General features: G+C 40.8%; 105 protein-coding genes, 1 tRNA gene and 3 pseudogenes (2 of these 109 running past the window's edge). 50 read left to right on the forward strand and 59 right to left on the reverse strand.

From position 1 onward, the window contains the following. The 5 genes from yedE to rsmA form a co-directional block, all read right to left on the reverse strand. A protein-coding gene (gene yedE / locus ACWIWK_RS01500; protein ID WP_454150193.1) for a selenium metabolism membrane protein YedE/FdhT crosses the window boundary here: on the reverse strand, positions 1–908 show its 5' portion. Its footprint begins 322 nt before the window's first position; only the first 908 of its 1,230 coding nucleotides appear in the window; its start codon is at positions 906–908; its stop codon lies off the left edge, out of view. Between the two features lie 126 nt (positions 909–1,034). Continuing rightward, the gene (locus tag ACWIWK_RS01505; protein ID WP_454150195.1) at positions 1,035–1,274 is read right to left on the reverse strand and encodes a DUF2443 family protein; all 240 of its coding nucleotides are present in this window, start codon (positions 1,272–1,274) and stop codon (positions 1,035–1,037) included. Between the two features lie 19 nt (positions 1,275–1,293). Then, entirely contained in the window at positions 1,294–2,265 is a 972-nt protein-coding gene (locus ACWIWK_RS01510) for a KpsF/GutQ family sugar-phosphate isomerase (RefSeq protein ID WP_454150197.1), read from the reverse strand. A gap of 10 nt (positions 2,266–2,275) precedes the next feature. After that, positions 2,276–4,297 carry a ribonuclease J gene (locus ACWIWK_RS01515; protein WP_454150199.1) on the reverse strand — a complete coding sequence of 674 codons (2,022 nt, stop codon included), beginning with the start codon at positions 4,295–4,297 and terminating at the stop codon, positions 2,276–2,278. Next, positions 4,297–5,181, reverse strand: a complete 885-nt coding sequence (rsmA, locus tag ACWIWK_RS01520) for a 16S rRNA (adenine(1518)-N(6)/adenine(1519)-N(6))-dimethyltransferase RsmA (RefSeq protein ID WP_454150201.1) — start codon at positions 5,179–5,181, stop codon at positions 4,297–4,299. The genes ACWIWK_RS01515 and rsmA overlap by 1 nt, the downstream gene beginning before the upstream one ends. A gap of 196 nt (positions 5,182–5,377) precedes the next feature. Between rsmA and hisF the strand changes: the two genes are divergently transcribed. The 5 genes from hisF (at position 5,378) to ACWIWK_RS01545 (ending at position 9,360) form a co-directional block, all read left to right on the forward strand. Next, entirely contained in the window at positions 5,378–6,136 is a 759-nt protein-coding gene (gene hisF / locus ACWIWK_RS01525; protein WP_454150203.1) for an imidazole glycerol phosphate synthase subunit HisF, read from the forward strand. 87 nt (positions 6,137–6,223) lie between these two features. Beyond that, complete coding sequence (locus ACWIWK_RS01530) at positions 6,224–6,835, forward strand: 5'-methylthioadenosine/S-adenosylhomocysteine nucleosidase family protein (protein WP_454150205.1); 612 nt, start codon at positions 6,224–6,226, stop codon at positions 6,833–6,835. Next, positions 6,832–8,019 (forward strand): 23S rRNA (adenine(2503)-C(2))-methyltransferase RlmN, encoded by a 1,188-nt coding sequence (gene rlmN, locus ACWIWK_RS01535; RefSeq protein ID WP_454150207.1) that lies wholly within the window; start codon positions 6,832–6,834, stop codon positions 8,017–8,019. Before ACWIWK_RS01530 ends, rlmN begins: the two co-directional genes overlap by 4 nt. 16 nt (positions 8,020–8,035) lie before the next feature. Further along, on the forward strand, positions 8,036–8,164 hold the full coding sequence (locus ACWIWK_RS01540; protein WP_454150209.1) for a hypothetical protein: 129 nt from the start codon (positions 8,036–8,038) through the stop codon (positions 8,162–8,164). Next, positions 8,161–9,360, forward strand: a complete 1,200-nt coding sequence (locus tag ACWIWK_RS01545; protein ID WP_454150211.1) for an epoxyqueuosine reductase QueH — start codon at positions 8,161–8,163, stop codon at positions 9,358–9,360. Before ACWIWK_RS01540 ends, ACWIWK_RS01545 begins: the two co-directional genes overlap by 4 nt. Before the next feature lie 3 nt (positions 9,361–9,363). Here the strand turns inward: ACWIWK_RS01545 and ACWIWK_RS01550 are convergent, their stop codons facing one another. Beyond that, positions 9,364–10,722: a M99 family carboxypeptidase catalytic domain-containing protein gene (locus tag ACWIWK_RS01550; RefSeq protein ID WP_454150213.1), complete on the reverse strand. Its 1,359-nt coding sequence runs from the start codon at positions 10,720–10,722 to the stop codon at positions 9,364–9,366. 176 nt (positions 10,723–10,898) lie between these two features. On the opposite strand from ACWIWK_RS01550, the gene ACWIWK_RS01555 reads away from it, so the two are divergent. Both ACWIWK_RS01555 and gltX read left to right on the forward strand, forming a co-directional pair. Next, positions 10,899–11,414 (forward strand): flagellar FLiS export co-chaperone, encoded by a 516-nt coding sequence (locus ACWIWK_RS01555; RefSeq protein ID WP_454150215.1) that lies wholly within the window; start codon positions 10,899–10,901, stop codon positions 11,412–11,414. After that, positions 11,414–12,745, forward strand: a complete 1,332-nt coding sequence (gene gltX / locus ACWIWK_RS01560) for a glutamate--tRNA ligase (protein WP_454150217.1) — start codon at positions 11,414–11,416, stop codon at positions 12,743–12,745. The genes ACWIWK_RS01555 and gltX overlap by 1 nt, the downstream gene beginning before the upstream one ends. Positions 12,746–12,747: 2 nt before the next feature. On the opposite strand, the gene ACWIWK_RS01565 is transcribed toward gltX, so the two are convergent. The 8 genes from ACWIWK_RS01565 to ACWIWK_RS01600 all read right to left on the reverse strand — a co-directional run bounded on the left by ACWIWK_RS01565 (position 12,748) and on the right by ACWIWK_RS01600 (position 19,512). Then, positions 12,748–13,500, reverse strand: a complete 753-nt coding sequence (locus tag ACWIWK_RS01565; RefSeq protein WP_454150219.1) for an SIR2 family NAD-dependent protein deacylase — start codon at positions 13,498–13,500, stop codon at positions 12,748–12,750. Between the two features lie 12 nt (positions 13,501–13,512). Next, positions 13,513–13,824, reverse strand: a complete 312-nt coding sequence (locus ACWIWK_RS01570) for a thioredoxin family protein (RefSeq protein ID WP_454150221.1) — start codon at positions 13,822–13,824, stop codon at positions 13,513–13,515. 61 nt (positions 13,825–13,885) lie between these two features. Further along, the gene (locus ACWIWK_RS01575; protein ID WP_454150223.1) at positions 13,886–14,218 is read right to left on the reverse strand and encodes a branched-chain amino acid transporter permease; all 333 of its coding nucleotides are present in this window, start codon (positions 14,216–14,218) and stop codon (positions 13,886–13,888) included. After that, positions 14,211–14,966, reverse strand: a complete 756-nt coding sequence (locus ACWIWK_RS01580; protein WP_454150225.1) for an AzlC family ABC transporter permease — start codon at positions 14,964–14,966, stop codon at positions 14,211–14,213. The genes ACWIWK_RS01575 and ACWIWK_RS01580 overlap by 8 nt, the downstream gene beginning before the upstream one ends. A gap of 24 nt (positions 14,967–14,990) precedes the next feature. Then, complete coding sequence (gene argS, locus ACWIWK_RS01585) at positions 14,991–16,634, reverse strand: arginine--tRNA ligase (RefSeq protein WP_454150227.1); 1,644 nt, start codon at positions 16,632–16,634, stop codon at positions 14,991–14,993. 17 nt (positions 16,635–16,651) lie between these two features. Beyond that, entirely contained in the window at positions 16,652–16,885 is a 234-nt protein-coding gene (gene tatA / locus ACWIWK_RS01590; protein ID WP_454150228.1) for a twin-arginine translocase TatA/TatE family subunit, read from the reverse strand. Between the two features lie 48 nt (positions 16,886–16,933). Continuing rightward, complete coding sequence (gene gmk, locus ACWIWK_RS01595; protein ID WP_454150230.1) at positions 16,934–17,539, reverse strand: guanylate kinase; 606 nt, start codon at positions 17,537–17,539, stop codon at positions 16,934–16,936. Continuing rightward, entirely contained in the window at positions 17,536–19,512 is a 1,977-nt protein-coding gene (locus ACWIWK_RS01600) for a hypothetical protein (protein ID WP_454150231.1), read from the reverse strand. The genes gmk and ACWIWK_RS01600 overlap by 4 nt, the downstream gene beginning before the upstream one ends. An 86-nt stretch (positions 19,513–19,598) precedes the next feature. Here ACWIWK_RS01600 and ACWIWK_RS01605 point away from each other — a divergent pair, with 86 nt between their 5' ends. Both ACWIWK_RS01605 and ACWIWK_RS01610 read left to right on the forward strand, forming a co-directional pair. Continuing rightward, positions 19,599–20,114 carry a phospholipase D-like domain-containing protein gene (locus ACWIWK_RS01605; RefSeq protein ID WP_454150233.1) on the forward strand — a complete coding sequence of 172 codons (516 nt, stop codon included), beginning with the start codon at positions 19,599–19,601 and terminating at the stop codon, positions 20,112–20,114. A 117-nt stretch (positions 20,115–20,231) separates the two neighbouring features. Further along, positions 20,232–20,831 carry an NAD(P)/FAD-dependent oxidoreductase gene (locus ACWIWK_RS01610; protein ID WP_454150235.1) on the forward strand — a complete coding sequence of 200 codons (600 nt, stop codon included), beginning with the start codon at positions 20,232–20,234 and terminating at the stop codon, positions 20,829–20,831. A 91-nt stretch (positions 20,832–20,922) separates the two neighbouring features. Here the strand turns inward: ACWIWK_RS01610 and polA are convergent, their stop codons facing one another. The 4 genes from polA to dnaA all read right to left on the reverse strand — a co-directional run bounded on the left by polA (position 20,923) and on the right by dnaA (position 28,599). After that, positions 20,923–23,658: a DNA polymerase I gene (gene polA, locus ACWIWK_RS01615; protein ID WP_454150237.1), complete on the reverse strand. Its 2,736-nt coding sequence runs from the start codon at positions 23,656–23,658 to the stop codon at positions 20,923–20,925. Between the two features lie 4 nt (positions 23,659–23,662). Further along, positions 23,663–25,981, reverse strand: coding sequence for a DNA topoisomerase (ATP-hydrolyzing) subunit B (gyrB, locus tag ACWIWK_RS01620; protein ID WP_454150239.1), 2,319 nt, complete (start codon positions 25,979–25,981; stop codon positions 23,663–23,665). A 32-nt stretch (positions 25,982–26,013) separates the two neighbouring features. Beyond that, positions 26,014–27,075: a DNA polymerase III subunit beta gene (gene dnaN, locus ACWIWK_RS01625; protein WP_454150241.1), complete on the reverse strand. Its 1,062-nt coding sequence runs from the start codon at positions 27,073–27,075 to the stop codon at positions 26,014–26,016. A 198-nt stretch (positions 27,076–27,273) separates the two neighbouring features. Then, positions 27,274–28,599, reverse strand: coding sequence for a chromosomal replication initiator protein DnaA (dnaA, locus tag ACWIWK_RS01630; RefSeq protein WP_454150243.1), 1,326 nt, complete (start codon positions 28,597–28,599; stop codon positions 27,274–27,276). Positions 28,600–28,717: 118 nt separating this feature from the next. Between dnaA and ruvC the strand changes: the two genes are divergently transcribed. Next, positions 28,718–29,230, forward strand: a complete 513-nt coding sequence (ruvC, locus tag ACWIWK_RS01635) for a crossover junction endodeoxyribonuclease RuvC (protein ID WP_454150245.1) — start codon at positions 28,718–28,720, stop codon at positions 29,228–29,230. A 92-nt stretch (positions 29,231–29,322) separates the two neighbouring features. Here the strand turns inward: ruvC and ACWIWK_RS01640 are convergent, their stop codons facing one another. From ACWIWK_RS01640 to ACWIWK_RS01650, 3 genes are all read right to left on the reverse strand, one after another. Then, positions 29,323–29,919, reverse strand: a complete 597-nt coding sequence (locus ACWIWK_RS01640) for a redoxin domain-containing protein (RefSeq protein ID WP_454150246.1) — start codon at positions 29,917–29,919, stop codon at positions 29,323–29,325. 192 nt (positions 29,920–30,111) lie between these two features. After that, entirely contained in the window at positions 30,112–31,218 is a 1,107-nt protein-coding gene (locus tag ACWIWK_RS01645; protein ID WP_454150248.1) for a type I restriction endonuclease, read from the reverse strand. A gap of 24 nt (positions 31,219–31,242) precedes the next feature. Further along, positions 31,243–31,518 carry a DUF6150 family protein gene (locus ACWIWK_RS01650; RefSeq protein WP_454150250.1) on the reverse strand — a complete coding sequence of 92 codons (276 nt, stop codon included), beginning with the start codon at positions 31,516–31,518 and terminating at the stop codon, positions 31,243–31,245. 125 nt (positions 31,519–31,643) lie between these two features. Between ACWIWK_RS01650 and ACWIWK_RS01655 the strand changes: the two genes are divergently transcribed. Further along, entirely contained in the window at positions 31,644–32,054 is a 411-nt protein-coding gene (locus tag ACWIWK_RS01655; RefSeq protein WP_454150252.1) for a helix-turn-helix domain-containing protein, read from the forward strand. Between the two features lie 60 nt (positions 32,055–32,114). On the opposite strand, the gene ACWIWK_RS01660 is transcribed toward ACWIWK_RS01655, so the two are convergent. From ACWIWK_RS01660 to accD, 5 genes are read right to left on the reverse strand one after another with little or no spacing between them, the layout of a single operon-like run. Next, on the reverse strand, positions 32,115–33,512 hold the full coding sequence (locus tag ACWIWK_RS01660) for an FAD-linked oxidase C-terminal domain-containing protein (RefSeq protein ID WP_454150254.1): 1,398 nt from the start codon (positions 33,510–33,512) through the stop codon (positions 32,115–32,117). Positions 33,513–33,523: 11 nt separating this feature from the next. Beyond that, entirely contained in the window at positions 33,524–34,567 is a 1,044-nt protein-coding gene (locus ACWIWK_RS01665; protein ID WP_454150256.1) for a hypothetical protein, read from the reverse strand. Between the two features lie 16 nt (positions 34,568–34,583). Further along, entirely contained in the window at positions 34,584–34,958 is a 375-nt protein-coding gene (gene dksA, locus ACWIWK_RS01670) for an RNA polymerase-binding protein DksA (protein ID WP_454150258.1), read from the reverse strand. 18 nt (positions 34,959–34,976) lie between these two features. Further along, entirely contained in the window at positions 34,977–35,429 is a 453-nt protein-coding gene (gene rlmH / locus ACWIWK_RS01675) for a 23S rRNA (pseudouridine(1915)-N(3))-methyltransferase RlmH (RefSeq protein WP_454150260.1), read from the reverse strand. Then, positions 35,404–36,273 carry an acetyl-CoA carboxylase, carboxyltransferase subunit beta gene (accD, locus tag ACWIWK_RS01680; RefSeq protein ID WP_454150262.1) on the reverse strand — a complete coding sequence of 290 codons (870 nt, stop codon included), beginning with the start codon at positions 36,271–36,273 and terminating at the stop codon, positions 35,404–35,406. Before accD ends, rlmH begins: the two co-directional genes overlap by 26 nt. Before the next feature lie 100 nt (positions 36,274–36,373). Here accD and recO point away from each other — a divergent pair, with 100 nt between their 5' ends. Next, positions 36,374–36,994, forward strand: a complete 621-nt coding sequence (gene recO, locus ACWIWK_RS01685) for a recombination protein RecO (protein ID WP_454150264.1) — start codon at positions 36,374–36,376, stop codon at positions 36,992–36,994. Between the two features lie 16 nt (positions 36,995–37,010). Here recO and ACWIWK_RS01690 read toward each other — a convergent pair. Further along, positions 37,011–37,101: transfer RNA gene (locus tag ACWIWK_RS01690), tRNA-Ser, on the reverse strand. A 160-nt stretch (positions 37,102–37,261) separates the two neighbouring features. On the opposite strand from ACWIWK_RS01690, the gene fabD reads away from it, so the two are divergent. The 5 genes from fabD to ACWIWK_RS01715 are packed head-to-tail and all read left to right on the forward strand — an operon-like array spanning position 37,262 to position 40,553. Then, positions 37,262–38,182, forward strand: coding sequence for an ACP S-malonyltransferase (gene fabD, locus ACWIWK_RS01695; protein WP_454150266.1), 921 nt, complete (start codon positions 37,262–37,264; stop codon positions 38,180–38,182). A 60-nt stretch (positions 38,183–38,242) separates the two neighbouring features. Further along, complete coding sequence (locus tag ACWIWK_RS01700; RefSeq protein ID WP_454150268.1) at positions 38,243–38,953, forward strand: 5'-methylthioadenosine/adenosylhomocysteine nucleosidase; 711 nt, start codon at positions 38,243–38,245, stop codon at positions 38,951–38,953. Then, entirely contained in the window at positions 38,950–39,531 is a 582-nt protein-coding gene (locus ACWIWK_RS01705) for a SixA phosphatase family protein (protein ID WP_454150270.1), read from the forward strand. Before ACWIWK_RS01700 ends, ACWIWK_RS01705 begins: the two co-directional genes overlap by 4 nt. Positions 39,532–39,535: 4 nt before the next feature. Further along, positions 39,536–40,075, forward strand: coding sequence for a type II secretion system protein (locus ACWIWK_RS01710; protein ID WP_454150272.1), 540 nt, complete (start codon positions 39,536–39,538; stop codon positions 40,073–40,075). A gap of 25 nt (positions 40,076–40,100) precedes the next feature. Then, complete coding sequence (locus tag ACWIWK_RS01715) at positions 40,101–40,553, forward strand: type II secretion system protein (protein ID WP_454150274.1); 453 nt, start codon at positions 40,101–40,103, stop codon at positions 40,551–40,553. On the opposite strand, the gene ACWIWK_RS01720 is transcribed toward ACWIWK_RS01715, so the two are convergent. Further along, positions 40,554–41,468, reverse strand: a complete 915-nt coding sequence (locus tag ACWIWK_RS01720; protein ID WP_454150275.1) for an NAD(P)H-dependent glycerol-3-phosphate dehydrogenase — start codon at positions 41,466–41,468, stop codon at positions 40,554–40,556. Between the two features lie 114 nt (positions 41,469–41,582). Between ACWIWK_RS01720 and ACWIWK_RS01725 the strand changes: the two genes are divergently transcribed. Together ACWIWK_RS01725 and ACWIWK_RS01730 are read left to right on the forward strand one after the other, a co-directional pair. Beyond that, positions 41,583–42,446 (forward strand): prephenate dehydrogenase, encoded by an 864-nt coding sequence (locus ACWIWK_RS01725; protein WP_454150277.1) that lies wholly within the window; start codon positions 41,583–41,585, stop codon positions 42,444–42,446. After that, complete coding sequence (locus ACWIWK_RS01730; protein WP_454150279.1) at positions 42,443–44,350, forward strand: ABC transporter substrate-binding protein; 1,908 nt, start codon at positions 42,443–42,445, stop codon at positions 44,348–44,350. The genes ACWIWK_RS01725 and ACWIWK_RS01730 overlap by 4 nt, the downstream gene beginning before the upstream one ends. Positions 44,351–45,336: 986 nt before the next feature. Here the strand turns inward: ACWIWK_RS01730 and ACWIWK_RS01735 are convergent. Both ACWIWK_RS01735 and ACWIWK_RS01740 read right to left on the reverse strand, forming a co-directional pair. Next, positions 45,337–48,873: pseudogene (locus ACWIWK_RS01735) on the reverse strand (Eco57I restriction-modification methylase domain-containing protein); the annotation flags it as partial. Then, the gene (locus tag ACWIWK_RS01740; protein WP_454150280.1) at positions 48,780–49,142 is read right to left on the reverse strand and encodes a hypothetical protein; all 363 of its coding nucleotides are present in this window, start codon (positions 49,140–49,142) and stop codon (positions 48,780–48,782) included. The pseudogene ACWIWK_RS01735 and the gene ACWIWK_RS01740, both read right to left, overlap by 94 nt. Before the next feature lie 208 nt (positions 49,143–49,350). On the opposite strand from ACWIWK_RS01740, the gene ACWIWK_RS01745 reads away from it, so the two are divergent. The 11 genes and pseudogenes from ACWIWK_RS01745 to ACWIWK_RS01795 all read left to right on the forward strand — a co-directional run bounded on the left by ACWIWK_RS01745 (position 49,351) and on the right by ACWIWK_RS01795 (position 61,054). Then, on the forward strand, positions 49,351–50,286 hold the full coding sequence (locus ACWIWK_RS01745; RefSeq protein ID WP_454150281.1) for an ABC transporter permease subunit: 936 nt from the start codon (positions 49,351–49,353) through the stop codon (positions 50,284–50,286). A gap of 95 nt (positions 50,287–50,381) precedes the next feature. Beyond that, positions 50,382–51,109 (forward strand): annotated as a pseudogene (locus ACWIWK_RS01750) (IS1595 family transposase). Between the two features lie 53 nt (positions 51,110–51,162). Next, complete coding sequence (locus ACWIWK_RS01755) at positions 51,163–52,524, forward strand: hypothetical protein (protein ID WP_454150283.1); 1,362 nt, start codon at positions 51,163–51,165, stop codon at positions 52,522–52,524. A gap of 99 nt (positions 52,525–52,623) precedes the next feature. Next, positions 52,624–53,520, forward strand: a complete 897-nt coding sequence (locus ACWIWK_RS01760) for a HindIII family type II restriction endonuclease (protein WP_454150285.1) — start codon at positions 52,624–52,626, stop codon at positions 53,518–53,520. After that, entirely contained in the window at positions 53,517–54,419 is a 903-nt protein-coding gene (locus tag ACWIWK_RS01765; protein WP_454150286.1) for a DNA-methyltransferase, read from the forward strand. Before ACWIWK_RS01760 ends, ACWIWK_RS01765 begins: the two co-directional genes overlap by 4 nt. 44 nt (positions 54,420–54,463) lie before the next feature. After that, positions 54,464–55,471, forward strand: a complete 1,008-nt coding sequence (gene nikC, locus ACWIWK_RS01770; RefSeq protein WP_454150287.1) for a nickel ABC transporter permease subunit NikC — start codon at positions 54,464–54,466, stop codon at positions 55,469–55,471. A 397-nt stretch (positions 55,472–55,868) separates the two neighbouring features. Then, positions 55,869–56,675 (forward strand): DNA-methyltransferase, encoded by an 807-nt coding sequence (locus tag ACWIWK_RS01775; protein ID WP_454152001.1) that lies wholly within the window; start codon positions 55,869–55,871, stop codon positions 56,673–56,675. 33 nt (positions 56,676–56,708) lie between these two features. Next, complete coding sequence (gene dcm / locus ACWIWK_RS01780) at positions 56,709–57,659, forward strand: DNA (cytosine-5-)-methyltransferase (RefSeq protein WP_454150289.1); 951 nt, start codon at positions 56,709–56,711, stop codon at positions 57,657–57,659. Beyond that, a complete protein-coding gene (locus tag ACWIWK_RS01785) occupies positions 57,656–58,819 on the forward strand; it encodes a restriction endonuclease (RefSeq protein WP_454150290.1) in 1,164 nt (387 codons plus the stop codon). The genes dcm and ACWIWK_RS01785 overlap by 4 nt, the downstream gene beginning before the upstream one ends. Before the next feature lie 8 nt (positions 58,820–58,827). Continuing rightward, positions 58,828–58,968, forward strand: a pseudogene (locus ACWIWK_RS01790) (DNA methyltransferase); the annotation flags it as partial. A gap of 64 nt (positions 58,969–59,032) precedes the next feature. Then, a complete protein-coding gene (locus ACWIWK_RS01795) occupies positions 59,033–61,054 on the forward strand; it encodes an ABC transporter ATP-binding protein (RefSeq protein WP_454150291.1) in 2,022 nt (673 codons plus the stop codon). 94 nt (positions 61,055–61,148) lie between these two features. On the opposite strand, the gene ACWIWK_RS01800 is transcribed toward ACWIWK_RS01795, so the two are convergent. After that, the gene (locus ACWIWK_RS01800; protein ID WP_454152002.1) at positions 61,149–61,601 is read right to left on the reverse strand and encodes a GNAT family N-acetyltransferase; all 453 of its coding nucleotides are present in this window, start codon (positions 61,599–61,601) and stop codon (positions 61,149–61,151) included. A gap of 106 nt (positions 61,602–61,707) precedes the next feature. Continuing rightward, entirely contained in the window at positions 61,708–61,893 is a 186-nt protein-coding gene (locus ACWIWK_RS01805) for a hypothetical protein (RefSeq protein ID WP_454150292.1), read from the reverse strand. Between the two features lie 118 nt (positions 61,894–62,011). On the opposite strand from ACWIWK_RS01805, the gene ACWIWK_RS01810 reads away from it, so the two are divergent. From ACWIWK_RS01810 to ACWIWK_RS01820, 3 genes are all read left to right on the forward strand, one after another. Then, the gene (locus ACWIWK_RS01810) at positions 62,012–63,979 is read left to right on the forward strand and encodes a DUF262 domain-containing protein (protein WP_454150293.1); all 1,968 of its coding nucleotides are present in this window, start codon (positions 62,012–62,014) and stop codon (positions 63,977–63,979) included. Between the two features lie 213 nt (positions 63,980–64,192). Beyond that, the gene (locus ACWIWK_RS01815; protein ID WP_454150295.1) at positions 64,193–65,761 is read left to right on the forward strand and encodes a DUF2779 domain-containing protein; all 1,569 of its coding nucleotides are present in this window, start codon (positions 64,193–64,195) and stop codon (positions 65,759–65,761) included. A gap of 192 nt (positions 65,762–65,953) precedes the next feature. Further along, positions 65,954–66,835, forward strand: a complete 882-nt coding sequence (locus ACWIWK_RS01820) for a helix-turn-helix transcriptional regulator (RefSeq protein WP_454150297.1) — start codon at positions 65,954–65,956, stop codon at positions 66,833–66,835. A 3-nt stretch (positions 66,836–66,838) separates the two neighbouring features. Here the strand turns inward: ACWIWK_RS01820 and ACWIWK_RS01825 are convergent, their stop codons facing one another. Next, entirely contained in the window at positions 66,839–68,971 is a 2,133-nt protein-coding gene (locus ACWIWK_RS01825; RefSeq protein ID WP_454150298.1) for an AAA family ATPase, read from the reverse strand. Between the two features lie 171 nt (positions 68,972–69,142). Between ACWIWK_RS01825 and ACWIWK_RS01830 the strand changes: the two genes are divergently transcribed. Then, positions 69,143–69,679, forward strand: a complete 537-nt coding sequence (locus ACWIWK_RS01830; RefSeq protein WP_454150300.1) for a DinB family protein — start codon at positions 69,143–69,145, stop codon at positions 69,677–69,679. A 102-nt stretch (positions 69,680–69,781) separates the two neighbouring features. Next, positions 69,782–70,531, forward strand: a complete 750-nt coding sequence (locus ACWIWK_RS01835) for a metallophosphoesterase family protein (RefSeq protein ID WP_454152003.1) — start codon at positions 69,782–69,784, stop codon at positions 70,529–70,531. A 69-nt stretch (positions 70,532–70,600) separates the two neighbouring features. Here the strand turns inward: ACWIWK_RS01835 and ACWIWK_RS01840 are convergent, their stop codons facing one another. Then, on the reverse strand, positions 70,601–71,194 hold the full coding sequence (locus tag ACWIWK_RS01840; RefSeq protein ID WP_454150302.1) for a toxin-antitoxin system YwqK family antitoxin: 594 nt from the start codon (positions 71,192–71,194) through the stop codon (positions 70,601–70,603). Between the two features lie 110 nt (positions 71,195–71,304). Here ACWIWK_RS01840 and dnaE point away from each other — a divergent pair, with 110 nt between their 5' ends. Further along, complete coding sequence (gene dnaE / locus ACWIWK_RS01845; protein ID WP_454150304.1) at positions 71,305–74,985, forward strand: DNA polymerase III subunit alpha; 3,681 nt, start codon at positions 71,305–71,307, stop codon at positions 74,983–74,985. Between the two features lie 37 nt (positions 74,986–75,022). Here dnaE and ACWIWK_RS01850 read toward each other — a convergent pair whose 3' ends face one another. Next, the gene (locus ACWIWK_RS01850) at positions 75,023–75,577 is read right to left on the reverse strand and encodes an FKBP-type peptidyl-prolyl cis-trans isomerase (protein WP_454150306.1); all 555 of its coding nucleotides are present in this window, start codon (positions 75,575–75,577) and stop codon (positions 75,023–75,025) included. A gap of 264 nt (positions 75,578–75,841) precedes the next feature. Here ACWIWK_RS01850 and ACWIWK_RS01855 point away from each other — a divergent pair, with 264 nt between their 5' ends. Both ACWIWK_RS01855 and ACWIWK_RS01860 read left to right on the forward strand, forming a co-directional pair. Beyond that, positions 75,842–77,857, forward strand: coding sequence for an HsdM family class I SAM-dependent methyltransferase (locus tag ACWIWK_RS01855; protein WP_454152004.1), 2,016 nt, complete (start codon positions 75,842–75,844; stop codon positions 77,855–77,857). Between the two features lie 46 nt (positions 77,858–77,903). After that, entirely contained in the window at positions 77,904–79,244 is a 1,341-nt protein-coding gene (locus tag ACWIWK_RS01860) for a restriction endonuclease subunit S (RefSeq protein ID WP_454152005.1), read from the forward strand. An 85-nt stretch (positions 79,245–79,329) separates the two neighbouring features. Here ACWIWK_RS01860 and ACWIWK_RS01865 read toward each other — a convergent pair whose 3' ends face one another. The 3 genes from ACWIWK_RS01865 to tolB all read right to left on the reverse strand — a co-directional run bounded on the left by ACWIWK_RS01865 (position 79,330) and on the right by tolB (position 81,654). Then, the gene (locus tag ACWIWK_RS01865; RefSeq protein WP_454150307.1) at positions 79,330–79,770 is read right to left on the reverse strand and encodes a hypothetical protein; all 441 of its coding nucleotides are present in this window, start codon (positions 79,768–79,770) and stop codon (positions 79,330–79,332) included. Positions 79,771–79,806: 36 nt separating this feature from the next. After that, on the reverse strand, positions 79,807–80,283 hold the full coding sequence (locus ACWIWK_RS01870) for an OmpA family protein (RefSeq protein WP_454150309.1): 477 nt from the start codon (positions 80,281–80,283) through the stop codon (positions 79,807–79,809). A gap of 111 nt (positions 80,284–80,394) precedes the next feature. After that, positions 80,395–81,654, reverse strand: coding sequence for a Tol-Pal system protein TolB (gene tolB / locus ACWIWK_RS01875; protein WP_454150311.1), 1,260 nt, complete (start codon positions 81,652–81,654; stop codon positions 80,395–80,397). A gap of 105 nt (positions 81,655–81,759) precedes the next feature. Here tolB and ACWIWK_RS01880 point away from each other — a divergent pair, with 105 nt between their 5' ends. After that, positions 81,760–82,704 carry a phospholipase A gene (locus tag ACWIWK_RS01880; protein ID WP_454150313.1) on the forward strand — a complete coding sequence of 315 codons (945 nt, stop codon included), beginning with the start codon at positions 81,760–81,762 and terminating at the stop codon, positions 82,702–82,704. 29 nt (positions 82,705–82,733) lie between these two features. Here ACWIWK_RS01880 and ACWIWK_RS01885 read toward each other — a convergent pair whose 3' ends face one another. From ACWIWK_RS01885 to metE, 4 genes are all read right to left on the reverse strand, one after another. Then, complete coding sequence (locus tag ACWIWK_RS01885) at positions 82,734–83,801, reverse strand: methylenetetrahydrofolate reductase (RefSeq protein ID WP_454150315.1); 1,068 nt, start codon at positions 83,799–83,801, stop codon at positions 82,734–82,736. Further along, complete coding sequence (locus tag ACWIWK_RS01890) at positions 83,798–84,607, reverse strand: pyridoxamine 5'-phosphate oxidase family protein (RefSeq protein ID WP_454150317.1); 810 nt, start codon at positions 84,605–84,607, stop codon at positions 83,798–83,800. The genes ACWIWK_RS01885 and ACWIWK_RS01890 overlap by 4 nt, the downstream gene beginning before the upstream one ends. A 61-nt stretch (positions 84,608–84,668) precedes the next feature. Further along, complete coding sequence (locus ACWIWK_RS01895; RefSeq protein ID WP_454150319.1) at positions 84,669–84,839, reverse strand: hypothetical protein; 171 nt, start codon at positions 84,837–84,839, stop codon at positions 84,669–84,671. Positions 84,840–84,862: 23 nt separating this feature from the next. Further along, a complete protein-coding gene (gene metE / locus ACWIWK_RS01900) occupies positions 84,863–87,232 on the reverse strand; it encodes a 5-methyltetrahydropteroyltriglutamate--homocysteine S-methyltransferase (RefSeq protein ID WP_454150321.1) in 2,370 nt (789 codons plus the stop codon). A gap of 202 nt (positions 87,233–87,434) precedes the next feature. Between metE and ACWIWK_RS01905 the strand changes: the two genes are divergently transcribed. The 4 genes from ACWIWK_RS01905 to ACWIWK_RS01920 all read left to right on the forward strand — a co-directional run bounded on the left by ACWIWK_RS01905 (position 87,435) and on the right by ACWIWK_RS01920 (position 93,788). Further along, the gene (locus tag ACWIWK_RS01905; RefSeq protein ID WP_454150323.1) at positions 87,435–88,706 is read left to right on the forward strand and encodes a DNA recombination protein RmuC; all 1,272 of its coding nucleotides are present in this window, start codon (positions 87,435–87,437) and stop codon (positions 88,704–88,706) included. A 27-nt stretch (positions 88,707–88,733) separates the two neighbouring features. Continuing rightward, complete coding sequence (locus ACWIWK_RS01910; protein ID WP_454150324.1) at positions 88,734–89,810, forward strand: A/G-specific adenine glycosylase; 1,077 nt, start codon at positions 88,734–88,736, stop codon at positions 89,808–89,810. A 56-nt stretch (positions 89,811–89,866) separates the two neighbouring features. Continuing rightward, entirely contained in the window at positions 89,867–91,966 is a 2,100-nt protein-coding gene (locus ACWIWK_RS01915; protein WP_454150326.1) for a heavy metal translocating P-type ATPase, read from the forward strand. A 337-nt stretch (positions 91,967–92,303) separates the two neighbouring features. Then, on the forward strand, positions 92,304–93,788 hold the full coding sequence (locus ACWIWK_RS01920; protein WP_454150328.1) for a hypothetical protein: 1,485 nt from the start codon (positions 92,304–92,306) through the stop codon (positions 93,786–93,788). A 22-nt stretch (positions 93,789–93,810) separates the two neighbouring features. Here the strand turns inward: ACWIWK_RS01920 and ACWIWK_RS01925 are convergent, their stop codons facing one another. From ACWIWK_RS01925 to folK, 8 genes are all read right to left on the reverse strand, one after another. Next, positions 93,811–94,209: a hypothetical protein gene (locus ACWIWK_RS01925; protein ID WP_454150330.1), complete on the reverse strand. Its 399-nt coding sequence runs from the start codon at positions 94,207–94,209 to the stop codon at positions 93,811–93,813. A gap of 78 nt (positions 94,210–94,287) precedes the next feature. After that, complete coding sequence (gene fliY / locus ACWIWK_RS01930) at positions 94,288–95,106, reverse strand: flagellar motor switch protein FliY (protein ID WP_454152006.1); 819 nt, start codon at positions 95,104–95,106, stop codon at positions 94,288–94,290. A gap of 17 nt (positions 95,107–95,123) precedes the next feature. Next, entirely contained in the window at positions 95,124–96,188 is a 1,065-nt protein-coding gene (gene fliM, locus ACWIWK_RS01935) for a flagellar motor switch protein FliM (protein WP_454150331.1), read from the reverse strand. Beyond that, the gene (locus ACWIWK_RS01940) at positions 96,181–96,873 is read right to left on the reverse strand and encodes an RNA polymerase sigma factor FliA (protein WP_454150333.1); all 693 of its coding nucleotides are present in this window, start codon (positions 96,871–96,873) and stop codon (positions 96,181–96,183) included. The genes fliM and ACWIWK_RS01940 overlap by 8 nt, the downstream gene beginning before the upstream one ends. 59 nt (positions 96,874–96,932) lie before the next feature. Beyond that, the gene (locus tag ACWIWK_RS01945; protein ID WP_454150334.1) at positions 96,933–97,259 is read right to left on the reverse strand and encodes a hypothetical protein; all 327 of its coding nucleotides are present in this window, start codon (positions 97,257–97,259) and stop codon (positions 96,933–96,935) included. A gap of 19 nt (positions 97,260–97,278) precedes the next feature. Further along, entirely contained in the window at positions 97,279–98,193 is a 915-nt protein-coding gene (locus tag ACWIWK_RS01950) for a P-loop NTPase (protein WP_454150336.1), read from the reverse strand. A 9-nt stretch (positions 98,194–98,202) separates the two neighbouring features. Beyond that, the gene (gene flhF, locus ACWIWK_RS01955; protein ID WP_454150338.1) at positions 98,203–99,699 is read right to left on the reverse strand and encodes a flagellar biosynthesis protein FlhF; all 1,497 of its coding nucleotides are present in this window, start codon (positions 99,697–99,699) and stop codon (positions 98,203–98,205) included. Between the two features lie 11 nt (positions 99,700–99,710). Continuing rightward, positions 99,711–100,229, reverse strand: a complete 519-nt coding sequence (gene folK / locus ACWIWK_RS01960; protein ID WP_454150340.1) for a 2-amino-4-hydroxy-6-hydroxymethyldihydropteridine diphosphokinase — start codon at positions 100,227–100,229, stop codon at positions 99,711–99,713. A 97-nt stretch (positions 100,230–100,326) separates the two neighbouring features. Here folK and ACWIWK_RS01965 point away from each other — a divergent pair, with 97 nt between their 5' ends. Genes ACWIWK_RS01965 through ACWIWK_RS01980 form a run of 4 tightly spaced genes read left to right on the forward strand, consistent with a single transcriptional unit; the run spans position 100,327 to position 103,554 of the window. After that, a complete protein-coding gene (locus ACWIWK_RS01965) occupies positions 100,327–101,085 on the forward strand; it encodes a protein-disulfide isomerase (RefSeq protein ID WP_454150342.1) in 759 nt (252 codons plus the stop codon). A 55-nt stretch (positions 101,086–101,140) separates the two neighbouring features. Further along, positions 101,141–101,692: a DUF507 family protein gene (locus ACWIWK_RS01970; protein ID WP_454150343.1), complete on the forward strand. Its 552-nt coding sequence runs from the start codon at positions 101,141–101,143 to the stop codon at positions 101,690–101,692. After that, positions 101,692–102,834 carry a glutamine-hydrolyzing carbamoyl-phosphate synthase small subunit gene (carA, locus tag ACWIWK_RS01975; protein ID WP_454150345.1) on the forward strand — a complete coding sequence of 381 codons (1,143 nt, stop codon included), beginning with the start codon at positions 101,692–101,694 and terminating at the stop codon, positions 102,832–102,834. Before ACWIWK_RS01970 ends, carA begins: the two co-directional genes overlap by 1 nt. A gap of 24 nt (positions 102,835–102,858) precedes the next feature. Then, positions 102,859–103,554: a triose-phosphate isomerase gene (locus ACWIWK_RS01980; protein WP_454150347.1), complete on the forward strand. Its 696-nt coding sequence runs from the start codon at positions 102,859–102,861 to the stop codon at positions 103,552–103,554. Here the strand turns inward: ACWIWK_RS01980 and ACWIWK_RS01985 are convergent. The 3 genes from ACWIWK_RS01985 to ACWIWK_RS01995 are packed head-to-tail and all read right to left on the reverse strand — an operon-like array spanning position 103,549 to position 106,179. Beyond that, the gene (locus tag ACWIWK_RS01985) at positions 103,549–104,295 is read right to left on the reverse strand and encodes a methyltransferase domain-containing protein (RefSeq protein ID WP_454150349.1); all 747 of its coding nucleotides are present in this window, start codon (positions 104,293–104,295) and stop codon (positions 103,549–103,551) included. The two genes, ACWIWK_RS01980 and ACWIWK_RS01985, sit on opposite strands and share 6 nt — an antisense overlap. Beyond that, positions 104,273–104,956 carry a pimeloyl-ACP methyl esterase BioG family protein gene (locus ACWIWK_RS01990; protein ID WP_454150351.1) on the reverse strand — a complete coding sequence of 228 codons (684 nt, stop codon included), beginning with the start codon at positions 104,954–104,956 and terminating at the stop codon, positions 104,273–104,275. Before ACWIWK_RS01990 ends, ACWIWK_RS01985 begins: the two co-directional genes overlap by 23 nt. After that, complete coding sequence (locus ACWIWK_RS01995; protein ID WP_454150353.1) at positions 104,953–106,179, reverse strand: aminotransferase class I/II-fold pyridoxal phosphate-dependent enzyme; 1,227 nt, start codon at positions 106,177–106,179, stop codon at positions 104,953–104,955. Before ACWIWK_RS01995 ends, ACWIWK_RS01990 begins: the two co-directional genes overlap by 4 nt. Positions 106,180–106,239: 60 nt before the next feature. Between ACWIWK_RS01995 and ACWIWK_RS02000 the strand changes: the two genes are divergently transcribed. From ACWIWK_RS02000 to motB, 3 genes are all read left to right on the forward strand, one after another. After that, on the forward strand, positions 106,240–106,926 hold the full coding sequence (locus tag ACWIWK_RS02000; protein ID WP_454150354.1) for an MBL fold metallo-hydrolase: 687 nt from the start codon (positions 106,240–106,242) through the stop codon (positions 106,924–106,926). A gap of 142 nt (positions 106,927–107,068) precedes the next feature. Continuing rightward, entirely contained in the window at positions 107,069–107,839 is a 771-nt protein-coding gene (gene motA, locus ACWIWK_RS02005; RefSeq protein ID WP_454150356.1) for a flagellar motor stator protein MotA, read from the forward strand. Between the two features lie 14 nt (positions 107,840–107,853). Beyond that, entirely contained in the window at positions 107,854–108,606 is a 753-nt protein-coding gene (motB, locus tag ACWIWK_RS02010) for a flagellar motor protein MotB (protein ID WP_454150358.1), read from the forward strand. A 2-nt stretch (positions 108,607–108,608) separates the two neighbouring features. Here motB and ACWIWK_RS02015 read toward each other — a convergent pair whose 3' ends face one another. The 6 genes from ACWIWK_RS02015 to ACWIWK_RS02040 form a co-directional block, all read right to left on the reverse strand. Next, complete coding sequence (locus ACWIWK_RS02015) at positions 108,609–109,880, reverse strand: (Fe-S)-binding protein (RefSeq protein ID WP_454150360.1); 1,272 nt, start codon at positions 109,878–109,880, stop codon at positions 108,609–108,611. An 11-nt stretch (positions 109,881–109,891) separates the two neighbouring features. After that, complete coding sequence (gene hemN, locus ACWIWK_RS02020; RefSeq protein WP_454150362.1) at positions 109,892–111,265, reverse strand: oxygen-independent coproporphyrinogen III oxidase; 1,374 nt, start codon at positions 111,263–111,265, stop codon at positions 109,892–109,894. Positions 111,266–111,293: 28 nt separating this feature from the next. Then, positions 111,294–111,782: a DUF2603 domain-containing protein gene (locus ACWIWK_RS02025; protein ID WP_454150363.1), complete on the reverse strand. Its 489-nt coding sequence runs from the start codon at positions 111,780–111,782 to the stop codon at positions 111,294–111,296. Next, positions 111,779–112,765 carry an ornithine carbamoyltransferase gene (gene argF / locus ACWIWK_RS02030; RefSeq protein WP_454150365.1) on the reverse strand — a complete coding sequence of 329 codons (987 nt, stop codon included), beginning with the start codon at positions 112,763–112,765 and terminating at the stop codon, positions 111,779–111,781. Before argF ends, ACWIWK_RS02025 begins: the two co-directional genes overlap by 4 nt. Before the next feature lie 105 nt (positions 112,766–112,870). Beyond that, positions 112,871–114,838 (reverse strand): motility associated factor glycosyltransferase family protein, encoded by a 1,968-nt coding sequence (locus tag ACWIWK_RS02035; RefSeq protein ID WP_454150367.1) that lies wholly within the window; start codon positions 114,836–114,838, stop codon positions 112,871–112,873. 13 nt (positions 114,839–114,851) lie between these two features. Beyond that, positions 114,852–115,343, reverse strand: partial view of a M24 family metallopeptidase gene (locus tag ACWIWK_RS02040; RefSeq protein WP_454150369.1) — the 3' end only. It continues 567 nt past the right edge of the window; 492 of the gene's 1,059 nt are visible here — the last part of the coding sequence; its start codon lies beyond the right edge, outside the window; the stop codon is at positions 114,852–114,854.

Raw genomic sequence — 115,343 nt, forward strand, 5'->3', positions numbered from 1 at the left:
TTTGGTCCTGCCCAAGCGGTCTTTGGCGCGACATCAAGTAAAATGTAGCTAAATACACCAATGCTTGAGACAATCATACCAAAAATAATCGCACGCGCCATCACGCCGCGTCCCGTCAAAAACAAATCTCTAAACGCAGAAGTAAAGCAAATCTGCCCGCGAGAAATCACAAAGCCAAACCCCACGCCAAATACAATCGCAAGCGCAAAAACGGGAATCTTCTTGCCCTCAGGCACTGCGCCAAATGCCATAATGTAGCCAACCCAAATAGCCATCAAAAGCAATACACCAACACCCAATGCAAAAAAGAGTTGTTTTCTTTGTGGGCTTTGTGTGATGGTTTTTTGAGAATCTACCTTAACGAGCTGGACTTTTGCGCGAAATATTGGCAAAACAACCACTTTCGCACCAAAATACACACCCACCATTGAGGCGATAGTAAAAAACCACGCGTGCAAGCTAAACTGCGGAATCCCCGTAAAAAAACTCGCCAAATTACAGCCCATACCAATGCGCGCACCAAAGCCAGCGATTGCCCCACCAATAAGAGCTTGCGCAATGCGAATGTTGCTTTGAGGTAGGCGAAACTTCACATTGTTTGCCATTAGTGCCGCTGCGAGCGCACCAGCAAACATTCCTATAATCATCACGCCATCTACTCTATCTAGTGGCGTGCCTTTAAGTCCTATAATTTTGAAATATCCCCAATCGCTTGTATCAACCCCAATGAAGTTAAGGATATGTCCGCCCCAACGAGTAAATTCACCCGTTACAGCCCAATAAGTGCCTGTGATTCCAAAATAATACGCACTCATCACACCAAGTGCGATAACTGCGGGAACAGGCGACCAAAATTTCACCAAAAACCGCTCCCTAAATCCGTGCCAAAATGAAGAATCTCTATCCATTTCAACCACTCCAAAAACAATAAAATACAATTAGAATCTGCTCTATGCGAAGTCTATGTGAGACAAAAGAATCTAATGTAAAGCCTTAGCCTAAGGCAAATAAATGCGATTATAACAAAAAATGGGTTAAAACACAAGCATTTCACGCTTGAGTTTATTGAGTGCATCAATTTGTGCTTTGAGCTTCTCTACTTCTGCGTCAATTTGTGCTAAAAGTGTGAGATTTAACCCTTCTGGATAATCTTTTGAGCCTCGTTTTATCATAATGTAATCCACCATCGAAATTTTTGCCATTCCTAGCAAAATATTGATGTCATCACGAATGTCCTCAATTTTTTTGAAAATTTCATCAATGCGTTCAAACATTTTGCCTCCTTAGTGGAATTTAAGATTTAATACCCGCACTTATCAGTGTATGTAAGTGTATCACGCCTTGTATTACATTTTGCTTATTTGTGATGATAAGTATTTGAATTTTGTTCTTTTCAATCATTTTTAATGCTTCAAAAGCAAGCATATCTGGGTCATTACAAGTCTTTGGATTTTTGGTAGCATAGAGCAAGGCGCGCGCCTGCATATCAAAATCCTTTTGCATTAACGCCCTACGCAAATCTCCATCGCTAAGCACGGCGAGGAGTTTGCCATCTTCTACAATAAGCGCGTTTCCAAGTCTTGCCTCACTCATTACCACAATGCACTCTTTAAGCGAAGTGTGAGAATCTATAATAGGCAGGTTGGTTGTTTGCATTAAGTCTTTGACCTTTACAAACAATCTCTTGCCTAAGCTCCCACCGGGGTGAAAAGAAGCAAAACGCTCTTGTGAAAAATTACGATAATACATAAGACACACGGCAAGCACATCGCCTAATGCAAGAGTGAGTGTCGTAGAGCTTGTAGGAGCTGTTTGGAGAGGACAGGCTTCTTTTTGCACGAAAATATCTAAAAATAACTCGCTCATTGTAGAAAGGCTGGAGTTTTTGTCTTTGCTCATTGTGATGATGGTGTTGCCAAGTCGCTTAATGTGGGGAATCAGATTTAAAAGCTCCTCACTCTCCCCGCTATAACTAATCGCGAGCACAACATCATCTTTTTGGATAACGCCCAAATCCCCGTGCATTGCCTCCACAGGGTGCATAAACATACTTGGCGTGCCCGTAGAAGAGAGTGTGGCAGCAATCTTTGCGCCAATATGCCCACTTTTACCCACGCCCGTTATGACAAGTTTTCCCCTGCTTGCGCCAATGACTTGCACAATCTTTTCTAGTTGCGCACTATTAAGGCGCGAAATAGAATCTAAAAGCGCGCTAGATTCTATTTCTAGCACAGATTTTGCGATAGCCAAATAGTCATTTTTCATTATGATGTTCCTATATCACATACGCCATTGCTTCAATAGCAGGATATTTTTTCACTTTTTTAAAGATATGCTTTCTAAAAGTTGCAATAATTTCTTGCTCCAAACCATTTGCATTAAAATGTTCTTTTTTGTAATTTTGAACAATAAGCTCTAACACCTCACCCATTTCTTTTTCAAAGCCCTTATCCTCTTTATTTGCCACTAAGCCATAGCTTGAGATTTTAGAACTAAGAATCTTGCACTCTTTGCTCACTTGTAGCGACACCACCACGATTCCATCATTAGCGAGCACTTGTCTATCCTCGACAATGTCAGTGTCAATTTGGCGATTGATTTGGTTATCAATGAAGATTTTGCCATTTTTTACACTACGCACTTTGCGCATATAGTTTGGATTGACTTCGATTTGGTCGCCATCTTCCATAAGAAAGATGTTTCTCTCATCTACGCCACATTTAATCGCTGTTTCTTTGTGTCTAGCGATATGGTTGTATTCGCCGTGCACGGGGAGGAAAAACTTTGGTTTAATAAGGCGGAGCATTAACTTTTGCTCCTCTTGGGCGGCGTGCCCGCTCACGTGGATTTCACTAAAGTCTTGATACGCTACTTTTGCGCCTGATTTCATCAAAAGGTTTATTACCGCTGATACGCTCCCCTCATTGCCCGGTATGGCTTTCGCAGAGATAATCACCATATCACTTGGTTTAATCTTAATGTGGCGATGCTCGTCCGTTGCCATTCGATACAACGCACTCATTGTCTCTCCTTGAGAGCCTGTGGTAACGATGAGAATCTCCTCATCAGGATATTTTTCCACTTCGTGCGCCTCGATAAAGACATTTTGTGGAATCTTAATATATCCCAATTCCAAAGCAATCTCTAAGTTTTTTTCCATTGAACGCCCGATAACTGCAACCTTGCGGTTAAACTTTATCCCATAATTGATGGCTTGATACACGCGGTGGATATTTGAGCTAAATGTGCTCATTATCACGCGCCCTTGTGCTTGTTTGAAAAGCGCGTCAAATGTCGGTCCTACACTAGATTCACTTGGTGTGTTGCCTGACCTATGTGAATTTGTAGAATCACTAAGCAACAACATCACGCCCTCTTCCCCATAATGCGCCAATCTATGCAAATCTGTGGGCAAGTCATCAACGGGAGTGTGGTCAATTTTAAAATCTCCCGTATGCAATATCACACCTGCTTCTGTCCTAATGGCAAGTGCGCTCGCATCAATGACAGAGTGGGTAATGTTTATCCATTCCACCTCAAACTCATCAATGACAATGGGCTTACGCTTTTCTACGATTCTAAAAAGCGAGCGATACTTTTCTAAGCCGTGCTCATCAAACTTGCTCCCAATCATTCCAAGTGGCAATGGCGTGCCATAAAGCGGAAATTGTAGTTGCTTATAGAGATAGGGCACTGCGCCAATGTGGTCTTCGTGGGCGTGCGTGATGATTACACCCTTAATTTTGTCCTTAATCGCGTGCAAATAGCTAAAATCTGGAATCAAAATATCCACTCCGTGCATATTCTCATCAGGGAAGCTCATACCCACATCAATGACAATGGCACTATTTTGTGTTTCAATGACCGTGATATTGCCACCAATTTCACCAAGCCCACCTAGTGGCGTGATTCTCACGCTTGCCCTAGTATTTGTGTTGATTTTTGCGTGCGCATTAAGGCTCTCTTTTTGGATTTTTAGATTCGCCTCAACGCCCTTTCTTAAATCTTTGTGTAACCCCAAATTGCTTTTTTCATTTGGATTTTTTACTTCCCTCACGCCACCTACACTTTCATTTTCATCATCTTTGCGATGAGAAAATGGATTTTTTCCAACCCATTTGCGCCCCTCAAATTTTTCTTTATTTTTGTTATCAAATGGTTTAGTGTGAGATTTGTTGCCCTTTTGTCCATCTTGTGTGGAATCTTTGGCAGGTTGTTCGCTTTTAGGGCGAAATTTTTTAGTGAATTTTTGAAATCGCCCCTCTTTTGGCTGATTTTGATTGTTTTGCTCTTCCATTATAATGCTCCTTGTAATTGCTGAAATATATGGTGATACTGCTCTGTGCTCACCTCGTTAGGGCGAGCATTGAGAGGAATATTAAGAGTAGTAAAAATATGCTGGAAGTTTGCTAAACGCTCCAAATTGTTGATGAGCTTTTTTCGCGGGGCACTAAAGGCTTTGCGCAGAAATGCCTCAAAATCTACAAAATAAGATTCTCCAACTGTGTTGGGGGCAAATCTGTGTTTTTCCTCAGTAAATTTTTCTACACAAAATACGCTTGAGGTTACTTTTGGACTTGGATTAAATGCCTCTTTTGGCACATCAAAAAGCAATCTCACCCTACCAAAACTTTGTATCAATACACTTAATGCACAAAATGCCTTTTCTCCCACATCTGCACAAAATTTACGCGCTACTTCTTTTTGCGTCATTACTACAAATGCCTGACATTTTTCATCACGCAAGACACGCAAAATAATATGCGTGGCGATATAATATGGCAAGTTGGCAACAAGCATATACTCACTTTTCCAAAGCCAACCTTGAGTATCCTTACAAGCAAGCACATCTTGGTTAAGCAACAATATTTTATTATCCTTAATGCCACTGTGCGGGTTTGATACATTGGTTGGTTGCGCGTCTAGGCACTCACTGATAAAATGCCCATCGCACAACATTGGTGAAAAATTTTTAGCAAACAAAGAACATAAATCCTTATCGACTTCATACGCCACTAAAGGACCTAATTTTACTAACTCTTTACTCAAATCACCCAAGCCAATCCCAATCTCCACCATCTGTGCAGAGGATTTGGGAATCGCTTCAATGATTCTTTGAATATAAGACATATCGTGCAAAAAGTTTTGTCCAAAATGCTTTTTTGCTCTATACTTCGACACAATCTACCCAAAGACCTTAAGAAAATAGATTTGCCACGCATTATAGCAAAATTTATGTAAATGTAAATTGTTCTTGCAAATTTACACAACAAAATGTGCCAAATGTGGCATAATTGTCAAAGTAAAATATGTTCTCAATTATAAAGAACAAGTCGGTTTTGACTTTAAATTTCTAAAAAGTGCTGAAAGGATAACTATGGGCTTTGCAAAACGCATTATTCCCTGCCTTGATGTCAAAGATGGGCGCGTAGTAAAGGGGGTAAATTTCATAGGACTAAAAGATGCTGGCGACCCAATAGAAATAGCAAAGAGATACAATGATGAGGGTGCAGATGAACTTGTATTTTTAGACATAACGGCGAGTGTAGAAAATCGCGGTGCAATACTAGAAGTGGTGAAAAAAGTCGCTAAAGAAGTGTTTATCCCATTTAGTGTGGGGGGTGGTGTAAGCAGCCTACAAGATATGTATAATTTATTAAACGCGGGGTGTGATAAAGTAAGCATTAACTCTGCTGCGATTAAAAATCCCAATTTGATAGAGGAGGGTGCGAAGCGATTTGGCTCACAATGTATGGTGGTGGCTATTGATTACAAAAAAATCGCGCCACAATCGTGGAGTGTCTTTATCAATGGTGGGAGAATTGATACAGGCAAAGACTTGCCACAATGGTGCAAAGAAGTATATGAACGCGGGGCTGGAGAAATCCTACTCACAAGTATGGATAACGATGGAATGAAAAATGGTTACGATAGAGAGGGATTACAATGTGTAAGTAAAATGGTGCAGATTCCAATAATAGCAAGTGGTGGTGCGGGGAAAATGCAAGATTTTGTAGAAGTTTTTAATGCGGGGGCGGACGCGGCATTGGCGGCAAGTATTTTTCACTATAATGAAATCGCAATCGCTGATTTGAAAACATATTTGGCGGATAATAGAGTGCCGATTCGGTTATGAATCTAATGAGATTTTGGAGTGAATTTTGGAAATTTGTGGCAATTTTGAACTGCGAATCTAAAATCGCGAATCTAAAAAAGGACAAAAATGTTTATCTGTGCTAGGGGTGAAAATTTTAATTTTGCCAAAGATATTGGTGTGGGCTTGGTAGAATCTGCTATCGAGCTAACGGCGATTATTTTGCGCGAGAATCCCAAATTTTTGATTTTCATCGGTAGTGCGGGAGCGTATAGCAAGGACATAAAATTGCTAGATATTTTTGTAAGCAACTCCGCCACGCAAATCGAATCGTCTTTCAGCAAGGGTGAATCTTACACGCCGTTAGAGAACAAAATCGAAATGGTTTCATATGAAACATTGGGCGAATCTAATGGCAAATCTAAAAACTTGGGCGCAAATCTAGCCACGATTTTAGATTCACGCCCACGCGCGATTGTCAATAGTAGCAACTACATTTGCACGGACGAAATTTTCGCACACAAAATGACAAATACAGGAATTTTGCTAGAAAATATGGAGTTTTTTGCCATTCTAAAAGTCGCGGATTATTTTAAGATTCCCGCACTTGGAATCTTTTGCATTACAAATCACTGCGACAAAGATGCGCATAAAAATTTCATCGCACTTCACAAAGATGCGCATAAAAAATTATCAATGTTTGCACTTGAAGTAGCAAGTGATTTGGTGGGGGGTATATGATACACTCGCAAAAAAATATCTTTAACTATACACTTGATGAGCTAAAAACCATACTCAATCCACCCTTTCGCGCCAAACAAATATACAGGTGGCTATATGTGGATTATGTCAGCGATTTTTCACAAATGTCTAATCTCCCAAAAACGATGAGAAAGGATTTAGACAAAGAGTTTTGCGCGCGCAATCTAAAGATTGTAAAGATTCAAAAAAGCACCGATGGAAGCAAAAAATATCTCTTTGAAACAAAAGACGGACACACTTTTGAATCTGTGCTATTGCAAATGAAAGAAAAATGCTATGACAAAAATGGAGGAATGAGCGCGAGCGAAAAATGGACTATTTGTGTTTCTTCACAAATTGGATGCAAAATTGGATGTGCATTTTGTCTCACGGCAAAGGGTGGTTTTGAGCGAAATTTAGAATCTGGAGAGATTGTGGAGCAAGTTGTGGCAATCAAACGCGACAATGACATTCCCCCACAAAAGCGCGTAAATATCGTATATATGGGAATGGGAGAGCCTTTAGACAATCTAGATTCTGTCGCGCAAGCCATTAGAATCCTTAGCGAACTTGATGGGCTTAGCATTTCGCCACGCAGACAGACGATTTCTACAAGTGGCATTGCACCAAAAATTAAAAAACTAGGGCAGCTTAATCTTGGCGTGCAACTTGCGATTTCTCTACACGCTGTCGATGATACATTGCGTAGTCGGCTAATGCCAATCAACAAGGCATACAATATCGCTCAAGTGCTCGAGGAAGTGCGTGCTTTCCCCATAGATTTGCGTAAAAGGGTAATGTTTGAATACTTGATGATTAAAGATGTGAATGATAGCCTCATTGAAGCAAAAAAACTTCTCGCTCTGCTTGACAAAATCCCAGCCAAAGTCAATGTAATTTTGTTTAATCCACACACAGGAAGTGAATTTGCGCGTCCAAGCACACAAAAAGCACAGGAATTTGCCGACTTTTTGACACAAAGGGGTTTGCTCTGCACCATTAGAGAATCAAAAGGGCTTGATATAGACGCAGCGTGTGGCCAGCTACGAGAAAAAATGTTAGCAAAACCCACACAAAACAACGCAACGGAATCTAACGATATGCAAATGCCATTGACATTAAACGCAAAACAAACAAAAGATTCTCACAATAATAATGTTTCATATGAAACATTATTATCATAAAAACAAAGGAGCAAAAATGGGCATATTGGATTGGGTGTTAATCGTTTTTTTGATTGTGGTTTTTGTCGGTGGAAGTGTGTGGTTTTTACGCATTGCATATAGCGATGAAGACAAAGATAACAAAAACAACGGGGAAGATAAATGATTTTGGTGCATATTTGTTGTTCGGTGGATAGCCACTTTTTTTTGCAAAAGTTACGCGAAAAGTTTTTAGATTCTAAACTTATCGGGTATTTTTATAACCCAAACATTCACCCAAAGGCAGAATACGATTTGCGCTTAAGTGATGTGAAACGAAGTTGTGCGATGCTTGATATTGAGCTCTTTGAGGGAGAATACGAAACACCACATTGGTTTAATGGTGTCAAGGGCTTAGAAAATGAACCAGAAAAAGGCGAGCGATGTGTAAAGTGTTTTGACATTCGTCTTATACAAAGCGCGATTTTTGCAAAAGCGCGGGGGATTACGCGATTTACTTCTACACTCTTATCAAGCCCTATGAAAGAGCAAGAGATTCTCTACGAGCAGGGGGACAAAATCGCACAAGAGCATAATTTGGAATTTATAAAACTTAATGTCCGCGCAAATGGCGGCACTCAAGAGCAAGCCGCTCTCGCCAAAAAAGACAACCTGTATCGACAAAATTATTGTGGTTGTGAATTTGCGCTCAATAAGCAACGCGAAAAATCTAACAAAATCGCTTTGGAGCTCATCGAAAATGTTGGTAGGCAATTTCTCCCAGCAAGCAATGAAGATAGAATCCGCACTTTCGCTCGGCGCGATGAACTTGAGCAAACACACACACCATATATTTTATCCAAGCGCACCATTCTTGCGTGGCGAGTGCTTCGTGCAAGCGCACGATGTGGCGATGAATCCATTGACATATATGTGCTATGTAACTCTCAAAGCAAAAATGCCACAAAGACTTCAAGCATTGTATGGACAAAAACGCTTGTCCCATCTCCGCATTTTCTCGCGCCATTTTTGGTGCAAAATGACATTGGGCTAGAAAAGATGCAACAATCACTCCCACAAACCACCCCAACAATGCAAAGCGTATTTGTAGGATTAGCAAGCAAAGATGATAGTATGTTTCTTAGCGTAAAGGACATTAACGCATTGTGTGAGACTTCATACGCTAGCGTGCGTGAAATGCTACAAAATCCATTACCCTATGAAGCAGAATCTGCGCTTAGGATTTGTTTATGTGGATTTGGAAGTATCAACCCCATTGTTGTGCTTGATACAAGACGCACCATAAGTTTGCGCCTCAGTATTCGCTCTGTATTTCAAGAAGAAAGTGTGTTTAGAATCACCGAAGAGATAAAAACGCAGTAATACCTACTCAAACTCCACGATAATCATACCCGCGAACAATTCATCTTTATAAAACTCTACTCTATACATTTTTTCTGCACTATCCACAGAAAATCGCTTTTGTATTTTGCTTTTTTGCACGAGCGTATCAAATTCTTGCGGTTTGTTAGAAGTATCGCCCGGTTTTACAAAACCAATCACATTTGCTCTGTATCCCTCTTTTGATTTGATATAAAAACTCTCTTTTGTGCGCACAATAGAGCCAATAGCAACTTCACGCTCCTCGTTATCAAGCAACATTTTCACCGAAGAAAGCGAATCATCAAAACCCAAATACAATGGCTTTAAGCGTCCCATTGTGCGATTGCCATATTTTATGTCAATAAGCGTGCTGTTGCTCGTGTGGGCTAATCCCAAAATATAGCTTTTAGAATCGAGCTTTATGCCTTGCAAGTCCTTTTTTGCGCTAAGTGGCATTGGGAAATAATTAAGCGGGCTTTTTAACCCAAAAATAGGAATTTGAATGTTTGATTGAATGCTTAGCGTGATAGAAGTATCATTGATGAGTTTTGCCACTGCTTGTGGATTAAGCTCAAAATGTCGCTCAAACTCGATTCCCAATGCGTGTAAAAAGCCCTCGATTCCAAGCAGATGATAATAAGTTTTTTCCCTTAGAGGCAAGGTTTTTGAGGCTTCGTGAGCAAATGCTGGCTTGTTATTAGTAATAGCAAAATAAGTGAGGGATTTTTGCATTTCTGTGTCTTTGAGTGCGGTATGGGTATTGCGGATACGATATTGGTGGAAAGGCTTTAGCAAGCCCTTATTGGTGTGCTCAACAACTTTGTTGATAATATCGTGCAGATTCCCAAAATGCTCAACATTGATAGAATTTTGGTCAATAATAGAGCAATTCCCCCATCGCCTTGGTCCAAACATTTCATTCACATATTCTTCGCGATAAAACCCGCTCCCATCGTGCATATGAAATATCGCGCTCACCTCTGGTTTTAAAATTTCTGCCTTAATCTTTTGTATAACGCCATATTCTGGGTCTTTTGCACTAAGTGTGGCAAATTTACGATTTAAATCCCCAAACACACCACGATTGTTAAAAAACATTGAATGCGGGCTAAGAGATGGGACTACACGCACATTGCCTTTTTTGATAGTGTAATATTGGAGTAAAATATTTGTGGCATTATACGCTCCGGGCTCATCACCTTGAATCCCAGACATTATAAGCGCAAACGGTCCATTAGGATTTTGTGTAGGCATATCATAGACTTTAAAATCAATAGGGCTAACCTTGCTGTCTGCCTCCACACCAAAAGCAACGCAGACAAACAACAATGCCAACAAAAATGCCCTTACACCAAAATTCATAATGCCCCTAATCTTCAAGTTTAATAAAAAATAAAAGACAAAAAGTATAACACAAAAACACAACAATCTTTGCTAAACGCCACACATTTATCAAACCAAAACCACTTCGTTTTTGGCATTTTAGGAATAAAATATGCTTTGTGGTTCAACAAGTTTATCTTTAGGAGTTAGCCAAAATGGAACATCTCAACACACAAACAATACAAGGCTTTGCTCATAGCAACCAAGAAAGTGCTACACAAAACGCTATTAAGCAATTTAACCAAGACAGCAAGGGTCTTAATGAATTTATCGGGGTGTTGCAACTTGGAAATATCGCCCTTAGCAAGATTGAGCGCGAACTTGCTAGGTTAGATTCTTTGCAAACCAAAGAATCTAACCCAGCCTATATCCACGCAAAAAGCACCGTTTTTGTCCAAGTGCAAAACATTATCAATGCAAGTGCATTTTTAGGTATGCCAATTTTTGAAACCAACTTTACCTCCAAAATAAATGGAGAATTGCACGAAATATGCTTTGAAAATCCACTCAAAGCAAAAGACATCGCCTCTATGAGTGCATATATAAAGGATAAAAAGCAAGAATCTAATGAGTTGCTTTCATTGCTCTCTGCCGCTCTCCTTAGTGGTGGCGATGATGCGCGCTTTGAGCAAGTTAGCAGTGCGGATTTATCGCGCCTTTTTAAATCATAATGCTTCGATTCGCACCCTCGCCCACAGGCGATATGCACATTGGCAATTTGCGTGCCGCCATTTTTAATTACATTATCGCCAAACAAAGCAAAGAGCCCTTTTTAATCCGCATAGAAGACACCGATACAGCAAGAAACATAGAAGGCAAGGATAAAGATATTTTAGCCCTGCTCAATCTCTTTGGTTTACTGTGGGATAAACTCGTTTATCAAAGCGACAACTTCGCTCATCACTTGAAAATCGCAGAATATCTCATCGCTAAAGATTTGGCGTTTTATTGTTACTGCACTCCAGAGTTTTTAGACAAAAAACGCGAAGAATTTATCGCACAAAAAAGAGCGTTTCGCTATGATGAAGCGTGGGCAAATGAACAAAAAGATTCCAATCCAAACCCCGTGATACGACTAAGAGGAGCAAAAAATGATATTGTTTTCAAAGATTGCATTAAGGGGGAATTGCATTTTAGTGCCCAAGAAATTGATAGCTTTGTGATTATCAAGCAAGATAAGATTCCTACTTATAATTTCGCGTGTGCGGTTGATGATATGCTTTATGATATTAGCTTTATCATTCGTGGAGAAGACCACACCAGCAACACACCAAAACAGATTCTTATCCACAAAAACTTAGATTATCCCAAAGACATCAAATACGCGCATTTGCCCATTATTTTAGGGGAGAGCGGGAGTAAAATGAGCAAGCGTGATAGTGCTTCTAGTGTGAGCTGGCTTTTGGAGCAGGGCTTTTTGCCAAAAGCGATTATCAACTATCTTGTGGCAATGGGAAACAACACACCAAAAGAAATTTTTACCCTTGATGAAGCGATAGAATGGTTTGATATAAATAAAATTGCTAAATCGCCTGTGAAGTTTGATTTAGCACGCTTACGCTTTATCAATAGAGAACATTTAAAGTTGCTTAACGAGCAAGAATTTGCCCTGCTTTTAGAATCTAAAGACCCAAGTATCGGGGGATTAGCAAAACTTCATCTCCAAGAAGCAAGCACGCTTAATGAGGTGCGTGAAAAAATTGACTTAATCTTTAACACAAAAGATATTTACGCCACTTATGAGGGGCAGGATTTCAGCACGCAGGCGCAGATTCTTTATGAATGCTTTTGCACGCTTATGGATTCTCATCACAACGCGTTAAATGACTATGAAGAGCTCAAAAAAGAATTGATGTCGCGCAGCAAGCTTAGTGGCAAAATGTTTTTCAAGCCTCTTAGAATCTTGCTAACAGGCAGGGCACAAGGTTTGGAGCTAAATGAGATTTATCCATTTTTGCGACTTTTCTTACGCGATATTATACGCATAAAACCCAAAAACTAGCCTCATAAATGCGGGGCAAAAAAGCCCTTAAGTATGGAATCCACGCGCTGTATGACATCAGTCGCACTCTCATAAATGACCTCATCAAATACGCGCTCATCGATGCTTTGAGATTGCTCAAGATTGTTTAGAATCTTTTTGCCGATGCGAGGATTAAGCGCGAGCAGACTGCTAATATCTATCACGCTCCCGCTTGTGCCCACCACCAGCACACAATCACACTCTCTTAAAGAAGTAAAAACTTCATACATTGTTGCATATAGCGGGGCTTGTTCGTAGAAAAATACAATTTTTGGCTTTATTTTTTCATAGCCACACTGCACACAAGGCTGAGAATTATATGCCTCATAACCAATGGTGGTAACATTCTCACAGCGCGGACAAACAAGTTTGATAAGCTCTCCGTGCAAATGCACCACATCTTTTGCCCCCGCACGCTCGAGCAAATCATCGACATTTTGTGTAAGGTATATCACTTCTATACGCTCAGCGCACTTTTTGTTTGATAATTGTGCGTTGAGCGTTTGTGGCAAGGTGGCGAGATATTGGTGCATTGCATTTGGAGCGACATTTTTAAGCTCGGCTCGGCGCAAATTATAAAAATTATGCACGAGTGTGAAGTTTTTCTCCCAATTTTGGAAATTACACACTTCCATTGGGTCATAATTTGCCCACAATCCATTACTATCGCGGAATGTCGCTACGCCCGATGGTGCGCTTAGCCCAGCCCCGCTAAAAACCACTAATTTTGGCATACAGATTCTGTGCTAAAGCACTTGGTTAAGAAGCGTTTGGATTTTTTGTTTTGAATCTGGCTCAATAAGTCGCTCTATTTCTTGCCCGTTTTTATACCCAATAAGTGTCGGTATTCTACGCACGCCTAGTGCGTCTTTTAGAGCCGATTCCTTGTCGATAGAGATATGATAAATATGTGTTTTGTCTTTATATTCCTTGCTTAATTCTTCTAAAATTGGCTCGATTTTGCGACAATCTGGACACCAAGAAGCCCCAAGCACCACCAAACAAGAATCTTTTTGAATAACCGTTTCATATTGCGTTGCATTTATTTGTTCGACCATATTGTAATCCTTTGTGATAAGTTATAATCGCGGAGCTAGTTTATAGTGTTTGTTTAAATGTTTAGTAAAGGCGATATAAAATTTGACTTTGTGTTAAAAACATAAATAATCCCGTGCCTAGCGCAATGGCAATAAATTCTACGCGAATACACAAATACATTATCACCACCGCAAGAGTGGCGAGTATCTCATTAAATGGCAAAGTCGATAAAGAAGTATCCTTATAGCAATATACCAGCAAGATTCCCATACTCGCACTAGGTGTAACTTTGCCAAGGTAAGTAATAAAATGTGGAATCTTCTTGGCAAAAAGCACAAAAGGCAATGCGCGTGTCGTAAATGTCCCAAGCGTCAATGCCAAAACAAATATGGTAAAATCAAATGCACTAATCATTGCAAGCGTCCTTTTTAGTGCTTGTATGAGAATTTGTGGGAATGGTGCTTTTGGGTGCAAAAATGGGCTTGCTTAACGCAAAAAACACCACACAAAGAGCCATCGCATACAACAAAAAATCTGCTCCAAAAATAGCCAAGCTCACAATCCCAATCCCAGCACCAATAAGAGCCAATGTTGCGTTTTTCTTGCATTGTTCTAAAAAAATCACAATAAAAATGGCGTTCATCACAAATTCAATGCCCTGCGTGCTAAAGCCTTGCGCTTGTATGCTCTTAGCAAGCAATGCCCCCAAGCAACCACCAACCACCCAATAAAATTGATTGAGTGCGGAAATATAAAACATAAAAAGCGGTTGATTGTGTGGGTGTGTTTTTACATTTATAAGCGCGAAAGTTTCATCGGTGAGAGAAAAAATCATATAAAATTTTCGCACCTTAGTATAATCTTGGAATCTATGAAGCATACTAATGCCATAAAAAATATGGCGCGCATTTATCACTAAAGCAAGCACCACTAAAGCAATAAAATCAAGTCCTTGTGCGAGCAAAGAAACCGCGACAAATTGCATAAGTCCAGCATAAATACACACGCCCATAATAAATGCGTGTAAAACGGTGTATCCAGCATTTCCAAGCAACACACCAAATGCTCCACCAAGCAACAAATACCCAATCATAATAGGCAAACTCGCATAAAAAGAATCTCTAAAAACCAATTTCTTAGGGTATGGCGTTGTATCAGTCATTGTGTTGCTTTGGTGGGAGATAAATTACATTTTTGTTTTTGCGTGAATGCCAAGCAAAGAAAGCCCAAGACTTAAAGATTGCGAAACCGCAAGCAAGATTTTTAAAATTGGGGTTTGATGGGGATTATCTAGGATTCTATGTGCGTTATAAAAGCTATGCAAAAGGCTTGCGAGCTCGCGTAAATATTCGCAAATTTTTTGCATTTCTCTTTGTGCAAAACTTGATTGTATAACTTGATGAATGTTTAATGCGCAAAAAAGCAGGTTTTGGGCGTCTTTGGCGATAGTGCAGTCCTTTTGTCCTAAAAATTCTACAATACTTGATTGTGTGATTTGTGCTTGTGTGAGATTTGACTTTCCTAGTAGCGTGTGGATTCTCGCATTTGCATAGTTGATATAAAAAACGGGATTGTTGGAATCTTGCTGACTTAGTGTGTGAATGTCAAATTCTAAATGCGTATCGGGCTTTTTAGTAAGAAAAATAAAGCGCAAACAATCCGCACCAATCTCATCCACTACATCACGCACGAGAATATAAGTGCCAGCGCGTTTGCTCATTTTATAAGGCGCACCATTTTTTAGCAAACTCACCATTTGGGAGAGCAAAATCTCTAATTTTTTACTCTCATAGCCCAAAAACTCTAGGCTTGCCTTTACTCGAGCGATATAGCCGTGATGGTCTGCCCCCCAAATGTTAATATAACTATCAAACTTTCGCAAAAACTTATCACGATGATAAACAATATCCCCAGCCAAATAAGTTGGCTCGCCATCTTCACGCACAATAACCCTATCTCTTTCATCGCCCTTTTGGCTAGATTTAAGCCATATTTTGCCCTCATTTTCATACACGGCGTCATTATTTTGCAAGATTTGCAGTGTTTCTTGCCATTGGCTAAAAATAGCCCTCTCACTCACAAAATTATCAAAGCTAATGCCTAAATCAGATAAATTTTGTTTAATTTCTGCAAGCATTAAATCTTTAGCAAATGTGCTTAAAGTGGCTATTGCTTGAGTGTTGTGAGAATCCGTGAAAATCTGCGCTCCAAAAGCACCTAACGCCTCTTTAGCGATATTTTGTATATACTCGCCTCTATAACAATCCTTCTCCCATTCCTGTGGATAGTCATTATTTTGTGCCATAAACACCGAACGACCGAGCTTGGTAATCTGTGCGCCCGCATCGTTAATATAATATTCTGTAACAATATCATAACCCAAAAACTCTCCCACGCGCTTTAAGCTATCGCCAAAGACAGCTCCCCTTGCGTGGCCTATATGGAGCGGTCCTGTCGGGTTGGCACTCACATATTCAAGCAAAATGCGCTGGTTGTTTTTGGGTTGTGCAATAAAATATTTTCCACTTAGCGCGCTCGCGCATAGGGAATCTAAAAAGCTCGCGCTTAAAGTAAGGTTAATATAACCATTGAGTTGCGAAGCTTCGCTAAAACATTCGTGTTCGTTGAGCTTTTGACAAATTTCATTAGCAATGGCACTTGGTGATTGTTTAAGGATTTTTGTAAGCACAAACGCCACAGGCGTAGCAAAATGTCCTAAATCCTTGTTTTTAGGACGCTCTATGGGAATATCAATGGGTGAAATATTAAGCGGAGAGAGAATCTCGGTGTTTATGAGATTCTCTAAAAGCGATTTTATCTGTTTGTGCATCTGCAAAAATTATTTTGTTAAGCTTGTGTGCTTGGTTTTTGCTCATTGGCATTGGTTCGTGTGATGTCCTTGTTGGCATCTTTTGGTAGATTCTCTGGCTTTTTGTCTTCATCGTCCTCTTCATTTATGGCTTTTTTAAAGTTCTTTACCCCGCTACCTAAGCCTTTCATTAACTCTGGGATTTTTTTCCCACCAAAAAGCAACAACACAATCACCAAAATAACAATTATTTGCCACGGACTTGGTCCCATATTTCACTCTCCTTACAATTAAATAAGCCACATTATAGCAAAAAAGGCTTAAATATAATGCCAATTTTTTGCTAGGCTAGAATTTTTATCGCTATTTGCATAAAACAAACTTTTAGCAATACAAACGATAGCCTCCCTCGCCTCATTTATGTCATCATTTATAATAACAAAGTCAAATTCGCCTAAATGTTGCATTTCACTTTTGGCTTGGGCGAGCCTTAGCTTTATGGTTGCTTCATCATCGGTGTTGCGCATTTGCAGGCGAGATTTTAGAATCTCCGCGTTTTTGGTGGTGATAAACACGCTTTTTACTGCGTTGCCAAAATGTTTTTTAATGCTTGTGTGTCCTTGCACATCGACATCAAAAACCACAAGCCTGCCTTGCTCTAATGCTTGTGTGATTGGCAACAACGAAGTGCCATAGTAATTATTATGCACTTGTGCGTATTCTAAAAACTTGCCCTCTTTAATGTGGGTGAGAAACTCCTCCTCACTCACAAAGTGATAATGCACACCATCTTGCTCACTCTCGCGCTTAGCGCGCGTGGTAGTAGAGATAGAAAAATACGCATTAGGGATTTTTGCTAAAATTTCTGCACTCAATGTGCTTTTCCCACAGCCACTAGGACCTGATAGGATAAGCAATGCGCTCATTTTTTGGCGTCCTTAAAACTTATGTTAATAGAGACTTCCATTCCATCAAGCAGCGTTTTTAACTCATTGCTTGCCATAGACTGCAACGCGCCCTCTAAAGATTTGCCTATGGCATTTTTCACTGCATCTATTTCAGCTGGCGAGACAGCGGATTGTGAGTGAGGTTGTGCCACCTCATCGCTTGATGTGCTATCTTGTGGGGTTTGCGACTCCGCCAATGGCTCCTCACCCAACGCTTCTGCCACTTCATTTTCATTAAGGTTGCTAAAGTCTTCCGTGCCTTGCGGGCTAGATTGGGAATCTTGGGCTATGTCAATGTCCGCCACATCATCTGTGGACGCGCTAGGCTCATCTGCAGGCATTTCTACATCTGCTAGAGCTACCTCATCAAGCGCAATATCCTCGCCCAACTCATCAGCTACGCTTGCCTCTGTGCCACTTTCTTGCACATTGTCTTCTTGCGGGAGAGATTCTGTAATATCTTCTAATGCAACCTCTTCAGCCTCTTGTGGGGCTTGTGTCGCTTCATCTTGTGGCATCTCTGCCACCTCTGTCGCTGGCTCTGGCTCTTCTTTAGCTGAGACCTCATCTTGTGAAGCCTCGCCTAACTCAGCACTTGTATCAGCAAAAAACTCTTGGGCTTGCTTGGAATCAGATTCGCTATCTTGACTTTCTTGCGCGGTAGGCTCGCTCGCTTGGGCGACTTCATCGACCTCATCGTGCGCGACCTCATCTTGGATTGAAGATTCTTGTGGCACTTCATCTTGCGCGGGAGATTCTGGAGATTCTTGGATTACATCTTCTAGCTCTTGGGCTTCTTGGTGGGATTCTTGGGTGGTGGCTTCTTCTTGTGGGGCAGATTCCACCTCATCGCTAGAAGTTGGTTCTTGGGTTAAATCTATGGAATCTAAGTCTAACTCTTGGGCTTCTTGCGTAGATTCATCAGGTTTATCCGCAAGCTCTAAACCAAGTGCGTCTAAATCCAAATCGCTTTCACCAGCTGTATCGGATTCACTAGGAGATTCGCTTGCCTCTGCTAAATCTGGCATTGCGTCCTCGGTGGATTCGCTTGGGGTAGATTCTGTCGCTGGTTGGGAGGCTTGCTCTTGTTTTGTCTCTCCATTGGATTCATCGCCGATAGCATCAAGAAGTTCGCTTACTTCACTTATTTGCTCCTTATCAAGCACTTGTGGTTGTGTATCGCTTGCCTCTGGAGCTAGGGTTGCTGGCTCTGCTTCAACCTCATTAGCCTCTTTGGTGGTTGGCTCTAGGGGTGGTGTGGCTGGGGGTGGTGTGTCTTTGGCTTCTTCTTGTGGGGCAGATTCTGCTTCATCGACCAAATCATCAAGGTTAATATCATCAATATCAAGGGATTCTGGTGCTTGTTCGTCTTTATGTAAATCCGTATCTGCGAGCAATTCTTCTGTGCTTATTTCTTTGGCTGGGGGCTCGCTTGCGGATTGCTTGGCAAAGCTATCATTGACTTTCTCTTGTGGTGAGGCTTCTGGGTGTTTAATATTGAGCTCTTTTGAAAGCAAATCAAGGCTTGAAAGAGAATCTTCAGCCGTGCGCATTGCGCGTGTAGCCTGCAAGACAGAATCTACACTCATATCTTCTGGCACGACCTCCTCTTCTATGGATTCAAAGCTATGCTCCTTTTTAGACTTGGCGATTTCTTCGATGATAATGTTTAAAATATGCGTGGGGATAAAGGGTTTTTTAATATACTCGCTAAATCCGCTATACATTTCCTTAGAATAGATAAGGCACGCACGGCGATTTTTTAGAAGCTGTTTATATTTTGACTTATCAATGCTATAACACCCATCATCAGCGATGATGTAATCATATTTGGCAATGTCGCCGATTTCACTAGGCTCACGCACTGTTATAAGTCTCACATTTGCTTTGGCTGCCGTAACCTCAATAAGCTTTTGAACAATTGGATTGGTGTTAATAAAGAGAATCTGCATTGCACGCCCTTATTATTTAGTTTTATAAAATCGTTAAAGCTATTAGGGTATTATAGCCAAACAATTTAGTTTTTAAGGAATGTTAAATGAAAAAAGTTTTTCACTTGTGGATTGTTTGGTGCGCCTTAGGCTTTGCTCAAAGCATTTATTTCCTCCCTAACGAAAACAAAGAGGCTTTAAACGCCCTTACATCTGCACTCTCAAATGCACAAAGCGAAATTAAAATCTCCATTTACACTTTTACACATCGTCAAATTGCCAATGTCTTGCGCGATAGTGCCAAAAAAGGCATAAAGGTGCAAGTCATTTATGACAAATCACAAAACCTCCAAAGCAAAAACTCTACCATTGGTTACCTAGCAAAATATAAAAATATTGCTGTTTGCACGCTGGAGGGATTAAAAAGTGGCGACATTACAGGAATAATGCACCAAAAAATGGCAATAATTGACAACAAAACACTTATTATAGGCTCGGCAAATTATTCAAAACAAGCATTTGAGCGAAGCTATGAGTTGCTTTATTTCACACAGCAAAATGAAGTGGTGCAAAAGGCGGTGCAAAATTTTGAGACAATGTATAAAAACTGCACGCCCTTTTGAACAAAACCTTAACAAACAAATACAAATATTATCATTTTTATATTACAATCCCAAACATTGTAGCAATGCCTCAACTTATGGGGCAATGCTACACAAATTTAACACAAAGGATACATTATGAAACATTCTATAACAATCATTGGTGGCTCTGTGGCGGGACTTACTTCCGCGCTTATTTTAGCAAGTGCAAAAGGTGAAAAACTTGATTTTGACATCACCATTGTCGATGAGGGCAAGGGGGATTTGCACGGTGCAGCAATTTATAATGCGCCGCTATTCCCACTAGGGGCAAAGGCTGATGAGATTTATGCGGGAATCAAAAAGCAAATAGATTCTATGCTACAAGTGCGTTACATCAAGGGGAAAGTAAATGAGGTAAGCGGGAGCAAAGGAAACTTTGAAACAAAGGGGGAGGGATTTTCCCCATTAAAAAGTGAATATGTCATTTTTGCCACAGGGGCGGGCGAATTTGACATTAAGGGCTTTGAATCGTTTGTGCGACCACATACACTAATCCCCAAACCAAATAAAGTGCGCCTAGAGTGGAGTGGCAGACAGGAAGTAAAACCCGGGGCGTATGTAGCAGGCATTGCTTCTGGGATTACCTCAATGGTAACAACAACCATTGGAAGCGCGAGTGAAGCAGCGTGTGCGATTTTAAGTGATATAGCTGGCGAGGTTACTTATCACCACGACACGCCAACATCAAGAAAATAATCCTAACTGCCCCTTTGGTGGTAAAACTACCACCAAAGATTCCACTTAATAGCTCCCAACAAAAAGCCCAAGTGCTAATGAACCACCCACATTACTTAAGTTCTGCCCAATTTGTCGCAACGCTCACATTGCATTTAAGCGGGACATTGAGCGTATAAACGGAATTCATTATGGATTCTATATGTGAGAGATAATCTTTTGCGCTTTGTTCTGGTGCTTGGAAAATAAGCTCATCGTGCACTTGCAAAAGCATTTGCAAATCGCTTGTGTGATACCGCCTATGAAGCTCAAGCATACCGAGTTTAATCAAATCTGCCGCACTCCCTTGAAAAATGCAATTTACCCCCTCGCGCAAAAAGTTTGCTTTCATAAATTCGCTCGTATTAACAAAGTCAAAATATCGTCTCCGCCCTAAGAGCGTCTGAGAATAGCCATTTTGGAGCAAAAGTTCTTTTTGTGTGTGAAGATAGTCTTTTACTGTGGGAAAAAGCTCAAAATAACTATCAATATAGCGTTTCGCTTCTTTGGTGGGGATTTTTAGCGTTTCGCCAAGTTTCCTTGCGCCCATTCCATAAATGAGCCCAAAATTTATACTCTTGGCAATCGCGCGCTTGCTTTGAGCTTGAGATTCTCCAAAAAGGCGCAATGCCGTCTCATAATGAATGTCTTTGTCCTGCATAAATGATTGTATTAACAAAGAATCTTGACTAAAATGAGCCAAAAGACGCAACTCAATTTGAGAATAATCCACGCTAATGAGCACGCAACCCTCTTGGGCGATAAACCCCCTGCGAATCTCGCGCCCATATTCACTCCGCACAGGGATATTTTGCAAATTAGGAGATTTGGAGCTTAATCGCCCCGTAACCGTGCCTGTTTGCAAAAATGAAGTGTAAATTTTGTGCTGTGGATTTTGCTTAGCATATTTTAATAATGGCTCAATATAGGTATTTTTAAGTTTATTCATCTCTCTGTAATCAAGGATTAGAGGAATTATAGGGTGAGAATCTACGATTTTATTAAGGGTGGCTTCATCGGTGCTTAACCCGCCCTTGACCGCTCTGCCACTTTGCAAACCAAACTTATGAAAAAGCAAGTTTGAGAGCTGTTGGGGAGAATTGATGTTAAAATTTTCGCCCGCTTGCTCATAAATCTCTTTGGTTAGTGTGTGTAAAATTTTGCTAATTTTGTCATCTTGTCGCTCAAAGAGTGTCGTGTCAATGCGTATGCCCCTTGATTCCATAGCACAGAGCACTTTGATGAAAGGAAACTCCAAATCGTGTGCCAACTTAAGAATCTCGCCTAAATCTCTTGCATCAAACTCGCCCAAAAGGTGCTTATACAAGCAAAATGTCGCTACGGCATCTTCTGCGGCGTATTCTGCGGCGATATGCACTTCGACATTGGCGAAATTTTTCTCTTTATCCACCACACTATCAAAGCTAATCATTTTATGATTAAAGTGTTGTGCCATTTGCTTATCCAATCCCACAGGCTTTGCAGAATCTAAAAGCCAGCTTAAAATCATCGTATCGACAATTTCGCCCTGTGGCTCTATGGAAAAGTTTTTTTTCACAAGAGCTATGTCAAATTTTAAATTATGCCCGATGATTGGGTGGGCAAAAATCATCTCAATGGCTTTTTTCGCCTCTTGTTTTGGAATCTGTGTGTTTTGATTCGCGCCTAAGTAGGTATGTGCGATAGGGACATAATAGCCCTTTTTTCCATCTAGGCAAAAGCTAAAGCCAATGATGTTTGCTACCCTTGTATCAAGGCTATCGCTCTCTGTATCAAAGGCGATTTGGGCTGTGCTTGATATGCTCTTTAAAAGAGCGAAAAGGGCATTAGAATCTGTTATAACTTCCCATTCATACTCAAATCTTGTGTGGGTGTCTTTTGTCTCTTTATTTGGGCTTTTTTGCACTGCGTTTGCATATTTGGCATTTTTTGATGTTGCTTTGGAATTTGGTCCTAAAATTTTATTTAAAATCCCCTTAAATTCATATTCTTCTAATTCATTAACAATGTGCAAAAGGGGATTTTGGCTTGGCATTGCACAAGCGGCAAAGTCAATCTCTAGCGGAATGTCGCGCACTAAAGAAACAAGTTGTTTTGAGATAAATGCTTCGTTTTTAGAATCTTCAATGACTTTGGCAAGGCGGGGAGTCAAAATGCCCGCAATTTCATCGGTGCGTTCATAAAGTGATTCCAATGAACCAAAATGTTTGATGAGTTTGCACGCGCTTTTTGCCCCGATGCCCTTAACTCCACTGATATTATCCACACTATCGCCAACTAAACTTTGATAATCCACAAACTCGCAAGGCAACACACCAAATTTTTCCTCGCATTCCCTCTCTCCAATAAGTCTCTTTTTTATAGGGTCATAAATATGTGTTTGGTCGTTAATAAGCTGATAGAGGTCTTTATCGTGGCTTATTATGCGCACGCTTAATCCTTGCTTTTGTGCGAGCGTAGCCACAGTGGCGATAATATCATCGGCCTCGTATCCCTCTACGCTAAGGTTAAACAAATTCATTTTGTTAATCCACTCTATGGCGATTGGAAGCTGTAAAACCAAATCTTGTGGTGTTTCTTGGCGATTTTGCTTATAGGGAGGATAAAGAATCTTGCGCCTATTTACCCCTCCGCCCTCTAGGGCGAAAATTATATAATTGCATTGCTCATCTTTATAGAGACTTGATAAAAGATTACAAAACCCTAAAAGCAAGCCTGTTGGGAATCCATCTTTGTTTTTAAGTGGTGGAAGGGCGTAAAAAGCGCGGAAAAAAAAGCCAAAAGTGTCTATTACCGTGATAGTTTTCATTTAGTTAAATATCAAGGTGTTTGACATCTTTGGCGTGATTTTGAATGTAATTTCGGCGTGGCTCGACCTCATCACCCATAAAGAGCGTAAAGATTTCATCAGCGCGTTCATCATTGTCTGCTTCGAGTTTCACGCGCAATAAAGTGCGGTTAGCAGGCGTCATTGTCGTCTCCCAAAGCTGCTCTGGATTCATTTCACCCAAGCCTTTATATCGTTGTATGTAGGCGTCTTTTTTGGCACTTTGCTCAATTTCTTCAAGCAATTCAATAGGTGTCTTGCTTTTGATAAAATCAAGGTTGCGCTCAGCGATTTTTTGATAGATAAATTGTGCTTCTTTAAAGAAACTGTCGTTGTAAAGGCTTTCGTTGATACTAAGCTCCACAAGTCCCACTTTTGTTTGGATATAAAGCTCTAAGCCCTGCTCGCTTATGTTTTTATTTAAAATATTGCATTCGCGTTTGGCTAAAAACTTTTGTATTTCACCAAAAAGTTTGTCATAATCGGTGCTAATGTGCTTTGGATTCTCAATTAGATGCTGGATAACCTCAATCATTGGATAATGTTTTTCAAGTTCTTTTAAAATAGTGCGATAGTGCGCGATGATTTTTAACACTTCGAGTAATTCCGCATTCCCAATGCCCTCGAAAACAAAATCTCCAATGCCATTTTCAATCAAATATTCACTCAACGCTTTATCATCTTTGAGATAAATCTCTTTCTTGCCTTTTTTGAAGCGATAGAGCGGAGGTTGGGCGATATAAATATGCCCATTTTCTACCAAAGGCTTTAAATAACGATAAAAAAATGTCATTAAAAGCGTCTGTATGTGGCTACCATCGACATCGGCATCAGTCATAATGATAATTTTGTGATAGCGCAATTTTTCGATATTAAATTCCTCGCCAATCCCACACCCAAAGGCGGTAATCATATTTTTAATCTCTTCGCTTTTAAGAATCTTATCAAGGCGAGATTTTTCCACATTTAGGATTTTCCCGCGCAAAGGCAAAATAGCTTGATACCCTCTATCGCGCCCTTGTTTTGCACTACCACCAGCAGAATCTCCCTCTACTAAATATATTTCAGATTCTGTTGGGTCTTTGCTTTGACAATCAGCGAGCTTGCCCGGCAATGTGCCAACAGAAAAATTTTCTTTTTTGCGCGTAATATCACGGGCTTTTTTTGCCGCTTCTCTCCCACGCGCCGCCATAATCGCCTTTTGCATAATCGCTCTTGCGTCATTTGGATTCTCTTCAAAGAACTTTGCGATTTTTTCATAAGTGAGCTTTTGGACGATTGGTTTTACAAAAGAGCTTCCTAATTTGCCTTTTGTCTGTCCGACAAATTGGGGCTCAATGACTTTGGTTGAGACAATAGCGACTAACCCCTCGCGCACATCATCGCCAACCACCTTAGAATCTTTTTCTCTTGCGTTTGCATTTGATTCTATATAATTCATAATCGCACGACTTAAGCCCGCTCTAAATCCCGCTTCGTGTGTGCCTCCATCTGGCGTGCGAATATTATTCACAAAGCTAAGTAATTTTTCATCATAACCATCATTATATGCAAGAGCGACTTGCACTTCGACATCTTGTTCGCTTGTCTCAAAACTTATAATCTGTGAGACTAAGGGTTTGTGGTTTAAATCCTGCACAAACTGCAATAATCCGCCATCAAAGTGATACACTTCTTCAAAGCTCATTCTTTCATCTTTAAAAGTGATGGTTACATTTTTATTTAAATACGCGAGTTCTTTAAATCGTTTTGCAAGGATTTCTTTATCAAATTCTACTACTTCCATAATCTCAGAATCTGGGAAAAATTCAATAGTTGTGCCGTGCTCTTTTGTCTCTCCGATGACTTCTAGCTCACTTTGTGGAATCCCTTTAGCAAATTCTTGGCGATAAATGCTTCCATTTTTTTTGATTGTCATTATGAGCTTTGAAGACAAAGCATTCACCACTGATACGCCCACGCCGTGAAGCCCACCAGAGACTTTGTAAGAATCTTGGTCAAATTTCCCACCTGCGTGCAAAACCGTAAGCACCACAGTGGCAGCTGGGATATTTTCTGTGGGGTGAATATCCACAGGAATCCCGCGCCCATTATCTTCTATAATCGCACTTCCTTCATTAGTAAGTGTAATTGATATATGCGTGCAATATCCTGCCATTGTTTCATCAATGGAGTTATCTACTACTTCATACACCATATGATGCAATCCGCCTACATTGGTATCTCCAATATACATTCCCGGACGCGTGCGAACTGCTTCTAAGCCTTTTAAAACCTTAATACTACCGCCACTATATTCTTTCATTATGACCTCATTTAGCTAAGAGTTTAAAGCAATTATAAAATCACAGGCATAATAATTGTGCTAAAGTTATCATCACTTAAAACAAATGGTGTGTTTTCTTCTTTTACCCCAAGAGTAAATTCATTTGATTCCACTTGAGAGAGGAAGTCAGTGAGATATTTTGATTCCGCGCCAAAAGTAAAGCTCTCAATATCTGTTTGAATTTCAATTTTTGTGCGTGTCTTGCGGTTTTCATCACTGATAGATTCAAACAAAATCTCATTTTTAGTGATAGTGATTTTAATCCTATTAGAAAGCGAGCTTACAATTTTGTTGGATTCCACAAATTTATCTTTTGGCAATTTGATTTGGTGAGAAAACTCTTTTGGGATAATTTTCTCATAATCAGGGAATTTGCCATTGATTACTTTGCTAAAAAAGATATATTGTGGAGATTTGATGATAATATGAGTTTCGTTAAAAAATATTTCTATGGAATCAACGAAGAGCTTTAGTATTTCGTTAATAGCGCGTTTTGGGATAATAACCCCAAGTGTATTAACCCCTTGACTTTCGTGTTTTACGATAGCTAAACGCCTTGTATCTGTGGCTACGAAGTTAAAAGCATATTCTTTTACATCAAGCAAAGCTCCGTTTAATTCAAACTTAGGATTGTTTGTATCCGTAGCAGAGTTGATTTTACGCATTGAGCCAAGAAATTTCTCTGGTTCAATGTTAATTTGTTGATTTTCGTCATATTGTGGCATTAAAGGAAACTCTTGTGCATTGAACATTTCAAGTGTAGTATCTGAAGCCCCTTGTTTAATGATTAAAGAATCATTTTGCACTTCAAGTAAAATATCACCCTCTTTAAGATTTTTGATGAAATTTAAAACATCTTTACCGTTTGCTGTGGCTTTTCCTTCTTCTTCCATACTTACTTCGATTTGTGAGGTAATGGCTATTTCATAATCTGTAGCCTTTAGTGTGAGCTTGTTGTCCGCACACTCAAAGTAGATATGTGAAGTAATTTGTGATAAATCTCTTTTTTCCAAAAAGCTTTGAAAGTTTGACAGAATTATCTCAAATGGAGTTTTTGAAACACTGCATTTCATTGTAGTCCCCTTTAATTTTAGATTTTAGTAGTAGTAGTAGAGCGATTGAAAATGTGAAAATTTGCTAAATCTCACGCATTTTACGCTTTTATCAACGATGAATTATTCACATTGATATATTTATATTTTCACATTTTGCTTTGTAAATAAACAAAGATACCCAAAAGCCCAAAACGCTACATTATATCGTATTTTTTCTCAAACTTCGCTTATATTATAGTTTTTTACTTTGTTTTGGATTTCTTCGATGAGATTTTTGAGGACTTCATCTTTTTTCATCGTTTCTTTGATACCTTGTAAAGCCTTGCTTATGGAAGTATGGTCTTTCATATTAAGGCTACTAGCGAGTTGGGCGTAAGAATTCAGTGTTAAAGCATTGGCAATATAAATGACAATGCGCCTTGCTTGAGAAATTTTGCGACTTTTTTCTTTAGAAGTGATTTCACTTGGCTTGATGTTAAGTTCTTTTGCCACAATGCTAATAATTTTATCCACGCTAATATTTTCCATACTTTCTTTTAAATATGCCTTTATCACGCTTTTAGTAATGCTAAGTTTGTTTGAGTCTGGATTCAGGTTTGATTGGAAATTTATCCCCTGTATGATTCCCATAATCTGCCTTGTATTGCTAATTTTTGTAGCGATATAGCTAATATTTTCAGAATCAAGCTCAAAGTCATACAGCGCGCACTTGCTTTTGATAATTTCAATTTTTGTATCAAGCTCGGTATTTTCAATTTCTGTCATAATGCTTTGTTCAAAGCGTGATTTTAATCGCTCATCAAGCCCGCGAATCTTATTTGGTGGTTGGTCGCTTGTCATTACAATTTGTTTTTTATTTTCATAAAGCTCATTAAAAGTGTGGAAAAACTCCTCGCTACTCGCTTCTTTTCCACCAAAAAATTGCACATCATCAATAAGCAAATAATCACATTTCCTATAAGTATCACGGAAAGATTCCATTGCTTTTTGACTTTTTATGCGGCGCATAAAGTCATTTAAAAATTTTTCTGAAGTAATGTAGATGACATTTTTTCCCTTTTGCGCAGTGTGATTTCTAATGGCATTAAGCAAATGCGTTTTGCCCACGCCTGTATTGCCATATATGAGGACAATGGGATAAGAGGCTTGATTTTGTGCCACGGTTTGTGAGATTCTAAAGGCGTATTCATTAGATTTGCCGATGACAAAATTATCAAAAGTTTGGTCATAATTAAATGGCTCTAAAGGAGGTTCATCGAGATTCTCATTTTTTTTGGTGTCTAAAGTTTTCACATTGCTTGAAATTTGTTTTATTTTTATTTGGATTTCAGGCTCGATTCCTCGTAGCTTTTGGGCATAAAGTTTCAACTGCTCGACATAATGCACCCGCACCCAATCCGCAATATAGACATTTGGGGCTAAAAAAACCAATAAATCCTCTTTAGAAGCGGATTTCACAAATTCCAATTTTCCCAAAAAAGTATCAAATTCGTATTCACTTATTTCGTTTTTAAGTTGATTTAGTATATCATTTATCTCCATAAAATAATCGCCTTAGAAAATAGATATATTTTTCACATTTCCCCGTGAAAGAAATGTGAAAACTTTAGACTTTTGTTTTTGGCGATTATAAAATATTTTAGCTTAAAGTGGATTGAAAATGACAATTTTAGGGATAGACCCCGGGACGAGAAATTGTGGATATGCAATTATCCAAGCAAATAACGCAGGCATTAAGCTCATAGAAGCGGGATTTATCAAAATCAAACAAAGAATCTTGCAAGAGCAGATTATGGAGTTCATCGAGGGAATCGAGCTCGTGCTCAAATCTCATAGTATTGATGAGGTTGCTATTGAGGATATGTTTTTTGCGTATAATCCAAAAAGCGTGATTAAGCTCGCACAATTTCGCGGGGCACTAAGTTTAAAGATTCTCCAAGATTTGGGCAATTTTGCCGAATACACACCCTTGCAAGTCAAAAAAGCCCTTACAGGAAATGGTAAGGCGGATAAAACGCAAGTCGCCTTTATGGTAAAGCGTATTTTAGGCATTAAGGGTGAGATTAAACCCCTAGATATTACTGATGCTATTGCGGTGGCGATTACACACTCCCAGCGCGTAAAGTTGCGAGAATCTAATGCCAAAAAGCCACAACCACCAAAAAATAACTAAAACAACTACAAGAAAAATTTTAAGATTCTAATGATGAGAGAAGTTTGTGTGAAAGCAAGGCACGAGTTTATCACGCACCTTGCTTGAGAATTTTAGAGTTTAGAAGCGTTTTCAGCAAGATAGCTTGCCACACCTGCTGCATTTGGTTTCATACCTTTATCGCCTTTATTCCAGCCTGCTGGGCATACTTCGCCGTGTTGCTCGACAAAAAGAAGCGCATCAACAAGTCTCAAAGTTTCATCGACATTGCGTCCAAGTGGTAAATCATTGATTGTCGCGTGGCGAATGACTTTATTTCTATCGATTAAAAATGTCCCGCGCAACGCCACCGCACTATTAAAAAGCACATCATAATCGCGTGAAATCGCCTTTGTGATGTCGCTTACGATTGGGAATGCAACTTCGCCAATCCCGCCTTGATTCACAGGTGTGTTGCGCCACGCGAAATGCACCTCTTTAGAGTCTATGGAGATTCCAATAAGGTTAATCCCACGCTCATTAAATTCTTTTACGCGGTTGTTAAACGCGATAATTTCGCTTGGGCAAACAAAAGTGAAATCTTTGGGCCAGAAAAATAAAATCGCGCCGTTTTTGCCTATGTTGCTATAAAGCTCGAATTTATCATCGAATGTCCCATCAGCCTTTAGTGCCTCTGCTGTAAAGTTTGGTGCTTGTTTTGTAACTAGCATATTTAACTCCTTAAATTAAAAATTTTTTTGATAACAAATTATTATCAAGTGCGTATTGTAAAAAATTTTTGTAACGAAATTTTAAACGAAATAAAATTTTTGCAAAAATCCTTGCGATTCCTCAATAGATTGTTGAGTGTTTTTGTTTTTAGAATCGAGATTGCTTTTGGCTTTTTGTGGGAAACAAACCCATTAGATTCTTTTCAAGCGCATTTTGAGCGATTCTAACAATTCATTTTTGTATTTGTAAATGTCGCTAAGATTATTTATCGCAAAGCGCGTTTCTTTCGTGCTGTCGTGCTTATCGGGGATTGCCAAATATTTGTCGTTTATGTGTTTGAGGTAAATTCTGCAAATCCACTTATTTTTGTTGTCCTCCAAAAGCACGGAGAAATACTTTGCCTTCGCTGTCCCGCGTGGCACGATATTTTGCAAGGTTGCCTTTGGATTTTCCATTAAAATCCCGCGCACGATATAAAATGCCCCAATCTCATCTTCGCTTAACTCTTTGCTATCGCCCTGTGATTCGGTATTTTCACACATAGATTCGCTAACCTTATCGCTTATTAGTTCGCTACACGCACGAGTGATATAGCCACGAAATTCCTTTATTTTGGGTGCAGTCTTTTTCGTGCCACTAAACTTTTTATCAATCACAAAGCCCACAAACTCATCGCTAGGCTTATTTAACTCTTTTGCCAAAAATTCTTTTATATCCGCACACAAGGCATTTTCTGCGTTTTGTTTAAGCATAGAAATAGCCCTTTTGCGAATCATGGCAAGATTGCTTGATAATTTCGCTTGACTAAAAAGCTCCAAAATCGCTAATTTTTCGCTAGTTAGCAATGAATCCAGGGGCGTAGATTCAAGATTGAGCACCATAAAGGGCGTTGAATCCATTGTATTTTGCTTTTGCGTGTCGGCAAAAAAGCGATATTCCAAGCCATTTGTGAGAATCCCAAACTTACAACCCTTTCTAGCACACGCACTAAAATATCCCGCTAACTGCCCTTGCGGATTATTGTTTGGCTTTTTGGAGTCCAAATCCACGCCGTGATGTTTAATCTCAACGATTGCCAAAGGCTTATCCTTGCTTAAAATCGCATAATCCACCTTATCATTGCTACCAAATCCAGCTGGATATTCAGGCACAAGTATTTCAATGCCATCATAGCCAAGTATTTTCAAAAATGGCTTGACAAATTCCGCTCGTGTGTGTGCTTCCTCTTTGACAAGTTTTTTATTTTTTGCGATTTTCTCCGCAAGTGCTTTTAGGTTTTCTAATAATTCTTGCGACATATTGAATCCTTTGAATCCACAAAATTACATTTGATTTTGCAAGTTATGTGGTTTGTTCCACTTTGCCCGACTCTCTCTATCCACGAAAAACACGCTTAAATCCGCCTTGCGTTCATTATCAACCCACGCAATAGTCGTAGTCGCTTTATTTTCCCTATCTTCCATATACCAAAGTGCATCGCTTTTTGCGTGCGATTCCCTATCCACAACATATACAAGCAAATCCGCTCTGCTATCTCTATCCGCCCTAAAAACCTTAATATCCGCGTGTCTCTCATCTACTACGCAAATTTTTGCCATTTTTTACTCCTCATAAATGAAATATAAAATAAAATTATATTCTAACTATAATTAAATTATTCTTAATAGCTAATTTTAGATTCTATAATCATACTTTTATAGCAAATCACAAAAAAGACAAAATTATGACAATTTTAGAGCGAATTAGTGCCATCTTAAAGGCAAAAAATATGACAAAGCGCGAATTAGCAAATCGCATTATCGCACTTGGATACCGCGCTAATAAAACGGGCGAAATTCCTAGCGAATCAAGCATTTACGCCTATCTCAATGGGAGCATTGAGCTAAAGGCGGATTTGCTCCCCTATATCGCAGAATCACTCAATATCTACGAGCAAGAACTCTTTAGCGCAGAGGCAAAAAGCCAAAAAATATTACAAAAACTTTATCGCAATGATATAGAAAAATACGCTGAAATTATTGATTTATTAGAATATGTCTCACCCAAAACTTTAGAGACCCTACAAAGCGTGCTACGCAAAAATAAAACCCAAACAGAAAACTTTAATACAATTTTGGTAAATTATCTCGCGTAAAAAAATGCGGTTGAAATAAATAGAATCTATAAGTCCAACTCCATAAAACAGCCTAGATTCTCATTCTAGTCCCATTTTATGCGGGTTTAGGATATTATTTGGGTCAAACGCCCTCTTTATCGCGCCAAAAAGCTCCATTTCTGCCTTGCTAAAAGCTAGGTGCATAAATGGAGCTTTAGATAGCCCGATGCCGTGCTCCCCGCTAAGTGTGCCCTCTAGCTCCACGGCGATTTTGAAAATTTCCTCGATACATTTATGCCCGCGCTCTAGCTCGGCTTCATCTAGGGGCTTGCTTGGGTCGCCCACCATCACATTTGTATGCACATTCCCATCGCCTGTATGCCCAAAGCAGGGAATCTTAAAGCCATATTTCTCACTCACTTGCCCGATTCTCTCTAGGAGTTCGGGTAGGCGCGAGCGAGGCACGGTGATGTCTTCATTGAGCTTTTTTTTGCCATAGATATTGATGCTTTGGCTTACATTGCGCCTAGCAAACCACAAATCTTCCTCCTCTTGCGCGTTTTGTGCGATTTTAAATTCTATACAGCCATTTTCTTTAAATTTAGATTCTAAAAGGGCGATTTGATTTTGGATTTGCACTTCTAAATCCCCATCAACTTGCGTGATTAAAATCGCACCCGCCTCCGTTGGCAAGCCTTTGTGAAATTTCTCCTCCACCGCACGAATGCTTAAATTATCCAAAAACTCCATTGCCACAGGCGTAATCCCGCTTGCCATACTTTTATACACGGCATTCATCGCGCTCTCAATGCTTGGAAACACGCCAAGCGCAGATTGTTTGAATTTGGGTTTGGCGATGAGCTTGAGCGTGATTTCGGTGATGACGGCGAGTGTGCCTTCACTTGCGATGAGGATTCCCGCGACATTATAGCCCGCGACATCTTTTATGGTTTTTTTGCCCGCACGGATTATTTCGCCATTTGGTAGCACTGCGCGCAACGCCATTACAAAGTCTTTGGTGATTCCGTATTTGGCGGCACGCATTCCGCCTGCGTTTTCGCTGACATTGCCCCCTAGCGTGCTATACTCTTGGCTTGCGGGGTCTGGCGGGTAGAAAAGTCCGCGTTTTTCGACTTCGTTTTGGAATATTTTATTTACTACAGCGGGCTGGACGCGGGCGATGAGGTTTTTTTCATCGATTTCTAGGATTTTGTTGAAATGCTTTTCTAAGGCGAGGATTATCCCGCCTTGTGCGGGCAATGCGCCTCCTGTGAATCCACTGCCCGCACCGCGCGGTATCACGGGGATTTTGTGCGCATTAGCGTATTTGAGTATCGCGCTTACATCGCCCTCATCGCGTGGGAATACCACCGCTTCAGGCTCGTATCGCTCACGCGTAGCGTCATAGCAGTAGGCGAGCAAATGCGCTTTGTCATCGTAGCAATTCTCCTCCCCTACGATATTTTTCAGGGCTTTTATATGGGTAGAATCGAGCATTGTTGTAGTCCTTAGATGTCATAATTTAAAAATATATCAAGCGGAAATCGTTTGCCACTCTTGCGTAAATCTAAATACGCATCAATAAGCCTAAATTCATCTTTGCCGTGCAAAGCGCGTCTTTCCTTTGCCTGCTCAATCATTTCTAACTCAAACATCACATAAAACAGCGCGATTTCGGCGTTTTCATCATTATCTGCGAAGTTTTTAATCGTATGATACCACACATCGGGCAAAAGCACGGATTTTGTGGCTTTGGTAAAAGTGAGGTAGTCCGCTTGATTAAAGCCCAATTTTTTAAAAGTTTTTCCTAAAAATTCCACACTAAAAACCTCGCTCTCTCGCACAAAGGCTTGAATAAGAGAATCTTTTAGCTCTTTAATGTGTGAATTGTGTGGTTCATAGGCGACATCAAGTGATAAAAGTCGCTCCAAGTCCTTTTTATCGCCGTTGGTGAGAATCTGCGTGAGCGCATAGTCGCGCAATTCCTCAGGTTCGCCTTTGTTAAGCGTATTAAAGGCGAATTTGACATCATTTTGGATTTTATTTTTGTTGTTTTGAATGCTAAATTTATTGTCCTTAGCCAAATTGTAGGATTTTAATTCGACATTTTTGCCATTCATCACATTTTTGTAATCTTCAAAAAGTTTATCAATCTTTGGCTCAAAGCATTCATTAGAATCCAAGCGAGGCTTAAGATAAAAGCGTGCAAGGATTTTAGAAATTTTAGAAATTTCAGCATTTTTATATACTCGCGATTCTATGGGTTTATTGAGGGCTTGCTCGTTAATTTGAGAAAGCAACTTGCTAAAATCTCTTTGTGTGTGATAGCCTTTCATAAACTCCTTTCCCCACGAAAAACCAAAGAGCACCAAAGTGCAAATGAAAAATAACCCAATAAGTGCCAAAATCCACGCTGCCACAGGCATTGGAGGAAGTTCATAGTTGGTAAATGGCACTCTTGGCGCGTAAATACCCAAATCAAGCAAGTATAAATACGAGCCAAACACCATACAAAATATAAATAAAAAAAGTGTGTAGTATCGAAAATTCATTATTTCTCCTTAAGTGCTAACTTTTTAGTTTTTCACGCTTTTTGGCTAGGTTTTGGTTTTCTTCAAAATGCTCCCGACATTCAATGCAATACTTGGCGTGAGGTTTAATTTTAAGTCGTTCAAGGTTGATTTCATCATCACACATTTCACAGATTCCATAACTTTTGTTTTTAAACTTGCTGAGCGCGTGTTGAATGTCTTTGATTTCGCTTTCATACATTTGCATTATGCTTGTGATTTTATCTCCGTGCGTGTGTGCAGCGATGAAATCCCCGTCATCTTTTAGCTGTGAGCCGTGCCACTGTGTGATAACTTCATTTTTTTCTAGCAACCCATCGCGCAACTTTTGGAGTCGCTCTTTAAGCAGATTCTCAAAAAATTGATAATTCATAAATCCCCCTTTGTTTGGTTATTTGTGATATGGATGATTGGCTATGATGCTTAGTGCGCGATAAATTTGCTCGCACAAAACAATTTTAGCAACTTTATGGCTTAAAGTAAGCGAGCTAAGACTAATGCTTTTAAGCCTTTGTAAAAAGTCCTGCTCAAATCCATATGCCCCCGCGATAAAGAAATTTACTTCTGCATTGTTTTCTAGCATTTTAGCAAAGTCCATAGAATCGAGCTGTTGAGATTGTGGGTGCAAAGCGATATTAAGACTTTGTGGTTTGATAAATCCCTTAAGGGCGTTTGAATAAGATTGCTGTGCTTCTTTTGGCGAGGACTTTTGTGCTTTGGCAATGCTTGGCGTGAAAATATCAACCACATTGAGATTCGCGCCAAATTGCCTTGCTTTGGTTATATATTCTTGTATCATCGCCACAGAATCTGCCTTGCTAATACAATATAGGTTGCATTTCATAGTTTTTGTTTAAATATCGTGCCAGATGAGAAAGCGTGGATTTAAGGTTTTTACGCTCTACCACCATATCAATAAGCCCGTGCTCTAAAAGAAACTCCGCCGTTTGGAATCCCTCTGGTAAATCTGTCCCAATGGTTTGTTTAATGACTCTAGGTCCTGCAAAGCCGATGATTGCCCCGGGCTCAGCGATAATGACATCACCCAAAAACGCAAAGCTCGCGCTTACTCCACCAAAAGTCGGGTCTAAAAGCACAGAGATAAAGGGAAGTTTTGCTTCGCTTAGTAAGTTTAGTGCAGCAGAAGTTTTTGCCATTTGCATAAGTGAAAAGGTAGATTCTTGCATTCGCGCTCCACCGCTGGTGGAAAATATAATAAGTGCTTGTTTTTTGACAATCGCTCTGTTGATAGCACGCACGATTTTTTCGCCTTCTACTGAGCCAAGAGAACCACCCATAAAGGCAAAATCAAACATCACTATTTGCACGCCAATACCATCAATAAGTGCTTCTCCAGCGATTGCTGAGCTAGGACGCCCTGCTTTTTCCTCACCTTCTTTAATGCGTTGCTTGTAGCTTTTTTTATCTACGAATTCTAGCGGGTCTGTGGGGCGTAAATCCTTGTCAAACTCCATAAAGCTTTCTTTATCGCACAACAACTCAATGCGCTCTAATGCGGAGATTCTGAAGTGATAATTGCATTTTGGGCAGATATGGCATTGAGAGTGGATTTCCTTATAATACATAAGAGCACCACATTGAGAGCATTTAATCCAATGGCTTGGCGCATCTTTTGCTTCAGCGCGTGGCTCAGGCTTTTTTGACTTGAAAAAATCACTAAAAGACATTGTTTCCCCTTATTTTGTTTTGGCAAAATAATAGCAAAAATTTGCTTAAGAAAAAATTGTAGAATTATGCTATCAAATTTTGTAAAACTTAAGGTAAAAAGTGCAAGGTTATATTGTAAAAATTATCCCCACCAAAAGCGAAGACCTTATTTTAAAGATTCTCACGCCTAAATCGCTTAGGAGTTTTTATCGTTTTTATGGAGCTAGGCATTCTACTATTGCGCTTGGCAGGAAAATCGATTTTGATGAGGTGTTTTCTCCACACTTCCTCCCGCAAGCACGCAATATTTTGCATTTATTTCATCAATGGGAAAAGGAATATGAGCGCGTCTATGCGTGGCAGAATTTTGTGCGTTTGTTAGAGCGACATTTAAGCGAAGTGGAGGAGGTGGAGGAATTTTATTTTAATTTGCTGGAAAAAAGCGCATTGCACTTGGAGCGACAAAATCCCTTAAGAGCACTTTTAGAATCTTATGTGGGACTTTTGGCTTATGAGGGACGATTGTTGCGACAAGAGCAAGATAGGTGTTTTTTGTGCGATGGGGTGTTAGATTCTCATATCGTGCTAGCGCAATCTTTCCTCTTTGCCCATCCGCATTGTGTCAATGGCACTCCTATGCAAAAGCAAGCTATATTGGAGTTTTTACACACACAAAAAAGCCTCAACCTTAATGATAGTGATGTGGAAAAATTATGGAAAGTCCTGTGTCTAGGGTTTTAATCGTATTGCAAGATAATGGCGGACAGGGAGGGATTCGAACCCTCGGTAACCTTGCGGCTACGCGTCCTTAGCAGGGACGTGGTTTCAGCCAACTCACCCACCGGTCCAACAAAACAGAGCATTTCTAGCTTTGGCTATCAAAAATACCAAAAATAAAGAAGTTGCGATTGTAGCGCAAAAAAATTAAAATTCCACTTAAATGCCTAAAAAATTTGCTATACTCGCACTTTAAATTTTATACATTCCAAGACTTAAGGCATCAATACAATGAAACGATACGCGTTTATTTTCCCCGGACAAGGCAGTCAAAGTGTGGGTATGGGAAAAGAATTTTATGAAAATGAACCCATAGCAAAAGAGCTTATCTCTCAAGCAAGCGACATTCTTGGTTTTGATTGCAAGGATTTGCTCTTTAATGAAAATGACAAACTCAACCTCACTCAATACACACAAAGTGCGATATTCTTAGTGAGTTTTATCGCACACAAAGTATTTTCTCAACAATGTGGCATTACACCAACGCTATGCTTTGGGCATTCTTTGGGCGAAGTGAGTGCGTTTATTATCGCTGGGGGTGCGAGCTTTGAGAATGGCTTGAAACTTACCTTTAAACGAGGCGAACTAATGGCAAGGGCGTGTGAAGGGCAAGATGCTGGAATGATGGTCGTGGTAGGATTGCAAGAGGGTGTGTTGCAAGATTTTTGCAAGGGCAAGCAAGACATTTGGTGTGCGAATTATAACGATGATAGGCAAATTGTGCTCGCTGGCAAAAAGAGTGCGTTAAGTAGCGTGGAGAGCGCACTCAAAGAACTTGGCGCGAAACGCACCTTATTGCTTCCAATGTCTGTGGCAAGTCATTGCCCGATGCTCGATTCTATCAAGGGAGAATTTACAACCCTCCTTGAGAATCTCCTCGAGGGCAATGCGCAATATGAAATTATATCTAACGCTACAACACAAGGATATACCACTAAAGATAAGGCAAAAGAGCTTTTGTGTGCACAGCTTACTTCGCCTGTGCTTTATGCGCAATGTGTGCAACAAGTAGATGGGCGCGTTGATGGATTTATTGAATTTGGCAATGGTGCGGTGCTTAAGGGTCTTAATAAGCGATTAAGTCAAAAACCAACTTTGAGCGTCTCAAATATGGCTACACTTAAAGAAACACTTGATTGTTTGCAATCTTAGGTTTTTGGAGGGGAAGCGCGCACGAAAGTTTAAGGTTGCAATTCTAAGAAAGGAGGTTGTATGAAAATAGGCATCATTGGGGCAATGGTTGAGGAAATCACGCCGTTGCTAGAGTTTTTCAAAAATGCACATTTGAATATACAAACACAAACTATCGGGGGGAATGTGTATCATTGCATACACATTAAACAAGATAGCGTGTATATCGCATATAGCAAGATTGGGAAAGTTCATAGTGCTCTTGTGGCAACAATGATGATTTCACATTTTGGTTGCGAAAAGATTCTTTTTAGTGGAGTGGCTGGTGGATTAAGGAAAGATTTGCAAGTGGGCGATTTGCTTATTGCCACCAAACTCTGTCAGCACGATGTAGATATTAGTGCGTTTGGACACCCTTTGGGGTTTATCCCTGAGAGCGCAGTATTTATAGAATCTGATGCAGAGTTAAACTCCATTGCACGAAGCGTTGCGGGCTCTATTGGCAAAGAGTTAAAAGAGGGCGTAGTTGCCTCTGGAGACCAATTTATCAATGATGATAGCAAAAAGCAATGGATTATCCAAACTTTTGGCGCGTGTGCCGTAGAAATGGAGGGCGCAAGCGTAGCGGTAGTATGCGCTGCTTTTGGCGTGCCATTTTGCATTTTCCGCTCCATTAGCGATAGTGCGGATACAAACGCGGATATAAGTTTTGATGAGTTTTTAGAATCTGCTTCCAAAGTGAGCGCGAAATTTTGCATTGAGTTTATCAAAAAGTTAGGAGTTGGAATATGAAAGAAAAGTTAAGTTTGGGGCTAGAGCGTATCATTCTCATTCGACACGCAGATAGTATGGAACGGGAGGTTTTTGCCAAAAGTGGCAAGAGTGATTTGGAGCGTCCTTTGAGCAAAAGTGGCAAGACACAAAGCGAGGCGATTGCCGCTTTTGTAGCAAAGGTTTTACACACAAAGAAGAACCCTATATCGTGTTTGCTTTCTTCTCCTGCCACAAGGACAATGGAGACAATCAAACCATTAACAAAGGCTCTTAAAAATCTACCACGCGCACTTTGTGATAGCATTTCGCCAGATTGTGGAATCGAGGGCTACAAAAGCGCGATTAAGGCTAATAGTGTAAATGCGGGCGTTTCGACACTGCTTTTTGTCGGGCACGAGCCTGATTTGGGTGAGTTTGTCAAATATGCTATTGGCGCAGAAAGTGATGCTTGTTTATGTGTCCAAAAAGGCTCGATAATAGAGCTACAAAGAAACAAAAACAGCGCGAAAATAGAGGGAGGATTCTCTTTATCGTTGTTTATCACGCCAGAGCATTTGGGTGGGAAGCCCAAAAAAGTGAGCAAAAAAGAGTCTTAAAGCAATGTCGCCACACTCTAAGAATCTCACATCAAAAAACACCACACGCTTTATATGTGTAAATCGTGTGGTTCAATGGGGTTTAGCAAGGAATTATCGCGCGTTTAGTATGCTTGAGTTGGTGTTTGTCATCGTTATTTTGGGCGTGCTTGCCGCGATTGCTATCCCTAGATTTTCATTAACGCGCATTGACGCGCAGGTGGTAGCGATTGAAAACGACATAAACAACGCCATTAGCGCGATTCAGCGTGAAGTATTTTCACAAAATATTGACCCAAAGACACTTAACTCCACGCAAATTTTCACACTAGCAGGACTTTCAAGTGCCCGTTGGATAGTGCAAGGGAACGCCATACTGCTTGCTAAAAATAATGCTCCAGATTCTGAGAATAATTGTGTAAGTCTTAATTTTGACCCACAAACAAGCGTTATAAGCTTCATCATCACACAAAAAAGCGATTCTTCACTTTGTGAAAAACTTTTTTCACGCCACCCAAATGGCGGGAGACAAGTTCATCTTAATACTTCTAATGCAATATTTTAATACCAAGTAATGCGTATTTTATTTTATGGTAAATCGCTGTGTGAATGGGATTAGAGGATTTAGCGCGATAGAGCTACTTGCAGTGATTTGTATCGTTTCTATTTTAAGCATTGGGGCGGTTGGCTTCATTAGCAGGGGTAACCAAAAAGTTTGCTTAGAGCGGTTACGCACACAACTTTTTCTCGCCCAAGAAAAAATTGCAATGGCACATTTGCGAGAATTTTTATCTCCTCAAGGCACGGGCGCACTTAGGGCACAAGAGGCTTTATACGAGCTCACATTACAAAACCCTAGCAAAAATTGCGCATTTTCTTACACACAAGATTCTCTTATTGCCCATATTGGTGGTGAGCAGCTGTTTTTTCACATTAGCCCAAGCGATTTACACACCAACCCGAGAATCTATTGTGATTTTTCCGCTAAATCTCCCACCGCTAAGCTGTGTAAAAACTTTTTTCATAGAATCTTGGATAAGTAATCAAGTATCCATAAGCGCATTGAGGCTCTCTGTGATACTTTTGCCCTCAATGATGGCATTGACTTCTTTGGCGATTGGCACATAGACATTTTCGCTCTCCCCAATGCGCGTAATGGCCGCTGAAGTGAGGACACCCTCCGCCACCTCGCCAATCTCAGCTAATATGGTTTGTTTGCTTTTACCCTGCGCTAATCCAAGCCCCACACGATAATTTCGCGACATCGTTGAATTAGAAGTCAAAAATAAATCTCCAGCCCCAGAAAGCCCCAAAATGGTTTCCATTTTTGCCCCAAAATGCTCGCCAAATCGGCTCATTTCTACCAAACCTCTAGCTAAAAGTGCGGCTTTGGCATTATTTCCAAGATTTAATCCATCGCAAATCCCAGCAGCAATGGCAATGACATTTTTATACGCCCCAGCAATTTCACCGCCTATGACATCAGGGCTTGTGTAGGTTTTCATAAATGATGGAAAAAGTGCGCCAAATTCTCTCGCTAGCACAAGATTCCTTGAATGCACCACTACCGCGCAAGGCAACTCCAAAAGCACTTCGTTGGCAAAGCTAGGACCGCCAAGATAGCACACATTTTTTGATGAAACATGTTGCTCTATTATGTCGCTTACAAGGCTGTTTTGATTGTTGGCATTGGTTTCTATACCCTTGCACACGCACAAAACCTTAGAATCTTTTGGCAACTCAAAGGTTGAAAGCCAATCACGCAGGGCATTTGTGGCAATAGCAATGACAAAAAACTCGCTTTGCAACCCCGTTTTTATATCTACTTGTTCTATGTTGGGTGCGATAAGTCCGCTTATATCGCGCCTAGATATGATTTTAACGACATTTTTCTTTGAGAATCCAAACGCTAATGCTCTCCCCCACGCTCCTCCTCCAAACACACTCACATTTGCCATATTCCCTCCTTAAAGACAAAAGCCACATTTTACCAAATCCAAGCTAAAAACATAGAGTATTTTTATGGTTTTTTTGTTAGTATTGCAAGCAAAAATAGCGATAAAGGGGAAGCAATGCAAGAAGAAAGGCTACAAAGTGGCTTAAACGCTGGCATTATTGGGCTTGGGCTTATTGGTGGCTCAATGGGATTAGCATTAAAAGAGCTTGGGATTTTTTCGTGCGTTGCGGGCTATGATGCAAGTCCTATGCACTCACAGCAGGCACTTTCTTTGGGGCTTGTTGATGAGTGCATTAGCAAAGAGGAGCTTTTGGCTGGGGGTGATGTTATATTTTTAGCCACTCCTGTGGAGGCGATTTGTGAGATTCTAAGAACTCTCACGCCAAAGGACATTAAGCCAAGTTGCACCATTATTGATTTGGGCGGGACAAAGAGCAAAATCATTGATAGCGTTCCTAAGAGCATTCGTAAAAACTTCGTAGCCGCACACCCGATGAGTGGGACAGAATTTTATGGACCAAAGGCGGCATTGCCACATCTCTTTAAAAATAAGATTATGATTGTCGTAGATAGTGAAAAAAGCGGAGAGATTCAGTTAAAGCGGGCACGAGAGATATTTTTAGGCATTGGGAGCAAAATTATCAAAATGGACGCGACTTCACACGACAAGCATATCGCGCTTATTTCTCATATGCCTCACATTGTGAGCTTTTCTTTAGCAAACGCCGTGCTCAAGCAAGAGAATCCACAAATGATTTTAGCCCTTATTGGTGGGGGATTTCGCTCTATGACGCGTTTATCGAAGAGCTCACCACAAATGTGGGGTGATATTTTTAAGCAAAACACACAAAACCTACTTGATTCTATAACGAGTTTTCAAAATGAATTACAAAAGGCAAAAACGCTTATTGAAAACAACGATTGGGAGGGATTAGAGGCATTTATGCGAAGTGCAAATGAAGTGGGAAAAGTAATATGAATCTGCCCTATGTAAAACGATACTTGGTGTATGCTTTTTTGGCGATATTTGCGTGTATTGCCGTGTTTGTCGTGGTGCAAAGTTGTAATACAACACCACAAAATCTCTCTCAACCCTCCCAAGACACAAAAACCCTCAATATCGCATATAAAGAAAATGTCGGTGCGCTAAACCCGCAAGGCTACAACAAAAACGCGATGTTTGCGCAAAATCTGCTTTATGAAGGCTTGGTGCGCGTGGGTAAAAATGGCGAGATTATCCCCTCTCTAGCGACTTCGTGGAGCGTGGATAAAGATGGGCAAATCTACACTTTTAGCTTGCGTGAGGGCGTGCGATTTTCAAATGGCGAGGAGTTTAACGCCGATGCGGTGGTGCTAAATTTTACATCGATTTTGCAAAACCGCGCACGGCATTCTTGGAGTGGGCTAGCCCGCCACATAGAGCGCGTAGAAAAGCTCGATGACTACGGCGTGCGCCTCGTGCTAAACGCCCCTTATGTGCCCACGCTAAGCGAGCTAGCGTTAGTGCGCCCGTATCGCTTCCTAGCACCCAAAGCGTTCCCGCCTGATTTGGACTTAGTAAAGCATAATCCACAGCCCATCGGCACGGGCGCGTATATGCTAATAGAATCAAAGCTCGGGGCGTATGATATGTTTGCCAAAAATCCGCATTATTGGGACGCACAGCGACTAGCGCAGGACGGGGGATTTTATTATGATTTTGTGCGTATCAAGGTGATTTTTGAGCCCACTTCCAAAATGACGGCGTTGCGCGCAGGGCAGGTGGATATGCTCTATGGGTATGATGAGATTCCCACGCGCATTTTCCAAGAGGCTATGGAGCAACCAACGCAAAACTCTATGGGGGAGTCGCAAAATACTGCGGGAAACACCCACGCAATCAAGGCGTATTTGGGAGGGGAGGCGTTTGTGCTAAGCCTAATGCTAAACTCCACGCGTCTCGATTCTAGACTCCGCGAAGCTATCGCGCTCTCAATCGATAAACCAACGCTCATCAACGCCGTGTATGGCAGTGAAAAAGGCACGCTAGCAGACATTGCGACCAGCATTTTTCTCTACACAGATTTTGCGCCGTCATTACAAGCGAGCAAGGCGACCGTGGCAATCCATAATCCACAAAATCCAACCAAAAATACCCCCTCCTTTGCGGAGTCGCAACACTATATTTCCCCCTCCCTTGCGGAGGGGGTTAGGGGGTGGGTTGATTCCCACAATAGAGATTTTTCGCTTGCTACGCAAACTCAAAATGACAACGCCAAAATGGCGCGAAATATCAATGCGCCAAATTCAGAATTTAAACCAAAATCCACAAATCTCCCCCCCGCACAATACGCCCAAAACTTACAAAAAGCACGCGAGATTCTCGCTACTTTGGGCTACACGCAGGCAAACCCGCTAACACTAGAGATAGCATTCGCAGGCGATAAACCCAGCCAAAAAATGCTCTCCCAAATCCTCCAATCCCAGCTAAAGCACGCGCATATCGCGCTTTCTTTGCGTGCGCTCGAGCCTAGTATGCTTCAAAATCGCAAGAAAAATGGCGAGTTTGATATAGTCTTTAACGAGTCGTGGGGCGCGCCCTATGAGCCTCTCTCAATGCTTGTTTCCTACACCACGCCCACAGGACACGGGGATTTCATCGCGCAAAGTGGCTTAGAAAACAAAAATGAAATAGACGCGCTTATCTTGCGCGTAGTCGCCGAGCCAAACGCACAAAAAGCGCAGATTCTCTCCCGCAAAGCGTTGGATTTGCTTTTGCAAAGTGGCGTGTATATCCCGCTCGCCATAGAGCGCAACAAAGCGATAGCGCGCTCGCAGATTAAGGGTGTGGAGGGCGTTAGCGGGCTAAGCTATGAGATTCCCGTATGGGAGTTTTGGGAGTAGGTTTGGGCTTGTCTTTGTGGCATAAAATCGCGGATTCTTTGCGTAGGGCTTGGGTTACATACGCATTGGTATGCGCCCTCGCCCTACGCTTGAAAACCACGATTTTATCTAAAAAATACTTCGCGTAACGAATTCAAGCATAAAACCCACAAGCGCACCGCAACTACTCACTCCCACAGGGATTTTAGTAGGGCGATATAGGCGGGTTGTTTGGAGTGTAGGACTTTAAATGAATCTAATATATGCGCAAAGTCGCTCAAATCTAGCCCGTAGAGTTTTGCCACCTTTATGTCAAGCCGTGCTTTTAGGCTGTCATAGAGTTTTTGCGTTTTTGGGATTTCGCTTTTTTGGACGCCAAATTCGTTTGCTAATTCTGCGAAATGTCCCGCGCTGTCGTTGTAGAGTTGCAATATTAACGCGCTTCTTGCGATAAATGCGTAGGTTTCATCGCTTTTGATTTGCTCATCGCTTGGCTGTGGCAGTGGGATTGCTTCCAAATAAGTTTTGCTTACATTAATTTGAATCATCGTCCGTGCGAGAAAATCTACGATTAGCGAGTTAAAAATCCCTAGCGCAAAGCAGATTCGCCTATGGCTTATATCGCTTGTGCGAATCTGTCCTGAATCGAGAATGTAGATTTTTGCGCTATTTGCAAACATACTATGCCCAAATCCGCAATCCTTTGGCAAAAGGCTAAAAATCAGTGTCCGCTCGTTTGTATCACTCGCAATCGCGCGAAATGCGAGGCGAAAGTAGGCTCTGTCGAATTTGATAAGGCTAGATTCAAACGAATCTTTGTCAAAAGTCGCAGATTCGTGGCAATTTATGTCTTTGTCATTCTGAGCGAACGAAGTGAGCGAAGAATCCAAAGGATTTTGCAAATCCACGCCTTTATTTTTGGATTCTTCGCTACGCGCTTTCGCGCTTCGCTCAGAATGACGGGTGGAGTGAGATTCTTCGCTTCGCTCAGAATGACAAGCGGACTTATAAAGCGATTCTAAAAGTCGCGCATATTCTTTTGAATCAATGCCTAAATCTTGCTTTAAGCGGTAGATTTCTTTGCTTTTTAGGCGATTATCAAAGGCGTCTTTGTCTAAAAAGTAGTTTGGTGTGCTAAATGTGGCATTAAATTGATGAATCATTTTGCCTTCAAAAAGGGGCAAAAATCGTGCAGATTGCCACGAATCGCGTTGCGATTCTCGCAATGACGGATTTACCCACCCCCTAGCCCCCTCCGCAAGGGAGGGGGAATCAAAGGGCGACAACTTCGCAAGGGAGGGGGAATCTGTGGATTGCCACGAATCACCCATATTGTCATTCTGAGCGAAACGAGAGTTGAGCGAAGAATCCACTTTGTCATATTGAGCGTTAGCGAAATATCTCTCTTGTTGTTTTGTATTTGAGATACTTCGGGCTTCGCCCTCAGTATGACAAAGTGGGGAGTCGGTATGACAAGACAATTTGTCGGTATGAGAAAATACGCGATAATGCGGGGGTAAGAAATCCGCTTCGATAAATAAATCCTTATCGTTTGTCATATCAAGCTCACGGCGAAAATCCAAATAGCGCGAATCAAGCGGAGCAAATACGCGATACGCCTTGCCCAAAATCTCTAAATCTCTCTTACTTCGCACTTCTTGCAACGCCAAATGCGCGGGGCTTAATGCGCGAATCTGCGCTAAATTTAGCTTTATCACATTCTGTCGTTTATAAATCTCATCAATATTTGTTTTATAAAACATTGTTTGTATGGTGTGATTTTTGGGCGTGGGAGCGTTGATAACCTGCATAAGCGCGAATTTGTAGCGTGAATCCACATCATTAAAAATCCCCTCTCTATTTTCAAAGGCATAAAAAAGGCTTAATGTGTAATTTGTCAAAATCTCTTTGCGTAAATTATAACTGCCCTTTTCTAGCATAAGTGCGCTTGGCAGGACATAGTTTAGGGAAGCATTTGGTGCTAAAAGGGCTAAATTGCGCTCGACAAAGAAACGAAAGAGATTGCCATCGCCCTCGCCAGAGTTTAGCGGGAAGTGGGCTTTGTAGTAGTCGTTGGTGGATTGTGTGCTTTGTTTTTGCGCGTCATATTGGGCTTTTATGTAGGGTTTGGCTAATTGATTTGCCTTAAATTCTGCCTTTTTGGAGTTGCCTAGTGTGCGATAGTCGCTTTTAAATTGTGGGAAAAAGTCATTATCGCTAAATTTGGTTTTATCCCACGGCGGATTGCCTACGATGGCTTGAAAGCCATTAAACTTGCCATTGCGAATCTCGGGGAACTCGATTTCGTAGTTGAAAAAGGCAAATTCTTTTGCCTTTGCGCGGGTGAAATCTGCGGCGTCTTTGTAGTCGCCCTGTGATTCGCTCACTAGATTTTCTAGCGAATCTAGCGTGGAGAATTCTTTGGCTTGGGAGTGCGTGGCGAATTTTTGCGCGGTGAAAAAGTTGAGATAGAGATTGAGCTTATTAAGTGTAGGCAAAATCTCATTATGATAAATGCGTTTAGACTCGACAACTTCAGATTCAGAAGTGTCTTTGAGTGAATCTAACTTGGCAAAGACTTGGGCTAACGCGCTAAAATCCTCTAAAAAGTGATTGATAAAAAGCCCTTTGTCTTTGGTGTCATAATGTGCGCGAAACTCCGCAATGGTGCTACCGATAAGCGCGTTGCCACATTTGATATGATGCTCGATAAAGCTAAGCGGTGTGCCAAAGATAAAGCTATCAATCCACAGCGATAACTTGGTAAGCTCCACGCTAAAAGGATTTAAATCCACGCCGTAAATTATGCGTTTTAGCAATAATCGCTTTAATATATCGCCCTCATCGATTTCATAGCCTTGTATGTAGCGCGTGGCATTGGCGCAAATCTCGCTCTTTTCGCGCTCATAGAGTGCTTTTAGGCTTTCAAATTTTTCAAACTCTGCTAACACTAACGCGGTGATTTGGTTTAGGGATTCGATAAGGAAATGTCCGCTCCCACAGGCATTATCCAAAATCTTAAAATGCAAAATATTCTCATTGGTGAGATTTTGCTCTAAACTTTGGGCGACTAAAAAGCGCGTAATGCTTTGCGGTGTGTAAAAACTCGCTGTGGATTTGCGTGAGTTGCTAGAATTTTTAAGATAAATGCTGCCTTTTGTGTAGAGCTTTGGAGTGCCGATGATTTTTAGCTTTTTTAGCTTCTCTTGGCGTTGCAATTCGGCAAAATCATATCTATCAATGTAGGTTTCGACTTCTTTTTGTTTGTCGGCTTTTGTGGCGTATTTCACATAGAGTAAGTCCTCATCGGCTAGGGCGAAAAAGTAGCCGAGTAACCCCTCATAGATTGTCCCTAAATGCGCTACGCTTAAAGTTTTGTAATCTCTTTTGAAAAGGCTTTTCCCATCATCGTAGTAGAAAAATTTGCCTAAAATATGCGCTAAATCACTATCGCTAAAAAGGCGTGGGAGGGACAAAAGGCGCGTTTTGTCGCTGTCAAACAACCCACCATTAAACACGGGCATATCATAATTTGGCTCGCCTTTGTCATACATTCTAAAAATCGCGCTTAGCTCGACAAGTCCGCCAAAACTGCTATCTTGGCTATGTTGTGGATTTTGGGTATTTTGCTCTTTTAGGCGTGAATGCAGGGCGTTTAGGGAGATTTTGGCATTGAAATATCTGTGGGAGTGTAAAATATCGCTAAATTTATCCTCAAAATACGCGATAAAAAGTAGGCGAAAGATAAAATAAAGCGAATTTTCGTAGATTTCTTTTAAGCAATCTTGGGGATTTTGTGAATATTCTTTGTCATATTGAGGTTTCGCAGAAACCGAAATATCTCTATTTGTGGTGTTTGAGATACTTCGGGTTTCGCCATCAGTATGACAAGCCACATTGTCATTGCGAGAATTTGACTTGTCAAAATCGTGGCAATCTTTGTCATTTTGAGCGGAGCGAAAAATCTCATTTTGTGCATTTTGATTTTGCAATGCCTTAAAAATCCGCTCCCCGATAAACTCAAAGAGCGAATCCTCCCCATTTATCCCATAAATGATATTTTGCAAGTCATCTTCTAGTGTGATTTTTGCCTCATCGTTGCGGGAGAGAATCGCATAAATGGGTGCGGATTTTTGTGTTTTTGTTTGTGAATCTTGCGAGTCTTTTGGCAAATCTTTTGGCGATTGTTTGGGGGCGAATCTATCGGCGCGAAAAATGTAGTAAAAGTATAAAAATGCGTCTAAATCGTGCTTTGCAATGATAGATTCTAAATCCACTTGGTAGAAAACTTTTTGGGAAGTGGGCGTGGAATTATCATAAAATCGCCATAATTTGCCGTTGGTAAGCAAACCAAAATCTAATTTAAGAGTGTTGAGATAGCGCAGGATTTGGAAATGCGGATTGTCTTTGATTTTGCCCGTGTCTATGGGGATATTGTAGGCTTTTGATTCTAAAATGAGCGCGATATGCTCATTTGTGGCTTTGCGGGAGTCTTTTGGGAGAGACTCATACGCCTTTTTGTCCTCATTCGTGGCAAAGAGCAAAAAATCTCTAACTTGCCTTGAATGATTTTCTCTTCTTGGCGGATAAAGTGATAACCCAAAATCTGCGCGACTTCCGCGATAAAGCTATCTTCAAATTGATGTTCGTTTTGGTTGGCAAATTTGTGTGCGTCATAGAGTGAGGCGATTGCCTCAAAGGCATCTTGCGCGTCATCTTTAAGCGCGGGGAAATCGCGCACAAAATCCACGCGCAAGGCGTATTGCGTAAAAAGGTTGTTTTGTAGAAAGTAGAAATTATCTGTCGCACTCAAAAGTAATCCTTAAACATTGAAAATTACAGCAAAAACGGCAAATTACGCGCATTTGTATGCGTGGTTTGTAAGCGGGGATTATACCATAATGCGCACTAAAAAAATGCGAGACAAAAACAATGTTTATTTTGTGATAATAAAATTATGCCTACAAAAGCACGAAATCACATAAAATCAACGCAACATAATTTAATAAGGACGACTGCAAATGAAAAAACTCATCGCCTTGCGACTTTTATCTATCCCGCTTATCGTGCTTGTTACCTCGTTTGTGGTGTTTGTGCTACTGCGGACTTGCGGGAGCGACCCTGTGGCAAGCTACTTGCTAGCTTCACAGCTCCCGCCCACGCCGGAGATTACCGCGCAGTTGCGCGCGGATTTTGGGCTTGATAAGCCCATTTTGGTGCAATATATTGCGTGGCTAAAAGGCGCGATTAGCCTAGATTTTGGCACGAGCTATATGAGCGGGCGGAGCGTGGCTAGCGATTTTGCGCAGTTTTTGCCCGTTACGCTCGTCCTTGTGGGCTTAGGGCTCGCCCTCGTGGTGCTAGGCTCGGTGGTGTTGGGGATTTTGAGCGCGAGATTTGCCGATACGCCGCTAGATTTTGTGGTGCGGTTTTTTTGCTTTATCGGGGTTTCTATGCCAAATTTTTGGCTTGCGTTTTTGCTAATGCTCTTTTTTAGCTTGCATTTGGGCTGGCTAGCACCGCTTGGGCTAGAGGAAGGGGCAAAAGGCTTTATCCTGCCTGCGATAAGTATCTCGCTAATGTCGCTTGCCATAAACACGCGCCTAGTGCGTGCAAATATGCTCGAAGTGGCTAAGGAGCGACATATCCTCTATGCGCGCTTGCGTGGAATCCCCGAGCGCGAAATCACGGTAAGGCATATATTTTATAACGCTTCATTGCCCATCATCACGGCTATGGGAATGCACTTAGGCGAGCTTTTGGGTGTGGCGTTGGTGGTGGAAAATATCTATGCTCTGCCCGGAATAGGACTATACGCCATACAGGCAATCGCTAGCAACGACTACCCCGTAATCGAGTGCTTTTTCGTGGTGATGAGCGCGGTATTTGTCGTGTGCAACGCGGTGATAGACATTGTGTATATGGCGGTGGATAGGAGATTGGCACGGGACTTGTAGATTTTGCAATTCTCGCAATGAAAAACATTCAGTATAATTTTTGGCTCAAGACAACTTAAGCTCAAATAAAGGAGTCTTAAGTTATGATACACACGATGAAAAACAAATATATCATTCGTTCAAGAATTTCAGAGGCAAAAACAAGAGAGATTCTTAAACTTTTTTGTCTTGATATTAAAGCTGTTAAAATTGCAAAATTAAGCAACATTTTTCGTAAAAGTGTCAATAAAATCATCAATCAAATCCGCATTTTAATCGCCAAAGAATGTGAGAAAAATTCCAAATTAAATGGCGAAATTGAAGTTGATGAAAGCAAGTTTTTAATATAGATTTTGGGTGCTAAAAGAGTAAGAGACAAAAGAGGGCGAGGAGCGGGTAAAAAAACACCTATATTTTTGCTTTGTTTGACTTACAACTGCAAGCAGAAGGTATGCTAAAACGAAATAATTGTGTTTATACCCAAATTGTAAAACATTGCTTGGCAGATGAGCTTTTGCCTATAATACGAGATTTAAGCAATATGAATGAGACAGAATTTTATAGCGATTGTTGGGGGGCTTATGATGGATTAGTAGATTTCGGTGCAAAAGCACATTATCGAGTAAAACATAGCAAAAATGAGTTTGCGTTAGGTAGAAATCACATAAATGGCATTGAGAATTTTTGGGGTTATGCAAAACATAGATTAAGCAAATTTAAAGGAATCAAAAAAGAGAATTTTTTGCTTCATTTAAAAGAAACAGAATTTAGATATAATACTCAAATTAAACAACAAGATTTGTATAAAATCTTACTAAAAATGATAAAAAAAACAACCGCTTAAGTTGTCTTGAGCCTAATTTTATTGTGAAAACTATCGTTTTGGAGTGATTCTAAATGAATAGAGCAGAAAAATTTGACACAGAAGTAAAACAACGACTTAATGACCTTAAAAAAGATATTGAAAATTTTGATAGAACAATACTTGATGAGAATCAAATGCAAGAATTTGCAAGAGCTGAAAAAGTCCTCAAATATTTATTGGCACAAATCAATTTGATAGACGCTGATTTGTTGCCACAAAGTTTTTATAATGAAGTTGCAAATATATCAACTTGGGATACTCAAAATATTACGGCATTAAATGACATTTTAGATTCTAGTTTAATGATTTTGAATAAATATAGAAACCTTGATATTGCAAAAGGGAGAGCACTTCAAAATATAAACGACATATTAAAAGCGTATAGTAGCTCAATAAATCAATCTATCAAAGCCTTAAAATTAGATAAAGTAAAACAAGATTCTAATTCTATACAAACTTATGAAAAGGATTTAAATTCTGAAAATGGCATTAGAAAACAAATTGAAAATACAAAAAATGAAATACAACTTTGTTTTAATGAGATTAAAAAATTTAGTGATAATTTTTTTGTCAAGCAAGAAGGCAAAGATATATCCGTAAAAGCAGAACTTGAACATATTCAAAATGATATAAATGCCACATATAAAAGCCTCAACGATATAACAATAAATTTTACGCAAAAATTAACAGAACTTGATGAATTTTATATAAAAATCTTTGGTGCTATGGAAAATGGACAAAGAGTGGGCGGATTGCAACAAGAGATAAAAGATAGACAAAATCAACTTGATGAGTATGATAAAAAACAAAAAGAGGCAATACAAGTTTGGAAAGATGAAATAGAAAATCTATTAAAAAATGCCACAAATGCAAGTTTGGCTAGCTCGTATGAAAAATCAAAAGAGAGCTATACAAAGGCTATTTATGGTTGGAATGCGACTTTTATTGTATCAATGCTTAGCATTGTTGGTATTGCTTTTTGGAGCTTTTTTGCAGTTGCAGATAAAATAAACGAACCATTAGTCATTTTAGGTGCTATATTAGTTAGATTGCCTTTTTATATTCCATTAGCTTGGCTAGCGATTTTTTCTACACAAAGGCGAAACGAATCAAAAAGGCTACAAGAGGAATACAAACACAAAGAAACGCTCGCTAGAAGCTTTTTAGGCTACAAAAAACAAATAGATGAAATGCAAGATAGTGCAACACAAGATAATATAAATTTAGCCAAAAAGCTAATGGAAAATCTCGTAGAAATAACGAGTCAAAATCCAAACGATACCTTAAAAAAACACAAAAACGAAAATGTGTTTATGATTGAGATTTTGGAAAAATTAGCAAAAGCACCAAGCGAAGTAAAGAATTTCCTTAAAGAAGTCTTAAATGTAAAATAAAACATTGCTATTTTAAGTCAATCTAAAGAAAGTTTAAAGTATGATTTTACGCAACAAAAAGCAAATAAGACTATAAATAAAATTTGGAGATATAGCTAAATGTTTAATGAATTTCTTAAAGAGGTATTACAAACTTCAAACGATAAAAATCTAAAAAACTTCAAAGAACAATCTCAACACATTCACACATACATTGATAAATTACAAGACAAAGACATAAAAATTATCCTAAAGCAAATCGGCACAATCCCTGAGTGCATACAAGCTAGTTCATCAGCTGAAAAGTTATTTTCAAAATCATCTGATATTGTCCTTGCGCGTGCGTTTGCTATGCTGGGGCTAAAATCAAAGGCAATCACAGAGAGAGCAGATAGCGCAGATGTGGTGGCACAAAGCGTATTTCATAGATATAGTCTTGTAGCAGATGCAAAGTGTTTTCGCTTAAGTAGGACAGCAAAAAATCAAAAAGACTTCAAGGTATCTACGCTTAGTAATTGGCGTGGGAGCGAACACGAATTTGCAGTCCTAGTTTCGCCATATTTTCAATATCCAAAAGAAGAAAGCCAAATATACAAACTAGCCCTTGATAATAATGTTTGTTTGTTGTCTTGGGAACATATTTCTATATTGCTTGAAAATAATGTAGCTGAAACACAAAATCTCTCTTTAGAATCTATTTGGGATAGCTCAAAAATGTTTGCTAGAGAATCAAAAGTCGCAAGTGCAAAGGAATGCTTCATACCAAAAGTAAATAAAATCGTTGCAAAAAAACTTGGCATTTCAAATGATGATTTTACACAAAAAATTAAGCAATACAGGGCAGAGATAGTCCAAAGGGGTGGCGATGAAATTGCGTATTGTAACGACAAAATAGAGAGCATCAAAAAACTCACTAGAGAACAAGCAATTGGTGAGCTTATCAAAGAAACAAAACTCAAAGAAAAAATCTCTGTTATACAATCATTTATTTCATCTTTGGGAGCAATGGATAAATGAGTAGAATTGAACTTGGAGATTCATTAGAACTTATAAAAACCGTTGAGACGCAATCGGTACATTTGATTCTCTCAGACATTCCTTATGGGATTAGCTATGACAAATGGGATGTCTTGCATAGTAATACAAATTCAGCCTTGCTAGGCAAAAGCCCAGCCCAAAGCAAAAGCAGTGTATTTAAAAGTCGAGGCAAACCACTAAATGGCTGGTCAGAAGCGGACAAAAACATTGCAAAAGAATATTATGAATGGTGTCTAAAATGGGCAGGAGAATGGCTAAGAGTGTTAAAGCCCGGAGCTAGTTGCTTTGTATTTGCAGGCAGGAGAATGTCTCATCGCTGTATATGTGCCCTAGAAGATGCGGGATTTATCTTTAAAGATATGATTTCGTGGGAAAAAAATGCTGCTGCATATAGAGCGCAAAGAGTTTCTTGTGTGTTTGATAGACGCAATGACAAAACAAATGCAAAAAAATGGGAGGGGTGGAAAATTGGTAATTTGCGACCACTTTTTGAGCCTATACTTTGGTTTATGAAGCCCTACCCAATCGGGCAAACACTCACAGATAATATCCTAAATTATGATATTGGCGGATTTAATGAAACAGAGCTTAAAAAATCTCAAATGGATAATACAGGCATTGAGATTTGCTCAAATGTAATGAAAGTAAAAACGAAAGATTCTGACCGTGGATTACACCCTACACAAAAACCGTTGTCGCTTATGGAAACGCTTATAAAGCTTGTAACAAAAGAAGGACAAGTCGTGCTTGACCCATTTTGTGGGTGCGGGACAACACTGCTTGCAGCAAAAAACCTTAATCGTGAATATATAGGATTTGAAATTGATGCAAGGCATTATGAAAATGTATTGAAACGAATCGAGATTCTAGAAACCTGATACACAATAATATATTAACATAGTTTAAAATTTAAAGGCAAAAAATGGCAAAATCTAGCGACATAGATTCTCTCAATCTCGCAAACACAAATCCACACCACGCAATCCAAACGCACGCAAACTACGCAGACAACCCAACCCACCAACCCACCACAAAATCTGCCGTAGTTTCACACCACCCCAAAAACCTCCACACAAAATCCACAAACCCCAAAAACCCCACGCACCCAAAATCCATAAAAAGACTATCCCTACTTGGCAGATGCGCCCTCTTCGCGCTTATAGTCATTATCGCGTGCGCACTCATCTTGCCATTTTTTACGCCCTATGCCCCTGAGGCGATGGATTTAGACGCGATTTTAGCCCCCGCTTCAAGCGCGCATATTTTAGGCACGGATTATTTGGGGCGCGATATTTATACGAGGCTTATTTATGGCGCGAGGCTCTCGCTCTGCTCTGTCGCGCTTATCCTCGCGCTTGTGTTGGCACTTGGCATAGGCATAGGCTCTCTAGCGGGTTTTGCAGGCGGGCGCATAGATAACGCCATAATGCGCATCTGCGATATATTCCTAAGTATGCCAACAGCGATTTTATCGCTACTCTTTATCGCTATTTTGGGCGCGGGGCTAGCAAATGTCATCATCGCCATCGCACTTACGCATTGGGCGTGGTATGCGCGAATCGTCCGCGCTCTGGTGCTAAGCCTAAAATCCAAAGAATATGTCCTGCTCTCTCGCGTGTATGGCGCGAGCGCGACTCAAAGCTACAAGCGCAATATGCTAACCCCCATATTTAGCCAATGCCTAGTCCTCGCCACAATGGATATAGGGCATTTTATGCTCCATATTGCGGGGCTTTCGTTTTTGGGCTTAGGCGTGCAAGCCCCACAGGCAGAATGGGGCGTAATGCTAAGCGAGGCAAAGGAGTATATGTGGAGCAACCCCGAGTTGCTACTCTACCCCGGGCTAGCACTTTTTGTGTGCGTGGCGGTGTGCAATGTCGTGGGGGATAGTTTGCGAGACTATCTTGATGTGAATGTGTATGGGCATTAGGCGTTGTGCTTATTGTTGGTTGAGGTAATTTGTATTTGGATATGCAATGGCGATAGGATTTTGGATTTTTCGGAATGCACGGATACCAAGTCCGCTAACATTCCAAAAAGTCCAAAAAACTTACACAGCCATACCGCAACTTCTTCGATTGTAATTACACAGTGTAGAATCTGGGGCGATGATTTTGCTTAAAATACCCGTGATTTGTCATTGCGAGAATCTACAAAGAATAGCGAAGCAGATTTGTGGCAATCCACATTCTTGGCATATAGATTTTACTTTGGTATAATCTACATTTTGCGAGAAAATCAACTTTATAAAGTGCAGTGTAGCAAGGCAGGAAATGACAAAAACTATCTCTAAATCAATCAAACACAACAAAATCCACGACAAAAATTTGCCTTTGAGAAAGATATTTTTGGGTGATGTGTTTGATTTTTTAGATTCTTTGCCAAAATCTTGCGTGGATTTGGCTATCATCGACCCGCCTTATAATCTAAAAGTCGCTAGCTGGGATGCTTTTGCAAGTCAAGGTGCGTTTTTAGATTTTAGCTATGCGTGGATAGACGCGCTTTTGCCAAAGCTAAAGCCCACAGGCAGTTTTTATATTTTTAACACACCTTATAATTGCGCGCTATTTTTGCATTATTTGCAAGGCAAGGCACATTTTCAAAACTTCATCTGCTGGCATAAAAAAGATGGGCTAAGTGCGAGTAAGAGGCGATATAATAGTAACCAAGAGAGTATTTTATTTTACACGATGAGCGCGAAAAATTACTATTTTGATTGCGAGAGTATTCGTTTGCCATATCATTCTACGCAACGCATAGCCCACGCGAGCAAAAAGGGAATCTTAAAAAACGGCAAAAGGTGGTATCCAAACCCAAATGGCAAGCTCTGCCCTGATGTGTGGGAAATCGTAAGTGAGCGACACAAAAACAAAATCAATGGCAAAGTAGTCCAGCAAAATCACCCAACCCCAAAGCCCCGCGAAATGATAGAGCGAATGATAAAGGCTTCAAGCAAAGAGGGCGATTTGGTGTTGGATTTATTTAGTGGCACGGGCATTACTAGCCTTGTGGCGCAGGAATTAGGGCGAGAATTTATCGGCTGTGAGGCAAACGGGGAGTATTTGGATTGTGGATTGGAAGTAGCGTTAGACGATAAAAATTGCCAAGCAATCCAAAGGCAAACTTTGCTATAATCGCAGTTTGATTTTAATAGCAAAGGCGAAGCATTGAAGCAATATATCGATTTATTTGCAGGTGTGGGTGGATTTCATTTTGCATTGGCACAAAGCGATAAAACGCAATGTGTGTTTGCAAGTGAGATTGACAAAAACGCGCAACAAACTTACGCGCTAAATTTCCCCACCACGCCACTTTTTGGCGACATTACGCAAGATTGCACGCAACGCGCGATTCCACAAAATTTTGATATGTTATGTGCTGGATTTCCCTGCCAAGCATTTAGCGTGGCTGGGTATCAAAAAGGCTTTGCAGATTCGCGTGGGACGCTATTTTTTGAGGTTGAAAAAATCGCTAAAAAGCACAAGCCAAAAGTAATCTTTTTAGAAAATGTCAAAAACCTAAAAAACCACGACAAAGGGCAGACTTTTGCCACTATCAAAACAGCGTTGCAAAATTTGGGCTATGCAATCTATGATGAAGTGCTAAACTCCGCTACTCACGCAAATATCCCACAAAACAGAGAGCGAATCTTTATCGTGGCGTTTGATAAAGCCCAAGTGCCAAAGTATGTTAAATTTGCTTTTCCAAAGCCTATCAAACTCACAAAAACCATTCATAATTGCATTGATTACAAAAAACAAGATGACAAATTTTACTATACGCCAAAAAGTCAGTATTACGCGTGGCTTAAAGAAGCGGTGGTAAAAAAAGATACGATTTATCAGCTCCGCCGAATCTATGTGCGCGAAAACAAATCAAATCTTTGCCCCACGCTAACTGCAAATATGGGCACAGGTGGGCATAATGTGCCAATCATTAAAGATGATTTTGGGATTCGCAAACTAACCCCGCGTGAATGCTTTAATTTTCAAGGCTACCCAAAATCTTTTAAACTCCCCAACTTGCCAAATTCAAAACTCTACATTCAAGCGGGAAATTCGATTACTTTGCCATTAGTGGAGCGCATTTCAAAGAAGATTTTGGAGGTTTTGCAATGAGTAGATTTTTTAGCCAAAAAAATTATGTCGAATCATTAGAAATTATCTCTAGCTTATCAAGGCTCTTTAGCGAAAGCAGTGCGCCATTTTTGCATTATCGTGTTATGGAAAATCTTTTTTGCACCTGCTTTGATGCGCAAAATCTCTCACGCTCTGATACCGCCTATGACGCCAAAATTGATACGCTTGGCATAGGACTAAAAACTTTTCTTTGTCCAAAAGATTCAAGCCTAGAAAAAATCGCAGAGTTTAATAAAGATTCAAACACATTAAAAAACATTCAAGATTCACGAGATTTAGCAGAGAAACTAGCAACTTTACGCAATGCGCGAATGCAACTCGCAAATGATTTGTATGGCATCGAATCTTCGCTATATCATATCATCGCAAGGCGTGAAAATGAGCTAGTGTTTTTTGAAAGTGATTATGACAAAATCAACATTTCAAACTTGCAAAATATCAAACATTCTAAAACTTCGCTTGTTTTTAGCGATGGGCAAAATGAATATTTTTTCAACCATTCAAAAAGTGTGTTGCAACGCAAATTTAAGATTCCAAAAGATTTTTGCAGTCTCAATATTAAGATTGTGGAAAATCCTTTTGAAATGCTTTTGTTGCTAAAAGATAGAATTTTATCAGCCGAGCAAATTAAGCCCAAAATTGCAGGGGTGGATTTTGTAATTTTGCCATTATATAGCACAAAAGGCGTCAAAAATGTGCCAACAAAAAGTGGGCTAAATCAATGGAATGCAAGTGGGCGAGAACGAAATTTTGATGAAGTGTATATCCCTGTGCCAAAAGAGATTCACAATCTTTATCCGCATTTTTTCCCAGCGCGTGATGAGCCTTTTGTTTTGCAAACGCCTTTGGGCGAGAATTTGAGCGCAAAACTCTGTCAAGATAATGCAAAAGCGTTAATGAGTAATCCAAATTCTGCCCTAGCAAATTGGCTATTGCGAAAGATTTTGAAACTAAAACAAGGTGAGTTAGCCACGCTAGAAAAGCTAGAAAATTTGGGCTTTGATAGCGTGGTGGTTGAGAAGCAAGAGAGTTTGCAAGGCGAAAAAGTCTATCGCATTGACATAATGCCGCTAGATTCGTATCAAAAATTTATCGAATCTAAAAATGTGTCAAATGATATTAGCGTAGAGAAAAGATAAATGCAATGTTTGCAGGGAGCGGGACGACTTTAAAAGTCGCTAAAGAGCTAAAACGCAACTTTGTAGGCTATGAAATCTATCCGCATTACAAATCCGTGATAGAGGAAAAGCTCGGCAATCATAAAGCCTCTTTACGCAAAATTATTTAGGATTTTTCAAAATCATTTTGAGTATTGTGGCAAGTGAAGCAATTTTAAAATTTAAAGGCAAAAAATGAGAGAATCTGTAAAATCTTGCGCTATACAGGATTTGACACAAAGCACGACTAACGCAAACACACTTGAGCTGCGCAATCTTACCATTGCCAATGGCGATAAGATTTTGCTTAAAAATGTGGGCTTTGAAATCATCGCAGGGCGCACGACCGCGCTTATGGGGAAAAGTGGCAGTGGCAAAAGTTTATCCGCGCTTGCCCTCCAAGACGCGCTCCCTAGCAATCTTATGCGACTAAGTGGCGAAGTGGTGCTAAATGGCAAAATCTTAGACAAAAGCGAAATCCGCGCAAATCGAGGCAAACTCATCGCCACTATCTTGCAAAATCCGCGCACCTGCTTTAACCCGCTACTATCGATGAAAAGCCATATTGCTGAGTCGCTATGCGCACTTCATAAGCCATTTTTGCAAGACAAAGTAGAGGCGACACTGCGCGAAGTGGGGCTAAACTCTAGCGTGCTAGACAACTACGGCTTCGAGCTAAGCGGGGGAATGCTCCAGCGCGTGATGATAGCCATAGCACTGCTTAGCGGGGCAAGATTCTTCATCGCTGATGAGGCGACTACGGATTTGGATATGGTGGTGGAGGATAAGATTTTGCGACTTTTGAGGGATTTGCAGGCGAGCAGGGGGCTTGGGATTTTGCTGATAAGCCACGATAGGCGGGTGGTGGAGATGATGGCAGATAAAGTCTATGAAATAGGCAATGTAGGCAATGCGTCTGCGGGTAGTCATTGCGCAGATTCAACATTTTGCCACAAGGCACGGACGCAAAGTCCGCTAACTTTGTGTCAAAATGTTGAAAACTCCACAAGCTCACCGACTTCGATTGTGGATTCTTGCTCGCAGGATTTTAGCGAAAATGGCAACGATTCTAGTAAATCCGTCATTGCGAGCGAGCAATGCGAGCGTGGCAATCTCTCACAAACAGGCAATCAAAATCCCCCCTCCCTTGCGGAGGGGGCTAGGGGGTGGGTAGATTCTCGCAACAAAACAATAGATTGCCACGATTTTGCTACGCAAAATCTCGCAATAACGACAGAATCCAAAATCTCACAAAATGCCCTCATCGCGCATAATGTAAGCAAATCTTACGCCCGCTATACGCTCTTTGGTAAGCGACAAAAGCGCGTGCTTAGCAATGTGTCGTTACGCGTGGGAGCGGGCGAGTGTGTGGCATTGCTTGGAGCTAGTGGCTCTGGCAAATCCACGCTAGCGCGGGTGCTAAGTGGCTTAGAGAATCTAGATTTTAAATCTAGCGCAAACTCTCGCAATGACGACACGGTTTGTCGTCTTAAGCGAAGCGAAGTGTCTCAACCAACAACACAAAGAGATATTTTGACTTTTTCAAAGCCCAAATATGACAACAATAATGTGAAAATGGCTTGCTATGAGGATTTGCAAGCAGGGCAAAAACTTGCGCTAAATGCGGGAATCTACCTCAATGGCGAGCGCGTAGAATCTAAAGCCTTAGCAAATCCTAGCGCGCAAAAGGCGTTTTATAAGCAAGTCCAAATTTTGTTTCAAGACCCTATAAGCTCGCTAAATCCGCGACTAATACTGCGGGAGAGCTTAAGCGAGCCATTGCAAAACTTGCTAGGCGTGTATGAAGCACGCGAGCAAGAAGAGAGGATTTTGCCTATTTTGGCGCGATTGCGTCTAGAATCTCGCCTGCTAGATTATTACCCCGCTATGCTCTCTGGTGGGCAGGCGAGCAGATTTTGCCTTGCTAGGGCGTTGCTCGTGCGCCCAAAATATGTGCTTTTAGATGAGGTAACTTCTGGGCTAGATTTTGCGCTTGAGCGCGAGATTTTGGGGATTTTGCAAGAATTGCAAAGTAAAATGGGGCTTGGGATTTTGCTTATCACGCATAGCGTGGAGCTAGCGCGGAGGTGGTGTGAGCGAATCTACATAATGCAAAATGGCGAGATAGTGGAGGAAGCGCGCGGAGATGAGCCGTTTAGCAGTGATTTTGGAGCGGAGCTAGATAGGATTGTGGATTTTAGTGCTACGCGCGGTTAAGGTTTAGCAAATGCGAATCCATACGCAAAAAATGGCAATAAACGCGAATTATGCAGGGCGATTTTGTGGCGTACCCCGCTATGACTGCACGCTTTTAGAAATACGGCTTTATCATTTTTATACTTTTTAGATTCTTATCGTTTTGAATCTCGACAAAAGAATTTTGGCGATAAAATTCTAACACTTTTTTGTCATTGACAGAATCAATCATTATAAACCTACCGCCAAATTTATGTTGCGTATCATCAGTGATTTCTAGAGCGTCATCTAGCAAAAATTTGCCAAGATTTTGGCTACGATATTCATCGCTAAGGGCAATCTGTCCTATGAGATAGCAGGGCAGGGCTTTGACTTTGGCATCGTGTCCATTGATATATTTTACAAGGTTTCTATCCAAATTTGCCGTCTCTAAATAATTGATAGCGATTGTGAAATAGCCAATAATGCGTTTATTTTGGTTGTCTGCGTAGAGATAAGTCCTAGAGCGTAAATTGTTTTCAAAAGTTATAGCTTTATTGTGTAAAAAGTCTTGTAAATCTAAGTTTATGCTACACGAAAGGTTTTCAGAAGTTTTTTGACTTGGTTTGTGGAGCTATTATTGAGAAAACCAATCAATTTGGAGCGAGAACAAAATCTATTAAATTCCTTTCTAGTCATTTGTATGCTTCCATTATTTCATCAATGGTCAGCTTGTTTTTGTGGTTTTTGCCGCTTAAGCTCGGGCGGACATTTTTGTTGAAATCCTCTACCTTTTTTCTGTTTTTGCTAGAAAAGGCTTTTTTCAAAAGCGCGTTACTTTCTTTGCCTAGTTTTATGGGTTTTATCAGCGATTCTGTCATCGTATCCCCTAAAAGATTCTGCGAATTTGTACCATAAAAATGCTTAAAATCAACAAATTTAACGCAGAGTTTGGTTAATATTGGCTTTGATTTTGGTAGAAAACTAAGGAGCAAAAAAATGGCAGATATAAGCGGTGAGCAAACCTTAAGCAGTTTGTTTAATGGAAATTTTTACAGAATCCCTGATTATCAAAGAGGCTATGCGTGGGGAGAAGAGCAATTAGAGGATTTTTGGCAGGATTTAGAAAATTCCAAAGGACACAAACACTACACAGGGGTTTTAAGCCTTGCAAAAGTTGATGATGAGGAAAAGAAAAAGAGTGAGTGGGTAAAAGATAAAGCCGCAAGCGAGGGCGAAGCATATTATATTGTCGATGGACAGCAAAGGCTTACTACAAGTATGATTTTGCTTAAAGTGATTTTGGATTTTGTGGATAGTGATGAATTTGCTGGCGAGGAAACACAAGATTTGCGCAAAAAATATATTGGCAAAAAGCGAGGTGGCGAACAATATTATTTCTTTGGCTACACATTTGATAATCCAAGTCATAAATTTTTGCGCTCCAAAATCTTTGGTGATGAGATAAGTGAGGGTATTGAGGAGAGTATCTATACAAAAAATTTGGAATTTGCAAAAGAGTTTTTTAAGAAAAAAATCAACAAAGAAAATATCGAGGAAGTTTTTAAAACTCTAACGCAAAACTTTGTGTTTAATGTCTATCAAATAAGCGATTCTTTTGATGTATTTGTTGCATTTGAAACGATGAATAATCGCGGTAAGCTACTTTCTAGTTTGGAGCTTTTGAAAAATCGTTTGATTTATCTAAGCACAAAATTAGATGATGAAGGTGATTATTTGCGTAACGAAATCAATACTTGCTGGAAAGAAGTCTATAAATTTTTGGGTAAAAATTCTAAAAATGTCCTACAAGATGATGAGTTTCTCAAAGTGCATTGGTTAATGTATTTTGATGCCTATGAGCGCAAAAGTGGAGAGCCTCATAGAAGTTTTTTGCTAAAAGAACATTTTATCACCACAAAAGTTATGGACAAAAAACTTGGTGCAGAGGATATAAAATCCTATGCTATGAATCTAAAAGATTGCGTGGAGCATTATTATTTCCTGCACAACTTAAATTACCCTGAATATAAAAATAGGTATAAAATCAATGATGATATTATCAAATGGCTTGAAAAAATCCAACGACTAAATTTTGGTGCTTTTGAACCTTTGCTTGTCGCTGTGCTATACAAAAGGGCACAAGAGATAGAAAAAGGTAATAGCTTTGATGATAGTGCTTTTGTAGAATTGCTTAAACATATTGAAAAATTTTTGTTTTTGATGTTTAGAATTTCATATAGACAAGCAAACTTCAAGGAACAAGATATTTGCAAAAATGCTTATTTGTATTTTAGAAATGAAAAAACTATTGATGAAATTAAATATTTTATTAAAGAAATTTATTTTGATAGCATAGAGTTGGGACAACTCAAAGCAAAAGTGGAAACATATTTTAGGGAGCAAAGAGGTGGCTACTTTGCTTGGAAAGGATTAAGATATTTTTTATTTGAATATGAGGAATGTTTGCGTGAGGACAATAAAAGAAACACTAATAAAATCTCGTGGAAGTGGGAGGATTTTACAAAAAGTATAAAAGATTCTACTACGATAGAGCATATTTTACCACAAACACCAGAATCAAATAGTGAGTGGGAAACAATGCTTAATCAAACACCAGGAATTAAAGGAAAGCAAGAAAAGGCAAGAAAGGCAAACATTCATCAGCTTACAAACTCTCTTGGCAATCTTGTGCCGTTATCGCAACCTTTAAATTCTGAGCTTGGTAGAAAACCATTTGAGCAAAAAGTGGAGCGATACAAAGAGGGCTCTTATGCTGAAATAGAAATAAGTCAAAGCAAAAAATGGGACAAACAAGCTATTGAAAACAGAAGTGAAAAACTTTTAGATTTTATGTTTGAGCGGTGGGGGATAAATGAGATTATAAAAAGTTGGGAAAACAATGATGATGAGCGAGAAAAAGGACAAAGGCAAATCCAAAAAGATCTGATTTTTCATATATTTTAAACTTAAAATTCGCTTGCTTCGTGTGTTTTGGCAAATCCCAACACAAACCAAGACACCAAAATGTCCGTTTTTCATCGTGTCAAAAAATGGACACAAAACAAAATAAGACATTTTTTTGTCCGCTTTTGTTATTATAATTTTGACAATGCCTAAAATGCCACGCCACAAACAAGGCGTAAAGACAAAGGCAAATCACAACAAAAAGGACAACAAATGAGCGTAAATCTATCCAAATCCCAATACCTGCGCGGACTGCAGTGCAAAAAATCGCTATGGCTCTACAAATACGCCCGCGAGATACAAGACACCCCTAGCGAGTCGCAACTCGCACGATTTGAGAGTGGCGATAGGGTGGGCGAGCTCGCCCTAAAATTGTTTGATTGCACGGAAAAAATTGAGTTTGATGAGGGGGATTTCGCTGAAAAAATAGCGCGCACGCAAGCCCTCATAGCAAGCGGTGCGAGCGCAATCGCGGAGGCGACATTTGAATATAAAGGCGTAATCGTAATGGTAGATATACTCCAAATCACGCCACAAGGGCTAATCATCAACGAAGTCAAAAGTGCGACAAGCCTAAAGGGCGTGTATATCGATGATTTGGCGATACAATACTTTGTGATAACGCAAGGCACGCAAACACAAGCCTTAAGCTACATTTATGATAAACACGCACAAGCCCAAACACAATCACAAGGCAAGCAAAACGCGCACCAAGTCATCGGTGCAAATCTAATCCACATAAATAACAGCTATGAGCGAAATGGCGAGTTGGAGCTAGACAAACTTTTTACAAAGGTGGATTGTCTAGAATCTGTGAGAGCAAAGCAGGGCGAAGTCGCACAAAATCTCGATGAGTTTGAAAACGCCCTAAGCAACAAAGAAATCTCCCCACAAATCCCCATAGGAGCGCAATGTAGCACGCCTTATAATTGCGATTTTCGTGGGTATTGCTGGCATACCGTGCCAAAGCAAGATTCTATCTTTCACATCGCGGGACGCAAGAGCTTTGACCCTTTTGCGCTCTATCATAGCGGGATACGAAGCTTTAGCGAGATAGAGGATTTTGGGATTTTGAGCGAGAGCCAAAAACTCCAAGTCCAAAGCGCGCTAAAAAAAGAGGTGCATATCGACAAAGACGCGATAAAGGCGTTTTTAGACACTTTAGCATACCCCGTGTATCACCTCGATTTTGAGACTTTCGCTGAAGCTGTGCCGAGCTTTGATAAGCAGAGGGCGTATATGCAGATTCCCTTTCAGTATTCGTTGCATATTGAGGGTTTGGGCGAGGCAAAAGAGGTGGTGCATAGGGAGTTTTTAGCCGATACGCATAGCGACCCACGAGAAGCATTTATACAATCATTGATAAAAGACATTCCACAAGACGCGTGCATTTTGGCGTATAATGCGAGCTTTGAAAAGGGCGTGATGAAAAACCTCGCAGAATCGTTCCCCAAATATGCAGAGGCGTTAGAAAATTTTATCGCAAATACGCACGATTTGATGATTCCCTTTAAGGACAAATCCTACTACCACCACGCGATGAATGGAAGCTACTCCATAAAGGCTGTCTTGCCCGCCCTCGTGCCAGAGATGGAGCGGGCGTATCAGAATTTAGAGCTTATCCACAATGGAGATGAGGCGATGAGTGCATTCCCGCGACTAAAGCAAATGAGTGAAAAAGAGAGAGAATCCTATCGGACAGCCTTGCTAGAGTATTGCAAACTCGATACCCTCGCAATGCTAAAGGTGCTACAAAAGCTAAGAGAGGTGGCGCGGGATTGAAATGGTAGCATAACCACAAAGATAAAGTTGCGTGGCAAAGCAGGTTTTATGATTTTATTTTTGAGCCAAAATTCGCGCCTAAAGAATGATAAGTGCGAATCCGTGCTAATCAAATCCAGCTCAAAAGGCATTAAAAACACAAAAGTGGGGTAAAATACGCAGAGATTCTATGATTGTAAGGAAATAAATAGTATGGATTCCCCTAAAAATACGCGATTAAACCTCCTTTTTGAGCGATTGAAAAATGCCAATGGCTTGCGACTTTGTGATTTAGCACGGGAATTTGAAGTCAGCACCAAGACATTGCAACGCGATTTTAAAGAGCTCCAAAAACTCGGTGCGTATAAAAATGGACAGCTGGTGTTTATAGACACCAAGCGTGCTAAAGATGAGCTTAAAAGCGATGAGCGCATCGTGCTTGGAATCTTAAGCAATTTTGCCCAAAGTAACGGCACGGATTTTTATTACAAAGCAAAGCCATTACTCGCCAAACTCACCCAACAACTCGAACAACCCATACACATAGCTACACAAAGTGAGAGCTTAGATAGCGATGATTTGGTGCATTTTGACTTTGTTGAGAATCTTATCACCCAAAGGCGGGAATTAGGTTTTTTGTATAATGACAAGGAATTTGAAGTCAAACCCTTTAAACTCGCGCATTTTGATGGATTTTGGTATGTGCTGTGCCTTGATAGCAGGGATAATGATACTTTAAAAAAGTTCTATTTCAAGGATATGAAAGAGTTGCGCGATTTGCAAAGAGGATTTTGCTTAAGCGAGGAAGTGGAACAAAAGCTAAAAAAGGCGCACAGCGTGTGGTTTGAGTTAGATGATGCGTTTTTGGTGCAGTTGCTTATTGATAAAAAGGTAGCGAAGTATTTTAAACGCAGAGGCGTGAAAGGATTGAGTGAAGAGAGTGATGGGAGCGTGATGTTAGAGGTTGAAATCTCCAAATCAATGGAGATTAAGCCTCTGATTTATAAATTTATCCCCTATATCAAGGTGATTGAGCCGGGTTGGTTAAGAAAAGAAATCCACGATGAAATTGCAGATTACCTTGAGAATTTGTAAGTGTTATGCTAAAAATCCAGCTTTTGTGCCCATAGATTCCATATCTTTGACTTTGACTTCATCGCAAAGTCGCGCATAGAAATCTTTTGCATTTTTTATCGGGTTAAATTTATGCCCTCGCTTTACCGCAGCAAAGTCGCCCGGTGTAAGGCAATCTAATCGCACTACTAAATCTCTCACATTAGATTCACACTTCAATCCCAAAATCGCACATTCTTTTTTAAACAATGCCACGCGTTGCACACAATCCAACGCCATAAATTCGACCTTTAAGTCAAATCTACGCAATGCAGCTTTGTCGATATTATCCATTAGATTCGTGGTGGCGATGAAAATGCCGTCAAATTTTTCCATTTGCAACAGCATTTCATTGACTTTTGTAGCCTCCCAGCTACGCATTGCAAGTTTTCTCTCGCGCAAAAAGCTATCCACCTCATCAAAGACAAGCACGGCTTTTTTTGCCCTTGCCTCTTTGAATGCTTTGGCGATATTTTTTTCAGTTTCGCCCACCCACATTGATTCCAAATCGCTCACAGCTTTGATAATGCAAGGGCGTTTGAGCGTTTTTGCGATAAATTGCGCATAAGCACTTTTGCCCGTCCCACTCAAACCATAAAGGCAGATTCGCGCATTTGGATTCGCGCTCAAACCATCTGCTATGTGCGAAATATCGCAGGATGCATTGATAAAATCAACCGAGTAGCTTTTTGGCAAGGCAATTTTAGAATCCTTGCTTTTTTTGTCTTTTTTGATAGGCGCGTGTCCTTGCGCTTTTAGTGTATTGTTAATGAGTGTGAGGAAATTTTTAGAATAATCCCCTTGTAGCACAGAGCTAACTTCATTTGCACGATTTATGAGCGCGGGTGCGAGGTTGAGTGATTTTTGAGCGAGCTTTCGTGTCTTTTTATCTAGCTTTGTTCCGCAGATTTTATCGAGCATCGCTCTACGCACACGCTTTTTGGGAATCCCAATATTCACCACAAAATCAAACCGCCGAATGAGTGCCTTATCAACCGCTCCAATGTTATTGGTAATCCAAATAGTGGGTAGTGGGTTGTTCTCAAAGACTTCGTTAAAAAACGCTTTGTAATGAAATCGCCTACCATTAAAAATGTCCTCTGCTTCATCATAGAGCAATAAATTTTTATCTGAATCTAAAAAGCGTTGCGCTAACATATACGAGCCAAGTCGCTTCGCACCATCTATTTCATCACCATATTTATCTTTTGTGCGGACTTTATAGAGTTTGACATTGATGTTTTTGGCGAGGAGTTTTGCTAGCTCTGTCTTGCCTGTGCCCGGCACACCATAGAGCAAAATATTCACACCCTTTTTTGCATTGGTTTTGGCAAAGGCAAGGTATTCTTGAATCAAACTAAACTCTTTAATGTGAGAGTAATCCTCTGGGCTTAGAAGTGTATCCTCATCACAGGGCACAGCAAATCGCCCCACAATTTGGGTTCTATCATTTTCCACACCAAAAAGTATTTCGCTAATTTCCTCATCATAAAAGCCCTCAAGCATTCTGCCCAAATCATCTCTATCATAGCACAAAATCTGCGTTTGCACCAAAATACCATTGCGTCTCATTGCTGTGGAAACTTCCCTTGTGCTAAACCCAAGCATTTTGCTCAATGCGATTGTAGCTTGCTTAGGAGTTCTAGCAAAGTCTCTAAAGTTTCTCAAAAAACCCTTAAACATAGGCGTTTCACCAGCGAGGGCGACAAGTTCGATTATAGCGATTTCTACATCATTTAACCCCAAGCTCTTTTGGAGCATATTTAAGTTCTTCTCAAAAAGCTTGTAATGTCCAAAATCTCCCCGTTTTTGAAGTGTTTGGAGGGTGTCAAATTCCTTATCCAAAAAGCGCAGAATCTTCTCCTTATACATTGTTGGATTCTCATCAAATACATTACAATCACTACAAATATGACTAAAGCCAAAATAATGCGCCACTTTTCTTGAATCACGAACATTCTCTTCACCAAAAAACCTCACAACACTTTCTCTAAAGCTCAACATATAGAGCCTTGCTTTGTTGTTTAAATAGCGTTGTTCCGCACTTGTGTCTATTTGCTCATAGTGATTGATGGGTTCTGAGATAACTCTTCTTTGTCGGTGTTTGCGTAGTTTCATTGTCGCTCCTTAGTGTAAAATAGTAACGATACTATTATCGCGCTAAAAGCGGACATAAATTTGTCCCTTGTTTCAAAATTGCAATATTTGTGAATCAATTTGTCATTTTTAGAATCTCCTTCTATCTTTGTGGCACAATATAGGCTTAATCAAACTTAAAAAGGACATACAATGCCAACTTCGCAACCAACTTCACAAAAAGCTATATTAGAGCTAATGGCGACATACAACCAACGCGCAAATAAAGCGATGATAGAGGTGCTAGAGGATTTAGATGAGGGCGAGCTCCACAAAGATAGGGGGCTGTATTTTAAGTCGATTTTGGGGACTATGGCGCATTACACCGCCGCAGACGCCACATTTTTTAAGGATTATTTCGCGCTCTTTTGTGTCTCTGCGCCAAGTAGCAACAAAATCGAAGCAATGCTCGAATCTCCATTCACACTCAAACCTGAAATACACAATGACGCGACAAACCTCTTTGCCGCACGCGAGGAAATCGATAGCTATATCTTGCAAGTAGTCGCGGGCATAGAGGATTTTAGCGCGATACAAGAGCTAGATTTCCCGTGGGGAGCGATGAAAAAGCCCGTGTATCAATTCATCTTTGGCATACTCAATCACGGCACGCACCATAGAGGAATGATAGCAAGTGTGCTTGATACTATGGGGGTAGAAAACGACTTTAACGGCGCGCTTGGAATCTAGCTAGACGAAGAAACAAAAAATTTAGCTTGGATAAAACCAGCACAAACAACAAAACAAAAGAGCAAGGCACGGAAAACTGAAAGGAGAAACAATGATTTACACATTTGGCGATACACACGGAAACCACGATATAGACAACTCTTTAAAGGCGGCATTGAATTTAAAGAAAATGATTACATTATCATTTGTGGGGATTTTGGAGTGCTTTGGAATGATGAAAAAGATGCGCGAGAAGTCGCATTAGAATCTAGTCTCAATAGTCTGCCTTGTGAAGTGCTATTTGTAGATGGCAATCACGAGAATTTCAACCGAATCTATGCTTTGCCACAGGTGCAAAAGTTTGATTCGATTGTAGGACAATACTCTAAAAATATTTTTCACTTAAAGCGCGGACATATCTATAATATCGATAATATGAATTTTTTGACAATGGGAGGCGCATTAAGCATTGATAAGCAATGGAGAGTAGAGGGAATATCGTGGTGGCGACAAGAGGCAATCACTGATGCAGAGTTGGATTTGGCATTAAAAAACATTGAAAACTTTGAATCTAACATTGACTTTGTTTTAACGCACACTCTGCCACAAAGAGCCGTAAAAGAACTTGGCAAATATACGCGAATCTTTCATAAGTTACACGATGAGAATCCTTTAAAGTTAGAAAAGATTTTTTTAGCTTTGCAGAATAAAAAATATGATGTCAAAGCGTGGATATGCGGACATTGGCATAGTGATGTAGCCTTTGATATGAAATATCTGCCTAGAAAAAAGATGAGTTTCTATGTCAATTACAATGGCACAAGCGTAGGCATAGATAAGGATAGAAAGGTAAGTGAGATTGAGTTGAAGTGATGATAAAATAAAATTCACACAAACTTAAAGCGCAAAAAACAAAGGCACAAAAGCAAAATCGACAAATTACTACTTAGTATGCGGGGTTCTACGCACTTCCTTGCCATTTTCATAATAGATTGTGTATTGGAGTTTGCCCTTTGGGGAGTAGAGCTTGGATTCTCCTATTGGGCGGTCATTTTCATACATTCCCTCTGAGCGCAAGATTCCACTTTTGTAATATGACTTTGCTTCACCATTGGCGTTTCCACGCACGAATTGCATTTGTGCGCGTAGTTTGCCATTATCATAATACCACTTTGTTGCGCCCTCTTGGCGTCCTTTTAAAAAGCTAATCTCCCACGCAAGTTTTCCATTGGCGTGGTAAAGAGTGATAGTGCCTGTGTAATCACTCACCTGTGCTTTATCAGGAGCGATGTCTTGGTAGTTAAATTTAAGAGGATTGGCAATGGCATTTTCTTTAGCATTCTCTTGTTGAGGTTTTGGAGCGGGTTTTGGCTTGCTAGATTCTGTATTTTTGGGCGTTTTATCCTCTTGTGTGTTTTCTTGTTCAAGCGTTTGTTCATTTTGGATTGGCGCACTTGGCTCATCTTTGGCACAGCCCATAATCCCCCAGCACACAAGCACACATAGCGCACAATAATTCCCAACGAATCTCAACACGCAAATCCTTTGCTTTTTAAAACTTTTAGCCAAAATTATAGCCACTTTTATACGATTTTAATCATCACTTTATTACAATTTCATCGAATATAATTTTGGAGATTCTACCAATGAGTAAATTTACGCATTTACATTTACACAGCGAGTTTTCACTCCTTGATGGGCTAAACAAAATCCCAGCCCTTGCCAAACGCATAAAAGCACTTGGTATGGATTCTGTCGCACTCACCGACCACGGCAATATGTTTGGGGCATTAGAATTTTATATAGCAATGAAGCAAGAGGGCATAAATCCAATCATTGGAATGGAAGCCTATATCCACAATGGCGATGAACTCAACGACAAAAGCACCAAAGCACGATTTCACCTTTGCTTGTATGCCAAAAACCTAACGGGTTATAAGAATCTTATGTATTTGAGCTCTCAAGCGTATTTGCAGGGTTTTTATTATTATCCACGCATTAACAAAAAACTTCTAAGAGCTCATAGCGATGGACTTGTATGTAGCGCAGCGTGTTTGCAAGGAGAGATAAACTTCCACCTTAATACGCATAATGAGCGCAATGTGCGATTTGGGGCAAAGGGCTATGAAGTGGCAAAGGAAGTCGCGCTGGAGTATAAAGATATTTTTGGCGAGGATTTTTATTTAGAGATTATGCGACACGGCATTGCTGACCAGTTTTTTATTGATGAGCAGATTTTGCGTTTAAGCAAGGAGCTTGGGATTAAAGTTATCGCCACGAATGACACGCATTATGGTTTGCAAGCAGATGCAGATTCCCAAAATATCGCTTTTAGAATCGCTATGGGCAAGGACAAAGGCTTGCGCCACATTGTGAAAGAATTTTATGTCAAATCCCCAGAGCAAATGGCGGAGCTGTTTTTAGACATTCCAGAAGCGTTGCAAAATACACAAGAAATCGCACAAAAATGTCGCCTTGACATTCCACTTAAAAATACGCAAATTATCAACAAACACACCAACGAGATTCTTTTAGAGAATTCGCCCGCCACGCCACCCACCTTTAAAAACACCAAGCAATACGCCCAAAATGACGGCGTGGATAAGATTCTTGGCATAGACTTAGAAGAAATTGATGATAGCGTGTATTTCGCCTATAAATGCCGTGAGGGGCTAGAGGAGCGACTAAAAAATGTGGAATCTAGCAAGCATCATATTTATAAAGAACGCCTAGAGCACGAGATACAAGTCATCACACAGATGAAATTTCCGGGCTATATGCTTATTGTGTGGGATTTTGTAAATTTCGCCAAAAAGCAAGGAATCCCTGTGGGGACTGGTAGGGGCTCTGCGGCAGGAAGTTTGGTGGTGTATAGTTTAAAGATTACAGATATTGACCCTATAAAATATGATTTGCTTTTTGAGCGGTTTTTAAATTCCGAGCGGGTGAGTATGCCTGATATTGATATGGACTTTTGTCAGCGTAGGCGAGGAGAAGTGATTGAATATGTGATAAGCACTTATGGTGAGCACAATGTCGCCCAAGTGATTACCTTTGGTTCGCTAAAGGCGCGTGGTGTGATACGAGATGTCGCACGCGCACTTGATATGCCCTACAATGAGGCGGACAATTTCGCAAAACTTATCCCAAAAGAGCTCAACATAACGCTTACTAAATATGTCGATAAAAGTGGCGAGCAAAAAGAAGGTGCGTGGGAAAAAGAACCAAAAATCCGCGAACTTGTGGAGCAAAATGCGAAGGCAAAAGAAGTGTGGGAATGCGCACTTGCCTTAGAGGGATTGAAGCGTAATCCGGGCACGCACGCTGCTGCGATTGTGATAGATTCTAATGATGAGCTGTGGCATAAAATCCCGCTTTATACTAACGAAAAAACACAAGGCGCGGTTACGCAGTATTCGATGGATTATTTAGAAAAGGTAGATTTGATTAAGTTTGATTTTTTGGGGTTAAAGACACTTACAGTTGTCGATGACACGCTTAAACTTATCAAAAAGCGATATGGCAAAGACATTGATTTGAGCACGCTTGATATGGAGGACAAAAAAGTCTATGAGATGATTGGCAGTGGCGAGACTTTGGGCTTATTCCAAATGGAATCTAATGGTATGCAGGGCGTGGCACGAAGATTAAAGCCCAGCACCTTTGATGATATTGGTGCGATGATTGCGCTGTATCGTCCCGGTCCTATGGATTCTATCTCGGAGTTTATCGACCGCAAGCACGGCATTACAAAGGTTACTTATATGTTTCCTGCCTTAGAGCCTATATTAAAGCCCACTTATGGAGCGATTGTCTATCAAGAGCAAGTAATGCAAATCGTCCAAAAAATCGGTGGATTCTCACTTGGTGGCGCGGATTTAGTGCGTAGAGCAATGGGAAAAAAGAAAGTCGATGAGATGAATCGCCTCAAAGCACAATTCGCCGATGGCGCACAAGCACAGGGCTATGAACGCGCAAAGGCAGAGGAGCTGTGGGAGCTTGTAGCAAAATTCGCAGGCTATGGATTCAACAAATCTCACGCTTATGCTTATGCCGCACTCACCTACCAAACAGCATTTTTAAAGACTTACTACAAGCACGAGTTTATGGCAGCAATGCTCACAAGCGAAACAAGCAAAATAGAATCTGTGGGCAAATATATTGATGAGGTGCGCTCAATGGGTATTGAGGTTTTAGCCCCGCATATCAATTACTCTCAAAATGATTTCAGTGTGGAAGAGTTTGATGGTGTGAAAAAAATCGTTTTTGGACTTGGTGCGATTAAGGGGCTTGGTAGTGCGCCAGCAGAAAATATCATACAAGAGCGCGAGGCAAATGGAGAATATAAAGATTTGGCAGATTTTATTAGCAGGGTTGATTTTGCTAAGCTCACTAAGCGAAGTTTAGAGCCTCTTATTAAAGGTGGAAGCCTTGATGGGCTTCAATTTTCACGCAGGGCAATGCTTGAGCGTATAGATGAGATTTGTGAAGCGGGACGCAATAATGATAAAGTCAAAAAAGAAATGTGTGGGAGCACAAGTCTCTTTGGCGAGCAAGATGAGAGCTTTTTTCGTGGGGTGCATTTAGAGATTAGTGATATGCCCGAGTATGATGCGAGCACACTTTTGGGCTATGAGTTTGAATGTATGGGCATCTACATTGGCGGGCATCCGCTAGATAAGTTTAAAGACCAAATAGCTAGTATGAGTGGCGTGGCGAAGTGTAGCGAGATTGAGAATCTCAAGCTAGGCTCGCAATGCTTGCTTGTAGGCAAGGTCGAAAAGCTCGAGCGCAAAATCAGCAAAAAAGGCTCGCCTTATGGCGTGGTGCATTTTTTGGACTTTAGTGGAGCGTTGAGCTTTATGGTGTTTTCCAAGCAGTTTGCCCAGCTTGAGGAGCTCCAAAGTGTCATTGAGAGCGGAGAGCCTATCGTGTTTAAATGCAAGATTGAGGACAATGAGGAGAAGCGCACGGTAAGAGTTATGGAATCTGGCACTTTGCAGAGCGCGAAAAAATACAAAGTGCAATTAGAAACTGATGCGCCGAGTAATGAGAGCAATGCTAGCAATGAGAGTGCGGAAGATTCCCAATGGGGGCAACTCGCAAATAGTGAGATTGATATATGTGCTCCGCTGGTGTTAATGTTTGATGAAAGCGCGGATTTAGCAGTGCTGGCTAAGATTAAAGAATCGTTGCCCGAGTGCAGTGGAGAGAGAGAGTTGCGCGTGGCATTACAAAGCGAGCAAAAAACTTATACTTTTGTGAGCGGGTTGCGCGTTGATAGCAAGATTAAAGAGAAGTTCCCCGACTTACACTGGGCGGGGTAATGTGAGAATCTAAGCAGTTTATGGCTGGCGCGGGTTGCTAATGTCCGCACCCACAGCCACCGCCTCCACCGCCACAGCAGCCTCCACCGCCGTGATGATGGTCGTGTCCTCCGCTAGAGCACCCACAGCCACCGCCTACACCACCTTGTAAGATTTCCATTTCACTCGCATCGCGCACATCAAGCACTTTGACTTCAAAGGCAAGTGTCTTACCAGCAAGCGGGTGATTGTAATCAATAATCACCACACTATCATTAAAGTCTTTTACCACGACTTGTGCGCTTTGCCCATCATCACTTTGCCCAAAGAGCGTCATACCCTCTTTTAGCTCGATTCCCTCAAATTGCGAACGCTCCACCTCTTGGATAAGCTCGGCTTGATAGAGTCCATACGCGTCTTCAGGCGCAATGTTAATGGAGAGGTTATCGCCCACCTTTTTCCCCAAAAGCGCGTTTTCTAACCCGCTAATGACTTGATTTGCCCCTATGAGAAACTCTAGTGGCGCACCACTTTTGTTAGAATCAAGCACATTATCACTGCTTGCATCTTTGACTTCATACTCAATGCTTACAACTTTGTTATTTTCAATCATTTGTTATCCTTTGTGTTGGCTTGCCTTTTAGGCGTTTTCACGCAGGGATTGTAGCATATTTTATTTACTTGGGCGTATATTTTGGTGTTTTTGTGTTAATATCACATTGTGTTTTACCCTACATTTATTTCACAATGTATAAGGAGAGATAATGCCAAATCATTTCACCCCCCCCTCAATACTCTTACTAAAAATCCAAAACAAAATCCCCCCCGCGCTCCACAATGGAAACTAGAAAATGATGTCGATGACTATGTAAAGGCGATTTTTGAAGATTTAGGCTTAGTCAAAAATGTCGATTACAACGAGAAAAAACCCACAGAATATTTAGAGGACGCCCTAAAAGGCGCAAGCAAAACGATTAAAAAATCAGGCATAGGCAGACCTGATTTTACCTGTGAGAAATACAAAATCCACAACGCCGTTATCCCCGTTGTGATTGAATCCAAGCTAAAACGCGACAAACTTGTAAGATTTGACAAAGATGGCACGATTAGTTTTAACCAAAATAATGTCGCCCAATACGCACTCAATGGCGCATTGCATTATGCTCGCGCCATCATTTCAAGCGAAAAATACAAAGAAGCCATTGCCATTGCCATAAGCGGAGATTCTAGCGATGAAGTGGCAATCGCTGTGTATTATGTCTTTGGTAGCTCATCTTTGGCGTATAAAGACACAGGCGTTCATAACTTAGATTTTTTGCAATCCCAAAGCGCATTTGAAGCATTTCATCAAGCCTCCACACTTACAGAATCCGACAAGCACAACCTTTTAGCACAAGGTAAAGCCCTTTTAAGTGAGCATAATAAAAATCTAAACGAACTTATGCACAACCACAACATTACCGCGCCACAACGCGTGCTCTATGTTTCGGGTATGATTCTCTCAATGCAAAAGACTTATGACACAGAGCTAGGCGCGCTTATAAACGGGCTTAGTATCGATGATTTGCAAGGTAGCCAAGAATCCAACAAAAGCGATGGCGATTTAATCTACGCCCAAATCCAAAATTTCTTAAAAACCAAAATCAAAGATAGCAAAAAACTTGCCCTTATGCTTGATTCATTTAGAGAAATCAAAAAAGACCCCGATAGAAACAAAATCCCAAAAACCTACACGCACAAAGCAGGGGAAAAGAAAAATCCAAATGACGCAAAAGTCGCGCACTTGCTCCAAAGCCCAAGTTCTATCAACAAGCAAATTTTTGCCTACATTTATGAGCATATTTATAGCGAGATAGACGGCATTAGTGGGCATTTAGACATTATGGGTGAAATGTATAGCGAGTTTTTAAAATACGCATTAGGCGATGGCAAAGAGCTAGGGATTGTCCTTACCCCGCCTTATATTACCAAAATGATGGCGCAAATCCTAAACATTAGCGAAAACGATAGCGTTATGGATTTAGCCACAGGCTCGGCAGGATTTCTCATCTCAGCTATGGAGCTAATGATAGATTCCATAAATGCCAAATACGGCAAAGACACAGCAGAGGCAAAGAAGCGTATAATCACACTCAAAAAATCCCAACTTTTAGGCGTAGAATATAACGCCGAAATGTTTACTCTCGCCACGACAAATATGATTTTGCGAGGCGATGGCTCTAGCCAGATTCACAAGGCAAACACCTTTGAGACCGACAGCAAAGATGAGAGTGGCGTAAGCATTTATGATACATTTAATGCCACAAAGATTTTGCTAAACCCGCCCTTTACTTGGGAGGAAAACGGAATGCCCTTTATCGCCTTTGGGCTTAAAAATATGAAGCAAGGCTTAGGCGCAATCATTATCCAAGATAGCGCAGGAAGTGGCAAGGCGATAAAGAGCAACAAAGAGATTTTATCACGCAATACGCTTTTAGCAAGTATCAAAATGCCACCTGATTTATTTCACCCAATGGCAGGTGTGCAAACGAGTGTGTATATCTTTGAGGCGGGAATCCCGCACGATTATGACAAGCCTGTGAAGTTTATCGACTTTCGCAATGACGGCTATAAGCGCATCAAACGAGGCTTGCAAGAAGTGGATAATCCCACAACGCGCTACACTGACATCATCAAAATCTACAAAGCAGGGAAAAATGCCAAAGTGGATTCTGCGCTATGGAATCTTAACGAAATCTATATCGAGGATTTTATAAACGATAGCGGGGCGGATTGGAATTTCGACCAGCATAAAAAGGTAGATTCTAAGCCAACATTGCAAGACTTCAAAAAATGCGTGAGCGACTATCTCGCGTGGGAAGTCTCAAATGTCTTAAAAAAGGATTGTCTTTAACCCCGCCCAAATAAGTGCAAATATCGCCAAACTTGAATCAGAATTTATCGCACAAGGCGGCAAATGGGAGGAATTTAGAATCGGGGAGTTGTTTGATAAAAAGACAATAAAAGGCTATCCAAAAAGAGATGAAAATTTAACACCGAATCCTAGTGGCTACCACATTTTTGGACAAAACATAAAATATCAATATCCACAAAAAGTTTTATTAAACGAAAAATATTTATGTCGTTTAGAAAAACCCATATTAGCCTATACTTCAAGTGTGGCAGAAATTGGAATGATTGAAGAGAGTTTTTATCGTAGCGGGGATAACGGAGCATTTCAAGGATTATTTCCAAAATTTAAAGATTATAATAAATTGCACCTTTTATTTATGCTTATAATTTTACAAAAGCAATTTGACAATTTTGGATATTCAACTTCAATGAGCGATATTGTGAATCTTAAAATATTGCTACCCGTGAATCAAAACGGCGAAATCGCCTTTGAATTTATGGAATCTTACATAAAAGAGCTAGAAGCGGAGCGAATACAAGAGCTAGAAGCATATTTAGAGGTTACAGGACTAAAAGATTATGAGCTAGACGCACAAGAGAGAGAGGCATTAGCGATTTTTGCCTCGTCATTGCGAGCAAGCGAAGCGAGCGTGGCAATCCACACGACTTTTTGTCATACTGAGCATAGCGAAGTATCTCACAAAAACAGCGATAGAGATATTTCGGCTTTTTCACAGCTTCAATATGACAATGTAAATTCCCCCTCCCGTAGCACGAGTGGGGCTAGGGGGTGGGTAAATCCCCGCAATAACGCTTTGAATCTCCAATGGCGCGAATTTAGCATCGGTGATTTGTTTGAAAAATTATCATCAAAATATTTAGGCAAAGGCGATAAATTCAAAGCAGTTTCAAAGATTCAAACAAACGAGTATAATGTCCCTGTCGTTTATGCAAAATTTGGCGACAACGGCATTATGTATTGGGCAAAAAGTGGTGATTTTGAAACGCATAAAAATGTCTTATCTGTTATTTATAATGGAGCTGTTGCCGCAGGATTGGTTTATGCGCAACCTTATGAAACGGGCATTTTGGCGGAGGCATATTTTATAAAACTAAAAAATTACAATGTTGATTTTAAGGTAAATTTATTTTTACAATGTGTGTTATTAAAAACACTTTATCCAAAATATTCGAGGGAATATTTGGCTACTTGGAGCGGTAAAGTAGAAACTGATACAATATTGCTACCCGTGAATCAAAACGGCGAAATCGCCTTTGATTTTATGGAAATTTTCATTAGTGCGGTGCAAAAAGAAGTGATAAAATCCGTAGTGTTGTGGAAGCAAAAGCGCATAACCACCACCAAAGCGATTGTAGAGAATCGCTAATAATATACAAACGCCCTAATTCTCGCTAGCAAACAAACCCATAACGCAACCCACCTAAGCGTAAAGACTAAGCAATGTAGAGCGGTTATTGTTTTTTTGCTATTTTTTCAAGCTCTTTGAGAATGCCTTGTTGCATTTCAAGCACAAGGGCTTGGAGTTGCTTAAGTTTGGAATCAAGCTGTTGTAAGGTATTTTTGTTAGATTCTATTGCTTGCTTGAGAGAATCAAGCTCATTTTGCAATCGCTGTATATGCTCTTCGTTGGCATTTGATTTGTTAATGGTGGTTTGGATATTTTGCGCTTGAGATTCATAGAGGCTTTGTAGTCCCTCTTGTGAGCGAGAGAGCTCATCTTGCTGGCTTTTTAGCTGGGTGGCAAGATTTAAGAGGGCTTGGGTGTTGGATTGAAGTGTGGAGAGGTCTTTGCGGGTTGCTCCACTTTGCTTATCGAAGGCTGATGGCTCTTTCATCGGTGCGCATATAAGAGCACTCACGCCACATAGCAACGCAACAAGCAACCTCGCCATACCACCCACCTAATTTGCCCTTGAATGCTAGAGCGATTATTGGGCTACTTTGAACTCTACGCGGCGATTTGCTTGGTAGCATTCCTCTGTTTGCTCTTGGCAGATTGGATTGCTTTCGCCATAAGTTACGGTTGAGAGACTTGAAGAATCTACACCGCGTGTAACCAATGCTTTTTTCACAGAATCTGCACGCTTTTTGCCAAGTGCGAAGTTATACTCATCGCTTCCAAAGGAGTCTGTATTGCCTTCTAGCACGACTTTAGCACCTGATTGCTTGATAAGCTCTGCAGCGACATTCACCCTTTCATTCATAGAGCTTTGCACATCGTATTTGTCAAATTTAAAAAGAATGTGTGAAAGTTTAGCGATTTCACCCGCAACACCAGAAGTATCTGTAAATGGTTCTTGTGCGCCTGTCGCACCTTCACCGCCACCGCTTACACTCGCGCTATCTCCGCCACAACCAGCGAAAATCCCTATCGCACATAATCCTACGAACAATGCTTTTTTCATAGCAAAATCCTCCTGATATTTAAAGTTTGGAATCTGCCCTATAATGCTTAGATTTTGGCAGTGCGTAAAATTATAGTCTCTAAAAGTTTATATGTCAATAGTTAGCATATATTACCAATCATAAGCCTGAATTTTTACCTTTGGCAGGGAGAAAAAATAGCTACTATTGTAGTCAAGGCGAATGATTCCAAGTGCGCTTTGTGTGGGCGTGTATTTGATAAACATTAGATTCTTGCCATCTTTTGAGAAGCTAGGCATTTGGTTTCTGCCATTTTCTGTAAGTCGGCGAATGTAGTCGCTTTTAGTGGAAATAAGGTAAATGTTAAAAGTGTTTTGTCCAAATTCGTTGTTTGTCTCTCTGCTCGTGTAGGCGATATATTGGTCGTGCGTAGTGATAGCACTATTATTGCGCCCGTGAAAGACGACTTGCTCGACATTACCACCATCAATCCCTGTGGCAAAGACATTAGGATAGCCAAGTCTATCGGAGATAAACGCTACTTTTGTGTTGTTGTTGATAAATTTCCCACCCACATCGATACCAGAAAACCCTGTGATTTTACGCAAGGAGCGCGAAACCACATCATAGAGAAAAATATCTGCGGCGTTATCTGCAGGAGTGAGTGTCATTAGAATCTTCTTGCCATCGGTGCTCACATCGCTGACTACCGCCATTCCATCACTGCTTACAAGTCCTTGTGAAACCCCTGTGTTTAAATCATAGCGCACAATCGTAGGCTTTTTGTTGATGTATTTGGTGTAGTAAAAAAAGCTCTTGTTTCTATCGCCCCATTTTGGAAAGATATTCATTCCGCCCTTGATAATATCATTTTGATAGCTTAGCGTGTAGTCTGCAAGAGCAATGGTGGTGTTGCCTGAGGAGGTATATTTAGAGAGGAGCACGGGCTCAAGCATCCAATCAATATTTGGGGCTTTGATATAGGCATTCATATCGATACACATTTTGTGCGCGATAAAGGGATATTGTTTGAGTGGGATTTGTGCGTATTGCTTGTCAATAACCAAAGTTTTTTTATTCACATCATAGACAACCAAATTACCGCTTACATTGTTGCTTGATTTGGTGATACTTACTTGTGCGATGAGGTCAATTCGCCTTGCTTTGTAAGATTCAAAGTCGGGGGATTTTTTTGGTTCGCTTGCTTTAAGTGCTTGGAAGTGGTTGCTTACCTTTAAATCACCGATGAGCTGTGCGACCACTTTCTCACCATATTCCTTATTGTCCGCTATATGTTCCACCGAGACATTGGGAAGTTTTGTGGAGCTTTTCACAATTTCAATAGTCGCATCTGCTGCCCCAAGTGCAAACACACCCATCAATGCCATAAAAATACCTAACCGCCTTATCATTGCTTCTCCTTACCATTTTACAGAGTTGATTCTAAAAGCGGTATTATACTCTAAAAACACAAAAATATGCTATGATTCCCTCTTTAAGCGTTTTTTAGGGGAGGTGTGGGGTTGCGTTCTATTTGTTGGGTAATGATGCTGTGCTTTGGTGTGGTATTTTCACAAGATGACATTACTCCTATTGCAGATACGGACACTTCATTGAGTTTGCCACAAGCCCCACAACCTATCCAAAAATCCCGCGCTATGCAAGCCCAAGAAAGCTACCGAAATTATTTAAAAATACTTGAGCACGAGGGCACTTATTTTTTGTTTTATCACAGCTTTACTCCTGTTAAAGATTCTTTGCGTCCATTTTTAGAGCAAAATGAACTCAAATTCCAACTAAGCGCGAAACTCCCGCTGTGGCGTGGAGCGTTTTGGAGTAAGGGGACACTTTTTTTTGGTTATACCCAGACGATGTGGTTTCAGTGGTTTAACTTCGAGTATTCTAGTCCCGTGCGCGACACAGATTATAAACCAAGTATTTTTTACTCCTATCCTGCAAGTTGGGAATCTTTGGGGGATTCTTCGCTTGAGTTGCGACTTGGACTTTTGCATTATAGCAATGGAATTGGCGGGGAAGAATGCTATCGACAAAGTTTTAGCACGCCTGTGCCTGCGAATTGTCTCTCGCGCTCGGCTGCCAATCGCATTATGTTAGAGGGAATTTGGGAGGCAGGAGGCGTAGCAAAGGGCTTTGGCGTGCATATCAAAGCGTGGCCCTTTATCTCAGGGCGCAAAGACACTCCACAACTACATAGATATATGGGTTATGGGAGTTTGCGTTTATATTATGTGAATGGGCGACATAAGAGCGAGGTAGATTTTACCCCCATATTTGCGGATTTTGGGAGATATTATCCTAGTGTGCGTGTGGGCTATTCGCTTGGGATAAATGATTTTGTCGCACTCTATGTGCAGTATTTTTATGGATATGGGGACAATTTGTATGAATACAGAGTGCGCTCTCATCGTTTGGGGATAGGATTAAAAGCAAGGAGTTGGTAGGTTTATAGGGTTGTTTTTGAATGTAGATTCTACACAAATTCCCCTAAAAGCGCGATATTATTGCTACTCATAAAGTGGATTTTGGGGTGGAGTGTGCGTAAATCTTCCCACACCTTGCGCGAGAGCTCAAGCCCGATTTTTCTCTCGTATTCCTTGCCTTTTGCGCTCGCAGATTCTAGCCTCTCTAGCCAATCTTTGGGGATATACACCCCGGGCAATTTATCGCGCAAAAACACTGCCACGCGGTAGCTAAGCACGGGGAAAAAGCCAAAAATGATTTGGGTGTTTTGATTGGCATTTGCGAAGTTTTGGGCGCACTCTTGGGGTAGATTTTGGTTAGATTCCTGCGTCAAATGTTGGCTAGAAGCCTCCTCACGCTTTTTATTAACATCATTGATAATCTCGCATTTTGCCTCCTCTAACGCCTCTAGCAAAAACTCCGCAGATTGCTTAGCAAAGATAGGCTGCGTGAAAAACGCGCAAATTGGCGCATTTGTCAGCTTGCGTTTAAGTTTGGTTTTAAGCGAGGCGGGGTTGTTGGCGTAAGAATTTATCGTGCTAAAGGCAAAGATTTCGCGTGGGCGCGTGATTAGAGGCTTGCCATTTATCGCGATTCCAGAATTTAAATCCGCGATTATGCGCGTGAGTTTGAGCGAATTTTCCTCAAACACGCCCTTAGATTCCGCGCAATCGCCCAGCTTTATGGGGTCGCCTGTGAGGGCTAAAAACGCACGCAAATCAAATTCATTTGCCCCGAGAATCTCCCCGCACAGCGCGATTGAGTTTCTATCTCGCATTGAAAGCGTGCAAATAATGGGTTTTTGTAATGCGTTTTGGAGCTTTATGGAGCTTAAAATCGAGCTAGGCTTAAAGCGTGCCAACGGGGAATCCGTGCAGACAAACGCATCGATTGCTTCGCTTAGCGTTGGCATTTTTTGGGAATCTAGATTCTCGCTAAAGGCATTTTGTGCAAGCGCGGATTTGATTGTAGCGATAAATTCGCTTGTGTCCGCGCTTAGCGGAGGTGTTAGCTCAAAGCTCAAAAACGCCCTTTGAGTGTGGATTTTATCGATTAGATTCTTAATTTGCGTATTCATTGTGCCTCTTTGTGGTTTTGCCTAAATTGTCTCATTAGCGCGATAGTTTGGCTATCAATGTCGCTATTTTGGGTGTGCGATTTGGCGCGGGTTTGCAAATCGCTCAAAATTGATTCAAACTCGCTGTGTTTGAGATTTTGCCCAAATTTTGCTTTTATGCTTATGGATTTTATATCTATAATTCCCACAAACACGCCCCTTTCACTGCCCATAAATGCTTCTTTGCTAAAGCTAAAATTTTCACTTTGTGGCTCATATTTTGCCACAAGTGCGCGTAAAATAGCGCGTTTATCTGCCAAATCCTCCACCACGCGAAATCTCCCTACCACAAGCACGGAGAAGAAAAACTGCGTAGGTATCATCGCTCCACCCAAAAACTCCGAGCCTATGTAGGCGTAGGGCTTTGCTACGCTAAAACTTACTTTTGGATTGTTTTTTAGCAGTCTAAATTTGCGCCCCGCTTTTGCGCCGTGAATGCCGATTGCACCATTTGGCGCAAAATCGCTCAAATAGCAAAAACTAAGCGGTATGGCATAAGGCAAATCCGACTCCAAGTCAGGCACAATCAGCACTCCAAAAGGGATTTCATCAAAGTGGCGTTTGAGTAAATCCATATCATCGCATTCAAATTCAGCTCGTCTTATAATCTGTCCTTTTGTGTTTTTTAATATGGTTGCACATTTTAAAAATGCGAAATTATTTTTGAGATACTTCGGTCGTGGCTTACACACTCCCTCAGTATGACAATTTGTGGATTGCCACGCTCGCTCGCAATGACGAAACCCACCCCCTAGCCCCCTCCGCAAGGGAGGGGGAATTTATATCCGCGGTTGATTTTGGATACTTCGCTTAAGTATGACAAAACGCTTAGATTGCCACGAGAATCCTTACGGATTTTCTCGCAATGACGAAATATTTTAGATTCGTGTTAGCGCAATCGAAGTAGTTGCGGTGGTGCTTGCGGAGTTTTTGGCATTTTGACACAAGGTTAGCGCACTGCTCGTGCGTGCCTTGTGGGAAAATGTCAAATCTCTGCAATGATTACCCAAATACAAATTGTCCTACAATGTCCTAACGACTCTCACCGCCTCTACCATATTTTTTAAGCTGGGCTTTACTTCCTCCCATTTGCGTGTTTTTAGTCCGCAGTCTGGGTTTATCCATAGTTGTTCTTGTGGGAGCACTTCGAGCAATGCTTTGATTTGCACCACGATTTCCTCTACGCTAGGGATTCTAGGGCTATGAATGTCATACACGCCCGGTCCCACTTCGTTTGCATAGCCCACGCTTTTAAAGACTTTGAGCAATTCATTGCCACTTCGCGCCGTTTCAATGCTTATCACATCAGCGTCCAACGCCTCGATTGTCTTAATAATGTCGTTAAACTCGCTATAACACATATGCGTGTGAATCTGCGTTTCGTTTTTTGCCACCGCAGTGGAGATTTTAAAGGATTCTAACGCCCATCGCTCATATTCTTTGATATTTTCAGCGCGCAATGGATAGCCCTCTTTGAATGCCGCTTCATCGACTTGAATGATTTTTACCCCTGCGTTTTGCAAGTCGTTGATTTCATCAGCGATGCCTAGCGCGATTTGCTTACATACCGCTTCACGCGCCAAATCATCGCGCACAAAGCTCCAATTTAGAATCGTTACAGGACCTGTCAGCATACCTTTCATTATCTTGCTTGTGAGGCTTTGGGCGTAGGTTATCCACTCTACCGTCATAGCCTTTGGGCGACTCACATCGCCATAGATGATTGGGGGCTTCACACAGCGAGAGCCATAGCTTTGCACCCACGCATTTTTAGAGAAAACAAAGCCCTCCATTTGCTCGCCAAAATACTCCACCATATCGTTGCGCTCTGGCTCGCCGTGCACAAGCACATCTAGCCCCACTTCCTCTTGGAATCGCACGCAATCAATAATATAATCTTTTATGCCCTTTTCATAGTCGCTTTGGCTTATCTCGCCTTTTTTATACCCTAGTCGCAATGCGCGGAGTTCGGGCGTTTGCGGGAAGCTCCCGATGGTGGTGGTGGCAAGGTTTGGATAGCCTAAAATCTCTCTTTGAATCTTAATGCGCTCTTTAAATTTTAAATCGCGTTCTTTTTTGCTTATCCCCGCTACGCGCTCGCGGATTTTTGGATTATTTGTGAGTGTAGATTTTGCTCTGGCGAGATTTGCCTCTTTGTTTTGCTCCCACGCGGATTTTGTCTCGCCTGTGATGCCATTTCTAAACACTGCATTTAAGAGCACGATTTCGCTTAGTTTTTCCTCTGCAAAGCTAAGCCAAGAGAGGATTTCGCTAGGAATCTTGCCACTCTCCTCGCCCTGCTTGCTAAAAGGCGTGTGGAGAAGCGAGCAAGAGCTCGCCACTACGATTCGCTCTTTTGGGATTTTTTGCGCGATTTGTTCAAGCAAAGCAAGTTTAGATTCCAAATTTGCCACCCAAATATTGCGCCCATCGATGACCCCAGCAAAAAGCACCTTATCGCTTTTAGCTATTGACTCTAGCGTGTCAAAATTTTTGCTCCCTGTGAGAAAATCTAACCCGATTCCATAGATTTTGCTCTCAAGCAAGATTTCGGTGAGTTCGTTGCTATGCTCAAAAAATGTGCTTACAATCGCTTTAACGCCCTTATCGCTGATAGAATCATAAATGCACTTTATCGCACTCCCGCCTTTACCGCATTCTAACCCAAAGATTTGCTCATCAAACCCGCGCACAAAGATAGGCTCGCTAAATTCGATGATGATTTCAGAATCTAGAGCCCTTAGTCCCGCGACAATTTCATCGATTAAATCCAAATACGCGCCTTTTAGCTTTTTGAAAATCGCGTGAGAGTCGCCACTTTGGATTTTACTCAACGCAAATAATGTAAAAAGCCCAATAAGGCTAATTTTGGGCGTATGTCCTAGCGATTTTGCCTCTTTATACTGCGCGATAATCCCGCTTGCATCCGCCTTATAGCTGTCATTTTCGCTTAATTCTGGCACGACATAGTGATAGTTGGTGTTAAACCACTTTGTCATCTCGCACGCCACGCCACTTTTGTGCCCGCGTGCTAGGGCGAAGTAGCCCTCTAATCCGTTGAGATTTGCAAATCTTGCGGGCTTTGCGCCAAGTGCGAATGCCAAATCCAACACATTGTCATAAAAGCTAAAATCATTGACACAGACAAAATCTAGCCCTTTTGTCGCGGTTGTGCCACCTTTTAAATCGCCTTTTGCATTGCTTGGCGCGATGATAGAGGCATTTGCTTGTAAGCCCCAATGCTTTGCGCGTAAGTCTTTTGCGACTTGTTGTAATTCATTTTCGCTTGCTTTCCCAGCCCAAAAGGCTTCTAACACCTTTTTTAGCTCTCTATTTTGCCCGATTCTAGGGAATCCTAATATGCTTGTTTGCGGATTGCTTGTTTTGCTCATAAGTTGTCCTTTGTGTTGAATTTCAAATGTGGTATTTTGGCATAAAAAATTAAAAACACAATATGTATTTTAAAATTTTTGTAATTTTTCTACGAAATACTTAGAATCTTCATAGCAAAGTTCAAGCCCAAAATGCAATTTTTCCAAAAAAAGCATATTATAATGCCACATTGATTTTATTTTCTTTGAATAAGGAATGATGATGATTGATGTGTGGATTGTTGTGAGTGTGATATTTTTGATAGTGGGCGGATTTGCGGTTTTTGTAACGCATTTAAAAAGCCAAATTTCCGCGTTTGCAAGGAAAAATGCCGAGCTCTCAGATTCCATAACGCAGTTTGAATCCCGTGCTACACAATCCCAGAATGCTATGATTGCCCTAAGAGAGGAAAATGCCGCGCTAAAAGCACAACTCTCAAGTGCGCAAACACTCTACCAAACGCTTAAAGAACAATCTACACACAGCCTTGCTACGCTTAAAATAGAGTTTGATAATGCGCTCCAAAAGCAATCAAACGCGCTTTTAGAGCAAAACAAAATATTTATCCAGCACGATTCTAAAAAGATTTTAGATGAGGTTTTTACGCCCATTCAGCGGAGTGTGGAGGAGTATTCTAAGGGCTTGCGTGATAATAAAGTGAGCTTAGAGACAAACATTAAAAATATGTTTGATTACACGCAAAGTATGCGTGAAGACGCTAATAAGCTCACTCAGATTCTCAAAGGTGATAAAAAAACTCGCGGAAATTTCGCCGAGCTTCAGCTAAAAAGCGTGCTAGAGCAAAGTGGGCTAAAGCAAGGTGAGCAATACCAACTTCAAGAGCAATCTATAATCGAGGGCAAAAAGTATATCCCCGATGCGGTGGTGTATTTGGATAAGCAAAAAAGCATTATTATCGATGCGAAGTTTTCTCTGCCTAATGATTTTGACTTCGCCGAGATTACAAACGCGGTGTGTGAGCAAATCGCTGGGAATCTCAAAGAGAGAATCGATGAGCTTGCTAAAAAGCCTTATGCGAACTTCAAACAAAACACTTATGATTATGTGCTGTTGTTTGTGCCTTATAACAACCTTTTAGATTTGGCACTGCAGGCAAATCCAAGTCTCTATCAATACGCCTATGAGAAGCAAATTTATCTCACTACACCGCATACGCTTTTTATGGCGTTAAAAACCATTCAAATCAGCTGGCTTCACATTCAAGGCGATGAAAATGTCAAAAAAGCCCTTGAGGAGTTTGGCAAGTTTTGTGATAAGTTTGGTGGCGTACTTGGCTCATTTAATGCCATTCAAAAGAATCTAAAAACCCTCTTAGGCAATATCGATACAATGCAATCCCAGCTTGATGGGCGCGGTGGGCTTACGAGCTTTGTTGAGCGTATTAGTGCGCTTGGTGTCAAAGGCAAAAAGTCTCTGCCAAAAAGTAGCGATTCTCACACGCTTGAGCACGATGATTTGCTTTCCCAAGCGTAATTTGTGGGTTGCGCATAAAGAGCACATTTGAAGTATTTAGAGGGTTTTAATGTCGCGCACTTTGAGCATTGTGTGCTTGAATGGTATGCGCGTTGCGGGCGCATTGAGCTAGCTTGGAGAAATTTTAGGCGCGATGGTTCGCAAAGCTATGAAGTGTATGTGAGTGAAATGATGCTCCAACAAACGCAAGTTTCAAGGGTTTTAGAGCATTATTATTTTCCATTTTTGCAAGAATTTCCAACGCTTAAATCTTTAGCAAATGCCACACAAGAGCGCGTGCTAAAGGCTTGGGAGGGATTAGGATATTACGCGCGGGCGCGAAATATGCAAGAGTGTGCGCGTATATGCGTGCAAAAGTATAGTGGAAATTTGCCACGCGACACACACGAACTGCAAAAACTTCCCGGCATTGGCGCGTATAGCGCGGGTGCGATTGCGTGTTTTGGTTTTGGCGAGAGTGTGGGCTTTGTAGATTCTAATATCGCACGCATATTTTATCGTCTCTTTGCTATCCAAAAGGCGAGCACAAAGGAATTATTTTCCCTTGCAAATATGCTTGTATCCACGCATAGTCCATTTGAATACAATCAAGCCTTGCTTGATATTGGTGCGCTTGTTTGTGTGAAAATGCCAAAATGCGCTATTTGTCCGCTTGGCTCAATGTGTAAAGGCAAACATTCTCCCCAACTCTATCCACACAAAAAGCCCCGTGCAAGAGAGAATCTGCATTTGCATTTGTTTGGCGTGTATTTCTTGCGGGGTAAAAAAGCGCATATCGCCCTGTGTCAAAGTGATAGCGCGCTTTATTTTGGACTATACAATTTGCCACAAACCACAAATCCCAAGATTCTCAAAAGCAAATCTAGCGATTTCCCTCTCCCCACTCACATTGGCACTTTGAAGCATAATTACACCAAATATGCCATTAGCGCGGAAGTGTATGCGATTAAATGTGAGAATCTCCCCCAAGCTAGGAGTATTTTAGCGTGCATTGATACCCGAGATTCTTACAAGGCAGAGTTTTTCACTTTTACAGAGATTGACGGTATCGCGCTTTGTAGCCTTGCTAAAAAGGCTCTCAAACTTTTAAGAAGCATTACTTGATATTTACTTTTCTTTATTAAAACGCGTATAAATTTACACCCCAACAAGGACACGCAATGCAAAAATTTATCATACACAATCTTGATTGTCCAAATTGTGCGGCAAAGCTTGAGGGCAGTCTGGCTAAGATTCCAAGTGTGCGCGAGGTTAAGATACATTTTGCAACCAATATTTTAGAAATTGATTGTGATGACATAAGCGCGGTGCGAGCAGGCATTAAAAAACTCGAGCCAAGCGTAGAAATCACAGAATCTACACTCAAAAATCACAATCCAAAACTGACATTTTTTACTCCCACTTTGGCATTGCTTGGCGCGTTGGCGGTGATTTTTGTTGGGAGCTTGTGTGCAGATTATTTGTATGGAGATTTGCTCCAAGATTCACAAAAGGAATTTTTTGAAAACGCACTTATGATTCTTTGGATTGGGATTTATCTTATCGCTGGGCGTAATGTGTTTAAGGGCGCGTTTAGAAGCATTAAGAATAAAGAGTTTTTTGATGAAAACACGCTAATGCTCATCGCCTCAATCGCGGCGTTTTGCATTGGAGCGAGCGAAGAGGCGGTAAGCATTATGCTGTTTTTCTCTGCGGGAGAATACCTCCAAGAAATCAGTGTGAAAAAATCAAAAGCCGCTATCAATCAAAGCGCGAATCTCGCGCCCACTCTCGCGCACAAATGCGTGCAAAACGCCACACAAGACACTATTGACATAGACCCACAAACACTTGAAGTGGGCGATGAAATCGTGCTGTATGCGGGAGAAATGTTGCCCTGTGATTGTGTGTTATTAAGCGAGGAAGCGAGCTTTAATTGTGCGGCAATGAGCGGAGAATCTTTGCCTGTTGATTATGTGGCGGGCAGAGAAATTTTAAGTGGGGCGATTGCGCTTAGTTCGGCTGTGAGGTTGCGCGTTGTAAGAGAGTTTGAAAAAAGTCAAATCGCCAAAATTGGCGAACTTATCGCTAATGCGAGCGCGCAAAAGTCTAAGACAGAGAGCTTCATCACTACTTTTGCGCGTTATTATACGCCTGTAATGTTGCTTTTTGCCGTGCTTGTAGCTATCATTCCGCCGTTGTTTTTCGCGCAGAGCTTTAATGAGTGGATTTATCGCGCTTTGGTGGTGCTTATGGTGAGCTGTCCTTGTGCGTTGGTGGTGTCCGTGCCTATCGGGTATTTTGGTGGATTGGCTGCTGCGAGTAAAAATGGCGCATTGCTTAAGGGCTCAAACTATTTAGAAGCCCTAAGTCAGCTCAAAGCAATCGCCTTTGACAAGACAGGCACGCTCACAAAGGGAATCTTCAAGGTCATAGAAGTCGTCCCTAGCGATGGATTCTCAAAAGATGAGGTGCTATCCTACGCGCTATGTGCGAATAATCTCTCCAATCACCCAATCGCACAATCTATCAAAGCAGAATATGAAAAGCTCGCCCACAAGCACAGCGTGAGCGAGTATGAGGAACTCTCAGGCTTAGGCGTGCGTGCGGTGTGCGATAGCCACGAGATTATCGCGGGCAATGATGCGATTTTACATAAATTTGATGTCTTGCATAATACTTGTCATATTAAGGGGAGCGTGATTCACATTAGCGTGGATAAGCGTTATGTGGGCTATATCATCATTGCTGATGAGCTTAAAGATGAGGCAGTGGGCGTAATTAGTGCGCTTAAGGGACTTGGGATAGGTTGTATAATGCTAAGTGGGGACAATGAATATCCCTGCAAAGTCGTGGCGGATAAGCTAGGCTGTGAGTTTAGGCATTCACTTTTGCCCGATGATAAGGCGCGCGAATTTAGGAATCTCAAAAATGCCACCAAAAATGGCAAAGTCGCCTTTGTGGGCGATGGTATCAATGACGCGCCCACGCTCGCGCTCGCCGATGTGGGTATCTCAATGGGCAGTGGGAGCGATATAAGCCACCAAAGCGCGGATATGATTCTCACTAATAGTTCGCTTCATACATTGCTTAAATCTATCCAAATCGCTAAGAAAACAAAGATTATCATTTATCAAAATATCGCCTTTGCGCTGATTGTCAAGGGTGCGTTTATGGTGCTTGGGCTTTTTGGCGTGGCTGAGATTTGGGAGGCAGTTTTTGGCGATGTGGGTGTAGCACTGCTCGCGCTTGCCAATGCGATGCGTGCCCTAAGACTCTAAACTCATAACTTTTGTGGTGTTTTGCCACTTTTTTCCTTTTTTTTGCATAAGAGACTTCCACTTTATTTTTTTTTTAAACAAAAATTTTTTAAAATTTGGTCGCGTTTTTGTAATAAAGAGTGCAAAAACGCAAAAATCTTAAAGAAAGGAGTCCAAATGGGAAAAGGTAATAATCCTCCACCAAATGGACCGAGCACCACAGGCAATCCTAGTGGTGGCGGTCGTGGCAATAATCCACCTAAAAAGTAATTTATTTTTAGGATTAGGATATGAAAACAGGGTGGCTTGTGAAACCAAGCTACCCTACTAACTATAAACAATACAACAAGGAGTTACAATGAAAAGAATACTTTTGCTAATAATGACAATGTGTGCGATAGCACAGGCGGAAATGACTCTCGAGGAGGCTCATAAGATTATTAAGGGGCGTAATACCATTGAATCAGATCCTTTACTTTATTTTCAAGCAATGCAAAGAATCAAAAAAGAAATCACACATTATGAAATTGAAGAACGAATCGTTGATGGATATAAGGTTGGTGAAAGACATAAGGGAATGTCAAAAGAGGGTGAAATATTAGAACAAATATATTTTGACACTGGCGTACTCTCCAAAATCACAAAAGAAAATGTAACGAGGGACATTAAAGAATCGTGCGAGGAGGGTATGTCTTCCACTATATGTTCTTTTTTGCCCACAGCGATACGAGAAGATTCTTGGGGAGAGAAAGAAGAGGTAGCATTTTATTTTCGCTCTTATGTTGTGAGTTTTATAGAAGTGGAGCGTATCCTCCAAGAACTCTCTACATTTAAACTCCCACAAAATACACCAAGCATTCATCAACGCGCAATTAGGACAATTATGCAAGATATTTATAAGGATATACAAAAAGTTTATAATAACGATGGAGAATTTTTTGAACTTGTGAAAAATTATAAAACACTCACTGCAAAATATGCTAATACACCAATTACCCAAGCGATGATAAACCCACTTAAAACATCAGCCCAGCAACAATATAACACTTTAGTAAAGTTAGAAAAACAAAGAGAGAAATTAGAAGAGCAACAGCGCGAAGAAATAGAATCCAGAAGCGAGACACAAGCAATTCGGGCAAAATTAAAACCGCTTTCTGATAAAAAACACGAACTTATGAAACTTTCAATAAATAGAAAGATTGATGATGAAAAGTTTAGGGAGGAACTTGATTTGATTGATAAGGAGATTGCGGAATTGATGAAAGAATTGCCTGCAATCCCAGAGCCTCAAGGAAACCCTGAGTTAGACACACAAATAGCTACAAAGACAGTAGAGTTATCCCTCTTGGTCCAAGAGCTTCTTTTCTTAGAGATGCAAAGAGAAATCCAAAAGGTAGAAAAAATGAACCAAACACAACTCACACAATATGTCATCCAACACTCCGTGTGTAGTAAAAAGCAACTAGAAGAGCAAGAAGAGCAAGGTGAGCAGTGTGTTGATAGGGAGGACATTATCGCTAATGCCAAAAAGGGGTGGTATGACCCACAGTATTTATTTAACCCATTTTACCCCCAGCGTCCTATCCTTATGTTAGGAGTATGGGAAGATGAGGAAGGGAATCGTTGGTCAGAACAAGAGTTTGACAGATATAATCTTATTGTAAAGAGAGCCTTTGCTCTTAATGATATAGCACAGGCTCTTAAAAATAATGATATGCAAGAGCTCCACAACTCCCTTAAATATTTTGAACAATTTACAAAAAATAAAGAGAGAGATTTTGTCTCCCAGCTTATTAAGCAAATTAAACGCACCTATAAGATTGATGATGGATATGGAGATTAAAGCAAGGGCTTATCGTTATACATTAAGGCTTAGGTGCGAGAATCTCGCTATAATGCTTAAGGCTTTGCTCAAAGATATTTTGCCCTCCGCTTTGCTTCACATTTGGCGTGAGGGGTTGTGAAAGTCCCTTATGGCAGTTTATGCACTCATCGATGACTTTGTGATTTGCTCGTAGCTCTGGGAGGCGGATTTTCTCCACGCTATGACACACAAAGCAATCCTGCCCACAGCCCACGCCAGCCCCCGCGTTATTGCTTGCTTTATCGGTATGGCAGGATTTGCACGCTAGCATTGGTTTGTGGCGCGTATCCTTTTTATAATCCAAGTTAAAATGACAACTTTTGCAATCCCCCGAGCAATTTGCCCATAGAGGTGATAATAACGATACAGCGAGCAAAATGATAACAGCGACTTTTTTCACACACTTCCTTATGCGATTATTTCGCGTAAGGGTAGCATTAGATTCTAAATTTTGCGCCACAACGGCAATTTTTGCGCATTATCCGCGCAGTTTCTCTAATCGCTCACGCTTCGTGCCAATATCTGTGATTTGGATTCCAAAGTTTCCATCGACAATGACTACCTCGCCTCGTGCGATGACTTTATCATCGACTAGGATTTCTAGCGGGTCATTGGCGAGCTGGTTGAGCTCTATCACGCTTCCAATATCCATATTGATGACATCTTTTAGGAGCATTCGCTTCTGCCCGATACGCACTTTGACATTTAAGCGCACATCTAAAATCATATTGATATTTTTAAACTCCACCGCGCTTAATGCCACGCCACCTTCCTTGCCACCCTCGCTGGAAGCCTCCCCGTTAAAGATATTGCTAAAGGATTGGGTGGTAAGGATTAAAAAGTCTGTTTGGACTTTTTCTAAAGAAAAATTAAAGATATACGCCTTATCAAACGCGCTCAAATCAATTTCTTTATCGACAAGCTCGATTTTTTCGCACGCAAAGGAGACTTTTGGGAGATTTTTTTGTGAGCCTAAGTTCGTAGAAATCGCACCAAAAATATTTGAGACAATTTCTTTAATCGCGTCTAAATCATCATTGCTTATAGAATCTTTTGGCTCGCCATCGCCTCCTAGCATCATATCAGAGAGTGCGCTTCCCATTTGCGCGGGGACAACCATAGAGATTTGTGAGTTTGACTCCCCGCTTACTTTGATATGGGCGAGCGCATACACCTTTGGCAATGATTCTAAGCTGACATTATCATCGCGAGTATGGGTGATTTGCGCATCTTTACCCAAAAGCCCAGAAATGGTCGATTTGCCCTCCGCGATGACTAAATCAATAAAACTCTTCATACTCATAGTCTTGCTCCTTACTCATTTTCTTCTTCTTCGACATCAATCACGCGGTTTTTGCGTTGCGCCTCAAGCATTTCAAGCACTTCTTTGACTTGGTCTTTTTCTGTAATGATAGTTTCTTTAATAGTGATAGTCTTGCGGTAGCGTTGCAAACCAATGGAGGCGACATACTTCTCTCTCCCATCGATTGATACGCGCACGGTGTCATCAGCCACAGAATCTAGGCGGATAATATTTCCAGCTTCTAAATCAAGCACTTCTCGCAAGCTCAAAGTCGTCTCGCCCACATACGCAGAAACCATTACGCCAGCCCCCGCGACAAGTGCTTGGAGCTCTTTATTACGCGATTTTTTTGAGCTTTTATCACTTAGCATTAAATCGCGCGTAGCAAGCCTTGAGAGCACGGTCTCAAGTGAAATCACGGGATAGCAAAGGTTCATCATACCGCTTGAGTGTCCAATGATAATCTCCATAACCACCATAATGACAATTTCATTTTGCGCCACGATTTGCACGACATTGGGGCTAGATTCTTTAGCGTCAATGCTTGGATAAATTTCTGTAACAGAAGCCCACGCTTCTTTGAGGTTTTGCATCATTTGGCGCAAAATTGTATCAAGCAAATTCACTTCAATGTCGCTAAATTCGCGCGAGTTCTCATACGGGTCGCCCTTACCGCCCAAAAGTCTATCAATCATAGGAAAGGCAATGCTTGGGTTTATCTCTAGCACGCCACTGCCCTCTAGCGGTTTCATTGAAAACACATTAAAGCTCGTAGGACTTGGCAAGCTCATTAGAAATTCCCCATAAGTCATCTGATCAACGCTATGGAGCTGAATCTCAACAATGGAGCGCATAATAGCTGAAATTTGGCTTGAGAGTGAGCGCGCCATTTTGTCGTGGATACTTTTAAACGCACGCAACTGCTCTTTACTAACGCGGTTTGGTCGTTTAAAGTCATAGAGCGTTACTTGCTTTTGATGGAGAATATCCTCTTTTTCAAGGGTGTTGGTATCCCCGCCATCATCGACTACTTCAAGTAGCGCATCAATTTCTTCTTGACTTAGTATATCAGCCACGATTTTCTCCCAATTTTACGCGGATTTTTTTAATCACTTCTTTAGAAACTTGAGAGATTCTAGATTCTGTGATTCCTAAAATTTCGCTAATCTCTCTTAAGCTCAATTCCTCAAAGAAATACAGCTGGATAATGGTTTGTTCCCTTTGGCTTAGCCCGCTTAGAATCCTAGCGATAATTTCCATTAACTCCTCTTGTTGCAAATCTTCTAAAATATTATCACCAATAATGGCATTATACTGCTCATCGATTGGCACAAGCGCGTAAATATCGCTCGCAATCCGTGCTTCTTTGATTTTTTGAATATCCTCATTGAGTGCTTTGGCTAAGTATTCATCGCTAGGCTCTTCTTGGTGGAGGTTAAAGTATTTTGAGGTTTCAAAGTCAATGCCCTTAATGAGCTTGCGACTAGAGCGAGAAAGCACATCTAAAGAGCGTAAATAATCGAGCATAGCACCATTTACGCGCGTTTTGGCATATCCCCAAAATGAGTCGTTAATCGAGCTATCATAGCGTCTAGCAAGTTTTACGAGCTCCTCTGCGCCGATTGAGACTAAATCCATTACATCAATAGAGCTTGGCAGTCGTTCTTTTAGCCGAAATGCCATAGCCTTAACGGCGGGAAGATATTGAGTGGCTAGCTCATCTTGGGCAAACTTAATATTTTTGCTATACACATTTTTCATACAATTTAGCCCTTTATCATTATTTGTTATAAGCACTTGTGCTTTTTAACACGGCACATTTAGAAATCTTCTTCGTTTTCTCTATCAGCTTCTATGCTTTTTAGGAACGAACGGATTCTCGCGCTTTCACGCTCTTTTTTGTCAAATTCGAGGCGATAATACTCCAAGTTTTGCTCTAATTTGCTCTTTCTAGTCTGCAACGAAGCAAAGTCCAAAAACCAAAAACACAACGATATGCACAATGTGATGATAAGATAAATACCCATTGTGGTAAAAATCGTCCAAATAAGCATAATGGCAGGGTCATCGAACTTAATAATGGCAAAAGTAAGCCCTATGAAAAATCCCGTAACAATACCAAAACTCATATAATTATCTGGTTTCATTCACGCCTCACACGATAAGCTAGCAATACCCTGCTACGCGCTTAAATAGACACGCCAAAGCATTGTTAGAATTAAGCATATTTTGTTCCATTTTATGCGCGTCTTTTGGTGTGGATTGTGAAGTAAAAAGCGTGGATTCTAACGCAATGAGATTATGCAAGATAGTATCCATTTGGAATTTTTCCGCGCTTAAGCTTTGTGTTTTACAAAAAATCTCTCTTTTTCTGCACGCATTGATTACAAGCGGGCTATGGGCTAAGAATCCTAAATAGTGGAGAGTAAGACCCGGGATTTTAGATTTCGCAAGCGACTTCATACGAGAAAATACCGAATTTGCCTCGCTCGCGCTTTGTGCCATATTAAGCACGATGGCAATATCACTTTTTTCTTTAGCATTGAGCTTTATAGTGGCGTAGGCATCGGTGATTGCACTTGGGTCATTCATCGTAACGACAATAAGCAAGTCGCTTGCGTCTAAAAAGTTTTGTGAGATTCCCCCAAGACCAGCTCCTGTATCAATTATCATATAATCAATATCTTCACACACACCACTTTCGTTTAAAAATCGCTCAAACACACCACTATTAGCATATTTGAGAATCTCATCTCCATTATCCCCGGGTATGAGTAATAAATTTTTTTCGACATTAAAAATAATATCCTTAAATCCCACTTCGCCTTTTAGTGCGTGTAAAATGTTGTATTTGGCGTGGATTCCAAACATAATGTCTAAATTTGCCAATCCAATATCAGCATCAAAAATAGCTACTTTTTTGCCAAGCTTGCACAACAAATAAGCGAGGTTTGCTGCTATACTTGATTTCCCAACGCCACCTTTCCCGCTGGTGATAGCGATAAAACGCGTCTTGTATAAAAACCTTTTTTCACGCTTCTCAACGAGATTTTTGAGTTCGCTTGCTTGATTTGGTTGCATTATCGCCCCCTATATCAACATTTTTTCTTTGACGCCCTCAAATCCTTCTAGCAGGCAATCTACCAAGTAGTCATTATTTGCCACCACCAAGTCATTTGGCACTCCTTGCCCAATGGAGAGATAACTAATGGGTTTTTTGCTTTCATACACTAATGAAAACATATTTCCAAAGTAGCGACTTTCATCAAGTTTGCTAAAAATCATCGTATCAATATCAAGGTAATTTGCAAACGCATTGTAAGTATCGCGCAAATCCTCGTATTTGACATTAAGCGCGAGCACAAGTGAAACATCGATTTTGTAGTCATTATCCACAAATTTTTTAATCGATTCAAATTTTTGTTTGTCATTTTGCGAATGACCAGCCGTATCGATTAAAATAAAATCACAATGTTTGAGGGCATCAATGGCTGCGCCGAGCTCTTGAGGCTCTACTACTGTATCAATGCTTAACCTCATCATTCGCGCATACGCCATTAGTTGGTCTACCGCAGCTAAGCGATAAGTATCAAGCGTGATAATCCCAACTTTATGGCGTTTTTCTACCATTAGGCTATATCGTGCGGCAAGTTTTGCTAGCGTGGTGGTTTTACCCACTCCTGTGGGACCTACAAACATCATTATGCGTTTTTGTGTGCTTTGGAGATTCTCTGTGCGACAATAAATCATCTTTCGCAACACTTCGCGGAAATATCGCTTTGTCATCACAGAGTTTTCGCGCATTCTAAGAGGCATAAGCTCTAAACTTAGGCGCATAATCATCTCTAAATGCTCCTTGCTCATTCCACTTTCTTTGGCGATTCGATAGATTTCAGAAAACTCCTGCGGTATGTGTAAATCATTTGGCGCGCGTTCTTGCCAAAACATATTTTGGATAAGTTTGATTCTATCATTCACCTTGCCCATTTCATCGCGCAACTCCTTGATTTCAACCCTTTCTGCTTGTCGCTCGGCGCGCATTTCACTGAGTTTAGAATCAAGTTTTACCTCGCCAAGAGGCGGTGTGTCTATCGGGGTTTGGACTTGCCCTACATTTTTGTAAGGATTGGTGTTTGAGAGATTGGTTGTTCTTTTGTTTGAATCTGTTTTGAGTTCGTTTGCTCTTGGGCTACTCACACCCGCGATTTGAGAAACTTCGCGCACAAGGTTGCTTAGCTGGATAGTCGCCTCATCACCACCTTTTACCTTTTGTGCGCGCTTTTTAGCGAGCTGTTTTTGTGCTATTTCTTCAATCCTTGCTTGGACGCTATTGGTGGGGAGTTCAGATTCTTGTGTTGCGGGATTTTGCGCATTTGTTTGAGAATCTGCCATTGCTTGTGCATTTGTGCCACTAGAAGTCTCCTCATCAACCACAAAAACCATCTCATAAAGCCCCGCTTGTGTGGGCGATTTTTTACGCACTTCTTTTGTTTCTAAAAGCTGAATCTCATCGCCCAGCTCATCTCTAGCCTTTTTCATCGCTTCTGCTGGCGTTTCCCCAGAAAATGTAACTACTCTTTTTGCCATAAATTTCCTTTTCAATGTTTAGATTCTAGCAAACTTAGCGGGATACACACACTTAGTCGTTTCTCCCAATGAATGTGTGGAATTGTAAGATATTCTCGCTTTAAAATCAATTTGTTAAACAAAATTATATCAATATCTAGGATTCTTGGTGCATTTTTAAACACTCTTTTTCTCTTTCTGCCAAAACGGCGTTCCAAATAAAACACAAGCGCGTAAATTTCTAATAAACATAGGCTTGTTTGTGCGTATATAACGGCATTTAAAAAATCTGGTTGATTGATATAGCCAAAGGCAGGGTTTTTTATGATTGGACTTGAGTGGAGTGCAGTGATTTTTGGGTGGTTTTTTAGCGTGCGAAAAAGATTCTCAAAAACTTTATGGGTGGTTGGCATATTTCCGCCAATGCCTAAAACAATGTGGTTGCGCGCGCGTAATTTTCTATGTTTTTGGAATGTAAGCGCGGGGTGTAAGTCATAGTAACTATAATGTGCGGGATAAGATTTTTGCGCAAGTGTAGTGATTTGTGCCATTAAACTCCCTAACTCTCAAATAAATATGTTGTGGTTAGAATAAAATTTGCTAAAAAATTTTACAATCCCAAAGAATTATACATTAAAAGGAGTGCAAGTGAAAAAAACAAATGTAACAAAAACTTCCATAACAAAAATCTTTTTGGCGATGATTTTTGCATTGAGTGGATTGTGTGGAGCGAGTGATTTTGAAACAAAAGTGCAAAAACTTATTAAAGAAAAAACTAAGCAAGATGTGAAAGTTTTACGCACCATAGAGCTTAAGGGTACAAAGGATATAAAACTTGTCATTATGCAGGCGGGCAAACTCAAAGTGCCTGTATTTGCAAGCAGTGATGGCAATGTCGTCTTGGGTGCAAGCAATGTGTTTTTATCGAGCGATAATGCTGATAGCGCGGAGTATCAAAATATCACAATGCAACTTAACGTACAAAATGACAAGCCAGATAATCAAGCGGTGGCAAAGTTTTTTAATGGGTTAAAAAAAGATGAATTTATCGTGCTTGATTCTGCAAGCAAAAAAATTACTTATATTGTTGCTGACCCAAATTGCGGAAGTTGTCAAAGAGAAATGCAAAACATAGAATCTAAACTCAAAGATTCTAAGGTTTATGTGCTTTTGGTGGGATTTTTGGGACCAGATTCTGCATTAAAGTCCTCGATGATAAAACAACGACTTTTAGACCAAAAGGATACCGCACAAAAAGTCGCTTTGCTTAAAGAAGTTTTTACGCACGGGTATCAACTACCTGACAAATACAAGAATGCCGATGTGAGCGATATTTTTAAATTAAGCGAAAAGGTTGCTCAAGCGGGCATTAAATCTGTGCCATATATTTATCAAAGCACAAAATAAGCAAACTTTAACCTAACAAATTATACAATGCGTTATAAAAACAAAAGGATGGCAAATGAGACTAAAAACCCAGCACGCGCCATATATCGCCAATAAGATTAGCTTAGATTTATCAAACGCTGATTTTATTGAGATTATAGGCTCGCTAGATAATGTTACACAAGTTGCCTTGCAAGCTCTGCAAGAGAATATTCAACAAGAGCGCGAAATCAATGAACGAGCAAATGAATTGCTCCAAGAGCACGAGACAGAAATTGAGGATTATCGAATGGACGAGAATGAGTTGGCGTGGAAGTTTCGCCGTCAAATTGCGAGCGAGCGAAATTTCTCGCTAAGTTGGGACGAGCGGTGCAGCGATATTTCACACAAGATTCTTACCGAGCTCACTAAAGCACGACTTATTGGCTTTAAGGTTTCTGAGATGATTATCAAAAATACCATTCACAAGGCAATCAATGAATATTCCAGAATCTATGAAAAAAGCGAAGAAGAAGTGCTAAAAAAAATCGATAAATACAAGCGTAGATTGGTTGCAGGGAGCGAGGAATACAACATTATCTTTGCCAAACTCTATGAAGAAGAGCTCCGCAAAAGAGGATTGGCATAATGGCACGCAAAAGCACCGCCAATATGGAGAAAATTTCGCTGTATTTTGAAAATGGTGTGTTTTTGCAAGCAAGTAGCTTTGGTGCATCTGGCGAAGCAGTGGGTGAAATAGTTTTTAACACTTCTCTTACGGGCTATCAAGAAATCATCACTGACCCAAGCTATGCGGGGCAGTTTATCACTTTTAGTATGCCAGAGATTGGCATTGTGGGTGCAAACGAGCAAGATTACGAATCTATGGAGATTTTTGCAAAGGGCGTGATAGTTTCTCATTATAATGACCGTTTTTCAAACTTCCGCGCTACAAGCTCGCTCTCTCACATATTACAAAAGCACAATATTCTTGGAATCTGTGGTATTGATACGCGTGCGATTATCAAAATGCTCCGCACACAAGGGGCTATGATGATGATAGCAAGCACACAATGCCACGATAAGCAAGTCTTAGAGCAAAAACTCGCCAACTCTCCACGCATAGAACACATCAACTACATTCAGCAAGTCTCCACACAAAAAGCCTATACGCACCAAGATAGCGTGTATGATTTCGAGCAATTTGCATACAGCAAGCCAAAATGGCGCAAAAAAATTATCGCCATTGATTTTGGTATCAAACGCAATATTTTAAACGAACTCAATGCCGTAGGGCTTGAAGTAGAGGTAATATCGCACAAATTTCGTGCGACTGAGATTATCAAGCGATTCCAAAGTGGCGAGATAAGTGGCGTATTTTTATCCAACGGACCGGGCGACCCGCTAAGTTTGCAAGATGAGGTAAAAGAGATTAGACAGCTTATAGATTCTGCCATTCCTATTTTTGGTATTTGTTTGGGACATCAACTTTTGGCTCTTGCGCACGGCTTTGAGACTTATAAGTTAAAATTTGGACATCACGGGGGCAATCACCCTGTGAAAAATCTCCTTACAAATGCCGTAGAAATCACATCGCAAAACCACAACTACTCTGTGCCAGATTCTATAGAATCCATCGCTGATGTTACACATAGGAATCTCTTTGATGGGACTATCGAGGGATTACAATATCATAATAAGCCCATTTTTTCTCTCCAGCACCACCCAGAGGCAAGTCCGGGACCAAAGGAATCTCGCCGTGTTTTTGAGCAATTTGCACAAATGCTTTAGCGACATACAATCTAAGGAGAGCAAGTGAAAATAATCGCAGCGAATTTTAAATGCAATCTTACAAGGAATGGCACTTTGGCATATTGCAACGAACTTCATACTTTTCTACAAAATGTGAGCGCAGATATTGAAGTTGCTCTTTTCCCCAATCAATCCTCCCTTACGCACAACACATTTGATACATTTCGCATTGGCGCACAAAACGCTCATTGTGTGCAAAATGGCGGTTTTACGGGCGAGATTGGAGTTGAGCAATTAGAGGAGTTTGGCATAGATTCTATCATTATCGGGCATAGCGAGCGTAGGAATTTGTTTAATGAAGATAGAGCCACCATAGCAAAAAAGTTCGAGTTTTTTGCGAGCAAAGATTTTAGAATCTTTTTTTGCATTGGTGAGGATTTAGCAGTGCGCAAAAATGGCAATGTTAATGAGTTTTTACGCACGCTTTGTGAGGGGATTGATTTAGGATATAAGAATCTTGTTGTCGCGTATGAGCCGATATGGGCTATTGGCACGGGTGTGAGCGCGAGCATAGAAGAAATAGAGCACACACACAAAGGGTTGCGTGAGTTTATCACCGCGCCATTGCTCTATGGAGGGAGTGTGAATGAGACAAATGCCAAAGCGATTATGCGTCTTGGCAATGTCGATGGCGTGTTGGTGGGCTCTGCAAGTCTTGATATTGCAAAGTTTAAGCACATCATCAACGCTACATTATAATTTTTGCGCGTGGATAAAGATACTATGAAAGCTAAGCACCCCGCCAAATCGCTCTTGGTAGTGCTTTAAAAGAGATTTGGTTAGGACAAAGTCTTTTGTGAGCGCATTTACCCCACTTTGTGATAAATGCCTAAAAACCTCCAAACTTTCTTTAAAGTCCAAATCGTATTGTTTTTCATAAAGGCGGATAATTTTAAAATGCGGGGATAACATCTTTTCATACAATTCTAAATCCAAATATTCTAATCCCACACCACAAATTTCTCGCACCTGCCACAAATTGTTTTTCCCAAAGCTAGAGAGCAAAATTTCTCCATTTGGGAGTAAGAAATCTTTTAAGCGCAACAGCACTTCTTGTTGATTTAGCCATTGCAAGCAAGCATTTGAAGCAATGACATCAAACAAAGAATCTAAAAACCTCTCTCCTTCATTCATATCAAAGCATTGAAATGCAAGATTCTCTACCTCTAGATTCTTAGCAAACGCTTTGGTATAAATATGCCCATAATCGTTAATATCATTGCATAGCAATGTAGAGCATTTAATTTTGGCGCGTTTAAGTGCGTGGCATAATATCGTGCTAAATTCTCCAAACGCGCTTCCAAATTCAAATATAGCAAGGTTTTTGCGCTCCCTTTTGTGCGCTACGAATATATTTGCTAATTCCTCCGCCATTGCTCGCTGAATAATGGCGTGTTTAGCATAAGTGGGTGCGCGCTTAGCAAATCGTTTGGCAAGCATCGTTATCCTTAAACACAAAGTGTGGGGCGTCAATGTGGCGTATTTCAAAGGTTTTTTGTGTCGTAAAATATGTGTCATAAGATTGCTTGTATGCACTCCAAGCGAGATTTTGCACTTCTGGTTTAAAAATGCAATCCCGCAGGCTTATAATTGCCCTATCCCACATAAGCGTGTTTTGTGTGAGATTCTCACATTGCTGTGCTTGAGAAAAGTCGTGCAAACTTTTGAGCTCTGCAATAAGCGCATTTGTATCGTTTAGTAAAGTGTGAAAATGTGGCGCATTTTGTTTATTTAGGCAGTTTTGCACGAATGCCTGCGGGGAAAAGTGCTTTATGGTGTGAGCAAAAACACTCGGGTGAATGCCTTTTGTCTTATCAATGCCAAGAATTGTGCCATTTACCGCACTTGATTGTGTTATATGCTCGCATAATGGGCTAAGAATGTGGTGTGCGACACTCACGCCCATAGAAAACGCCACAAGACAAAATTGCCTTTGCTTAAGCAGGCATAAAAGTTCTTTGGTGTTATTAAAATCTCTATAATCAAATACCACCAAAGTATTTGGTTTTAAAAATTCTTTGTATGCGTCTATGTTAAACCCAAATCCAGCGAAAAACACACAACAAAGAGAATCTAAATCCCCAACGACCTCCCATTTCATATTTGTTCCCTAATGTCATTAAGAGCGTTGAGTAATGTATCTAAATGCTGCGGGGTTAATGCACTATGAAGTGAAAAGCGAATGCGTGCGCTGTGTTTTGGCACGGTTGGATAACGAATGCAGGGCGCAAAAATACCCCTAGATTCTAAAAGTTCGCTTGCTCGCAAGGCTTTTTGATTTTCTCCTATAAGGAGTGAGATGATATGCGCTTCTCCTAATACGCGCGACTCTCCAAACATTTCACTCAAACGCGCTTTTGTTTGCTTGCTTAGGGAATCTAAACGCATTCTTTTGTCCTCAAATTCTCCAAGCAGGGAAAATATATATGCACTAAAGGCGATGTTTATTGGAGGCAGGGCGGTTGAGTAGATGAGTGAGCGAGCGAAGTTGATAAAATACGACTTCATTTCCCCCGCACATAGCACCCCCGCCCCGACACTGCCGATGCTCTTGCCAAAAGTGAGAAGTAAGAAATCCACCTCGTGGAGTTTTTCATACTTGCTTACAATGCCAAGTCCATTTATGCCAAGCGCACCTACGCTATGTGCCTCATCGATATACAGCAAGACATTATCATAGGAGTTTTTGAGTGTAAAAATCTCTGGGTTTAAAAAATCGCCCTCCATTGAGAAAAGCCCCTCAGATACGATAATAATCACATCATAATCATTGTGGTTAATAGAAAGGAGATTTTGGAGCTCTTCCATATTATTATGCGTAAATCTCCTAAAGCGCGCACCGCAAAGTTTAATCCCATCAAAAATACTTGCGTGAGAAAATTCATCAAGCAAAAAAAGCACATTGCCAAGTTTGTTGAGGGATTCTATAAGTGATATATTCGCGCTATATCCGCTATTAAACAGCAGACATTCTTTGGGTGGTTGTGTATTTGCACTGCATTGGCTATATGCGTTTGCGATAAGAGATTCTAAATGTGAGAATATCATAAAATCTCCACTTAAAAGGCGCGATGAACTTGCACTAAAAAGCATTTTTTCATTAAGAGAATCTAAAAATGCCCTAAATCCTTCAACGCAAGGGTGCGCACCGCACTCACTAAACTCTGCGCTAAGCCCCAAGTAGTCATTGGAGGCAAAATTGATATAAGATTTGCCATCGCGCTCTATAAAAATCGCGTTGTGGTTAAATGGCTTAAGCGTGCGTAAATTACCACTTAAGAGGAGGGAATCGAGTTTTTGTTTTGCAAGATGTAAATGTTTCATTGTTGTCCTTTTAACGCGTGCATAATGCTATAATTATAACCAAAATGTGAGGAGTGAAGTTTGGAAATTATTAGCAAACCCTTTGGTGAATACCAAACAAATTGTTATGTGCTTAATGTGAGCCCGAGTGATTGTAAGCAAGATAGTGTGGTGGCTCAATATATGGCGAGCGGGAGTTTTAGCGCGCAAGATTCTAAGGATTTTCAGCTTATTATCGACCCGGGTATGCAATCAAGTCAATGGGTCGTGCAAAACTGCCCAAATCCGCTTGCTATTTTAAACACACACGGGCATTTTGACCATATTTGGGATAACGCCACACTTCAAGCGCATTTTAGTGGCATTGAGCTTATTTGTCATAGCCAAGATGCTTTTTTGCTTAGAGATGATATTTTTGCGTTGGGAATCACCCCAAGCACGCCCACAAAGCTCATTGATACGAGCAAGGATTCTCATACTTTTGATTTTAAGGGCATTGATATAACCTTTCATCATTATCCGGGGCATACGCCGGGTTGTTGTATGATAGAAATTGCTGGCGTTGTCTTTAGCGGGGATTTTATCTTTTATCGTAGCATTGGTCGCAGTGATTTTGCTTACTCAAATCCCAGCGATATGAGAGAATCACTAATGCGATTCCAAGTAGATGCACACCTCTCGCCACTCACTCTGTATCCCGGGCACGGAGAATCGACCAGCGCAAAGAGCGAGCAAGAAAATGTAAAATTTTGGCTTCCGCGTGTGTAGGCACTGCATTATGATGACAGAGAATCTAGCGCGTTATTTCCTACATATCTCCATATAAAAGAAAAATTAGAGAACACTTTTTGCTTTTTTACTACTTAAAAATCTAACATAATGTGTGATAATTTCAATACTAAGGGAGATTATGGACTTATCGACAATCTTAGGATTAGTGTTATCTGTTACGAGTATTTCAGTTGGGGATATTTTGGAAGGTGGAAACCCACTGCATGTTATTCACTTAAGCTCGGTGCTTATCGTGATTCCTACGGCGATGGCTTCAGCGGTTACAGCCTCACACGCAAGCTATGTCAAGGGTGCGTATAAGGAGTTTAAAACCGCGTGGCTCGCTTCACCTGTAAATTATAATGAGACTATTCGCCAGCTTGTAGAGCTTGCCACTCTTGCGCGTAGAGATGGCGTGCTTTCATTAGAGGGCAAAGCCGCGCAGATTGAAGATGATTTCTTGCGCAAAGCTATTAGTATGATTGTCGATGGACGCGAAGCAGAGGCAGTGGAAGAGGATATGGAGATTCAAATTGAGGTGTTAGAAGAGTATTATCACGGCTGTTCGCACTATTGGGAGAGGACGGGTGAGAGTTGCCCTACATTTGGGCTAGTGGGCGCGGTTATGGGTCTTATGCTCGCACTTGGTCTTTTGGAAGACCCTGTGGCGATGGCGGCTGGTATTGCGGGCGCATTTACCGCGACGGTTACGGGGATTTTTAGTGCGTATGCGTTTTTTGGTCCTATTGGCGCGAAGATTATGGCAAAAGCCAAAGATGTGATTAAAGAAAAAGAGCTTATTGTCGTTGCGGTGGTAGGTATCGCTAAGGGGGATAACCCAAGAAACTTAGAAGAAAAACTGCTTGGATACATTAAGCCCGGTGAGCCTAAAATATCACAATTTGAGTAATGCAAGGATTATAAATGGCAAAGAAACATAAATGTCCAGAATGTCCAGCAGGGGAAAAATGGGCTGTGCCTTATGCGGACTTTTTGTCTTTGCTTTTGGCACTTTTTATTGCGTTATGGGCGATTTCTAACACCGAAGAAAACAAAATTAAAGCATTCAAAGAATCTTTCATCGAAATTTTTGATTATCCCATTACCACACCCATAGAAGACCCTCGAGAATCTGGACAAGGAGATGAAGAGGGCGCATCACAAACAGAATCAGCCGAAGCACTTCAAAGCGATGCTAACAATGTGATTCCCTCTGATGTCGATGATATAGGTGGCGTGCTGGAGCAGATGGATTCTGGCACTTATTTGCGCTTACCCGCGAGAATCTTATTTGAGCGAGGGCAGGCTGGCATCACCAATAGCGATAATTTCACCTACCTTGATAGGCTAGCGAGTGTTATTAAAAAATATCCAAATCATGTCCAAATCGATGTGCGTGGCTATACGGATAATTCCACACCACCCATAGGCTCTGGGTTTAAAGACAACTTTGAGCTCTCTAGTGCGCGTGCGCTTAATGTGCGCAGGGAACTTATCCAAAAAGGCATTGAAGCAGATAGAATCTTTATCTCTGCGTTTGGACAAAATGAAAATGCGTTTCCCAACGATACACCAGAGAACAGGGCTCAAAATAATCGCGTGGAGATTCTCTTTTTTATCAATAAAGCAAATGTCCCAGAAGTCAAAAGTCTGCTAGAAAAGGAAACAGGGCTATAAATTTAATCTCTCAACTGCTCTGCTACGAGCTCTAATGGGTGTATAAAGCGCGTTTGTGCTCCTATGTAATCAAGGCTATTTGTGATTTGCATTCGGCACGCTCCGCATTCCGCGCTTACGATGTGTGCATTGCTTGATTGTATGTCCTTTGCCTTTGGGATTCCAGCTTTAAGCGCAAGAGGGTAATTTGAGCTCTGCATACTAATGCCACCAAACCCACAACACCGCGAACAATCACTCATTTCCACAATATCAAAATTTTTGGCAAGCAAATTTCGAGGCTCTTTATGCACGCCGAGCACCTTTTTAGCGTGGCAGGGGTCGTGGTAAGTGAGAGTGTAATTTGACTTGGTGTTTGTGAGCTGTTCTTTTATGGAAGTTTTAGAATCTAACCACTCGCTCGCCATAAAAATCTTTGGCAAAAGTTTATCTAGTCGCGCTATCCATTCTTCATTCCCCCCGCTAAGCTCTAATGCGTGCTTCCAATCAACCTTAATCATCGCCGCACAAGTCGCTTCAGGGATTATCATCGCTTCAATGTCCCCCCAAAAGCTCTCAAAATACACAATATTTTTTTTGATTAAAAATAGCACGGTATCTATATCGCCCGTGAAAAACGCTGGCGCACCGCAGCATTGCTGGTATGCTGGCACAAAGGCTTTAATATGTAATTTGTGGAGAATCTTTAGCAAACTCTCTCCAACATTTGTGTAATTATAATTGCTAATACAACCGATAAAAATCGCCACTGCTCGCTTATCGTGCTTTGGTTCAAAGCGCGTTTGTCCGTGCTTTTGGAGGAATGATTTTGTAGCAAATGGAAAAATACTGCGTTTTGGGAATCCAAGCAAAAACCCTCTTGCACGCATTTTGCCCTCTTGCACCTTAAAAAAGCACGGCGCAATAAAGCCAAGCAAACAAAATACAAAATCCGCGATACTCCTGTGTCGCAACAAGAAAAAATACGCCCGCTTATACCAGCTAATGCCAAATTTTTTCGCTATATCCACGCGCACAGATTCTATCGCTAAATCTGTGGGTAGGCTTGATGGACACAAACTTACACAAGTGGTGCAAAGGAAGCACGATTCAAAAATTTTTCTCGTTGTGTTATTAAGGGGTAAATGTTTGTTTTTATACGCCCCGAGCAAATCTAAAAATCCACGAGGCGAAGTGGTCTCATCGCGATGGACTTGATAAATGGTGCAACTAGGGATACATTTGCCACATTTTACGCACGACTTTGCTAAGTTGTCTAAGTCAAGCAAATGCAATGTTGGTTTCCTTAAATGGTTTTGCTAAATCGTTTTTGGTTGAGGTTTTTTGCCAAATACGCATCAAAGGGCATAGCGATGTTGCGGATAAGGAGTGCGCCTGTATTGGTGGCTTTGATATAATCTTTTCCCATTTCGAGTAATCCAGCAACTTCATAATGCTTAAGGTTTTCTAATTCGTGCGCGAAATGCGCCACAAAATCAATATTAAACACAGATTCTATCTTTTCAAAACGAAGTTCTAAATTATTCATAAGCTCCATTATTACCGCCTTGCGCAACCTATCCTCATCATTTAGCACGATTCCTCTCTCTGTGGGCAACTTCCCAGAATCAAGCGCGTTTTCATATTGTGCCATATCTTTGGTGTTTTGGGCGTAATATTCCACACCCTCGCTAATGCTTGTAAGCCCGATACCAAGCGTTTGAGAAAATCCCTTAGTAGTGTAACCCTGAAAGTTTCTTCTAAGGATTTTATCCTCTTTGGCGCGATAGAGTTCATCGCTCTTTTTGGCAAAGTGGTCCATTCCAATCATTTCATACCCACTCGCAAGGAGCTTTTGTATGCACTCTTGGAGTATTTGGAGCTTCTCAGTTGGCTGTGGGAGCGTGCTTTCATCAATTTTACGCATTGTTTTTTTCATCCACGGCACATGAGCGTAATTAAAAATTGCCAGCCTATCGGGGTTGAGTGTTAAAACTAAATCTAGCGTGCGCGTAAAGCTTTCTTTGCTTTGAAATGGCAAGCCATAGATTAAGTCAAAATTTATAGAATCAATCCCAAAACTTCGCGCTAAATCTATTGCATTTTTTACCACTTCTATGCTTTGATTGCGATGAATGGCTTGCTGAACGGCACTATCAAAGTCTTGCACGCCAAAACTTAGGCGGTTAAATCCCCCATCTTTTAGCACCCGCATTTGTTCTAAATTAAAGAATCTAGGGTCAATTTCACAACTTATCTCACAATTAGGCGAGAAATTTGGGAATGTAACACGCAGTGCTTTTATGACCTCATCAAGTTCTTTTGCGTTAAAAAATGTCGGTGTCCCTCCACCAAAGTGAAATTGCACGACTTCGCGCTTGGTGTTGCACTTTTGAGAGAGGAGGGCAAGCTCTTTTTTGAGATATTGGATATATCGCGTCTTTTTTTCTTCTTTGCTTGTGTAGATGACATTGCACCCACAAAAGTAACACGCCGAGCGACAAAATGGCAAATGTGTATAAAGAGAAAGAGGGATATGGGCGTATTGTGTATCGCTTTTGAGCAGTTGCGATTCATACACACTGCAATCAAATTCACTATGAAATTCCACAGCAGTAGGATAGCTTGTATATCTTGGACCGGGTGTGGAATATTTGGCAAACTTTGCAAAATCAATCATTGCTTTTCCTTACAACACATTAAGGGGGCTATTTTTTCTGCCTTAATTTAGTGATTTCAGCTTGGAGCTTACTTCCATCAAAAATACTTTGTGGGACAAATAAATTTGGGTGTCGATTTTTGACATCTTGGACAATCTTTGCGACATTAAGCAAGGGAAGTGTGCCATCTTTTTGGCGATATGATTCTACAATCATTTTTGCTACACTCATTACATCTTCAAAGTCAATAGGCAAGGCAAATGCTACTTCGCGCTCTAATGCCATAAATACAAGTTCTTCTTGGGTGTTTTTTAGTCGTTCTAAAAGTTTGCTTAGCACTTGTTGGGGAATCATCGCAATTTCTTTGCCCTCAGCATTTTGCAAAAACCAAATATTGCTATCTTCCACTACGCTCCCATCTTGTAGGGTTATAAGTGCGTTTTTTTCATCAATGTTACTTATTTGCCCAACATTATAATGTTGGTGTTGCAAAATGTTTTCGCCCAAGAGTCCCGCTGTCTTTTTTGTTATTTTCATCGTTTTCCTTTGTTTTTCTCGCTTAACCAAACCATTAGCCCTTTTTGTGCGTGTAGGCGGTTTTGTGCTTCTTCAAAAACTCTGCTTTGCGCTCCTTCTAGCACCTCTTCGCTTACCTCTTGTCCCCGATACGCTGGCAGGCAATGTAAGAAAATCGCCTTTTTTTGTGCAAGAGACATTTTAGCATTATCTATACAATAATGTTTAAACGCTTCTGTGCGTTTTTGTTTTTGCTCCTCTTGTCCCATTGATGTCCAAGTGTCTGTCGTTACCACATTAGCCCCTTTGAGTGCGGATTGCACATCTTGTGAGAGCGAGATTTTCGCGCCATTCTCTCTTGCTTTTTTGAGAATCTGTGCCTTTGGCTCATATCCCTTTGGTGAAGCGATTCTTAGCTCAAAGCCAAGAGAGTGGGCGAGATTTATCCAGCTATGCGCTATGTTGTTCCCATCACCAATGTAGGCTACAATGGGATTAGCCCTGTGTTTAGGATACAACCTCGTAAGACTTTTTTTACTCGGCACAAAGATACCGCATTCAACCATTGTCATATAATCGGCTAAAAGTTGCACAGGATGGAAATCATCACTTAATCCATTTATTACAGGCACACGCGAGTAAGTCGCAAACTCTTCAATCCTGCTATGCGCATCAGTGCGTATCATTGCCATATCAACCATTGAGCTAATCACGCGCGCAGTGTCTTTGATAGGCTCTCCTCGCCCAAGCTGAATGTCCTTGCTAGAGAGAAAAATTCCAATCCCGCCAAGTTGATAGATTCCAGCTTCAAAGCTTACACGCGTGCGCGTAGAGGACTTTTCAAACACCATAGCGAGAATCTTTTTTTCTAAATATGGCTTTTGTTTGCCATTTAAAAATTCTTTTTTAATGCGCAATCCCACATCAATGATTTGCAAAATTTCCTCTTTCGTGCAATCACTAATGCGCAAAAAATGTCGTAACTGCTTGTTTTGAGCTTTCATTGCGACCTCCAAACACTATCCAAAAGTATAAAATAAAGGCAAGATTGTATCTAAATTTGCGCTTTTTGCATAGATTCTCTATCGCGCTTGTATTATTTTGGTTGGTTAAGTAATATTTTTAGGGGCATTTTGACAAAACACCTCATATTCCTCCACCATAGAATCTAGCCCACGCCTAACAAGTTTTATTGCATTGTTATAAAAGCCACTTACATCGCTATCTTGTAAGGTAAGCGCGCCTGCTAAAAGTGTTTGGAGAATATGTCCTATGCTCCCCTCAAAGAGCAACCCTACAAAACTATCTTGTTTGCTCTTTGCTAAAACGCGCATATTTATAGAATCCACAAGTTCAAATAATTCTTTTTTGTCTTTAATTTGGGTGTTAAATGCGTTTTTTGTCTCTTCGATAAAGTCTCGCACAGCCTGTGCGCAAAAATCTTTTTGTGTAAAAACTTTGTCATAATCTGCGCAAAAAAAGCCCTTTAATTCGCCAAGAGCTTTGTTTTTATCAATTTCTTTTAACTCAAACTCATTTGGTTTGCAGGGTTTTGCGCCATTGATATACGCACCATCGCCTAAGTTTAGCACCAATCGTGGCGCAAATACACTAATGGCGCGTTCTATACTCTGCGCACTTAAGGAAAAAAGCGCATCGCTAAACACCTTGATATTTCCATTTCCCCTCACTTCAAAGGCACTATTTGGAATCTTTGCGCTTTCTTTGCCATACATCGAGCCTTTGGCGTGCTTTGTCTTGCCCTGTATGTAGCCACAATCTAATCCACAAATAAGCACCTCTTCACTCATTAAAGCCCCGAGCGCAAAACCAGCGTTTCCTACAAATGGTGCGCTAAATTCAACAACGCTTTGTGATTTGCACATATATGCTCCTGCACCGCCACCACGCATAAATATATAGGATTCTTTGGCAAGCTCTAGTGCGCTTGGATTGACAATGCTTCCACATAAAAGCGGAGTATCGCCTAAGGGGGCAGATTGCAAAACACCCTTTAAATATTCAATGCGTTCAATTTCGATTTGAAAATCTGGGGCAATCCCATAATCTTTAAGTGGTTTTAAAGCCGTCCCACACGAAAAAATTATCATTTTATCAGCATTGGCTTGAATAAAAGGCAAAAGAGATTCTAAGCTTGCTCCATTTCCCACCACACAAATTGGCACATTAAGTCGCTTTGGCAAATGCAATATACGATAGTGTTTGCTAAGGTTGTGCGCGGTGTTACGCACGCCTATCATTTCATCATCAAAGCTCCCCCAGCCTCTAGCATTTACTTTGTGAGATTCTTCGACCAACGCTCTAGCAAGGTTAATTTTTGGACTTTCATAAAGATTAAGCTCAAGTCGCAAAAGATTGTTGCTTATTTTGTGCGAAGCAAAGAAAGAAAAAAGCAATTCTTTATGTATCAAATCTTTGATAAAAATATAGCACGCCCGCTCAGTTACTCGAGAAAAGAGTAATCTAAAATCCACAAAATACAACATAATGCCAAACATATCCACAAATTCTTCAAACAACAAAAGCGAGTGAAACCACACACCCCTCTCTAGCAAGATTTGCAAAAAGATTCCACCAAGCGCGCCAAAAATAGTCGTGCAAGGCAGAAGATTCTCAGGCAAGCAGTAATCCCCTCCGCGATATGTGTGTGCTAAATCAATAATGGCATTACACACTTGCGCATTTAATGGAATCTTGGCTGTATCAAGTTTGTGGAGCGTGAAATTTTTATAGCAGGCAAATTTGGGATTTTTGAGCGGATTTATCCCAAGCTCTAATTGTGTGCTAATCATCGTGTGTTTGTTGGATTCTATGGGATATACAAAGTTATCGCCCCGTGCATTAGGCTCTAAGTTTATAATGTTTAAATTCTCACCATCAAAGTAAAGGTTGTGCGTGGTTGGAGGTTTTGAGAGTTTGGTAAATATCGCGGGATTGTAATGCTTAAAAAATTCCATATTATTTGTTTTATTTGCGCTCATAAATGTGCTAAGTGCCTCATAATCGTTGTGCGTCAAAATATGGGTGAGAGTTTTTTGAGTGGGTGTGTTTGGCATTTTGTGTCTTGGCTTATAAAACTTGTGCCCTATTATTTTCTATCACGACCAAATCCTCAATCCTTACGCCAAATTCCCCAGCTAAGTAGATTCCCGGCTCGACAGAAAAAACCATTCCATTTTCAATAATATCATTTGAACGCGATGAAATAATGGGAAGCTCGTGAATATCAAGCCCTATGCCGTGCCCTGTGCTATGGAGGAAGTATTTTCCATAGCCCGCATTTTCTATCACATCTCTAGCGAGCCTATCGACCTCGCTTGCTTTCATTCCAGCGCGAATCTTGCTAATGCAAGTCTCTTGAGCCTTTCTTACAATGTCATAGATTTTTTGGTGTTTGGATTTGTTGAATTTTTGCTCCTTCCCAAAGCGCATTGCTTCACCGATTTTTATCGTGCGTGTGCGGTCTGAGCAGTAGCGTTTGTATTTGATTCCAGCATCAAAGAGTAATGAATCGCCAGATTCGCAATATGCTTTTTTGCTGGGGAGCGCGTGTGGTTTTGC

This window comes from Helicobacter sp. 23-1048 (assembly GCF_053654545.1).

Bases quoted from the DNA above. Each gene is read 5' to 3' on its own strand.
- ACWIWK_RS01505 (WP_454150195.1), bottom strand. From the start codon at position 1,274: ATGTTTGAACGCATTGATGAAATTTTCAAAAAAATTGAGGACATTCGT.
- ACWIWK_RS01510 (WP_454150197.1), bottom strand. From the start codon at position 2,265: ATGAAAAATGACTATTTGGCTATCGCAAAATCTGTGCTAGAAATAGAA.
- ACWIWK_RS01515 (WP_454150199.1), bottom strand. From the start codon at position 4,297: ATGGAAGAGCAAAACAATCAAAATCAGCCAAAAGAGGGGCGATTTCAA.
- hisF (WP_454150203.1), top strand. From the start codon at position 5,378: ATGGGCTTTGCAAAACGCATTATTCCCTGCCTTGATGTCAAAGATGGG.
- ACWIWK_RS01530 (WP_454150205.1), top strand. From the start codon at position 6,224: ATGTTTATCTGTGCTAGGGGTGAAAATTTTAATTTTGCCAAAGATATT.
- rlmN (WP_454150207.1), top strand. From the start codon at position 6,832: ATGATACACTCGCAAAAAAATATCTTTAACTATACACTTGATGAGCTA.
- ACWIWK_RS01540 (WP_454150209.1), top strand. From the start codon at position 8,036: ATGGGCATATTGGATTGGGTGTTAATCGTTTTTTTGATTGTGGTTTTT.
- ACWIWK_RS01545 (WP_454150211.1), top strand. From the start codon at position 8,161: ATGATTTTGGTGCATATTTGTTGTTCGGTGGATAGCCACTTTTTTTTG.
- ACWIWK_RS01550 (WP_454150213.1), bottom strand. From the start codon at position 10,722: ATGAATTTTGGTGTAAGGGCATTTTTGTTGGCATTGTTGTTTGTCTGC.
- ACWIWK_RS01555 (WP_454150215.1), top strand. From the start codon at position 10,899: ATGGAACATCTCAACACACAAACAATACAAGGCTTTGCTCATAGCAAC.
- gltX (WP_454150217.1), top strand. From the start codon at position 11,414: ATGCTTCGATTCGCACCCTCGCCCACAGGCGATATGCACATTGGCAAT.
- ACWIWK_RS01565 (WP_454150219.1), bottom strand. From the start codon at position 13,500: ATGCCAAAATTAGTGGTTTTTAGCGGGGCTGGGCTAAGCGCACCATCG.
- ACWIWK_RS01570 (WP_454150221.1), bottom strand. From the start codon at position 13,824: ATGGTCGAACAAATAAATGCAACGCAATATGAAACGGTTATTCAAAAA.
- ACWIWK_RS01575 (WP_454150223.1), bottom strand. From the start codon at position 14,218: ATGATTAGTGCATTTGATTTTACCATATTTGTTTTGGCATTGACGCTT.
- ACWIWK_RS01580 (WP_454150225.1), bottom strand. From the start codon at position 14,966: ATGACTGATACAACGCCATACCCTAAGAAATTGGTTTTTAGAGATTCT.
- argS (WP_454150227.1), bottom strand. From the start codon at position 16,634: ATGCACAAACAGATAAAATCGCTTTTAGAGAATCTCATAAACACCGAG.
- tatA (WP_454150228.1), bottom strand. From the start codon at position 16,885: ATGGGACCAAGTCCGTGGCAAATAATTGTTATTTTGGTGATTGTGTTG.
- gmk (WP_454150230.1), bottom strand. From the start codon at position 17,539: ATGAGCGCATTGCTTATCCTATCAGGTCCTAGTGGCTGTGGGAAAAGC.
- ACWIWK_RS01600 (WP_454150231.1), bottom strand. From the start codon at position 19,512: ATGCAGATTCTCTTTATTAACACCAATCCAATTGTTCAAAAGCTTATT.
- ACWIWK_RS01605 (WP_454150233.1), top strand. From the start codon at position 19,599: ATGAAAAAAGTTTTTCACTTGTGGATTGTTTGGTGCGCCTTAGGCTTT.
- ACWIWK_RS01610 (WP_454150235.1), top strand. From the start codon at position 20,232: ATGAAACATTCTATAACAATCATTGGTGGCTCTGTGGCGGGACTTACT.
- polA (WP_454150237.1), bottom strand. From the start codon at position 23,658: ATGAAAACTATCACGGTAATAGACACTTTTGGCTTTTTTTTCCGCGCT.
- gyrB (WP_454150239.1), bottom strand. From the start codon at position 25,981: ATGAAAGAATATAGTGGCGGTAGTATTAAGGTTTTAAAAGGCTTAGAA.
- dnaN (WP_454150241.1), bottom strand. From the start codon at position 27,075: ATGAAATGCAGTGTTTCAAAAACTCCATTTGAGATAATTCTGTCAAAC.
- dnaA (WP_454150243.1), bottom strand. From the start codon at position 28,599: ATGGAGATAAATGATATACTAAATCAACTTAAAAACGAAATAAGTGAA.
- ruvC (WP_454150245.1), top strand. From the start codon at position 28,718: ATGACAATTTTAGGGATAGACCCCGGGACGAGAAATTGTGGATATGCA.
- ACWIWK_RS01640 (WP_454150246.1), bottom strand. From the start codon at position 29,919: ATGCTAGTTACAAAACAAGCACCAAACTTTACAGCAGAGGCACTAAAG.
- ACWIWK_RS01645 (WP_454150248.1), bottom strand. From the start codon at position 31,218: ATGTCGCAAGAATTATTAGAAAACCTAAAAGCACTTGCGGAGAAAATC.
- ACWIWK_RS01650 (WP_454150250.1), bottom strand. From the start codon at position 31,518: ATGGCAAAAATTTGCGTAGTAGATGAGAGACACGCGGATATTAAGGTT.
- ACWIWK_RS01655 (WP_454150252.1), top strand. From the start codon at position 31,644: ATGACAATTTTAGAGCGAATTAGTGCCATCTTAAAGGCAAAAAATATG.
- ACWIWK_RS01660 (WP_454150254.1), bottom strand. From the start codon at position 33,512: ATGCTCGATTCTACCCATATAAAAGCCCTGAAAAATATCGTAGGGGAG.
- ACWIWK_RS01665 (WP_454150256.1), bottom strand. From the start codon at position 34,567: ATGAATTTTCGATACTACACACTTTTTTTATTTATATTTTGTATGGTG.
- dksA (WP_454150258.1), bottom strand. From the start codon at position 34,958: ATGAATTATCAATTTTTTGAGAATCTGCTTAAAGAGCGACTCCAAAAG.
- rlmH (WP_454150260.1), bottom strand. From the start codon at position 35,429: ATGAAATGCAACCTATATTGTATTAGCAAGGCAGATTCTGTGGCGATG.
- accD (WP_454150262.1), bottom strand. From the start codon at position 36,273: ATGTCTTTTAGTGATTTTTTCAAGTCAAAAAAGCCTGAGCCACGCGCT.
- fabD (WP_454150266.1), top strand. From the start codon at position 37,262: ATGAAACGATACGCGTTTATTTTCCCCGGACAAGGCAGTCAAAGTGTG.
- ACWIWK_RS01700 (WP_454150268.1), top strand. From the start codon at position 38,243: ATGAAAATAGGCATCATTGGGGCAATGGTTGAGGAAATCACGCCGTTG.
- ACWIWK_RS01705 (WP_454150270.1), top strand. From the start codon at position 38,950: ATGAAAGAAAAGTTAAGTTTGGGGCTAGAGCGTATCATTCTCATTCGA.
- ACWIWK_RS01710 (WP_454150272.1), top strand. From the start codon at position 39,536: ATGTCGCCACACTCTAAGAATCTCACATCAAAAAACACCACACGCTTT.
- ACWIWK_RS01715 (WP_454150274.1), top strand. From the start codon at position 40,101: ATGGTAAATCGCTGTGTGAATGGGATTAGAGGATTTAGCGCGATAGAG.
- ACWIWK_RS01720 (WP_454150275.1), bottom strand. From the start codon at position 41,468: ATGGCAAATGTGAGTGTGTTTGGAGGAGGAGCGTGGGGGAGAGCATTA.
- ACWIWK_RS01725 (WP_454150277.1), top strand. From the start codon at position 41,583: ATGCAAGAAGAAAGGCTACAAAGTGGCTTAAACGCTGGCATTATTGGG.
- ACWIWK_RS01730 (WP_454150279.1), top strand. From the start codon at position 42,443: ATGAATCTGCCCTATGTAAAACGATACTTGGTGTATGCTTTTTTGGCG.
- ACWIWK_RS01745 (WP_454150281.1), top strand. From the start codon at position 49,351: ATGAAAAAACTCATCGCCTTGCGACTTTTATCTATCCCGCTTATCGTG.
- ACWIWK_RS01755 (WP_454150283.1), top strand. From the start codon at position 51,163: ATGAATAGAGCAGAAAAATTTGACACAGAAGTAAAACAACGACTTAAT.
- ACWIWK_RS01760 (WP_454150285.1), top strand. From the start codon at position 52,624: ATGTTTAATGAATTTCTTAAAGAGGTATTACAAACTTCAAACGATAAA.
- ACWIWK_RS01765 (WP_454150286.1), top strand. From the start codon at position 53,517: ATGAGTAGAATTGAACTTGGAGATTCATTAGAACTTATAAAAACCGTT.
- nikC (WP_454150287.1), top strand. From the start codon at position 54,464: ATGGCAAAATCTAGCGACATAGATTCTCTCAATCTCGCAAACACAAAT.
- ACWIWK_RS01785 (WP_454150290.1), top strand. From the start codon at position 57,656: ATGAGTAGATTTTTTAGCCAAAAAAATTATGTCGAATCATTAGAAATT.
- ACWIWK_RS01795 (WP_454150291.1), top strand. From the start codon at position 59,033: ATGAGAGAATCTGTAAAATCTTGCGCTATACAGGATTTGACACAAAGC.
- ACWIWK_RS01805 (WP_454150292.1), bottom strand. From the start codon at position 61,893: ATGACAGAATCGCTGATAAAACCCATAAAACTAGGCAAAGAAAGTAAC.
- ACWIWK_RS01810 (WP_454150293.1), top strand. From the start codon at position 62,012: ATGGCAGATATAAGCGGTGAGCAAACCTTAAGCAGTTTGTTTAATGGA.
- ACWIWK_RS01815 (WP_454150295.1), top strand. From the start codon at position 64,193: ATGAGCGTAAATCTATCCAAATCCCAATACCTGCGCGGACTGCAGTGC.
- ACWIWK_RS01820 (WP_454150297.1), top strand. From the start codon at position 65,954: ATGGATTCCCCTAAAAATACGCGATTAAACCTCCTTTTTGAGCGATTG.
- ACWIWK_RS01825 (WP_454150298.1), bottom strand. From the start codon at position 68,971: ATGAAACTACGCAAACACCGACAAAGAAGAGTTATCTCAGAACCCATC.
- ACWIWK_RS01830 (WP_454150300.1), top strand. From the start codon at position 69,143: ATGCCAACTTCGCAACCAACTTCACAAAAAGCTATATTAGAGCTAATG.
- dnaE (WP_454150304.1), top strand. From the start codon at position 71,305: ATGAGTAAATTTACGCATTTACATTTACACAGCGAGTTTTCACTCCTT.
- ACWIWK_RS01850 (WP_454150306.1), bottom strand. From the start codon at position 75,577: ATGATTGAAAATAACAAAGTTGTAAGCATTGAGTATGAAGTCAAAGAT.
- ACWIWK_RS01865 (WP_454150307.1), bottom strand. From the start codon at position 79,770: ATGGCGAGGTTGCTTGTTGCGTTGCTATGTGGCGTGAGTGCTCTTATA.
- ACWIWK_RS01870 (WP_454150309.1), bottom strand. From the start codon at position 80,283: ATGAAAAAAGCATTGTTCGTAGGATTATGTGCGATAGGGATTTTCGCT.
- tolB (WP_454150311.1), bottom strand. From the start codon at position 81,654: ATGATAAGGCGGTTAGGTATTTTTATGGCATTGATGGGTGTGTTTGCA.
- ACWIWK_RS01885 (WP_454150315.1), bottom strand. From the start codon at position 83,801: ATGAATACGCAAATTAAGAATCTAATCGATAAAATCCACACTCAAAGG.
- metE (WP_454150321.1), bottom strand. From the start codon at position 87,232: ATGAGCAAAACAAGCAATCCGCAAACAAGCATATTAGGATTCCCTAGA.
- ACWIWK_RS01905 (WP_454150323.1), top strand. From the start codon at position 87,435: ATGATTGATGTGTGGATTGTTGTGAGTGTGATATTTTTGATAGTGGGC.
- ACWIWK_RS01915 (WP_454150326.1), top strand. From the start codon at position 89,867: ATGCAAAAATTTATCATACACAATCTTGATTGTCCAAATTGTGCGGCA.
- ACWIWK_RS01920 (WP_454150328.1), top strand. From the start codon at position 92,304: ATGAAAAGAATACTTTTGCTAATAATGACAATGTGTGCGATAGCACAG.
- fliY (WP_454152006.1), bottom strand. From the start codon at position 95,106: ATGAAGAGTTTTATTGATTTAGTCATCGCGGAGGGCAAATCGACCATT.
- ACWIWK_RS01940 (WP_454150333.1), bottom strand. From the start codon at position 96,873: ATGAAAAATGTGTATAGCAAAAATATTAAGTTTGCCCAAGATGAGCTA.
- ACWIWK_RS01945 (WP_454150334.1), bottom strand. From the start codon at position 97,259: ATGAAACCAGATAATTATATGAGTTTTGGTATTGTTACGGGATTTTTC.
- ACWIWK_RS01950 (WP_454150336.1), bottom strand. From the start codon at position 98,193: ATGCAACCAAATCAAGCAAGCGAACTCAAAAATCTCGTTGAGAAGCGT.
- flhF (WP_454150338.1), bottom strand. From the start codon at position 99,699: ATGGCAAAAAGAGTAGTTACATTTTCTGGGGAAACGCCAGCAGAAGCG.
- folK (WP_454150340.1), bottom strand. From the start codon at position 100,229: ATGGCACAAATCACTACACTTGCGCAAAAATCTTATCCCGCACATTAT.
- ACWIWK_RS01970 (WP_454150343.1), top strand. From the start codon at position 101,141: ATGAGACTAAAAACCCAGCACGCGCCATATATCGCCAATAAGATTAGC.
- carA (WP_454150345.1), top strand. From the start codon at position 101,692: ATGGCACGCAAAAGCACCGCCAATATGGAGAAAATTTCGCTGTATTTT.
- ACWIWK_RS01985 (WP_454150349.1), bottom strand. From the start codon at position 104,295: ATGCTTGCCAAACGATTTGCTAAGCGCGCACCCACTTATGCTAAACAC.
- ACWIWK_RS01990 (WP_454150351.1), bottom strand. From the start codon at position 104,956: ATGAAATGGGAGGTCGTTGGGGATTTAGATTCTCTTTGTTGTGTGTTT.
- ACWIWK_RS01995 (WP_454150353.1), bottom strand. From the start codon at position 106,179: ATGAAACATTTACATCTTGCAAAACAAAAACTCGATTCCCTCCTCTTA.
- motA (WP_454150356.1), top strand. From the start codon at position 107,069: ATGGACTTATCGACAATCTTAGGATTAGTGTTATCTGTTACGAGTATT.
- motB (WP_454150358.1), top strand. From the start codon at position 107,854: ATGGCAAAGAAACATAAATGTCCAGAATGTCCAGCAGGGGAAAAATGG.
- hemN (WP_454150362.1), bottom strand. From the start codon at position 111,265: ATGATTGATTTTGCAAAGTTTGCCAAATATTCCACACCCGGTCCAAGA.
- ACWIWK_RS02025 (WP_454150363.1), bottom strand. From the start codon at position 111,782: ATGAAAATAACAAAAAAGACAGCGGGACTCTTGGGCGAAAACATTTTG.
- argF (WP_454150365.1), bottom strand. From the start codon at position 112,765: ATGAAAGCTCAAAACAAGCAGTTACGACATTTTTTGCGCATTAGTGAT.
- ACWIWK_RS02035 (WP_454150367.1), bottom strand. From the start codon at position 114,838: ATGCCAAACACACCCACTCAAAAAACTCTCACCCATATTTTGACGCAC.